The sequence below is a fragment of the Ancylobacter sp. FA202 genome (assembly GCF_000380205.1).
GTDB lineage: Bacteria > Pseudomonadota > Alphaproteobacteria > Rhizobiales > Xanthobacteraceae > Ancylobacter.
The window spans coordinates 3,385,718-3,498,545 of sequence record NZ_KB904818.1 but is presented as its reverse complement, the minus strand read 5'-3'; the positions used below and the strand labels follow the sequence as shown (position 1 = coordinate 3,498,545).

The 112,828-nt window shown below is 68.5% G+C and carries 103 protein-coding genes; 49 read left to right on the top strand and 54 right to left on the bottom strand.

What is annotated here, in order from left to right; genetic code table 11:
• Nucleotides 1-88 precede the first annotated feature (88 nt).
• On the top strand, nt 89-466 hold the full coding sequence (locus A3M1_RS0115975; protein ID WP_018964062.1) for a DUF2934 domain-containing protein: 378 nt from the start codon (nt 89-91) through the stop codon (nt 464-466).
• A 96-nt stretch (nt 467-562) separates the two neighbouring features.
• Nucleotides 563-1,702 carry an ROK family protein gene (locus tag A3M1_RS0115970; RefSeq protein ID WP_018389994.1) on the top strand — a complete coding sequence of 380 codons (1,140 nt, stop codon included), beginning with the start codon at nt 563-565 and terminating at the stop codon, nt 1,700-1,702.
• A gap of 8 nt (nt 1,703-1,710) precedes the next feature.
• Here A3M1_RS0115970 and A3M1_RS0115965 read toward each other — a convergent pair whose 3' ends face one another.
• The 19 genes from A3M1_RS0115965 to A3M1_RS0115875 all read right to left on the bottom strand — a co-directional run bounded on the left by A3M1_RS0115965 (nt 1,711) and on the right by A3M1_RS0115875 (nt 17,102).
• A complete protein-coding gene (locus A3M1_RS0115965) occupies nt 1,711-2,199 on the bottom strand; it encodes a low affinity iron permease family protein (protein ID WP_018389993.1) in 489 nt (162 codons plus the stop codon).
• A 53-nt stretch (nt 2,200-2,252) separates the two neighbouring features.
• Complete coding sequence (locus A3M1_RS0115960; protein WP_018389992.1) at nt 2,253-2,438, bottom strand: DUF3008 family protein; 186 nt, start codon at nt 2,436-2,438, stop codon at nt 2,253-2,255.
• Between the two features lie 80 nt (nt 2,439-2,518).
• On the bottom strand, nt 2,519-3,025 hold the full coding sequence (locus tag A3M1_RS0115955) for a ferritin-like domain-containing protein (RefSeq protein WP_018389991.1): 507 nt from the start codon (nt 3,023-3,025) through the stop codon (nt 2,519-2,521).
• A 139-nt stretch (nt 3,026-3,164) separates the two neighbouring features.
• Nucleotides 3,165-3,581 (bottom strand): hypothetical protein, encoded by a 417-nt coding sequence (locus A3M1_RS0115950; protein WP_018389990.1) that lies wholly within the window; start codon nt 3,579-3,581, stop codon nt 3,165-3,167.
• A gap of 78 nt (nt 3,582-3,659) precedes the next feature.
• Nucleotides 3,660-4,628, bottom strand: a complete 969-nt coding sequence (locus tag A3M1_RS0115945; protein ID WP_018389989.1) for a carbohydrate kinase — start codon at nt 4,626-4,628, stop codon at nt 3,660-3,662.
• Between the two features lie 23 nt (nt 4,629-4,651).
• A complete protein-coding gene (locus A3M1_RS0115940; RefSeq protein WP_018389988.1) occupies nt 4,652-6,088 on the bottom strand; it encodes a mannitol dehydrogenase family protein in 1,437 nt (478 codons plus the stop codon).
• A gap of 105 nt (nt 6,089-6,193) precedes the next feature.
• Nucleotides 6,194-7,192 carry an ABC transporter ATP-binding protein gene (locus A3M1_RS0115935; RefSeq protein WP_018389987.1) on the bottom strand — a complete coding sequence of 333 codons (999 nt, stop codon included), beginning with the start codon at nt 7,190-7,192 and terminating at the stop codon, nt 6,194-6,196.
• 10 nt (nt 7,193-7,202) lie between these two features.
• Nucleotides 7,203-8,033, bottom strand: a complete 831-nt coding sequence (locus A3M1_RS0115930) for a carbohydrate ABC transporter permease (RefSeq protein ID WP_018389986.1) — start codon at nt 8,031-8,033, stop codon at nt 7,203-7,205.
• Between the two features lies 1 nt (nt 8,034).
• Nucleotides 8,035-8,907, bottom strand: coding sequence for a carbohydrate ABC transporter permease (locus A3M1_RS0115925; RefSeq protein WP_018389985.1), 873 nt, complete (start codon nt 8,905-8,907; stop codon nt 8,035-8,037).
• Nucleotides 8,908-9,160: 253 nt separating this feature from the next.
• The gene (locus A3M1_RS0115920) at nt 9,161-10,477 is read right to left on the bottom strand and encodes a sugar ABC transporter substrate-binding protein (RefSeq protein WP_026221344.1); all 1,317 of its coding nucleotides are present in this window, start codon (nt 10,475-10,477) and stop codon (nt 9,161-9,163) included.
• Between the two features lie 278 nt (nt 10,478-10,755).
• Nucleotides 10,756-11,715 (bottom strand): sugar-binding transcriptional regulator, encoded by a 960-nt coding sequence (locus A3M1_RS0115915; protein WP_018389983.1) that lies wholly within the window; start codon nt 11,713-11,715, stop codon nt 10,756-10,758.
• Nucleotides 11,712-12,404: an HAD family hydrolase gene (locus tag A3M1_RS0115910; protein WP_018389982.1), complete on the bottom strand. Its 693-nt coding sequence runs from the start codon at nt 12,402-12,404 to the stop codon at nt 11,712-11,714. The genes A3M1_RS0115915 and A3M1_RS0115910 overlap by 4 nt, the downstream gene beginning before the upstream one ends.
• Nucleotides 12,405-12,470: 66 nt before the next feature.
• Nucleotides 12,471-13,421, bottom strand: coding sequence for a dicarboxylate transporter/tellurite-resistance protein TehA (gene tehA / locus A3M1_RS0115905; protein ID WP_018389981.1), 951 nt, complete (start codon nt 13,419-13,421; stop codon nt 12,471-12,473).
• Nucleotides 13,422-13,473: 52 nt separating this feature from the next.
• Nucleotides 13,474-13,890, bottom strand: coding sequence for a DUF6691 family protein (locus A3M1_RS0115900; RefSeq protein ID WP_018389980.1), 417 nt, complete (start codon nt 13,888-13,890; stop codon nt 13,474-13,476).
• 4 nt (nt 13,891-13,894) lie between these two features.
• Nucleotides 13,895-14,323, bottom strand: a complete 429-nt coding sequence (locus A3M1_RS0115895) for a YeeE/YedE family protein (RefSeq protein WP_018389979.1) — start codon at nt 14,321-14,323, stop codon at nt 13,895-13,897.
• 4 nt (nt 14,324-14,327) lie between these two features.
• Nucleotides 14,328-14,663, bottom strand: coding sequence for a helix-turn-helix transcriptional regulator (locus A3M1_RS0115890; RefSeq protein WP_018389978.1), 336 nt, complete (start codon nt 14,661-14,663; stop codon nt 14,328-14,330).
• A gap of 20 nt (nt 14,664-14,683) precedes the next feature.
• Nucleotides 14,684-15,565, bottom strand: a complete 882-nt coding sequence (locus A3M1_RS0115885; protein WP_245261701.1) for an MBL fold metallo-hydrolase — start codon at nt 15,563-15,565, stop codon at nt 14,684-14,686.
• A 36-nt stretch (nt 15,566-15,601) separates the two neighbouring features.
• Nucleotides 15,602-15,805: a DUF2892 domain-containing protein gene (locus A3M1_RS0115880; protein ID WP_018389976.1), complete on the bottom strand. Its 204-nt coding sequence runs from the start codon at nt 15,803-15,805 to the stop codon at nt 15,602-15,604.
• Nucleotides 15,806-15,932: 127 nt separating this feature from the next.
• Nucleotides 15,933-17,102 (bottom strand): cytochrome-c peroxidase, encoded by a 1,170-nt coding sequence (locus tag A3M1_RS0115875; protein WP_245261699.1) that lies wholly within the window; start codon nt 17,100-17,102, stop codon nt 15,933-15,935.
• 306 nt (nt 17,103-17,408) lie between these two features.
• On the opposite strand from A3M1_RS0115875, the gene A3M1_RS0115870 reads away from it, so the two are divergent.
• Entirely contained in the window at nt 17,409-18,338 is a 930-nt protein-coding gene (locus A3M1_RS0115870) for an alpha/beta fold hydrolase (RefSeq protein WP_018389974.1), read from the top strand.
• Nucleotides 18,335-19,924 (top strand): rhodanese-like domain-containing protein, encoded by a 1,590-nt coding sequence (locus A3M1_RS0115865; RefSeq protein ID WP_018389973.1) that lies wholly within the window; start codon nt 18,335-18,337, stop codon nt 19,922-19,924. Before A3M1_RS0115870 ends, A3M1_RS0115865 begins: the two co-directional genes overlap by 4 nt.
• A 147-nt stretch (nt 19,925-20,071) precedes the next feature.
• On the opposite strand, the gene A3M1_RS0115860 is transcribed toward A3M1_RS0115865, so the two are convergent.
• From A3M1_RS0115860 to A3M1_RS0115850, 3 genes are all read right to left on the bottom strand, one after another.
• On the bottom strand, nt 20,072-21,640 hold the full coding sequence (locus A3M1_RS0115860; protein ID WP_018389972.1) for a tripartite tricarboxylate transporter permease: 1,569 nt from the start codon (nt 21,638-21,640) through the stop codon (nt 20,072-20,074).
• A gap of 10 nt (nt 21,641-21,650) precedes the next feature.
• The gene (locus A3M1_RS0115855) at nt 21,651-22,151 is read right to left on the bottom strand and encodes a tripartite tricarboxylate transporter TctB family protein (RefSeq protein ID WP_245261697.1); all 501 of its coding nucleotides are present in this window, start codon (nt 22,149-22,151) and stop codon (nt 21,651-21,653) included.
• 77 nt (nt 22,152-22,228) lie between these two features.
• On the bottom strand, nt 22,229-23,221 hold the full coding sequence (locus A3M1_RS0115850; RefSeq protein ID WP_245261695.1) for a tripartite tricarboxylate transporter substrate binding protein: 993 nt from the start codon (nt 23,219-23,221) through the stop codon (nt 22,229-22,231).
• Between the two features lie 624 nt (nt 23,222-23,845).
• On the opposite strand from A3M1_RS0115850, the gene A3M1_RS0115840 reads away from it, so the two are divergent.
• The 6 genes from A3M1_RS0115840 to A3M1_RS0115815 are packed head-to-tail and all read left to right on the top strand — an operon-like array spanning nt 23,846 to nt 29,983.
• Nucleotides 23,846-24,886 carry an AbrB family transcriptional regulator gene (locus A3M1_RS0115840; RefSeq protein ID WP_018389969.1) on the top strand — a complete coding sequence of 347 codons (1,041 nt, stop codon included), beginning with the start codon at nt 23,846-23,848 and terminating at the stop codon, nt 24,884-24,886.
• Nucleotides 24,870-25,664: an SDR family oxidoreductase gene (locus A3M1_RS0115835; RefSeq protein ID WP_018389968.1), complete on the top strand. Its 795-nt coding sequence runs from the start codon at nt 24,870-24,872 to the stop codon at nt 25,662-25,664. Before A3M1_RS0115840 ends, A3M1_RS0115835 begins: the two co-directional genes overlap by 17 nt.
• Nucleotides 25,665-25,675: 11 nt before the next feature.
• A complete protein-coding gene (locus A3M1_RS0115830; RefSeq protein WP_018389967.1) occupies nt 25,676-27,043 on the top strand; it encodes an MmgE/PrpD family protein in 1,368 nt (455 codons plus the stop codon).
• Nucleotides 27,044-27,048: 5 nt separating this feature from the next.
• Complete coding sequence (locus tag A3M1_RS0115825; protein ID WP_018389966.1) at nt 27,049-28,146, top strand: isocitrate/isopropylmalate dehydrogenase family protein; 1,098 nt, start codon at nt 27,049-27,051, stop codon at nt 28,144-28,146.
• Complete coding sequence (locus A3M1_RS0115820; RefSeq protein WP_018389965.1) at nt 28,133-29,239, top strand: tartrate dehydrogenase; 1,107 nt, start codon at nt 28,133-28,135, stop codon at nt 29,237-29,239. The genes A3M1_RS0115825 and A3M1_RS0115820 overlap by 14 nt, the downstream gene beginning before the upstream one ends.
• A gap of 42 nt (nt 29,240-29,281) precedes the next feature.
• Complete coding sequence (locus A3M1_RS0115815; protein ID WP_018389964.1) at nt 29,282-29,983, top strand: FCD domain-containing protein; 702 nt, start codon at nt 29,282-29,284, stop codon at nt 29,981-29,983.
• A gap of 164 nt (nt 29,984-30,147) precedes the next feature.
• Here the strand turns inward: A3M1_RS0115815 and A3M1_RS0115810 are convergent, their stop codons facing one another.
• Together A3M1_RS0115810 and A3M1_RS0115805 are read right to left on the bottom strand one after the other, a co-directional pair.
• Complete coding sequence (locus A3M1_RS0115810) at nt 30,148-31,176, bottom strand: PdxA family protein (protein ID WP_018389963.1); 1,029 nt, start codon at nt 31,174-31,176, stop codon at nt 30,148-30,150.
• 4 nt (nt 31,177-31,180) lie between these two features.
• Complete coding sequence (locus tag A3M1_RS0115805; RefSeq protein ID WP_018389962.1) at nt 31,181-31,918, bottom strand: FCD domain-containing protein; 738 nt, start codon at nt 31,916-31,918, stop codon at nt 31,181-31,183.
• 313 nt (nt 31,919-32,231) lie between these two features.
• Between A3M1_RS0115805 and A3M1_RS0115800 the strand changes: the two genes are divergently transcribed.
• Together A3M1_RS0115800 and A3M1_RS0115795 are read left to right on the top strand one after the other, a co-directional pair.
• A complete protein-coding gene (locus A3M1_RS0115800; protein WP_018389961.1) occupies nt 32,232-33,302 on the top strand; it encodes a tartrate dehydrogenase in 1,071 nt (356 codons plus the stop codon).
• A gap of 26 nt (nt 33,303-33,328) precedes the next feature.
• Nucleotides 33,329-34,756 (top strand): MmgE/PrpD family protein, encoded by a 1,428-nt coding sequence (locus A3M1_RS0115795; protein WP_018389960.1) that lies wholly within the window; start codon nt 33,329-33,331, stop codon nt 34,754-34,756.
• Nucleotides 34,757-34,817: 61 nt separating this feature from the next.
• Here A3M1_RS0115795 and yghU read toward each other — a convergent pair whose 3' ends face one another.
• On the bottom strand, nt 34,818-35,690 hold the full coding sequence (gene yghU, locus A3M1_RS0115790; RefSeq protein WP_018389959.1) for a glutathione-dependent disulfide-bond oxidoreductase: 873 nt from the start codon (nt 35,688-35,690) through the stop codon (nt 34,818-34,820).
• A 209-nt stretch (nt 35,691-35,899) separates the two neighbouring features.
• On the opposite strand from yghU, the gene A3M1_RS0115785 reads away from it, so the two are divergent.
• On the top strand, nt 35,900-37,663 hold the full coding sequence (locus A3M1_RS0115785; RefSeq protein WP_018389958.1) for a chloride channel protein: 1,764 nt from the start codon (nt 35,900-35,902) through the stop codon (nt 37,661-37,663).
• Nucleotides 37,664-37,666: 3 nt separating this feature from the next.
• On the opposite strand, the gene A3M1_RS0115780 is transcribed toward A3M1_RS0115785, so the two are convergent.
• On the bottom strand, nt 37,667-39,085 hold the full coding sequence (locus tag A3M1_RS0115780; protein WP_018389957.1) for a short-chain fatty acyl-CoA regulator family protein: 1,419 nt from the start codon (nt 39,083-39,085) through the stop codon (nt 37,667-37,669).
• A gap of 143 nt (nt 39,086-39,228) precedes the next feature.
• Between A3M1_RS0115780 and A3M1_RS0115775 the strand changes: the two genes are divergently transcribed.
• From A3M1_RS0115775 to A3M1_RS0115765, 3 genes are all read left to right on the top strand, one after another.
• A complete protein-coding gene (locus A3M1_RS0115775) occupies nt 39,229-39,477 on the top strand; it encodes a hypothetical protein (RefSeq protein ID WP_018389956.1) in 249 nt (82 codons plus the stop codon).
• Between the two features lie 164 nt (nt 39,478-39,641).
• The gene (gene aceA / locus A3M1_RS0115770) at nt 39,642-40,937 is read left to right on the top strand and encodes an isocitrate lyase (RefSeq protein WP_018389955.1); all 1,296 of its coding nucleotides are present in this window, start codon (nt 39,642-39,644) and stop codon (nt 40,935-40,937) included.
• Between the two features lie 309 nt (nt 40,938-41,246).
• Nucleotides 41,247-43,433, top strand: coding sequence for a malate synthase G (locus A3M1_RS0115765; RefSeq protein WP_018389954.1), 2,187 nt, complete (start codon nt 41,247-41,249; stop codon nt 43,431-43,433).
• A 69-nt stretch (nt 43,434-43,502) separates the two neighbouring features.
• Here the strand turns inward: A3M1_RS0115765 and A3M1_RS0115760 are convergent, their stop codons facing one another.
• Nucleotides 43,503-44,117, bottom strand: coding sequence for a nitroreductase (locus A3M1_RS0115760; RefSeq protein ID WP_018389953.1), 615 nt, complete (start codon nt 44,115-44,117; stop codon nt 43,503-43,505).
• A 177-nt stretch (nt 44,118-44,294) separates the two neighbouring features.
• On the opposite strand from A3M1_RS0115760, the gene A3M1_RS0115755 reads away from it, so the two are divergent.
• The 8 genes from A3M1_RS0115755 (at nt 44,295) to A3M1_RS0115720 (ending at nt 53,528) form a co-directional block, all read left to right on the top strand.
• On the top strand, nt 44,295-44,615 hold the full coding sequence (locus A3M1_RS0115755) for a GNAT family N-acetyltransferase (RefSeq protein WP_018389952.1): 321 nt from the start codon (nt 44,295-44,297) through the stop codon (nt 44,613-44,615).
• Between the two features lie 179 nt (nt 44,616-44,794).
• Nucleotides 44,795-47,731 carry a DNA translocase FtsK gene (locus A3M1_RS0115750; protein ID WP_026221343.1) on the top strand — a complete coding sequence of 979 codons (2,937 nt, stop codon included), beginning with the start codon at nt 44,795-44,797 and terminating at the stop codon, nt 47,729-47,731.
• Nucleotides 47,732-48,101: 370 nt separating this feature from the next.
• Nucleotides 48,102-49,544, top strand: a complete 1,443-nt coding sequence (locus tag A3M1_RS0115745; RefSeq protein WP_018389951.1) for an NAD-dependent succinate-semialdehyde dehydrogenase — start codon at nt 48,102-48,104, stop codon at nt 49,542-49,544.
• Between the two features lie 64 nt (nt 49,545-49,608).
• The gene (locus tag A3M1_RS0115740; protein ID WP_018389950.1) at nt 49,609-50,445 is read left to right on the top strand and encodes a DMT family transporter; all 837 of its coding nucleotides are present in this window, start codon (nt 49,609-49,611) and stop codon (nt 50,443-50,445) included.
• Between the two features lie 70 nt (nt 50,446-50,515).
• Nucleotides 50,516-51,358 carry an EamA family transporter gene (locus tag A3M1_RS0115735; protein ID WP_018389949.1) on the top strand — a complete coding sequence of 281 codons (843 nt, stop codon included), beginning with the start codon at nt 50,516-50,518 and terminating at the stop codon, nt 51,356-51,358.
• 41 nt (nt 51,359-51,399) lie between these two features.
• Entirely contained in the window at nt 51,400-52,746 is a 1,347-nt protein-coding gene (locus A3M1_RS0115730; RefSeq protein WP_245261693.1) for an ATP-dependent RecD-like DNA helicase, read from the top strand.
• 55 nt (nt 52,747-52,801) lie between these two features.
• Complete coding sequence (locus A3M1_RS26735) at nt 52,802-52,951, top strand: hypothetical protein (protein ID WP_018389947.1); 150 nt, start codon at nt 52,802-52,804, stop codon at nt 52,949-52,951.
• 127 nt (nt 52,952-53,078) lie between these two features.
• Nucleotides 53,079-53,528, top strand: a complete 450-nt coding sequence (locus A3M1_RS0115720) for an Rrf2 family transcriptional regulator (protein ID WP_026221342.1) — start codon at nt 53,079-53,081, stop codon at nt 53,526-53,528.
• 179 nt (nt 53,529-53,707) lie between these two features.
• Here the strand turns inward: A3M1_RS0115720 and A3M1_RS0115715 are convergent, their stop codons facing one another.
• Nucleotides 53,708-54,928 (bottom strand): acyl-CoA dehydrogenase, encoded by a 1,221-nt coding sequence (locus tag A3M1_RS0115715; RefSeq protein WP_018389945.1) that lies wholly within the window; start codon nt 54,926-54,928, stop codon nt 53,708-53,710.
• A 258-nt stretch (nt 54,929-55,186) separates the two neighbouring features.
• On the opposite strand from A3M1_RS0115715, the gene A3M1_RS0115710 reads away from it, so the two are divergent.
• The 5 genes from A3M1_RS0115710 to A3M1_RS0115690 all read left to right on the top strand — a co-directional run bounded on the left by A3M1_RS0115710 (nt 55,187) and on the right by A3M1_RS0115690 (nt 60,987).
• Nucleotides 55,187-56,785 (top strand): ABC transporter substrate-binding protein, encoded by a 1,599-nt coding sequence (locus A3M1_RS0115710; RefSeq protein ID WP_026221341.1) that lies wholly within the window; start codon nt 55,187-55,189, stop codon nt 56,783-56,785.
• Between the two features lie 210 nt (nt 56,786-56,995).
• Entirely contained in the window at nt 56,996-58,006 is a 1,011-nt protein-coding gene (locus tag A3M1_RS0115705; protein ID WP_018389943.1) for an ABC transporter permease subunit, read from the top strand.
• Nucleotides 57,999-58,979 carry an ABC transporter permease subunit gene (locus A3M1_RS0115700; RefSeq protein WP_018389942.1) on the top strand — a complete coding sequence of 327 codons (981 nt, stop codon included), beginning with the start codon at nt 57,999-58,001 and terminating at the stop codon, nt 58,977-58,979. The genes A3M1_RS0115705 and A3M1_RS0115700 overlap by 8 nt, the downstream gene beginning before the upstream one ends.
• Nucleotides 58,979-59,968 (top strand): ABC transporter ATP-binding protein, encoded by a 990-nt coding sequence (locus A3M1_RS0115695; protein WP_018389941.1) that lies wholly within the window; start codon nt 58,979-58,981, stop codon nt 59,966-59,968. The genes A3M1_RS0115700 and A3M1_RS0115695 overlap by 1 nt, the downstream gene beginning before the upstream one ends.
• On the top strand, nt 59,965-60,987 hold the full coding sequence (locus tag A3M1_RS0115690) for a dipeptide ABC transporter ATP-binding protein (protein ID WP_018389940.1): 1,023 nt from the start codon (nt 59,965-59,967) through the stop codon (nt 60,985-60,987). Before A3M1_RS0115695 ends, A3M1_RS0115690 begins: the two co-directional genes overlap by 4 nt.
• Here the strand turns inward: A3M1_RS0115690 and A3M1_RS0115685 are convergent.
• The 6 genes from A3M1_RS0115685 to A3M1_RS0115660 form a co-directional block, all read right to left on the bottom strand.
• The gene (locus A3M1_RS0115685; RefSeq protein ID WP_018389939.1) at nt 60,974-61,846 is read right to left on the bottom strand and encodes an energy transducer TonB; all 873 of its coding nucleotides are present in this window, start codon (nt 61,844-61,846) and stop codon (nt 60,974-60,976) included. The genes A3M1_RS0115690 and A3M1_RS0115685 overlap by 14 nt on opposite strands.
• Nucleotides 61,843-62,406, bottom strand: a complete 564-nt coding sequence (gene exbD / locus A3M1_RS0115680) for a TonB system transport protein ExbD (protein WP_018389938.1) — start codon at nt 62,404-62,406, stop codon at nt 61,843-61,845. Before exbD ends, A3M1_RS0115685 begins: the two co-directional genes overlap by 4 nt.
• 6 nt (nt 62,407-62,412) lie before the next feature.
• Complete coding sequence (gene exbB, locus A3M1_RS0115675) at nt 62,413-63,555, bottom strand: tonB-system energizer ExbB (protein ID WP_018389937.1); 1,143 nt, start codon at nt 63,553-63,555, stop codon at nt 62,413-62,415.
• Between the two features lie 202 nt (nt 63,556-63,757).
• Nucleotides 63,758-65,179 carry an FAD-binding oxidoreductase gene (locus tag A3M1_RS0115670; RefSeq protein ID WP_018389936.1) on the bottom strand — a complete coding sequence of 474 codons (1,422 nt, stop codon included), beginning with the start codon at nt 65,177-65,179 and terminating at the stop codon, nt 63,758-63,760.
• 14 nt (nt 65,180-65,193) lie between these two features.
• A complete protein-coding gene (locus A3M1_RS0115665) occupies nt 65,194-65,607 on the bottom strand; it encodes a type II toxin-antitoxin system VapC family toxin (RefSeq protein ID WP_018389935.1) in 414 nt (137 codons plus the stop codon).
• On the bottom strand, nt 65,604-65,846 hold the full coding sequence (locus A3M1_RS0115660; protein WP_018389934.1) for a type II toxin-antitoxin system Phd/YefM family antitoxin: 243 nt from the start codon (nt 65,844-65,846) through the stop codon (nt 65,604-65,606). The genes A3M1_RS0115665 and A3M1_RS0115660 overlap by 4 nt, the downstream gene beginning before the upstream one ends.
• 163 nt (nt 65,847-66,009) lie before the next feature.
• On the opposite strand from A3M1_RS0115660, the gene A3M1_RS0115655 reads away from it, so the two are divergent.
• From A3M1_RS0115655 to mgtE, 8 genes are all read left to right on the top strand, one after another.
• On the top strand, nt 66,010-67,833 hold the full coding sequence (locus tag A3M1_RS0115655) for an ABC-F family ATP-binding cassette domain-containing protein (protein ID WP_026221340.1): 1,824 nt from the start codon (nt 66,010-66,012) through the stop codon (nt 67,831-67,833).
• A 183-nt stretch (nt 67,834-68,016) separates the two neighbouring features.
• Nucleotides 68,017-68,820 carry an RNA methyltransferase gene (locus A3M1_RS0115650; protein WP_018389932.1) on the top strand — a complete coding sequence of 268 codons (804 nt, stop codon included), beginning with the start codon at nt 68,017-68,019 and terminating at the stop codon, nt 68,818-68,820.
• A gap of 217 nt (nt 68,821-69,037) precedes the next feature.
• Nucleotides 69,038-69,658, top strand: coding sequence for a hypothetical protein (locus tag A3M1_RS0115645; RefSeq protein ID WP_018389931.1), 621 nt, complete (start codon nt 69,038-69,040; stop codon nt 69,656-69,658).
• Nucleotides 69,655-70,212, top strand: a complete 558-nt coding sequence (locus tag A3M1_RS0115640; protein WP_018389930.1) for a flavoprotein — start codon at nt 69,655-69,657, stop codon at nt 70,210-70,212. The genes A3M1_RS0115645 and A3M1_RS0115640 overlap by 4 nt, the downstream gene beginning before the upstream one ends.
• 1 nt (nt 70,213) lies before the next feature.
• Nucleotides 70,214-71,683 (top strand): DUF6513 domain-containing protein, encoded by a 1,470-nt coding sequence (locus A3M1_RS0115635; RefSeq protein WP_018389929.1) that lies wholly within the window; start codon nt 70,214-70,216, stop codon nt 71,681-71,683.
• On the top strand, nt 71,680-72,246 hold the full coding sequence (locus A3M1_RS0115630) for a DUF447 domain-containing protein (RefSeq protein WP_018389928.1): 567 nt from the start codon (nt 71,680-71,682) through the stop codon (nt 72,244-72,246). Before A3M1_RS0115635 ends, A3M1_RS0115630 begins: the two co-directional genes overlap by 4 nt.
• Entirely contained in the window at nt 72,243-72,965 is a 723-nt protein-coding gene (locus tag A3M1_RS0115625) for a (5-formylfuran-3-yl)methyl phosphate synthase (protein ID WP_018389927.1), read from the top strand. The genes A3M1_RS0115630 and A3M1_RS0115625 overlap by 4 nt, the downstream gene beginning before the upstream one ends.
• Before the next feature lie 386 nt (nt 72,966-73,351).
• Entirely contained in the window at nt 73,352-74,731 is a 1,380-nt protein-coding gene (mgtE, locus tag A3M1_RS0115620) for a magnesium transporter (protein ID WP_018389926.1), read from the top strand.
• A gap of 196 nt (nt 74,732-74,927) precedes the next feature.
• Here mgtE and A3M1_RS0115615 read toward each other — a convergent pair whose 3' ends face one another.
• The 6 genes from A3M1_RS0115615 to A3M1_RS0115585 all read right to left on the bottom strand — a co-directional run bounded on the left by A3M1_RS0115615 (nt 74,928) and on the right by A3M1_RS0115585 (nt 81,675).
• Nucleotides 74,928-76,259, bottom strand: coding sequence for a D-Ala-D-Ala carboxypeptidase family metallohydrolase (locus tag A3M1_RS0115615; protein WP_018389925.1), 1,332 nt, complete (start codon nt 76,257-76,259; stop codon nt 74,928-74,930).
• A 91-nt stretch (nt 76,260-76,350) separates the two neighbouring features.
• Nucleotides 76,351-77,154, bottom strand: coding sequence for a formylmethanofuran dehydrogenase subunit C (locus tag A3M1_RS0115610; RefSeq protein ID WP_018389924.1), 804 nt, complete (start codon nt 77,152-77,154; stop codon nt 76,351-76,353).
• Nucleotides 77,151-78,068: a formylmethanofuran--tetrahydromethanopterin N-formyltransferase gene (gene fhcD, locus A3M1_RS0115605; protein ID WP_018389923.1), complete on the bottom strand. Its 918-nt coding sequence runs from the start codon at nt 78,066-78,068 to the stop codon at nt 77,151-77,153. Before fhcD ends, A3M1_RS0115610 begins: the two co-directional genes overlap by 4 nt.
• A gap of 304 nt (nt 78,069-78,372) precedes the next feature.
• Nucleotides 78,373-80,040 (bottom strand): formylmethanofuran dehydrogenase subunit A, encoded by a 1,668-nt coding sequence (locus tag A3M1_RS0115595; RefSeq protein ID WP_018389921.1) that lies wholly within the window; start codon nt 80,038-80,040, stop codon nt 78,373-78,375.
• Nucleotides 80,041-81,276, bottom strand: coding sequence for a hypothetical protein (locus A3M1_RS0115590; RefSeq protein ID WP_018389920.1), 1,236 nt, complete (start codon nt 81,274-81,276; stop codon nt 80,041-80,043).
• Nucleotides 81,277-81,294: 18 nt separating this feature from the next.
• Entirely contained in the window at nt 81,295-81,675 is a 381-nt protein-coding gene (locus A3M1_RS0115585; protein WP_018389919.1) for a 4a-hydroxytetrahydrobiopterin dehydratase, read from the bottom strand.
• A 136-nt stretch (nt 81,676-81,811) separates the two neighbouring features.
• Between A3M1_RS0115585 and A3M1_RS0115580 the strand changes: the two genes are divergently transcribed.
• The 6 genes from A3M1_RS0115580 to A3M1_RS0115555 all read left to right on the top strand — a co-directional run bounded on the left by A3M1_RS0115580 (nt 81,812) and on the right by A3M1_RS0115555 (nt 87,681).
• Nucleotides 81,812-82,852 carry a beta-ribofuranosylaminobenzene 5'-phosphate synthase family protein gene (locus tag A3M1_RS0115580; RefSeq protein WP_018389918.1) on the top strand — a complete coding sequence of 347 codons (1,041 nt, stop codon included), beginning with the start codon at nt 81,812-81,814 and terminating at the stop codon, nt 82,850-82,852.
• An 89-nt stretch (nt 82,853-82,941) separates the two neighbouring features.
• Nucleotides 82,942-83,838 carry an NAD(P)-dependent methylenetetrahydromethanopterin dehydrogenase gene (locus A3M1_RS0115575; protein WP_018389917.1) on the top strand — a complete coding sequence of 299 codons (897 nt, stop codon included), beginning with the start codon at nt 82,942-82,944 and terminating at the stop codon, nt 83,836-83,838.
• Nucleotides 83,804-84,964 carry an ATP-grasp domain-containing protein gene (locus A3M1_RS0115570; protein ID WP_018389916.1) on the top strand — a complete coding sequence of 387 codons (1,161 nt, stop codon included), beginning with the start codon at nt 83,804-83,806 and terminating at the stop codon, nt 84,962-84,964. The genes A3M1_RS0115575 and A3M1_RS0115570 overlap by 35 nt, the downstream gene beginning before the upstream one ends.
• Before the next feature lie 7 nt (nt 84,965-84,971).
• Nucleotides 84,972-85,943 carry a methenyltetrahydromethanopterin cyclohydrolase gene (gene mch, locus A3M1_RS0115565; RefSeq protein ID WP_018389915.1) on the top strand — a complete coding sequence of 324 codons (972 nt, stop codon included), beginning with the start codon at nt 84,972-84,974 and terminating at the stop codon, nt 85,941-85,943.
• Nucleotides 85,940-86,860, top strand: coding sequence for a RimK family alpha-L-glutamate ligase (locus A3M1_RS0115560; protein ID WP_018389914.1), 921 nt, complete (start codon nt 85,940-85,942; stop codon nt 86,858-86,860). The genes mch and A3M1_RS0115560 overlap by 4 nt, the downstream gene beginning before the upstream one ends.
• On the top strand, nt 86,857-87,681 hold the full coding sequence (locus tag A3M1_RS0115555; protein WP_018389913.1) for a triphosphoribosyl-dephospho-CoA synthase: 825 nt from the start codon (nt 86,857-86,859) through the stop codon (nt 87,679-87,681). Before A3M1_RS0115560 ends, A3M1_RS0115555 begins: the two co-directional genes overlap by 4 nt.
• Here the strand turns inward: A3M1_RS0115555 and A3M1_RS0115550 are convergent.
• Nucleotides 87,671-88,369, bottom strand: a complete 699-nt coding sequence (locus A3M1_RS0115550) for a HisA/HisF-related TIM barrel protein (protein WP_245261691.1) — start codon at nt 88,367-88,369, stop codon at nt 87,671-87,673. The two genes, A3M1_RS0115555 and A3M1_RS0115550, sit on opposite strands and share 11 nt — an antisense overlap.
• A 30-nt stretch (nt 88,370-88,399) precedes the next feature.
• Here A3M1_RS0115550 and A3M1_RS0115545 point away from each other — a divergent pair, with 30 nt between their 5' ends.
• The 4 genes from A3M1_RS0115545 (at nt 88,400) to pepN (ending at nt 93,593) form a co-directional block, all read left to right on the top strand.
• Nucleotides 88,400-89,362, top strand: a complete 963-nt coding sequence (locus A3M1_RS0115545; RefSeq protein ID WP_018389911.1) for an ATP-grasp domain-containing protein — start codon at nt 88,400-88,402, stop codon at nt 89,360-89,362.
• 25 nt (nt 89,363-89,387) lie between these two features.
• Nucleotides 89,388-90,431, top strand: coding sequence for a hydantoinase/oxoprolinase family protein (locus tag A3M1_RS0115540; protein ID WP_018389910.1), 1,044 nt, complete (start codon nt 89,388-89,390; stop codon nt 90,429-90,431).
• Between the two features lie 30 nt (nt 90,432-90,461).
• Nucleotides 90,462-90,854 (top strand): dihydroneopterin aldolase, encoded by a 393-nt coding sequence (gene folB, locus A3M1_RS0115535; RefSeq protein WP_018389909.1) that lies wholly within the window; start codon nt 90,462-90,464, stop codon nt 90,852-90,854.
• 90 nt (nt 90,855-90,944) lie between these two features.
• Nucleotides 90,945-93,593 carry an aminopeptidase N gene (gene pepN / locus A3M1_RS0115530; protein ID WP_018389908.1) on the top strand — a complete coding sequence of 883 codons (2,649 nt, stop codon included), beginning with the start codon at nt 90,945-90,947 and terminating at the stop codon, nt 93,591-93,593.
• 67 nt (nt 93,594-93,660) lie between these two features.
• On the opposite strand, the gene fae is transcribed toward pepN, so the two are convergent.
• A complete protein-coding gene (gene fae / locus A3M1_RS0115525; protein WP_018389907.1) occupies nt 93,661-94,200 on the bottom strand; it encodes a formaldehyde-activating enzyme in 540 nt (179 codons plus the stop codon).
• 405 nt (nt 94,201-94,605) lie between these two features.
• On the opposite strand from fae, the gene A3M1_RS0115520 reads away from it, so the two are divergent.
• A complete protein-coding gene (locus A3M1_RS0115520) occupies nt 94,606-96,810 on the top strand; it encodes a PAS domain-containing sensor histidine kinase (RefSeq protein ID WP_018389906.1) in 2,205 nt (734 codons plus the stop codon).
• Nucleotides 96,811-96,817: 7 nt separating this feature from the next.
• Nucleotides 96,818-97,933: an NAD(P)/FAD-dependent oxidoreductase gene (locus A3M1_RS0115515; protein WP_018389905.1), complete on the top strand. Its 1,116-nt coding sequence runs from the start codon at nt 96,818-96,820 to the stop codon at nt 97,931-97,933.
• Nucleotides 97,934-98,028: 95 nt separating this feature from the next.
• Here A3M1_RS0115515 and A3M1_RS0115510 read toward each other — a convergent pair whose 3' ends face one another.
• The 12 genes from A3M1_RS0115510 to A3M1_RS0115450 form a co-directional block, all read right to left on the bottom strand.
• Complete coding sequence (locus A3M1_RS0115510) at nt 98,029-101,010, bottom strand: bifunctional [glutamine synthetase] adenylyltransferase/[glutamine synthetase]-adenylyl-L-tyrosine phosphorylase (protein ID WP_018389904.1); 2,982 nt, start codon at nt 101,008-101,010, stop codon at nt 98,029-98,031.
• 24 nt (nt 101,011-101,034) lie between these two features.
• The gene (locus A3M1_RS0115505) at nt 101,035-102,456 is read right to left on the bottom strand and encodes an ATP-binding protein (RefSeq protein WP_018389903.1); all 1,422 of its coding nucleotides are present in this window, start codon (nt 102,454-102,456) and stop codon (nt 101,035-101,037) included.
• Entirely contained in the window at nt 102,440-103,120 is a 681-nt protein-coding gene (locus tag A3M1_RS0115500; protein WP_198291136.1) for a response regulator transcription factor, read from the bottom strand. The genes A3M1_RS0115505 and A3M1_RS0115500 overlap by 17 nt, the downstream gene beginning before the upstream one ends.
• Nucleotides 103,121-103,397: 277 nt before the next feature.
• On the bottom strand, nt 103,398-104,966 hold the full coding sequence (locus tag A3M1_RS0115495; RefSeq protein ID WP_018389901.1) for a Do family serine endopeptidase: 1,569 nt from the start codon (nt 104,964-104,966) through the stop codon (nt 103,398-103,400).
• 92 nt (nt 104,967-105,058) lie between these two features.
• On the bottom strand, nt 105,059-105,589 hold the full coding sequence (locus A3M1_RS0115490) for a cytochrome c-type biogenesis protein (RefSeq protein ID WP_018389900.1): 531 nt from the start codon (nt 105,587-105,589) through the stop codon (nt 105,059-105,061).
• Nucleotides 105,586-105,777, bottom strand: coding sequence for a DUF2283 domain-containing protein (locus tag A3M1_RS0115485; protein WP_018389899.1), 192 nt, complete (start codon nt 105,775-105,777; stop codon nt 105,586-105,588). The genes A3M1_RS0115490 and A3M1_RS0115485 overlap by 4 nt, the downstream gene beginning before the upstream one ends.
• Nucleotides 105,778-106,027: 250 nt before the next feature.
• Complete coding sequence (locus A3M1_RS0115475) at nt 106,028-108,028, bottom strand: heme lyase CcmF/NrfE family subunit (RefSeq protein WP_018389897.1); 2,001 nt, start codon at nt 108,026-108,028, stop codon at nt 106,028-106,030.
• Nucleotides 108,029-108,248: 220 nt separating this feature from the next.
• Complete coding sequence (gene ccmE, locus A3M1_RS0115470; RefSeq protein ID WP_018389896.1) at nt 108,249-108,695, bottom strand: cytochrome c maturation protein CcmE; 447 nt, start codon at nt 108,693-108,695, stop codon at nt 108,249-108,251.
• Between the two features lie 4 nt (nt 108,696-108,699).
• Nucleotides 108,700-109,824 (bottom strand): c-type cytochrome biogenesis protein CcmI, encoded by a 1,125-nt coding sequence (ccmI, locus tag A3M1_RS0115465; RefSeq protein WP_018389895.1) that lies wholly within the window; start codon nt 109,822-109,824, stop codon nt 108,700-108,702.
• A gap of 192 nt (nt 109,825-110,016) precedes the next feature.
• On the bottom strand, nt 110,017-110,484 hold the full coding sequence (locus tag A3M1_RS0115460) for a glycine zipper domain-containing protein (RefSeq protein ID WP_018389894.1): 468 nt from the start codon (nt 110,482-110,484) through the stop codon (nt 110,017-110,019).
• 136 nt (nt 110,485-110,620) lie between these two features.
• Nucleotides 110,621-112,000: an ATP-binding protein gene (locus A3M1_RS0115455; RefSeq protein WP_018389893.1), complete on the bottom strand. Its 1,380-nt coding sequence runs from the start codon at nt 111,998-112,000 to the stop codon at nt 110,621-110,623.
• Nucleotides 112,000-112,698 (bottom strand): response regulator transcription factor, encoded by a 699-nt coding sequence (locus A3M1_RS0115450; protein ID WP_018389892.1) that lies wholly within the window; start codon nt 112,696-112,698, stop codon nt 112,000-112,002. Before A3M1_RS0115450 ends, A3M1_RS0115455 begins: the two co-directional genes overlap by 1 nt.
• Nucleotides 112,699-112,828: the final 130 nt, after the last annotated feature.

The following is a 112,828-nucleotide window of genomic DNA, read 5'->3' as shown; positions in this document are numbered from 1 at the left end:
TCTGCTTTTCATCGGAGTGGGGCACCTTGCCTATAGCGCAGCGGTGCCGAACGGTTCACGCTGGACGATCTGTTGCAGGGGACCCGCCATGAACGAGCGAGAGACGCGTATCCGTGAATGGGCCTACCGGCTTTGGGAAGAAGAGGGATATCCTCATGGCCGCGACGGAGAGCACTGGTTCCGCGCCGTCGCGATCGTGATGGAGGAAGACGAACTGCCAGAGGCCGGGAGTGAGCCTGAGGCTGCTGCCGACACGGAACTCGCGACCGAATCGGAAGCCTTGCCCGAATTGGAAGCCGCGCCCGAAGTGGAAGCCGCGCCCGAGGCGGCCGCCGAGCCGGAGCCGGCACCGGTGGCCGCCGCGAAGCCGAAGGCGGCCCGGCCGAAGAAGGCCAGCGCGGAATCGACCATCACGGAAGCGCCGGCACCCGCCCCGGTATCACCCGGCCGTCGCAAGCGGTCCTAAGCCGGTCGCTACCATCTTCCTACCGGGCGATGGAACGCCCGATCGTCCTCATTCGTTCTCGACACGATGAAGCGAGAGCGAATGGGAAGCATGGGAATGGCCAAGAGCGCAGCGCAGACCAAGAGCGCGGAGCACAAGACCAAGGAGACACCGCCGAATGTGGCGGTGCACGGCGCCGCCACGCTGACCGGCGTGACGGTGGATGCGTTCAACGCTCAGCTGCGCGACGAAGATGGCTTTATCGGCGACCGCGCCCGCCGCGCCGCCTTTTTCGAGATCTTCGACCGATGGCGTGATCTAGGCGACCGCAAGCTCTCAGTTCTCGGCGACACGCCGACAGCCGAGCTGTCCAAAACGGTGATCGACGACGCCCTGGCCAACGGCAAGCCGCATGAGCAGGCCATCATCCACAGCGCCATCGAGGAATACGCCAACGAGCTGTTCGCCGTGCTCCGCCGTCTGCTGCGCAGCAAGGAATGGCGCGACACCCAGCGCGTCGTCATCGGCGGCGGGCTGAAGGCCGGCCGCTTCGCCGAGATCGCGGTGGCGCGGACGGAACTTCTGGCGCGTGCCGAGGGCATCGATATCGAGCTGCGTCCGATCCGGCACGAGCCCGACGAGGCCGGGCTGATCGGCGCGGCGCATCTCGCCCCAAGCTGGATGTTCACCAGCTTCGACAATATTCTGGCCATCGACATCGGCGGCACCAACATTCGCTGCGGCATCGTCAGGCTCAACCTCGACAAGGCGGACGACCTCTCCAAGGCCCGCGTGCGCAGCTTCGAGCTGTGGCGCCATGGCGATGAAGAACCCAGCCGCGAGGAGGCTGTCGCAACGCTGGTCGGCATGCTGGAAAAGCTGATCGCACAGGCTAAGAAGGACGATCTGCGCCTCGCGCCCTTCATCGGCGTCGGGTGCCCCGGCTCGATCGCCGGCGACGGCACCATCGAGAATGGCGCGCAGAACCTTCCCGGCAACTGGCAGAGCTCGCGCTTCAACCTGCCCTCGGCACTATGGGAGGCCATCCCCTCCATCGCCGGCAACGAGACCACGGTGGTGATGCACAATGATGCCGTGGTGCAGGGGTTAAGCGAGGTGCCCTTCATGCAGGATGTCGCGCATTGGGGGGTGCTGACCATCGGCACCGGCCTTGGCAATGCCCGCTATACCAATCGCAAGCGCTCCACCGGCAAGGACAGGAGTGGGGGCGGCAAGATGTCGGGCGAGAAGGACTGAGGTCAGCCTCAGCCCGGGGTGGGCGCCGGCCGCGGGCCGCGTTCCGCCTCGGGCTTGCCTAAGCGGCCGGTGGCGCGTCCGGCCGGCGCATCCGCTTCATCCTCGCCGCCCTCACGCTCACGGCGGGCGAGTTCTTCATATTCGCCGCGAATCTTCTCTAGCGCCCCATCGTCGAGCTCCTCCAGATCGAGCAGGACACGCCGCGTCCCCTCGGTCCGGGCGATCAGCTCGTCGATCTTGATGTGAAGCGCGGCCGTGTCCCGATTCTGGCTGTTCTGGATCACGAACACCATCAGGAAGGTGATGATCGTGGTGGAGGTGTTGATGATGAGCTGCCAGGTATCGCCGAAACCGACAAAGGGCCCGGTGAGGGCCCACAGCACGATAAGACCCGCCGCGCCGGCAAAAGTCACCGGCTTGCCGGCCTGGGTCGATATCCACTGGGCGAAGCGGGTGAAATAGGAGCGCGTCGGCTTGCCACGGCTGCTGAGTGCCATTTTCGACCTCTATGATGACTGCGGGTCGCCGCGCTACCGGCCCAAGCCGGCCTTCAGTCGTCCACGCGCTCGGGCTTGCCTTTGCGCTTGGTGCTGGCGAGTTCTTCCAGCTCCTTTTCCGTCATGGATTTCGCCATCGACTTTGAGGCTCCCTTGAGTTCGCTCTTCTCTGTTTCGCCGCGCTTGGCGGAGAGCGCCGCGCCGGCGGCCATCTGCTGGGCTTTCGATTTGGCAGGCATTGCGTCCTCCTCTCTCGCGTCTTGCCGCATCGCGCCGCTGCCGGCCTCGCCGAGGGCGAGTGCCGGCAGCGTGTACGCTCTTATTCGGCAGCGTGCAGGTTGACACGGGCTTCCGCCAGCTTGGTCAGCTTGGCGTCCGTGGCTTTTTCCTCTTCGAGGTTCTTCGCCAGCACGCTGGCGCAGTCCGGCCGGCCCAGCAGCTTGGCCCAGGCGATGAGGGTGCCGTAGCGCGTCATCTCGTAATGCTCGACCGCCTGCGCCGCCGCGATCAGCGCGGCGTCCAGCACCTGCTTGTCCGCCACCTCGCCGGAGATTTCCTCGGCCTCGTCAACAATGCCGTCGATCGCCGGGCAGGTGACGGCCTTGGCCTCGACGCCATGCATCTTGAACACTTCCTCGACGCGAAGAATGTGGCCTTCGGTTTCAGACAGGTGCTTCTGGAAGTCAGCCTTGAGTTGAGGATCGCTCGCCTTCTCGATCATGTCGGGCAGCGACTTGGCGATCTTCTTCTCGGCATAATAGATGTCGCGAAGCGTATGGACGAAGAGATCATCCATCGTCTTGATGTCCTTGGAGAACAGACCCATGGTAAATTCCTCCATGTGAGATGGTATACGGGCGCCCTCTATTGCCAGGCACCGCACGCGGCGGATTTAGGCCGCGCTCTATCACATCAACAACTGAACCCGGCCCGTCGTTCCCGGATTTTCCGAGCGCCCCGCGCGCTTACATCGGCGCGGGCACAGGGTCGCGCGGAGGAAGATCGATCGGCGGCGCGGTCGGCTCGTCGAGCGGCTCCTCGACCTCAGGGGTGATGTCCGGGTCCTGGTCGGGCGGCATCGCCGGCTCATCGATGCCCGGCTGCGGCCGATCCGGCGGCGGATCGCGCGGCGGCGTCGCCAGAACCGGAACGGCGCCCGCCCCCTGTTGCGGGGGCGGCGGGGCGGGCCAGGGATCACTGACATTGGGCGGAACAGGATCGCGGATCTCGGGGACGTCGGGATCATGCACCGGCGGCTGCACCGGATCGTGAATCGGTGCCGGGTCAGGGGTGGGGGGCGTGTCCGGCACCGGGTTCACATCCGGCATCGGCGGCACACCCGGCGAGCCGGGCGTTATGGCGGCGGCCTGGCTGGGGATCATGGCGAACTCTCCTCCCGTTTTGCCTGTCAGGCTCAACGCCGCCCGCAGGCGGGGGGTTCCGGAGAGATGGCCCTGCCTTCAGTCCGCCGTCGCCACCTCGTCTCGCCAGGGCGGATTGGCGCCGGCGCGTGTGACCGAGATCGCCGCGGCGCGGCTGGCGAAATCGAGCACCGCGCCGAGCACGTCTTCCGACAGGCCCGACAGCGCCCGCGGCGTCGCCAGTCCCCGCTCGACCAGCGCGCAGAGGAAAGCAGCGTTGAAGGTGTCGCCGGCCCCGACCGTGTCGGCGACCGTCACCGCCTGCCCCGGCACGGCCACGTCCAGTCCCTCGCCGAACGCGCGGGCGCCCTTGGCCCCCAGCGTGATGAGAACAAGGCGCGGCCCCATGGCGCGGATACGCTCCGCCTGGGTCGCGATCTCACCCGGCCCGGTGAGCCAGAACAGGTCCTCGTCGGAGAGCTTGACCACATGGCTGAGGGCGATCAGCCGGAAGAGGCGAGCGCGATAGATGGCCTCGTCGCGGATGAAGCCGGGGCGGATATTGGGGTCGAGCACGATAAGCCGCCCCTGCCCGTCCGCTGCCGTGCGCGTCGCCAGCGCCTCCATGGCCGAACCGACCGGCTCGCCCACCAGGCTGATCCCGCCAAAGAACAGCACCCCGACCTCGTCGGGAAGATCAGGCAGATCGGCCGGGGTGAGCATGCGACCGGCGGTGTTCTCGTCGAGGAAGAGATAGCGCGCCTGCCCTTCCACCAGCGTGACGAAGGCCAGCGTGGTGTGGCGGTCCACCGGGACGCACAGGCTGGCATCGGCGCCGGCCGCGTCGAGGGCGGCACGCAGCTGCACGCCGAACATGTCGTTCGACAGGCCATACCAGAAGCGCGTCTTCACGCCCAGCCGGGCAGCAGCGATGGCGGTGTTGAACACCGCCCCGCCCGGCAGCGGTAGGAAGGCCTGCCCCTCCGGCGTCGGACGCGGCACCATGTCGATCAGCGCCTCGCCAGCGCAGAGCAGAACCGGTGCGGAGGGCGTGGCGGGGGCGGACATGGGCGGGCTCCGATGCGTTCCGACTAGCCCGCGAGATAGTCGTCGAGAACGGCGCGGGCGCCCTTCGCCCATAGCGCGCGCAGCGCCTGCGCGAAAGCCACCACAATGTCGGGATCGCTGCCGAGATCGCCATAGACCTCGCTCATGGCGAGCCAGACGGCGGGATCCTCCTTCGCCGCGCGGGCGCGGGCGGTCAGTTCGTCCCAATTAGGGTCGTTCGGCGCGATCACCGCCCCGCTGTCGCTCCCCCCGGCGCAATAGCGGCACCACAGGGCGGATTCGAGAATCAGCCCTGTGGGCAGGCAGCCGGCGGCGCGGTTATCGCGGATCGAGGGGACGATGAATTTCGGCTGGCGGTTGGAGCCGTCGAGGCAGAGCCGGCGCACCGTGTCCGCCACCTCGGGGTTGGCGAAACGCTCGCGGATGACGGCGTAATAGGCGGCGAGGTCAGTGTCCGGCACCGGCGGCACGATCGGGATGATTTCCTCGCGCTCCACTTTGTCGAGGAAGGCGGAGATGAGCGGCTCCTCCATCGCCTCGTGGACGAGATCGACATCCATCAGCCCGCCGGGATAGGCGATGATGGCATGGCCGCCATTGAGGATGCGGATCTTCATCGCCTCATAGGCGTGGACATGCTCGGTAAAGACGACGCCGACTTTTTCAAGCGCCGGGCGGCCGGCGGGGAAATGATCCTCCAGCACCCATTGGCGGAAGGGCTCGCAGGTGACAGGCACCGGGTCAATGAGCCCGAACGCTGCGGCCATGGCGCGCTCGCGCTCCCCCGTGGCGGGGGTGATGCGATCGACCATGCCATTGGGGAAGGCGACATGGGCTTCGACCCAGGCGGCGAAGTCCGGGTCGGACAGCCGGGCCAGCCCCACCACCACCTGCTGCGTCACATGGCCATTGCCGGGAAGGTTGTCGCAAGACATCACGGTGAAGGGCGGCACACCCGCTGCCCGGCGACGCTTCAGCGCGGCGAGAAGGGCGCCGAACGCCGTCTCCGGCGCGTCGGGGCTGGCCGCATCGGCCTGGATGGCGGGCGCGCCGGTGTCGAGCCGCCCGGCCGAATCCATGAAATAGCCGCCCTCGGTCACGGTCAGGCTGACGATGCGGATTTCCGGCCGCGCCATGGTGGCGATCAGCGCGCCATTGCCCGGCTCGACGGGGAGAAAGTCGATCATCGCGCCGATGCGGCGGGCGCGCCGGCCGGAGGGGTCGAGTTCGATGACTGTGGAGAGGCAGTCCTGCGCCTTCAGCGCGTCGCGCATCGCCGCATCGGCCGGGCGCACGCCCGCGCCGATGATCGCCCAGTCATGCCCCTCGCCGAGGGCGAACAGGTCGTCCAGATAGACCGCCTGATGGGCCCGGTGAAAATTGCCGAGGCCGATATGGACGATGCCCGGCGTCAGGCGGGCGCGGTCATAAGCGGGAAGCGCGGGGGCGGGGGTCGTCATCTCTCAGGTCTTCCGGTTGTCGCGCCATGGGGGATGGCCGACGTTGAAGGCGGGGCCGACGGCCGGGCGCCCTATCTCAGGCGAAGGAGGCAGAGGCGCGCGCTTTTACGCCATCGCCTTGCCGGCGGCGTCGAAGCGGTGAAGCTTGTCGGCCTGCGGTCTCAGGCTGACCGAGGCCCCATGGCGCAGCGGCACGTCGCCGCCGACGCGGACATTGATCTGGCCGACGCCCTCCACCTCGACCTTGAGGAAGGTGTCGGAGCCGAGGTGCTCGCACAGGCCGACCATGCCCTTCCATGGCCCGTCCTCGGCGATGTCGATATGCTCAGGGCGCACGCCGAGCGTGTGGGCACCATGCTTCGCCGCTTCCGCGCCCTCGATCAGGTTCATCTTCGGGCTGCCGATGAAGCCGGCGACGAACAAATTGGCCGGCGAACGATAGAGCTCCAGCGGGCTGCCCACCTGCTCGATCCGCCCGGCATTCAGCACCACGATGCGGTCGGCCATGGTCATGGCCTCCACCTGGTCGTGGGTGACGTAGACCATCGTGGTCTTGAGCGTGTGGTGCAGCTCGGAAATTTCCTGCCGCATCGAGACACGCAGCGCCGCGTCGAGATTGGACAGCGGCTCGTCGAACAGGAACGCCGCCGGCTCGCGCACAATGGCGCGGCCGATGGCGACGCGCTGGCGCTGGCCGCCGGAAAGCTGGCTCGGCTTGCGGTCGAGATAGGGGGTGAGGTTCAGCACCTTCGCCGCTGCCTCCACCTTGCGCTGCTGCTCCTCGGCCGGCAGGCCGGCCATGCGCAGCGGGAAGGCGATGTTCTTGCGCACGCTCATATGCGGGTAGAGCGCGTAGCTCTGGAACACCATGGCGAGGCCGCGCTTGGCCGGCGGCAGCTTCGTCGCGTCCTTGCCGTCGATGGAGATGGTGCCGGACGACGTGTCCTCCAGCCCGGCGATGAGGCGCAGCAAGGTGGACTTGCCGCAGCCCGAGGGGCCGACGAACACCACGAACTCGCCCTCGGGAATGACGAGGTCGATGCCCTGGATGATCGACACGCCGCCGAAGGACTTGCGGACCTCGGAAAGAACGATCTCGCCCATAAGTCTCTCCCTATTTCACGGCGCCGAAGGTCAGCCCGCGCACGAGCTGCTTCTGGCTGAACCAGCCCAGGATCATGATCGGCGCGATGGCCATGGTGCTGGCGGCTGAAAGCTTGGCGTAGAACAGCCCTTCCGGGCTGGAATAGCTGGCGATGAAGGCGGTGAGCGGCGCGGCGCTGGCCGCCGTCAGGTTCAGCGTCCAGAAGCTCTCATTCCAGGCCAGGATGACGTTGAGCAGCAGCGTCGAGGCGATGCCCGGCACCGCCATAGGCGTCAGCACATAGAGGATTTCCGAGGACAGCGTCGCCCCGTCCATCCGCGCGGCTTCGAGGATCTCGCCGGGGATTTCCTTGAAGTAGGTGTAGAGCATCCACACGATGATCGGCAGGTTCACCATGGTGAGCACGATGACGAGACCGGTCTTGGTGTCGAGCAGGCCGGCGTCGCGGGCCAGCAGGTAGATCGGCACGAGCACGCCCACCGCCGGCAGCATCTTGGTGGAGAGCATCCACATCAGGATGTCCTTGGTTCGCTTGCCCGGCACGAAGGCCATCGACCACGCCGCTGGCACGGCGATGATGAGCCCGAGCACGGTCGAGCCGACCGAGATCACCACCGAATTCCAGAAATGCGCGAGATAGTCGGAACGCTGGTTTACCGTCTCGTAGTTCTCAAGCGTCCACTCGAAGAACAGGAAGGACGGGTGCGAGTTGATCGCCTCGCCTTCGGTCTTGAACGAGGTGAGGAAGGTCCACAGGATCGGGAAGAAGATCAGCAGCGCCACGCCCCAGGCGAGCACCGTGACGGCGGCCTTGTGGCCCTTGGAAGCCTCGCGTGCCATCTCATGCCTCCAGGTTCTTGCCGATCATCCGCATCAGGAAGATCGCGACGATATTGGCGAGGATGACCGCGACGATGCCGCCCGCCGAACCCAGGCCGACGTCGAACTGCAGCATGGACTGCATGTAGACGAGGAAGGTCAGCGTGGTGGAAGCCGTGCCCGGACCGCCATTGGTGGTGACGAGGATTTCGGCGAAGACCGACAGCAGGAAAATGGTCTGGATCAGCACCACCACCGTCATCGCCCGCATCAGATGCGGAACGGTGAGGTGCACGAAGCGCCAGATCGGGCCGGCGCCGTCCATCTCGGCCGCTTCCATCTGCTCGCGGTCGAGGCTCTGCATCGCGGTGAACAGGATCAGCGTCGCAAAGGGCAGCCACTGCCAGGCGACGATGGCGGTGATGGAAGCGAGCGGGGCACTGGCGAAGAAGTCGATAGGCTGCAGCCCCAGCGCCCGCGCCAGCGCCGCGAACAGCCCGTTCACCGGGTTCATCAGCATGTTCTTCCACACCAGCGCGGACACGCTCGGCATGACGAAGAACGGCGCGATGACGAGGATGCGCACGATCCCCTGCCCCCACATGGGCTGGTCGAGCAGCACCGCCAGCGCGATGCCGCCGACGACGGTGATGACCAGCACGCCGAGGACGAGCGTCAACGTGTTGACCAGAGCCGGCCAGAAGGCCGGATCGGTGAAGAAATAGCTGTAGTTCTCGAAGCCGGTGAACTCTTCCGTGCCCGGCATCAACAGGTTGAAGCGCAGGAAGGAGAAATAGATGGTCATGCCCAGCGGCACGATCATCCAGAGGAACAGCAGCAGAACCGCCGGGGAGAGCATCAGCCGGCCGGCAATGCGTGAGGCTTGCGTCGCCATGGAGGGCCTCCCTGGCCAGAGCGCGCCGCCGGCGAGGCGCGCCGCGGGCTCGGAGAAACGGAACGGATCGGGTTCGACGGCGCGGCGGCACGGGGCGTCGCCAGCGTAGCCGCGAGGTTTCACCCCTTCAGGGGAAGGTCCCGACACGGCGCGGGAGCGGGAGACACCCGCACCGTGTCGGGAAGCAGCCCGGCGCGGGCGGGCGCCGGGCGGACCGTGACGGCCTTCGCAGCGCGAAGGCCGGTAGAGACGCCTACTTCTTCGGGTAGCCGGCGCGTGTCATCTCACGGGTGGTGAGCGCCTGCGCGGCGGCGAGCGCCTGGTCGGCGGTCGAGGTCCCGGCGAGAGCGGCCGAGAACTGCTGGCCCACCGCCGTGCCGATCGCCTGGAACTCCGGGATCGCGACGAACTGGCCGCCCGTATAGGGCACAGGCTGGTCGGACGGCTTCTGGGTGTTGGCCGATTCGATCGCCGTGAGGGTCATCTCAGCGAAGGGCGCGACCTTCAGATAGTCCGGGTTCTTGTAGAGCGAGGTGCGCGTGCCGGGCGGCACATTGGCGATGCCCTCCTTCTCCGCCACCAGCTTGCTATAGGCCGGCGAGGTCGCCCAGGCGACGAAGGTCTTGGCGGCTTCCGCCTTGGAGGTGGTCGCCGGGATGGCGAGGTTCCACGACCACAGCCAGTTGCCGTGGTTGGAGCCGCCCTTGCGAACCGGCGCCGGGGCGAAACCGACCTTGTCGGCGACCTGCGATTCCTTGGGGTCGGAGATGAAGGACGCCGCCACGGTGGCGTCGATCCACATGCCGCACTTGCCGGTCTGGAACAGCGCCAGGTTCTCGTTGAAGCCGTTAGAGGAGGAGCCGGGCGGGCCGTATTCCTTCATCAGCTTCAGATAGGTGTCGAGGGTCTTCTTCCACTCGGCCCCGTTGAACTCAGGCTTCCATTCCATGTTGAACCAGGCGCCGCCCATGGAATTGTTCATCGAGGTGAGGAACGCCATGTTCTCGCCCCAGCCGGCCTTGCCGCGCAGGCAGATGCCATAGATGCCGGCGCCCTTGTCGGTCATCTTCGCCGCGGCGTCGGTGATGAAGTCCCAATCGGGATTCTCGGGCATCTTCAGCCCGGCCTTCTCCAGAAGGTCGGTGCGATACATCAGCATCGAGCTTTCGGCGTAGAACGGCACGGCGTGGAGCTTGCCGTCGACGGTGAGGCCCTGCGCCACCTGCGGCAGCAGGTCGGCCTGGTCGTAAGCGGCGCCAAGGTTCTCCAGCGGCATCAGCCAGCCCTGCTTGGCCCAGATCGGCACTTCGTAATTGCCGATGGTCAGCACGTCATACTGGCCGCCCTTGGAGGCGATATCGGTGGTCACGCGCTGGCGCAGGACATTCTCTTCCAGCGTCACCCAGTTGACCTTGATGTCGGGATGCAGGGCGTTGAACTCGGGCGTCAGCCGCTGCATGCGGATCATGTCGCCATTGTTCACGGTCGCCACGGTGATGGTCGTCTGCGCCGAGGCCGAGCCCATCAGGGCAACCAGCAGCGAGGCACCCGCGAGGGTGCGGAATGTCACGGTCATAGCTCTCCTCCCTTCGGCGTTTTTGAGCAAATAATCGCCGTATGGGCAAATACTCACGCGCACCCATGCAGGCGTCAAGTGAATTCGATGCTGCACGCGCGAGCAGTCCGCCCGCCTTTGGTCGAAAGAACGCCATTCTGTGGTATTATATTAGGCATTCCGGCCACTTAGTGTGCACGCAACAGCCCGCCCCGGCACGCTGCCGATGCGTCACAGGCCTCACATGCACGTGTGCGGGGGGCGAACCCTTTGGGCGGCGGGTGGGCGGAGGCTCAGCCCGCCAGAATGCCGGCGGCGGTCGGCTCATCGGTGACGAGGCCGTTAATGATGCCGGAGGTCAGCGCCGCCCGGAGCGCCACGATTTTGGCTTCGCCAGCGGCGATGCCGATAACCGGGCGCTCGGGGGTCGCAATCTCCACCCGCACGCCGGTCAGGCGGGCATTTAGCGCGAGGTCGAGATAGCGCCCCTGGCGATCATAGATCCAGCCGGCCACCTCGCCGGCCGCGCCGACACGCTGGATCTCGTGCAGTTCGTCCGCCGTGAGGAAGCCGTCGGTCATCAGCGGCGCGTCCTCGCTCATCTGGCCCACGCCGACAAAGGTCACGTCCGCCGCCTGTGCCAGCCCGCGCACCTTGCGCACGGCGCCCAGCGACTGGAGCGTGCGGTTCTCCTCGACGCTGTCGACCAGCACCGGAACCGGCATCGGGTAATGCGGCGCGCGCACCTTCTCGGCCAGACGCATGATGACCTCGAAATAGGAGGCCGAGCCATCAAGCGCGATATTGCCGAGCAGTGAGACGAGGCGGTGCTGCGGCGCCTCCACCGGGCTCAGCGCGTCCACCATGCCGCGCAGCGCCCGCCCGGTACCGAGCGCGATGACGCGCGAGCCGTTTTCTGCCAGCACCCGCTCCATCTCCTCGGCGGCGGCGGGGGCGATCGAGCGCACCGGGTCGCGCGAAGGGCCTAGGCCCGGCATCACCCGGCAGCGCACCAGTCCGAAGCGCGCGCGCAGCGCCGCTTCCAGTTCGACGCAGCGGGCGAGGTGATGGTTCAGCCGCACATGGATGAGCCCGGCCGCCACCGCCCGGCTGACAAGGCGCTGCGCCCGCTGGCGCGACAGCCCCATCTCGCTGGCGATCTGGTCCTGCGTCAGGCCCCCGACATAATAGAGCCAGGCCGCGCGGGCGGCCTGGTCGTCGATCGAAGCGTCCATGTCGGAGGTCAGGCTCATGTCGGGTCTGCTATGTCGGGCGGGACGTGAAAGAGAGTGGGCATCGCCGCCCGGATTTCCTGGAAGCTGGCAAAGCGCCGGTGCGGACTTACGTCGGCGGGCAGTGGCATGTCCATGCCCGCGAAATGCGCGCCGCCGACGAAATGCCAAACCTCCATGCCGGCAGCCAGTCCGGCGGTGACCCCCGCAGCGCTGTCCTCCACCACCACACAGGCGGCCGGATCGACGCCCATCTGCGCGGCGGCGTACAGGAAAAGGTCCGGCGCCGGCTTGCCGCGCGCCACCTGCGAAGCAGTGAAGGCGCGGCCCGCGAACAGCTCCGCAAGGCCGACCATCCGCAGCGAGGCGGCCAGGCGCGGGGGGCTGGACGAGGTGGCGAGGCAGAACGGCACGGTGAGCGCCGCCAGCGCCTCCATCGCCCCCGCCATGGGGGCGAGACCGGCCTCGAAGCCCACCAGCAGCCGGCTGCGGTAATCATCCTCGAACGAGGCCGGCAGATCCCTGCCGAAACGCGCCTTCACCTCGGTTCGGATCACCGTATGGGCGCGGCCGATGAAATGGCGCGCCACGAAATCCATGTCGACGGCGACGCCGTTACAGGCAAGCTCGTCGATCAGCGCGCGGGCAGCGAGCATCTCGCTGTCGATCAGCACGCCGTCGCAATCGAAGATGATGAGCCCAGGCCGCATGCGAGCGGTCTAGCCTTCAAGCCGCCCGCCGTCCAGCGGCACCGGCAAGGCTTCCGCGCGCTCTGATCACCCGCGCTTTTGCGGCGGCAGCAACCGGCCGCTCGCCAGCTGCCAGAGGCTGTGGGCAGAAGCGAGGGTGACGACGCCGGTGGCGAGCGCGAGCAAGAACGGCGCCAGCATCGCCAGCACGCCCGTCTCGCCCCGTGCCACCAGAATCAGGGTCGCGGTCGCCAGCGCGGTCAGGCCGAAGGTGAAGGCCCAATAGGCCGGCGACAGTGGCTGGCGCAGGATCCAGGGCAGCAGCCGGGCGATCAGCAGCAGCTGGAGCAGCCCATAGCCCAGCAAGGCCCGGGCGAAGATATCCGGCCCGCCCGAGGTCAGGCTGAGATAGGTCACGGCGCCGACCACCGGCGGCGCCAGCTGGATGCCCAGCGTCGGGCGCTGCGCCGGCGGCAAGGCGGAGCCGTGCTGGAAGCGGTTCAGAAGTACCGATTCCATGGCGAGCCAGGAGAACAGGCCGGCGCCGAAGGCCAATTGGCCCCAGTCCTGGAAGCCGAGCACCCCGCAGGCAGTGCCGGTGACGAAACTCCCGGCCACCAGCGGCAGGTACATCACCGGCGTCGCCGCTTCCGGGTCGCGCTCGCCGCGCCACATGCCGCCGGTGCGCCAGACGCCGAAGCCAAGCGTGAACAGGGCGCCGGCCAGCAGAAGCCCCTCGGCGATGGCGCGGGAATAGGGCGCCGCCCCGATGCTGACCAGCAGCGTCGCCACGCCGGCCAGCCCGACGAAACCCGATTGCACCGGGTGGTGAAGCTCCTCCAGCGCCAACGGGCGGGCGAGCAGCCATTTGAGGACATAGAGCAGCAGGACCACCGCCCAGACGAGGGCGCCCGCCGCCATGATCGCCTCGCCGAGGACCGCGGGCACGCCCCAGAGCGCATGGGCGGCGCGCCAGCTTCCGCCCAGCCCGCAAAGGCCCAGCACCATGCCGAAGAAGGAGACCGGCACGATCGGCAACCCGCTGTTTTCCCGCACGGCGCTCTCCCTCCGGCGCTGGTGAAACGGCTCGTCAGACCTTGCGTTCGGCCAGGGCGCGCGCCGCCCACATGCCCGCCAGCATGGCCGGAATGAAGGCCAGCGTCCCCGGCGCGGCAAGGCCGAGCGCGGTGAAGGCCGGGCCGGGACAAAAGCCACCCAGCCCCCACCCTATGCCAAACAGTGCCGGCCCGACGATCAGCCTTGCGTCGATATCGCTGCGGGTCGGCAACTGGAAGCGCGGCGCCATCAGCGGCGCGTCGCGCACCAGCACCAGCCGGAAGCCGATGAAGGCGACCACCACCGCACCGCCCATCACAAAGGCGAGCGAGGGATCGAACGTGCCGAACAGATCGAGAAAGTTCAGCACCTTGGCCGGGTTGCTCATGCCGGAGACGATAAGGCCGAGGCCGAACAACAGGCCGAGGCCGAGATTGACGAGGATCGACATCGCCTCAGCCTCCGATCACATGGCGCACGACATAGACGGTGGCAAAGCCCGCCGCCATGAACACGCCGGTGGCGACAAAGGAACGCCGCGACAGCCGTGCCAGCCCGCACACGCCATGGCCCGAGGTGCAGCCCGAGCCCCAGACCGAGCCGAAGCCGACCAGCAGACCGGCAACCACCATCAGCACGAGGTTCGCCGACACCGTCTGCACCACCGACGCGCCGGTGACGGCGGCATAGAGCAGGGGCGCGCCGACCAGCCCGGCGATGAAGGCCAGCCGACCGGGAAAAGCCCTGTCCCCATAAGGCGGGAACAGCCGGCTGGCGATACCGCTGATGCCGGCGATGCGGCCTTCCGCCAGCAGCATCAGCACGGCGCTGAGCCCGATCAGGGCACCGCCGATGAGGGAGGCAACGGGGGTGAAGTCGGTCATGATCCTATCGTGTGGTTTCGGCCGCGTGCGGTGCGCAGAACAGGGCGTGCATGGTGGCGATGAAGGCTTCGACACGCGGATCGGCGAGCCGGTAGAACACCTGCTTGCCCTCCTTGCGGCCGACGATCAGCCCCGCTTCGCGCAGCCCGGCGATCTGCTGCGACAGGCCGGGCTGGCGGATGCCGAGCAGATCCTCCAATTCGCGCACCGAGCGTTCGCCCTGCACCAGCGCACAGGCCACCATCAGCCGGTCAGGATTGGACAGGGTCTTCAGGAAGGCCGAAGCCTCCCCCACCCTGGCCTTCATCTCGGCGATGTCACTGGCGGGCGTGTCGAGCATCGTGTCTTCCCCGGATGGCGTCAGTCCCACACCGCGCCCTTGAGCAGGTCGAGCGGGATCTTGAGATAACGCACCCCGTTCGATTCCGGCACCGGCAGCCGACCACCATTGGTGTTGATCTGCAAGGACTGGAGGATCAGCTTGGGCATGGCGAGGCTGCGGTCGCGCGCCTCGCGGATGGCGACGAAGGCGTCCTCGTTCCGGCAGCGCGCCATGTGGATATTGCCCGTCTTCTGTTCGGCGACGGTGGATTCCCACAAGGGTTCGCGCCCGCCCGGCTGGTAGTCATGGCCGGTGAAGAGGCGGGTCTCGTCGGGAAGCGCCAGAATGGCCTGGATCGAATTCCACAGTACCCTCGCGCTGCCGCCGGGGAAATCGGCCCGCGCGGTGCCGCTGTCGGGCATGAACAGCGTGTCGTGGACGAAGGCGGCATCGCCGATGACATAGGTGATCGAGGCCAGCGTATGGCCGGGAGAGAACATCACCCGGGCACGGATGTCGCCCACCATGAACGTCTCGCCGTCAGTGAACAGCCGGTCCCATTGCGAGCCGTCGGCGGGAAAGTCCGGCCAGTTGTAGAAGCCCTTCCAGAGCCTCTGCACGTCCTTCACCCTTTCGCCGATGGCGGTGGGGGCGCCGGTCTTCTCCTTGAGATAGGGCGCGGCGGAGAAGTGGTCGGCATGGGGGTGGGTGTCGAGAATCCACTCGACCGTGTAGCCCCGCTCGCGCACGAAGGCGAGGATGCGGTCGGCATTGAGAGAGGCGGTCTGGCCCGACTTCTCGTCGAAATCATAGACCGGGTCGACGATCGCGCACTTCTTCGTCGCCGGATCGGCGACGACATACTGGACCGACCAGGTGCGCGGATCGAAGAAGCCAGTCACTTCGGGCTTTTGCGTCATGGCGGGCTCCTTGACGTCAACCGGCATCGGCCAGCCTCACTTGCGCCCGGCCACCGGGCAGGTGGAAAGGCCGAACACGGAATAGAGTGGGCAATTGCCCATCAGCGCGGTCAGCAGCGGCACGAGGCCGATGAGGCCAATCCAGCGCAGATCGCCTTCCAGCACGAAAATCAGCGAGAGCAGGACGAGGCCGAGGACGATGCGAACGGCCTTGTCGATGGGTCCGACGTTGCGGGTCATGGCGGTTTTCCTGGGCGCGGCAGGTCCGTTCCTGCCACTCTCTATCTATAACGATTGCATTAAATTGCAATCGTTATATCACAAGTATAAATGCGTAAGCCTCCCCCTATCGCTGCCGCCTCTCTCGTCAGCGGGCGGCGGCGGGAGGCTCCAGCAGCGGCTCCAGGCGTTGGTCGGTCAGCGTCTTCAGGAACGCGACCAGCGCGTCGATGCGCCGATCATCAAGCGCGGGGCCGCTCTCAAGCTCCTTGAGTGACAGCGTGCCGGCAACCTCCGGCGGGTCCCAGGCCTCGCCGGTCTCAGGGTTGATCTGCCGCCCCGGCGCGGCGGAATTATACTTGTTGTAGAACAGGATCACCGTCCTCAGATCGTTGAAGACGCCATTGTGCATATAGGGCCCCGTCACCGCGACATTGCGCAGGCTCGGAACCTTGAACTGGCCGTCATGGGCACGAGCCGACGCCACCTTGCCTGTCTTGCGCCGCTTGATGTCGGCCCGCGCCGCCAGGCCTCGATCCGCCGGCACGGCGAGTTCCGGGTTGGCTGGCGTGCCGATATTGTGGAAGCGGTAATTTGAGAAGGTCTCGCCCTCCCCGCCATTCGGGGTGAGCTTGTGGCACTGGCCGCAATTGGTGAACTGGTTGGAGAAGAACAGCACCCGGCCCAGTTCCTCCTGCGGGGTCAGGGCGAGGGTACCGCGCAGATAGCGGTCATAACGGGAATCGAAGGGCGAGACGGCGGTGCTCTGCTCATAGGCCGCCAGCGCCTGCGTGAGCGCGGCGAAGGCGCGGGTGTCATCGTCGAAAACGTCCGGGCCGAAGGTGGCGCGGAAAGCGTCGAAAGTGCCGGGCTTCTCCTTCAGCCGAGCGACGACGCTCGCCTTGTTGGGCATTGCCATCTCAACCGGGTTGAGCAGCGGCTGCCCCGCCTGGTCGGCCAGCGTCGCCGCGCGCCCGTCCCAAAACTGGCCACCCACCGGGTTGCCCTTGGCATCGGTGCCGAAGGCGGGCGCGTAGCCGGCATAGCTCACGCTCGGCGCGTTGCGGACCCCGCGCGAGACCCCGTCATCGCCCAGCGACACCGGCCCGCCGCGCGGATCGGCGAAGCCTTGGGCGGGATCGTGGCAGGTGGCGCAGGACTGGGTGCGGTGGCGCGAGAGATCGACATCGAAAAACAGCGCCTCGCCCAGCCGCACACGGGCCTCCTTGTCCGGCCCGTCCTGCTCCTCGGCCCACCCCATCGAGGCGAGCGGTAGGAGGGCAATCAGGGTCGCCAGTATGGCCATGGAGGATTTCATGATCGGCCACCACGCCGAAGGAACGTTACGCCCGCCGCTTGTCCTGCCAGACGAGGCCCCGCACGATTGGACATTCTGACCTACCGGCCCGCCGGCCTCGCCGTCATCCATAGGAGTGCTGGGTCGACATGGAAGGGCGCGCCGCTCGTTGGATCGGCGCCCGCGTGGTCGACAATCTGAACCTTGCCATCAGTTCGTCGCCGAATTGGCACTGGCTGCGCAATGCTCTTGCCTTTCGCAGCCATATTGTTGACAGTTGGCACAATGCGGACAGCGAAGTCCGATCCCCTGCGAGGAAAGCGCCCAATGGAAGTCGCCGAAGCCATTCCCGAACTCGTTCCCACCACACGGCTGATGGAGGGCTTCACCTTCCAGCGCATCAAGACGCGCGGGGCCGAGATCAATGTCGCCATCGCCGGCGAGGGCCCGCCGCTGCTGCTCATACATGGCAACCCTCTGACGCTGGTCAGCTGGCACAAGGTCGCCCCCTCGCTGGCCCGCGACTTCACTGTCGTCGCCATCGACATGCGTGGCTATGGCGACAGCTCCAAGCCCGAGGGCGGCGAGGACCATTCCGGCTATTCCTTCCGGGCGCTGGGCGAGGATGCGTTCGAGGTGATGGACGCGCTCGGCCATGAACGCTTCGCCGTCGCCGGCCATGACCGTGGCGCCCGCGTCGGCTTCCGCATGTGCCTCGACCGGCCCGAGCGCATCACACGCTACGCCGCACTCGACATCGTGCCGACGCATCATGTGCTGAACAACATCACGCTCGGCTGGGCGCGCGAGAGCTATCACTGGTTCTTCATGGCGCAGAAGGCGCCGTTTCCGGAAAACCTGCTGGGCGCCGACCTCGATTATTACATGCGCTACAAGCTCAACAAGAAGGGTGTGGGGCTGGAGATATTCACACCCGAGGCGATGGACGAATATATACGCTGTGCCACCAAGGAGCAGATTCACGCCGTCTGCGAGGATTACCGCGCCACCATCACCGTCGACCTCGACATGGACACGGCGGACTATGGCAAGCGCAAGATCGCCTGCCCGACGCTGGTGATCTGGGGCACCAACAGCCATTGCGGCCGCCACTTCAAGCCGGTGGAAGCCTGGTCGGAATGGGCGGACGACCTTGTCGGCCTGCCGGTGCCGACAGGCCACTACCCGGCCGAGCACCGCCCCGACCTCATCTATGCCGCCTTCCACCGCTTCTTCCGTGGTCAGCCCGTGACATGAGCGCGGCAGCTTTAACGGCAGCGGCGGCGAAGGCCCGCCTGCATGAAGGCGAGGAGATCGCCTTTCTCGACGTGCGCGAGGCGGCAGCGTTCGGCGAAGGGCACCCGCTCTTCGCCGTGCCCTGCCCGTTCAGCCGGCTCGAGGCCTCCGCCCTCGCGCTGGTGCCGCGCGCCGACTGCCCGGTGCTGCTTATCGACGACGGCGATGGCATCGCCGAGAAGGCCGCGCAACGGCTGGCGGCCTGCGGCTACACCGATGTTTCCCTCGTCCAAGGCGGCCTACCGGCCTGGGACGCGGCAGGCTTTGGCGTGTTCGCCGGAGTCAATGTGCCGAGCAAAACGCTCGGCGAACTTCTGGAGCACGACCATCACCCCGCGATGATCGACGCCGCCACGCTGGCTCGCTGGCGGCGCGAGGGGCGCGCACACGCCTTCTTCGATGCCCGCCCTCCCGTCGAATACGCCAAGATGCGGATCGAGGGCGCGCGCTGCGTGCCCAATGGCGAGCTCGCCCATCGGGTCGGCGTCGCCGTGCCGGACACGGCAACGCCGATCGTCATCACCTGCGCCGGCCGCACGCGCGGCATTGTCGGTGCCCTGACACTGCGCGCCATTGGCGTGCCCAACCCGGTCTATGCGCTGGAGAATGGCACGCAGGGCTGGGCGCTCGCCGGCCTGCCGCTGGATAGGGGCGCGCAGGCCGATCCGCTCCCGGAACTGGACCGGACGCAGGCGCAGGCCAGCCGGGAAGGTGCGGCGCGCCTCATCGCCGCCGCGCAGCTCTCCACCCTCACGCCTCGCGCGGCGCAAAGCCTGCTGGACGAGCCCGGCCGCACCAGCTTCCTGTTCGATCTGCGCAGCGCCCAGGAGCGGGCCAGCCGGCCGGTGCCGGGCGCCGTCCCCGCCCTTGCCGGCCAGTTGATCCAGGCGACGGACCAGTATGTCGGCGTCCGCCATGCGCGGCTGGTCCTGGTCGACGACACCGGCCTGCGGGCGGCGCTGGCGGCGCTGTTCCTGCGCGCGCTCGGTTACGACACGCATGTGCTAGCGCTGGACGATGCCGAGGCGGCCGAGGCCCCCGTCGTCCCCTCCCCCGCGCTCACCGCCCCCGCCCTGCCGCCGGCGATCGACGCCCGGGCGGCATGGAGCCTGGCGCAGAACGGCGTGCCGGTGCTGGATGTGCGCAGTTCCACCGAATGGGAGGCGTGGCGGCTTGACGGGGCGCGCTGGGTGCTGCGCGGCGAGCTGCCGGGCACGCTCGCGCCCTCCACGCGGCGGGTCCTTCTGCTGGGCGATGAAGCTGGCGTCGCGGCGGCAGCCTGCGAACTGAAAGCGGCTGGCATTTCCGCCCGCTGGCTACCGGCCGATGCCGACGCCTGCGCGCAGGCGGGGTGGCCGGTCGATCGCGTGCGCCGGCGCATGAGCCGGGAGGACGCCCGCGACCGGGTCTGGTTCGTCCATGACCGGCATGACGGCAATGCGGAAGCGTCCCGCCAGTATCTCGCCTGGGAGATGGGTCTGGTCCACCAGCTGGATGAGGCCGAACGCGCCGCCTTCGGCTGGGTCCCGGTTCCCGCCCCGGCCTGAGACCGCCGCGCGGCACCTCGCTCCGCCCTCAGCCCCTTCCGCCAGCGGTGGAAGGGGTTTTTCTTTGCTCAGTGGCCGGGGGTATCGCGCAACGAAAAGGGCGGGTTCGCACCCGCCCTTTCGGTCGTCGTGGAAGAGAGAAAACCCTCAGCCCTTGCTCGGCGTCGTGTGCGCGGCGCGGGTTTCTTCCTGAATCTGCCGCATCGCGAGCGCCTCGGCCGCTTCTGCCCGGTTCTGCTTGCGCTTACCCCAAGCCGTCATCGCCAGCGAGATGAACATCACCGCGAAGATCGCCATCGCGCCGGGCCGCTCCAGCACATAGAGCGGGTTGCCGCCGGAGAGCTGGTAGGAGCGCAGGAACTCGGTCTCCAGCATCCGCCCGAGCAGGATGCCGACCACCACCGCCGAGACCGGGTACTGGTAGCGGTTGAGGGCGTAGCCGAGCAGGGCGAACACGAACAGCGTGATCGGGCCGGCGGCCTCGCCCGTCACCGCGAAGGTGCCCAGCGTGGCGATGACGAGGATCGCCGGCAGCACGTAGCGGGTGCGCACCTTCATGATGTTGGAGGCGACATAGATGAAGCCGATGCCCACCGCCAGCAGCACGATGGCCTGGACGATGTTGTTGAGGATGATCGCATAGACCATCGGCTTCTGAGTCTCGATGAAGCTCGGGCCGGGCACGATGTTGTGCATCATGAACGCCGCGATCAGGATCGCGGTGGCGCCGCCGCCGGGAATGCCGAGCGCCAGCATGGTGGCCATTGAGCCGCCCTCGCCGCTCGCCACCGCCGATTCCGCCGCGATGACGCCCTTGGGGTTGCCCTTGCCGAAGGTGGCGCTGTCCTTGGCGGTGCGCTTGGTCTCGGCATAGGCGATGAGGTTGCCGATGGAGGAACCGACGCCCGGCACCGCGCCGATGATGATGCCGATGATCGAGCCGCGCAGCAGCACGCCGGGATATTTCAGCGTGCCCCAGCAGCCCTTGAGGATCTTGCGCAGGCTCACCTCGCGCGAGCCCTCGGCCTCGATGATGTAGTCGCGGCTGGCCAGGCTGAGCAGCTGGCTCGCCGCCAGCAGGCCGATCATCGCCGGGATCGGCGCGATGCCGTCGAGCAGCACCGGCAGGCCCAGCGTGCCGCGGGTGAAGCCGGCGGTGTTCATGCCCACCGTGCCGAGCAGGATACCGAGCGCAGCGGCCAACAGGCCACGGCTGATATAGGTGGAGCCGAGCGAGCCCAGGAGCATCATGCCCCAGATCGCCACCGCGAACATTTCCACCGGCCCGATCCGCAGCACGATGTCGGCAAGCGGCTCGATGACCAGCAGCAGCAGCACATAGCCGGCGATGCCGCACAAAGTGGAGGCGAACAGCGCATAGCCGAGCGCCTCGTTGTGCTCGCCCTTCTGCGACATGGCGTAGCCGTCGAAGGTGGTGGCGAAGGACGATGGCGAGCCCGGTATGTTCATCAGGATCGCCGGCACCGAGCCGCCGAACCCCGCCCCGGTATAGACCGAGGTGAGAAAGACGATGGCCGAGAAGAAATCCATGTAGAGCGACATCGGCAGCACGATCGCCATCGCCATGGTGATCGAAATGCCGGGAATGGCGCTGAAGACGAGGCCGACGATCAGGCCGGGGACAATCCATCCCCAGGACCCGACTGACGTGAACATGATGCCGAGGGCATCATTGAAGGCGGAAACGTCGATCATCGAGCGCGCCTCACAGCAGGGTCGTGTGCATGGGATAGGAGATCAGGGCGCGGAAGCCGTAGATCGTGACCAGTGTCACGGCGAGCGAGAAGAACAGCAGGTGCAAAGGTCGCCGCTCGCCGCAAATGGCCATGGCCGCAGCGGCGAACAGGAAGATGGCGATGTCGAAGCCGATGACGTCGAGCAGGAACACCATCAGCCCGAGCGACACGCCGAGCGCCGCCATGCGGATCACATCCGCGCGGTCCGTGGACAGGCTCACGGCGAACGGGTCGTTCTCGGATGTGGGCTTGGCCGCCTCGCGCGCCTCCACCTTGTGGAAGCATTGCGGCAGGATGAACAGGTACATCGCCAGCGCGAAGATCGCCACCGGCTGCACAAGAAGCAGATTGTTCACGCTCAGCGACACGCTGCGGGCATCCAGAAGATACCAGAAGACGAGCGCCGCGATGAACGTGATGAGCGCGAGATGGCCATAGTCGATGGCATAGCTGTGCCGACCGATGCGCATCTTCATCTCCATTCGTCGGAGGAGGGAGAATGAAGGCGGGCGCGCAACACGGGCAGCCCGCCTTCCACTGATGCGGCCTACTTCAGCAGGTCGACGTATTTCGCCATCTTGGCGGCGTTGTCGAGATAGGCCTTGTTGGAGGCATCCGGCCCGTACCAGGTGGTGGCCAGTTCCTGCAGCTTCAGCGTCTCGATCGCCTTCGGGTTCTTGCTTGCCTTCTCGACCGCCGCGACGAGGATCTTGAAGATCTCCGGCTGCTCGTTCTTCAGCTTGGTGGAAACCGCCCAGCCGCGCTGCGAGCCTTCGACGAAATCGGTCTTGAGGGTGGCGCCGATCAGCGGCGCATCGGGATACCAGTCCACCTTCTCGGCGGCGAAGATGGCGAGCGGGCGGACCTTCGACTTCAGCGGCAGGAAGCCTTCGCCGCCGACGAAGCCGACATCGACCTGGGCGCCGGCAGTGGCGTTGCGGGCCGGGCCGCCGCCATCATAGGTGACGATGCGCAGCTTGCTGGCATCGATGCCAGCGGCCTGGAAGGCCAGCACCATATTGGCATAGTCTGCCGAGGCCGGCTGCACGCCGATGCTGAGGCTGGACGGGTCCTTCTTCAGTTTCTCGAGCACCTCGGCGAAGGTCTGCACCGGCCCGCCGGACGAGGTAGCCGCCAGCGTGTAGTCACGCGACGGCAGGTTGATCATCGAGAAATCCTCGACCTTGTAGGGCGCGTTCTGCAGAAGCACGGTCAGCGGGATATAGGGCGCCGCCGAGGTGCACAGGATCGAGTAGCCGTCGGCCGGCTGGTTCAGCGCATAGGAATTGCCGAGCTGGGTGCCGGCGCCGGGCTTGTTGACGATGACGAGAGGCTGGCCCAGCTCCTGCTCCAGATAGGGCATGAAGGCACGGGAGAGACGATCATTGTAACCGCCGGTGGCGAAGGGCACGATCACGTTGATCGGACGCGAGGGATAGGTCGCGGCGCGCAGGATGGACGGCATGGCGACCATGCCGGAGGCGACGGCAACGCCGCCGGCCGAAATCTTGAAGACGTCTCTGCGTGTGAAATGGGTCATGTTTTCCTCCCGCCGTTCCATCTGGGTCCTTCGGCCGGCGACCATGAAGCGGCCGGCCCGTGTGGATTAGGCGGGGGCAAGACTGTCCCGCTGCCCGTCAACTGTCAACACATTTGCAGCCTGACTTGCCACCCGGGATCGCCCGTATTGACGGCAGGCAAGGACCGCGCAGGGCAACCATTATGGCGTCCTTGGCCGCAGAGTCGTTGAAACACGGCACGCCGCCGCCGATACCCCATCTTTCGACCGGCTGTGGAGGAGTGGGTCGAGCTTCATCAATCTGTTGACAGTTTTCATTCCAGCTGTCTCTATCGCCCCATGCCCTGCCGGCGGGAAAACGGCCCGCTGCGAGACAGGCGCCAACAAACCGCCGCGCCGATGCGAAAAGTCGCGGCACATTCGGGAGGCCGTCATGTCCGAACGCCCGCGCCACCGCCGGATGCCGGCCTCCCGCCTTATCGCGAACGTGGTGACGGAAAAGCAGGCACGTGCCGGGCGGGCGATCGGGTGATGGCGGCGCATCCCGCACCGCCGGAACCCCCGAGCGAAGGGGGGGAATCACCCGTCTCCTCGCCGAGACCCACGCCGAGACCCACGCCGAGACCTTCTTGGCGCGCCTCCGGGTTGCGCCTCGTCGGCACCTATGCCGTCGCCACCGCCGCCGGCTATACCGCCTCGTTAATCCATGTCCCCCTGCCCTGGATGCTCGGCCCGCTGTTCGTCTGCGGCCTGCTGAATGTCTCGGGCGTGCCGCTGCGGGCCGGGCCGCACCTGCGCGAGATCGGGCAGGTCATTGTCGGCCTCGCCATCGGCATGCGCTTCACCCCGCACCTGCTGCTGGTGTCGCTGGAACTTCTGCCGGCAATGCTGGTGGCGACGCTCTACATCATCATTGCCACCTTCATCGGCGCGTTGATCATGCGCCCGCTGGCGCGCATCGATGCCACCACCGCCTTCTTCGCCACCGCCGCCGGCGGCATGGCCGACATGGCGGTGGTGGCGGCGGCGCGGGGCGGCGACACCAACGCGGTCTCCATCGTCCACGCGCTGCGGGTGACGACGGTGGTCAGCCTCGTGCCGTTCATGGTGTTCGCCTTCGGCGAAGCCGGGAACGTCAACACGGCCGACCCCGCCGCCTCGCACGACCTGCTGCTGCTCGCGCTCGGCCTCGTCATCGCCTATCTCGGCGCGCAGGCGCTGCGCCCGACGGTGATCCCCAATCCCTGGCTGCTCGGCTCGCTGCTGCCAAGCGCGGCGCTCGGCGCCTCCGGCCTGCTCAATGTCGCGGTACCGGGCGTGCTTATCATCGCCGCGCAGGTGATGATCGGCGTCTGGCTCAGCATGCGCTTCCGGCGCGACCTGTTCGTGCGCCTGCCGCGCGTAGCCGCCTCCGGCCTGCTCATCGGCGTGCTGCTGATCGGCGCCGCCGCTATCGGGGCGGAAGGGCTCTCGCTGGCCACCGGCCTGCCGCTCACCACCAGCTTCCTCGCCCTCGCCCCGGCGGCGATCACCGAAATGGTGCTCACGGCCAAGGCGATGCACGCCGATGCCGAGCTGGTAACCGCCTTCCACATCGTCCGCATCGCGGTGATCTCGTCGACCATCCTGATCGTCTTCCGCGTCTACCGCTTCGTGCTGAGGAGCCATTATGAATCTGGGGTTTGACGGCCGCCGCGCCGTCATCGTCGGCGGCAGCTACGGCATTGGCGAGGCCACCGCCGCGATCCTGCTACGCGAGGGCGCGCAGGTAATCATCGCCTCGCGCAGCCGGGACAATCTGGAGGCCGCCCGGACCCGTCTCGAAGCGGCCACCGGGCGCGCGCCAGAAATCTTCGTCGCCGATGTGGTGAAGGACGCCGGTTCGGCCGCCGCGCTGATGGAGGAGGTGCGGACCCGCTGGAGCGCGCTCGACCTCCTCGTCAGCGCCGTCGGCGGCAGCGTGCGGGCCGATTTCGACACGCTGAGCGACGAGGACTGGCTCGCCAGCTACGAGTTCAACGTGCTCTCCACCGTGCGCAGCGTGCGCGCCGCATTGCCCCTGCTGGCGGCGGGCGACGCCCCGGCCGTGGTGACGCTGGGCGCTGCGGCGGCGAAGATGCCCTATGCCCACCAGATCATGACCAACGTTCACAAGGCCGGCCTGCTCGGCCTCGTCAAGACGCTGGCGCTCGAACTCGGCGAGAAGGGAATCCGCATCAACGCGGTCGGCCCCGGCCGGACCCGCACCCCGCTCTGGATCAACCGCGCCACCAAGATGGCGGCGGAGCGCGGCGTGCCGGTGGAGGAGATCTTCGCGGAATTCGCGGAAGAAATCCCGCTCAGGCGCTTCGCCGAGCCCAATGAGATCGCGGTCATGGTCGCCTGGCTCGCCAGCCCGCTCGCCAGCTACATCACCGGCCAATCCATCAATGTCGACGGCGGCATCGCGCGCGGCCTCGTTTAAAGGAGAACAGAATGTCCCATAAAGACGTTACCCGCCAGCTCGCCGCCTGGATTGTCGGCTGCAGGCTCGACGACATTCCCGCCCCCGTGCAGACGGAGGGCGTGCGCACTTTCTTCAACTGGATGGGCTGTGCCGTCGGCGGCGCCCGCCATGAGACGGTGGACCGGGCGCTGGCCGGCATCTCCCCCTTCGCCGGCAAGCCGCAGGCGACCATCATCGGGCGCGGCGAGCGGCTGGACGTGCCAAACGCGGCGCTCATCAACGGTATTTCCTCGCATGTGCTCGACTATGACGACACCCATCTGAAGACCATCATCCACCCCGCCGGCCCGGTCGCCTCGGCGCTGCTGGCGGCGGCCGAGTATCAGCCGATGTCAGGCGCGGACTTCCTCAACGCGCTGATCGTCGGCGTCGAGGTGGAATGCCGCATCGGCAACAGCGTCTACCCCGCCCATTACGACCGCGGCTGGCACATCACCGGCACGACAGGCGTGTTCGGCGCCGCCGCCGCCGTCGGCCACATGCTGAAGCTCGACGCGACGCAGATGACCTGGGCGCTCGGCATCGCCGCGACGCAGGCCTCGGGCCTGCGCGAAATGTTCGGCACCATGTGCAAGAGCCTGCATCCGGGCGCGGCCGCCCGCAACGGCGCGCTGGCCGCTTTCCTCGCCAAGGCCGGCTTCGACAGCTCGCTGCAGGCGATCGAGGCGCCGCGCGGCTTCGCCAATGTGCTCTCCACCAAGCAGGATTATAACGAGATCCTCGGCGGGCTGGGCGAGACCTGGGAAGCCGGGCTCAATTCCTACAAGCCGTTCGCCTGCGGCATCGTCATCCACCCCACCATCGACGGCTGCCAGCAGTTGCGCGAGGAACTGGGCGACGCGGTGAACCAGATTGCCGCCGTGCGCCTGCGCACCCATCCGCTGGTGCTGGAACTCACCGGCAAGCGCACGCCGAAGACCGGGCTGGAAACCAAGTTCAGCGTCTTCCACGCCGCCGCCTGCGCCCTGCTGCGCGGTGACGGTTCGCCCACCGCCTTCACTGACGAAGCCGCCAACGCGCCTGAGATCATCGCCCTGCGCGACAAGGTGGACGCCACATCCGACACCTCGATCCATGAGGCATCGGTGGTGATCGAGGTTCAGTTCGAGGACGGGCGGGTGATCGAAAAGACGATCGAGCGCGCCATTGGCAGCCACGACAAGCCGCTGAGCAACGCCCATCTGGAGCGCAAATTCGCTCACCAGTCGGGGCTCGTGGTCGGCGACGAGGTCACGGAGCAGCTGATGGCCCTGTGCTGGCGCCTGCCGGAGCTGGCCGATGTCGGCGAGATCGCCCGCGCCTCGGTGCCGGCCGGCCTGCGCGACGCGGCGGAGTGAGCGCCGTGACCACGCACGCACCTCTGCGCATCGGCGTTCTCAATGGCGACGATATCGGCCATGAGATCGTCCCCGCCGCCCACGCCATCGCCGCAGCGGCGGCGCAGGCCTGCGGCCTCGCCATCGACTGGCGCCCCATGCCGCTCGGCCGCACGGCGCTGGACGAGCTCGGCCACACCATGCCGCCGGGCACGCTGGAAACCCTCGGCACGCTCGACGGCTTCATCCTCGGCCCGATCGGCCATCAGGCCTATCCGAAGGTGCCGGAGGCGATCAATCCGCACCCGATCCTGCGCAAGAGCTTCGACCTGTTCGCCAATGTGCGGCCCACCCGCTCCTATCCCGGGCTCGGCTGCCTTTACGACGATATCGACCTCGTCATCGTGCGCGAGAACAATGAGGGCTTCCAGCCGGACCGCAACGTGGTGGCCGGCTGCGGCGAATTCCGCCCGACCCACGACACCACCATTTCGGTGCGCGTCATCACCCGCGAGGGCAGCCGCAAGGTCGCCCGCGCCGCCTTCGAGATCGCCCGCGCGCGCAAGAAGCGACTCACCGTCGTGCACAAGAACACGGTGTTCAAGCTCGGCTGCGGCATGTTCGTCGAGGAGTGCTACGAGGCCGGCAAGGAATTCCCCGACGTCGCCATCGAGGAAGTCATCGTCGACACCTTCGCGATGAAGCTGGTGCGCGAGCCGCAGCGCTTCGACGTGGTCGTCACGACAAACATGTTCGGCGACATCCTCACCGACGAAGCGGCGGGCCTCGTCGGCGGGCTCGGCATGGCGCCCGGCCTGTGCATCGGGCGCGGCGACATCGCCATGGCGCAGGCCACCCATGGCTCGGCGCCCGATATCGCCGGCAAGGGCCTCGCCAACCCCTACGCGATGATCGAATCCACCCGGATGCTGATCGAATGGCTCGGCCGCCGGCGCGGCATTCCGGCCGCCGCCGAGGCGGCCGCGCTGATGAAAGCCGGCATCGACGCCGCGTTGGCGAACCCCGCCACCCGCACGCCCGACATTCGCGGCACCGGCACCCAGGCCGACATGACCAACGCCGTTCTTTCCTACATGGAGACCCACGCTCATGCGCCGGCATAAAATCGCGCTCATTCCCGGAGACGGCATCGGCTCCGACGTCATCAATGCCGGCCGCGAGGTGCTGGACGCGCTGGCCGCCAGCGATGGCAGCTTCGGCTTCGATTTCGAGAGCTTCGACTGGGGTTCGGACCGCTACCGCCGCGTCGGCACGATGATGCCGGCGGACGGGGTCGACACGCTGCGCGGCTTCGACGCCATCTATTTCGGCGCCGTCGGTGACCCGGAGATTCCCGACCACATCACCCTGTGGGAGCTGCGCCTCGCCATCTGCCAGGGGCTCGACCAATACGCCAATGTCCGCCCCTCACGCCTGCTGCCGAACATCACCGGCCCGCTGCGGCCGGAACTGGGCCGCGACATCGACTGGGTGATCGTGCGCGAAAACAGCGAGGGCGAATATGCCGGCGCCGGCGGGCGGGCGCATCGCGGCCTGCCGATCGAGGTCGGCATCGACGTTTCCGTCTTCACCCGCGCCGGCATCGAGCGCGTCTGCCGCTTTGCCTGCGAACTCGCCCTGTCGCGTCCGCGCAAGAAGCTCACCATCGTTACCAAGTCCAACGCCCAGCGCCACGGCATGGTGCTGTGGGACGAGGTGTGCCGGGGCGTGATCAAGGACTTCCCCGCGCTCGCTGTCGACTGGATGCTGGTGGATGCCATGACCATGCGCCTTGTGCTGCGCCCGGGCACGGTGGACACGGTGCTGGCGACCAATCTGCACGCCGACGTGCTCTCCGACCTCGCCTCGGCGTTGAGCGGGAGCCTTGGCATCGGCGCCACGGCCAATCTGGCGCCGGATCGTTCCACCCCCTCGATGTTCGAGCCGATCCACGGTTCCGGCTTCGACCTGGTCGGCAAGGGCATCGCCAACCCGATCGGCGCGTTCTGGAGCGCGGTGATGATGCTGGAGCATCTGGGCGAGGCGGACGCCGGCGCCCGGCTGATGGCTGCCATCGAGCAGGTGACGGCCGAGGGCACCGCCCTGACCCCGGATCTCGGCGGAACGGCAGGCACTCGCGACGTGACGGCGGCGGTGATCGCCATCCTTCAACGTCAAAGTGTCGCAGAAGCCGGCACAACCCGGCGCAGTGCGTAGAAACTGGAAGCCTTCCAACGCGAAACTGTTTACAATTGACGGATGAGCATCATCAGCGATTCCGCTCATTTGAGCGACCTGTCCGTTGTGAAGAGCGTCTCCCTCACGAGCGCGCTCGAAAAGGAACTCGAGCGCCTCATTCTGACAGGCGAGCTGGAGCCGGGGGTTCGGATCAACGAGATTCACCTCTCGAACCGCTTCGGCACCAGCCGCGGCCCGATCCGCGAGGCCACCCGCAGCCTTGAGGCGAAGGGGCTGGTCGAGGTGGTGCGCAATCGCGGCGTCTTCGTCCGGCGGCTGTCGGTCGAGGACGCGATCGAGATTTATGACGTGCGCGCCGCGCTGTTCGGCCAGGCAGGTCGCCTGCTAGCGGAGCGGATGACCGACGGGCTGCTGGCCGAACTGACCCGCATGGTCGACGAGATGGACGCGGTGGCCGAGCGCGGCAGTTTCGACGATTATTACCCGCTCAATCTCGGCTTCCATAACCTCATCGTCAGCTCCTGCGGCAACCGCACGCTGCTGGCCGAGTACCACCGCTTCGTCAACAAGCTGCATCTGTTCCGCGCCCGCGCGTTGGTGCAGGGCGGCGGCCTCGCCGTGTCGAACCGCGAGCACCGGGCGATGCTGGAGGCGCTGGCGTCAGGCGATGGCGAGCGGGCGCAGGTAACGCATTGGCGCCATGTGGCGCTGGCCAAGCGCCGGCTCATCGCCGCCGTCGACGGCCACGCCCGCAACGACTGAGGGGCCGTGCCCCTCCCCGGCGGCCGCGCTCCCTCTCCCCGTCGGGGAGAGGGTTGGGGTGAGGGGGCACGCCGACTTACCCGCGCTACACCCCCTCACCGACCCGCTGTGCGGGCCACCTCTCCCCATTGGGGAGAGGACGAGACCACGGAGGGATGCCCCCCTCACGCGGCGACGGCGCGGGCCTCGATCTTTCGCGCGGCCACGCGGGCGGCGAGGCGGATGGCGGACTGGAAGGCGCCGATATCGGCCACGCCTTTGCCGACAATGTCGAAGGCCGTGCCATGCGCCGGGGTGGTGAACACCACTTCAAGCCCGGCGGTGATGGTCACGCCCTTGTTGAAGCCCTTCAGCTTGGTCGCGATCTGGCCCTGGTCGTGATACATCGCCAGCACACTGTCATAGGCGCCGGAAAACGCCTTGAGATAGACGGTGTCGGAGGGATAGGGCCCTTCGCAGGCGATGCCCTCCTTCGCCATCGCCTCTACAGCCGGGCGGATGATCTCGATCTCCTCCATGCCGAACAGCCCGCCCTCGCCGCCATGCGGGTTGAGCGCCGCCACCGCGATGCGGGGGCGGTCGATGCCGGCCTTGCGCATGGTCTCATCGGCGAGGCGCAGCGCGCCGCACACACTGTCGAACGTCACCTGGTCCAGCGCCGTGCGCAGCGAGACATGCGAGGTCACGCGCGTCATCCACTGGCCCTCCAGCACGTTCATCTCGCTGAATGGGCCCTTATGGTCGAGCAGATGGGCGAACATCTTGTGCTCGTCCGGAAAACGCCAGCCGCCTTTGAACATGGCCTGCTTGTTCAGCGGGGCGAAGCACACGCCGTCCACCTCCCCCGCCTTGGCGAAGTCGATGGCGCGGGCCAGCGTGTCGCCGGTCAGCCGGCCGGAATCGGGGTTGGCGACGCCGAGCGGGAAGGCGTCCGGGTCGGTATTGCCGAGGTCGACGAGCGGAATGCCCGGCGCGCTCCAGTCCACCGCGCCGGGGGACTCATAGCGCTGGAAGGCCAGCGTCACCCCGGCATGGCGCGCACCCATCTCAAGCACACGGGCATCGCCCACCACCACCAGCCGCGCCACCTCGCCGAGGCCGCCCTGGCTCAGCAGGCGCGCGGTCTGTTCGGGGCCGATGCCGGTGCAGTCGCCGGGGGTGAGGGCGAGAATGGGGAGCGGGTGCGCGGTCATGAAACTACCTGTCCTTGGAACGTGACTGTCGGGGATCGAGCGGGCCGGGGCGTGCCTCGGTGGCGCTGTCATCCTCCAGCGTGCGCAGGAAGCGCGCCTTGCCGGCGAGGATGTGCCGCTCCAGCAGGCGGGCGGCGCCGGTGCCGTCGCTCTGGCGCAGCGCGTCGAGGATCGCCTTGTGCTCGTCATTGGAGGTGCGCATCGAGCCGGGCAGCACCAGGCCGCGCCGGCGGAACAGATGCAGCTCCGCCTCCAGCAGCGGGTAGAGCTCGATCAGCTTGTCATTGTCGGAGGCGACGACGACCTGGCGGTGGAACTCGTTGTTCAGCGTGTAGAAGGTTGCGATGTCGGGCGCCTCGATCGCCGCGTCCATCGCGCCGATCAGCTCTTCCAGCCCGCGCAGCTGCACGGTGGTGATGATGGCGGCCGAAAGCCGCCCGGCGGTGCCGAACAGGCCGGCGCGGATGTCGTAGAGGTCGAGCGCCTCCTTGGTGGAGACCTCGCGCACGAAGAAGCCGCGATTGAGCTCGCTGCGCAGCAGGCCGATCTGCTCCAGCGCCCGGCAGGCCTCGCGCACCGGCCCCCGGCTGATGCCGAGCCGCAGCGCCAGCGTGCTCTCATTGATGCGGGTGCCGCCGGTGAGTTCGCCGGTGCCGATCATCCGCTCGATCTCGCGCTGGATCAGCGGCACGAAGGAGGCGGTGCGCGGGGTGCGGGCGGGGTTTGCGGCGGGGCGGAGCATGCCGCCATCTGGCCCGCATAATCGCCGATTGTCAACAATGTCGCGCCGAAAGGACGATTTTCGCCACATGCGGCAGCGAAGGCGCCTGCGGCCTTCGCACCCGCATTCCGTCGCGCCAAACGTTGGAAGGATTGGCATCGCTGCGTCCCCAGCACGTCAGTCCGACAATGAACATCAAGAATGAACGGCCCGAACGCACGCTGCCATTGCCATTAAGTGTTGACAGTTGTCGGTTCGTTGAACACTGTCGCGGGCACCAGCGCTGCGGTGCCGCCGCCCCGATAGGCCGCACCCCGATATCCCAGGAGTTTCCATGACGACCTATTCCATAGCGGTCATTCCCGGCGACGGGATCGGCAATGAGGTGGTGCCGGAGGCGCAGCGGGTTCTGGAGGCGGCGAGCCGGATCGGCGGCTTCTCCTTCGACTGGACCCATTACGATTGGAGCTGCGAGCGCTTCGCCAAGACCGGGGCGATGATGCCGGCGGATGGCTTGCAGCAGATCCGCGACAAGGACGCGATCTTCCTCGGCGCCGTCGGCTTTCCCGGCGTGCCGGATCATGTCTCGCTCTGGGGCCTGCTGATCCCGATCCGCCGCAGCTTCCATCAATATGTCAATCTGCGCCCGGTGAAGCTGCTGGCCGGCGTGGAGAGCCCGCTCAAGGGCCGCGAGGCCGGCTCGATCGACTTCTATGTCGTGCGCGAGAACAATGAGGGCGAGTACTCGTCCATTGGCGGCCGGCTCTATGAGGGGCTGGAGGACGAGCTGGTGATGCAGCAGTCCATCTTCACCCGCCGCGGCTGCGACCGGGTGATGCGCTACGCCTTCGAGCTCGCCAAGGGCCGCAAGCAGCACGTCACCTCGGCCACCAAGTCCAACGGCATCAGCCACACCATGCCGTACTGGGACGAGCGCTTCGCCGCGATCTCCAGGGAATATCTCGGCTTCAGCACCGACCAGTACCATATCGACATCCTGACCGCGCATTTCGTACGCAACCCGGACTGGTTCGACGTCGTGGTCGCCTCGAACCTGTTCGGCGACATCCTGTCCGATCTCGGCCCGGCGGTGGTCGGTTCCATCGGCATCGCGCCCGGCGCCAACATCAATCCCGAGAAGGACTACCCCTCCATGTTCGAGCCGGTGCACGGCTCGGCGCCTGACATTGCCGGCAAGGGCGTCGCCAATCCCATCGGCCAGATCTGGTCGGGGGCGATGATGCTGCGCCATCTCGGCGAGGAAGCCACCGCGCGCGCCGTCGAGCAGGCGATCGAGGACGTGCTCGCCCGCCGCGACAGCCTCACCCGCGACCTCGGCGGCACCGCCGGCACAAGCCAACTGACCGACGCCATCATCGGCGCCCTGCCCTCCGTGGCCGCCTGACGCCCAAAAACACGAGGAAACGTTCCATGACGCTGCACCAGACCAACCCCGCCCAGGCCCAGCCCATCGTCGAGGGCCTCACCCAGGAAGTGGCGGAATTCGTCGTCGGCACGAGCTATGCCGATTTGCCGGCCGAGGTGGTCGAGCTTGGCAAGAAGTCGATCCTCGACGGCATCGGCCTTGCGCTCTCCGGCTCGGTGGCGAAAAGCGGCGAGCATATCCAGGCCTATCTGGCCGGGCTCGGCATCAAGGAAGGGCCGGCCACCGTGATCGGCACCGCGCTGAAGGTGCCCACCCGCTTCGCCGCCTTCGCCAATGGCGTTGGCATCCATGCCGACGATTATGACGACACCCAGCTCGCCGTCGCCAAGGACCGCGTCTACGGCCTGCTCACCCACCCGACCGCGCCGGCCCTGCCGGCCGCGCTGGCGGTTGCCGAGGCGGATGGCCGCTCGGGGCCGGACATGATGCTGGCCTATCACCTCGGCGTCGAGGTGGAGTGCAAGATCGCCGAGGCGATCAACCCGCGCCACTACCAGCACGGCTTCCATGCCACCGCGACCTGCGGCACCTATGCCGCCGCCGCCGCCGCCGGCAAGCTCAAGGGGCTGGATGTCGAGCAGATGGTGCGCGCCTTCGGCTGCGCCGGCAGCCAGTCGGCCGGGCTGCGGGAGAATTTCGGCACCATGATGAAGCCCTTCCACGCCGGCCGCTCCTCGGAGAGCGGCGTGGTGGCGGCGGACTTCGCCGCGCTGGGCTGGACCACGACCGACAAGATACTGGAAGCGCCGCGCGGCTTCTTCCAGGCGGCGGGAGGCGGCTTTGATCCCACCGCCATCGTCGGCAAGCTCGGCCAGCCCTGGACCTTCGCCTCACCGGGCGTCTCCATCAAGCCGCATCCGTCGGGCTCGCTCACCCATCCCGGCATGACCAAGATGCTGGAGCTCATCCGCACCCATGCCATCAAGGCCGAGGATGTCGAGCGGGTCGATGTCGGCACCAACCAGAACATGCCGAACGCGCTGATCCATCACCGCCCGAAGAACGAGCTTCAGGCCAAGTTCTCGATGGAATTCTGCATGGCGATCCTGCTGCTCGACGGGCGCGGCAGCCTGCCGGAGTTCACCGACGAGACGGTGGAGCGGGACGACGTCAAGGCGATGATCGAGCGGGTGAACTTCCATGTCCACCCGGAGGCGGAAGCCGCCGGCTACGACAAGATGACCACCATCATCGACATCCACATGAAGGACGGGCGCACCATTTCCGGCCGTTCCGACTTCGGCAAGGGCAGCCCGGCCAACCCGATGACCTATGACGAGGCCGCCGACAAGTTCCGCGGCTGCGCCGAATTTGCCCGCTGGGATAAGGCCAAGACCGAATCCATCGTCGAGACGGTGCGCCGGCTGGAGCAGCTGGGCGACATCCGCGAGCTCACGCGCCTCTGCGCCTGACGCCGCCCGTCGCTAGCAAGGGCGCCCCTGCCCCGGGGCGCCCTTTTTCATGCCCGCGCCGTCAGCCCTCCAGCTTGTCCTGGGTGCGCGTGTCGAAATCGCCCGCGTCATGCCGCTCGCGCAGCTGTTCGGAAAGCTCGCCGGTCATGCGGTTGACCATGCGCCCGCGCTTCACCGCCGGCCGGGCGAACAACTCATCGGCCCAACGCAGGACGTTGGCGTATTCATGCGCGGAGAGGAAGGTGCCGGCATCGCCATAGGCCCACCCCTTCACCACCGCGCCATACCAGGGCAGCACCGCCATATCGGCGATGGTGTAATCGTCGCCGGCGAGATAGCGGGTCTCCGCCAGCCGCCGGTCCAGCACGTCGAGCTGGCGCTTGGCCTCCATAGCGTAGCGGTCGATGGCGTATTCGATCTTCACAGGCGCATAGGCGTAGAAATGGCCGAAGCCACCGCCGAGGAACGGCGCGCTTCCCATCTGCCAGAACAGCCAGGACAGGCATTCGGCGCGCTTGGCCGGATCGGTCGGCAGGAAGGCGCCAAACTTCTCCGCGAGGTGGAGCAGGATGGTGCCGGATTCGAACACCCGGATCGGTGTCTCCCCCGAGCGGTCCATCAGCGCGGGAATCTTCGAGTTCGGGTTGACCGCGACGAAGCCGGAGCCGAACTGGTCGCCCTCGCCGATCTTGATCAGCCAGGCGTCATATTCCGCGCCCGTGTGGCCGGCGGCGAGAAGCTCCTCCAGAAGGATCGTCACCTTCTGCCCGTTCGGCGTCGCCAGCGAATAGAGCTGGAACGGGTGTTTGCCGACCGGCAGTTCCTTCTCATACGTCGCCCCGGCGGTCGGGCGATTGATATTGGCGAAGGCGCCGCCATTTCCCTTGTTCCAGGTCCACACCTTGGGCGGCGTGTAGTCGGTCGGTTCGGACATCGGGAGTTCTCCATGCGTGGGGCGGGCGGCCCGCAGGGGCGCCGCCGAATCCGTGTGCTGTCGCGCCGACTTTAGCGGCGCCACCGGCCCGGTCATCCCCGGTCGCATCACATCGCGGCGACGCGACGTTGGGTAAGCCGACATCATCACGGTTGCGCGCGGCCCTGTCCTTGCCTAGTGCAGTCGGGACAGGGCGAGAGCGAGCGCACGTGACCCCCGATTTCACCACCGGCGAGCGGCATCTGGCGCAAGGCCTGCGCCGTCTGGTCCGGACCAGCGAGCTCGGCATCGTCGCGCTGGCCGCCCTTGTCGGCGTGGTCGCCGGCCTTGTGGTGATCGCCATGAACGCAGCGCTGCAGGCGCTGCACGAACTCCTGTTCCGCATTCCGACCGCCAGCCACCTCTCGATCACCGAGGGCATCGCCCCCTTTCTGGTGCTGCTGGTTCCGGCGCTCGGCGGCCTCGCCTTCGGCTTGTGTGTGCGGGCCTTCCTGCGTACACGCGCCAGCCCGCCGGTCGACCCGATCGAAGCCAATGCGCTTCAGGGCGGGCGGATGTCGCTGGGTGACAGCCTCATCGTCGCCTTGCAAACGCTGTTCTCCAGCGGGGTCGGCGCCTCGGTGGGGCTGGAGGCCGGCTATACCCAGGCGGCGGCCGGCTTCGCCTCCTGGTTCGGCCGGGTGTTCCATGTCCGGCGGGCGGATTTGCGCCTGCTCGTCGGCTGCGGCGCCGGAGCCGCCATCGGCGCCGCCTTCGATGCGCCGCTGATGGGGGCGTTTTACGGCTTCGAGCTGGTGCTTGGCACCTATGCCATCCCCGCCTTCGTGCCAATGATGACGGCAACCTTCGCCGCCGCCCTCACCCAGCAAGTGCTGGCGCCGCCGCATCACCCGCCGCTGCCGGCGCTGCATGCCCCGCAACTGTCCGATCTGCCCTCGGTGCTGCTGCTCGGTTTTTTCTGCGCGCTGGTCGGCATCGCCGTCATGCGCGGGGCAACGCTGGTGGAAGCCGGCTTTCGCCGCTCGGCCTTGCCTGTCTGGCTGCGCCCGGCGGTGGGCGGGCTGATCGTCGGCGCCCTCGCTTTGTGGAACCCGGCGGTGCTCTCGGCCGGGCATGGCGCGGTCTATCACTTCCTCGCCGCCGATACCGGGCTGGCAATGGCGGCGCTGCTGCTGGTGGCGAAGGTCATGGCCTCCTCCGTCTCCATCGGCGCCGGCTTTCGTGGTGGCCTGTTCTTCGCCTCGCTGCTGATGGGGGTGATGGCCGGGCGGGTCTATGCCGCTGGCATGGGCCTCATCCTGCCCGATCTCGTGCCCGCCCACGCCTTCTACGCCCTCATCGGCATGAGCGCGCTGGCGGTGGCGGTCGTCGGCGGGCCGATGACCATGACGCTGCTGGCGCTAGAGATGACCGGCAATCTGCAGCTGACGCTGGCCGTGCTGGCGGCGGCGGGCACCGCCTCGCTGGCCACGCGGCGGCTGTTCGGCTTCTCCTTCGCCACCTGGCGCTTTCATCTGCGCGGCGAGAACATTCGCGGCGCGCACGATATTGGCTGGCTGCGCGAGCTGACCGTCGCCACGCTGATGCGCCGCGAGGTGCCGCTTCTCGACATCGACACCCCGCTCATCGAGGCCCGCCATCGCTACCCGCCCGGCGCCACCGCCTATCTCGTCGCCACCGAGAACGGCCGCTATGCCGGCATGATCGCGCCCGCCGCGTTGTTCGAGACGGTGGAGGGCGAGGCGCCGCTAACCCTGCGCTCGCTGCTGCGCCACACCGACACCGCGCTGCGCCCGACCGCCACGTTGCACGAGGCGCTGGACCTGTTCGAGCGCACCGAGGCCGACGCGCTCGCCGTCACCCTGCCCGATGGCACGGTCGCTGGCGTGCTCAGCGAGGCGCACGCGGTCAAGCGCTACAGCGACGAGATGGGCCGGCGCCTCGCCGAGGTGACAGGCGAGAAATTCGACTGAACCTCACAGCCCCCGCCGCGCCGGGGCGTAGAAGCTTTCCGACATGTCGATCTCGTTCAGCGTGAAACGGTGGTCGGTTGGTGGCTGGGCGCGCTGCTCGCAGTCGAGCCGCGGGCAGATGCGGCAGCCGACCCCGATCGGCACGGTCTGCGAGGGGTCGGAGAGGTTCATGCCGTCGGAATAGACCATCTGGTGGGCGTGGCTGATATGGCAGCCGAGCCCAATGGAAAGATGCCGGCGCGGCGCATTGTGGCGGTGGCCGCCCTTGGTGATCGACTTGGCGATGCAGAAATAGCGCTGGCCTTCCGGCATCTGGCTGAGCTGCACATTGATCCGCTCGGGGTGGAAGAACGCGGCATAGACATTCCAGCGCGGGCAAGCGCCGGAATGGCGGGAAATATGGATGCCCGACAGCGAGAAGCGCTTGGAGATGTTGCCGGCGATGTCGGTGCGGACCAGATGCAGCGGAATGCCCGAGCGCCCCGGCCGCTGCAGCGTCGTCATGCGGTGGCACACCTGCTCGAAGCTGGTACGGAAGCGGCGCTGGATGCGCTCAATGTCGTAGCGCGTTTCCTGGCAGGCGGCGAAGAACGGCTCATAGGGCATGACCAGCGCCGAGGCGAAATAGCTCGCCAGTGCGTTGCGGGTGACGATGGGCGCGTCCGCCGGCAGGTTGCCGGCCTCGATCAGTTCGTCGATCTGGCGCGAGGCGGCGAGCAGGCCGAGCTGGTGGGCAACCACGAACAGCGCCGATTCCGGCGGCAGCACCTCGGCGGTGATGAGCTCATGCGCCCCCGCATCATAGCGCCGGGCGATGCCGGCCGGCAGCGAGGCGGAGCGCCAGTTCAGCCCGAACACATTGGAGAGGTAGCTCTTCAGCCCGTACTCGAACGAATCCGAGGCGAAGTCGATGTCGCGGCGGATGCGCTCGGCCTCGGTCTCCAGGCTGGGAAAGTAATTGGCGTTTTCCTGAATGAAGTCGGAGACCGCATCGGTCGAGGGGTGATAGCCGGTCTCACTGTCGAGGGCGCCGGCGCCGGTGCGGTGCGCCTCGCGCAAGGTCTTGAACTGGTCGTAGAGCCGCACCACCGCCCGCCCGACCGCCGGGTTGGAAGCGGCGAGGTCGCGTATGTCCTGGTTGGTCAGCGCGTTCTCGGCGAACAGCTCGTCGCTGAACAGCTCCATCATGTCGCCGACGAGGCGGGATTCGTCGTTCTCCACCAGCTCGCCCGGCTCGATGCCGAAATAGCCGGCCAGCTTCATCAGCAGCGGCACGGTGATGCGCCGGCGATTATGCTCGATGAGATTGAGATAGCTCGCGGAAATGCCGAGCGCGCTCGCGAGGTCCGCCTGCGAGATGCGCTTGGCGCGGCGCAGCCTCTGCACCCGGCTGCCAATGCGCGGTTCGGTGGTGGCGAGCATGGTCCGGCCCTTTGCTGGCTTTACAAAACAGACCTGTAAACTTTACAAGACTTATCAGCTTAACACGCTCAAATCATTATCTTTCTTGCCTTTCGGTGTCGAGTGTTAAATCTTTACATCACACATCGCAGGGAGGAATTGACATGAGCCCCACCACAAGCCACGCCACCCCGGGCGAAGACGAATTCGTCACCATCATCGGCGGCGACGCCGAGGAGATCGGCCAGGTCTTCCGCGACCAGGGGCTGGCCGCCAAGGACTTCACCATCGTCCACCGCATCGGCCGCCACCGCATCGCCATGGCGCCCGGCCAGGACGACATGAGCGCCCTCGTCGGCGCGCTGCTCGGCGGGCGGCTGGTGGCGGCCACCTATGCGCGGCGCCCGCGCTAGAGGCATGGCCGCAAGACCGCGCTTCAGGCCGCACACCTTCAGGCTGCCCGACTTCAGGCCGTCCCGCTTCGAGGACGCGCGAAGCGGGTCGGCCGGCGCGGGAGCCGTCCCCTCCTCGGCCCCCGCGTCTCTCTCCCTTCCCGATCTCGCTGCAGGAAACGACCATGCTCGACCAGCTTCGCCCCACGCCCGACAGCTTCCCCGCCCCGCATTGGGCGCCGGAGCGCTGGCGGAACATCCATCGCAGCTACGCCCCCGCTGAGGTCGCCCGCCTCGCCGGCTCGCTGCGCATCGAACACACGCTCGCCACCCATGGCGCCCGCCGGCTGTGGGAACTGCTGCAGACGCAGGATTTCGTGCCGACCATGGGCACCTATACCGGCATCCAGGCGGTGCAGCAGGTGAAGGCCGGGCTGGAGGCGATCTATCTCTCCGGCTGGCAGGTGGCCGCCGATGGCAATTCGGCCGGCGACATGTATCCCGACCAGAGCCTCTACCCCGTTGACAGCGTCCCCGCCGTGGTCCGGCGCATCAACAAGGCGCTGATGCGCGCCGACCAGATCCAGACCATGGAGCGCGCGGACGGCGCCAAGGGCCCGGAGCACGACTATTTCGTGCCGATCATCGCCGATGCCGAAGCCGGCTTCGGCGGCCAGCTCAACGCCTATGAGCTGACCAAGGCGCTGATCGAGGCCGGTGCGGCGGCGGTGCATTTCGAGGACCAGCTGGCCTCGGAGAAGAAGTGCGGCCATCTCGGCGGCAAGGTTCTGGTGCCCACCCGCCAGTTCGTCCGCACGCTGAACGCGGCGCGGCTCGCCGCCGACGTGCTCGGCGTGCCCACCGTCATCATGGCCCGCACCGATGCGGAATCGGCCCGGCTCATCACCTCGGATGTCGACGAGCTGGACCGGCCCTTCATCACCGGCGAGCGCACGCAGGAAGGCTTCTACCGCTACAATGGTGGCTTCGAGGCCGGCATCGCCCGCGCCATCGCCTATGCGCCCTATGCCGATTTGCTGTGGTGCGAAACCTCGACGCCGAGCCTCGATGATGCCCGCCGCTTCGCCGAGGGCGTGCACCGGGTCCATCCGGGCAAGATGCTGGCCTATAACTGCTCGCCGTCCTTCAACTGGGCCAAGCACATGGACAAGGCTCAGATGAAGACCTTCCAGGCCGAGCTGGGGGCCATGGGCTACAAATACCAGTTCATCACGCTCGCCGGCTTCCACAACCAGTGCTTCACCACCTTCGAGCTGGCGCGGCGCTACCGGGAAGACGGCATGGCCGCCTATTCCGAGCTGCAGCAGCGCGAATTCGCGGCCGAGGCGCAGGGCTTCACCGCCACGCGCCATCAGCGCGAAGTGGGCACCAGCTATTTCGACGCCATCGCCACCGTGCTCAGCGAAGGCAGGAGCGCCACCACGGCGATGCAGGACTCGACGGAAACGGCGCAGTTCTGAGGGCTTGTCACCTCGGGGCGCGCATGCCGCGCGCCCGGCGGCGGTTCGGGGAGAGCCGCCGCCGTGGTCCGGCGAAGGCCGGGCGCCTCGGGGTGACGTTTTTGTCGTCCCCGGGGTGAGGTTTTTCATTTTCGCGCTGCAACGCAAACGCCTCACGAAGCGTTGACCTGCAAGGGTTCACCCCTTGCCGCACGTATAACTTCGACTATGTGCGATGTTGCGCCGCACTCGCACTTTTGTCTATTGGAAAGCACAGCTGTGCCGGTCGCTCGCGGCGACCGGCTTTCCGCTCGCGTGAAGGGACCCGTCATGAACTACACCGACCTTGCCGGCCTGAAGGTGGATTCCGCCCTTGTCGACTTCATCAACAAGGAGGCCATTCCCGGCACCGGGGTCGAGGTAGACGCCTTCTGGCAGAGCTTCGCCGGGATCGTGCGCGACTTCGCCCCGCGCAATGCGGAGCTGCTGGCGCGCCGCGACGAATTGCAGGCGCAGATCGACGCCTGGCACCGCACGCACCGCAACAAGCCGATCGACCCCGTCGCCTATGAGGTGTTCCTGGCCGAGATCGGCTATCTCCTCCCCGAGCCGGAAGCCTTCGAGGTCGTCACCGACAAGGTCGATGACGAACTCGCCCGCATTCCCGGCCCGCAGCTGGTGGTGCCCGTCACCAATGCCCGCTACGCGCTGAACGCCGCCAATGCCCGCTGGGGCAGCCTCTATGATGCGCTCTACGGCACCGACGCGCTGCCCGAGGACAAGGGCGCCAGCCGGTCCAACGGCTTCAACGCGGTGCGCGCCCAGCGCGTCATCGAGAGCGCCCGCGCCTTCCTTGACGACAGCGTGCCGCTGGCCGCCGGCAGCCATGCCGATGCCGTCGCCTACCGCGTCACAGAAGGCGCGCTGGAGGTCGAGCTCGCCTCCGGCACCCGCACCGGGCTGAAGGACGCCGCGCAATTCGCCGGCTTCGATGGCGCGGCCGAGGCGCCGTCCTCCGTGCTGCTGGTCAATCACGGCTTGCACATCGACATCGTCATCGACCGCAGCCACCGCATCGGCAAGACCGACGCGGCCGGCATCGCCGATATCGTCATCGAGGCGGCCGTGACCACGATCGTCGACTGCGAGGACAGCGTCGCGGCGGTGGACGCGCAGGACAAGGTGCTGGTCTATCGCAACTGGCTCGGCCTGATGTCCGGCACGCTCAGCGCCAGCTTCGCCAAGGGCCGCGAGACGGTGGAGCGCAGCCTCGCCGCCGATCGCCGCTACACCTCCGCCACCGGCGGCGAACTCACCCTGCACGGGCGCAGCCTGATGCTGGTGCGCAATGTCGGCCAGCACATGCTGACCGACGCGGTGCTCGACGAAGAGGGCCGGGAGATTCCCGAGGCCATTCTCGATGCCGCCGTCACCTCGCTGATCGCGCTGCACGACCTCAAGGGCCAGAGCGCGCTGCGCAACAGCCGCGCCGGCTCGGTCTATATCGTCAAGCCGAAGATGCACGGCCCGGAAGAGGTCGCCTTCGCGGTGGACCTGTTCGCCCGCGTCGAGCAGGCGCTGGGGCTGGATCTCAACACGCTGAAGATCGGCATCATGGACGAGGAGCGCCGCACCAGCGCCAACCTCTCCGCCTCGATCCGCGCCGCCCGCGAGCGGGTGGTGTTCATCAATACCGGCTTCCTCGACCGCACCGGCGACGAGATCCACACCTCGATGGAGGCAGGGCCGATGGTGCGCAAGAACGAGATGAAGGCGCAGGCCTGGATCAAGGCCTATGAGGACAACAATGTCGACGCGGGCCTTGCCGCCCATCTCGACGGCCATGGCCAGATCGGCAAGGGCATGTGGGCGATGCCCGACCGCATGGCCGACATGATCGCGCAGAAGGTCGCCCATCCGCTGGCCGGCGCCAACACCGCCTGGGTGCCCTCGCCCACCGCCGCCACGCTGCACGCGCTGCACTACCACAAGGTGGACGTTTTCAAGCGACAGGCGGAGCTGCGCCACCGCAAGCGCGCCGCCCGCCGCGACCTGCTCACCATCCCCGTGGTTGACCGCGGCAATTGGGACCCGGCCGATGTGCAGCAGGAGCTGGACAACAACATCCAGGGCATTCTCGGCTATGTCGTGCGCTGGGTGGACCAGGGGGTGGGCTGCTCCAAGGTGCCTGATATTCACGATGTCGGGCTGATGGAAGACCGCGCGACGCTGCGCATCTCCTCGCAGCACGTCGCCAACTGGCTGATGCACGGCGTGGTCACGGCCGAGCAGGTCGAGGAGACGCTGCGCCGCATGGCCAAGGTGGTCGACGGCCAGAACGCGGGCGACCCGGCCTATGTGCCGATGGCGCCGGCCTATGACGGCTTCGCCTTCCGCGCCGCCCGCGATTTGGTCTTCGAGGGCCGCGCCCAGCCGAACGGCTACACCGAATTCGTTCTCACCCGCCGCCGCCGCGAGGCCAAGCGCGCGCAGGCCGAGGCACAAGCCGCCGCCTGATTCATCGTTCGAGGAAACGCCAAAAACGCCAAGAAGAAAGGCCGTCCCGGTTCGCCGGGGCGGCCTTTTTCATGGCTGAGGCGGCGACCAGTGGGTGGTGAGCGCCGCCACATCCGGGCGCGGCCGGTCGGCGGGGGCGTCCTTGGCGGTTCCGATATGGAGGATGCCGGCGACCCGCTCGCCCTCCCCCACGCCCAGGATCGCCAGCGCCGCCTTGTGCGTCGCCGCCCAGCCCGTCACCCAGATGCCGTGGAAGCCCATGGCCGCCGCGCCGGTGAGCAGGTTCATGCAAGCCGCGCCGGCGGAAAGCTCCTGCTCGAAGGCGGGAATGGTGGCGCCGACCACCGGCCGGCTGACCACCACCACCGCCAGCGGGGCGGGAAACAGCCGTCCCATGATAGCGGCGAACTTCTCCCGCTTCTCCTCCGGCATATGCGCGTTGGTCTCGCGATAGGCCTGCGACAGCAGCGCGCCGATTTCGCCCCGCGCCGCGCCTGAGATGACGATGAACCGCCACGGCGCCAGCATGGCGTGATCGGGCACCCGGGCGGCGATGGCCAGCAGGCGGCGGGTCTGGTCGGCATCCGGCCCCGGCGCCTGCAGCCCGGCGGCGGCGACCGAGCGGCGGGTCTCCAGCAGCGTCAGCGCTTCGGGAGTGGGCAAACGGCGAGTGTGCGGGGTCATGAGCGCTCTCTTCCCTGCTGTGTGAGCTGCGCTATATCGGACCCTGCCGATAAATTCACCCCGCACGGCCAAACGGGGGCGACGCTGCGCCCGTTTTGGTCGACAATATCCCAGCGCCCGCACCTGACGCCAAACCAACCTCACGAACCTGAACCGGGCGCCGCCAAGGAGAAAATCATGAGCATGAACGGCGAAGTCCCGGTGCGCGACAACCGCGCCGCCGACCGCTTCGAGATCGAGCAGGACGGCCAGACCGCCATCGCGCAGTATATTCTCGCGCATGACCACATCATCTTCACCCACACCGAAGTGCCGCCGGAACTCGGCGGGCGCGGGCTCGCCACCAAGCTGGTCGAGGCCGGCCTCGCCAGCGCCCGCCAGCGCGGTCTCGCCGTGGTGCCGCGCTGCTCGGTGTTCGGCCGCTACATGATGAAGCACCCCGAGACGCATGACCTGATGCCGGCGGAAATCCGCGCCACGCTCGGCCTTCCGGTCTAACGCACCCGCTTTAGCCAGTGGAGAGACGCGCCGGTCTGCGCCTGTCGACGCGGGAAATCCCGCCGCTTCATACCGTTCGTTAACGCTGTGGGCCTAACCATATGGCACGGCCGCGACGGCGCCTTTCGCGCTTCGTCCGGCAGGCTCAACGGCAGTAGCGGCAAAGGTTCCAGCGTCCCATGCGTAATCCGGCGCGTCCCTCCGATCCGAATGCGGACAAGGCTTCCGAGTCGAAGGCGACCGCCCAGACTCATGTGTTCTCCCGCGCCAACCCGCAGGTGACGCACGCGCCACCCGCGCCCAAGGTACCGAAGACGGCCGCCGCCCCGGCGCCGCGCCCGCCGGCCGTGGCGCCGCAGCATGAAGTGGTGCCGAGCTGGCTGCAGCCTTTCACCATGCCGCCCAATACGCGCTTCACCCGCACGCCGGACTATCTGATGCGGCAGCCGCTTCCGGCACCGGTGCCGGAAGCGCCGGCCACCGATACCGCCATCGTGGCGCCGCCGCGCCCCTCGCAGACGCCGGTGCTGCGCGTGCCGCCGCGCAAGCCGCCGCTCGGCGCGGTGCCGAAGGCGCTGATCGCCGCCCATGCCCGGCGCGCGCTCTCCGCCCAGCCCGACATCGCCCCCACGGCTGTCGCGCCCGCCGCTTCCGTGCCCAACGTTGCCGCGCCCAACATTGCCGCGCCGCAGGCGCAGGCTCCGCTGACGCCGGCCGCGCCGGTGCCCGCCGCTCGCCCGGCCGCGCCGCCGGTCGCCTCGATGATCCAGTTCGGCTACGACACCCCGCCTGTCATCCCCGCCGCGCGCTCGGCCACCCGGGGCGCCAGCTGGGTGCCGGACGAGCAGTTCACCGCCGCCAATGACGTGGCAGCGCATGACGTGGCAGCCCACGATGTCGCGGCCCACGATGTCGCCGACATCTACGACCTCATTCCGCTGGAAGAGGGCGCCTATGAGGACGAGTTCCCGGAGGAGGAGCGCCTTCTCGCCGCGCGCTATGGCGCTGTGCGGGAGGCGCCGCTGGCTGGAGAGATGGCGCGGCAGGAAAGCCGAGCCGAGGCGCAGGACGCCGCCCCGGAATCCGTCGCGCTTCAATCCGCAGCTCCTCAGCCCGTCTTCGCGGCGGATGACGAACAGGATTTCGCTGAACAGGAATCGGACGAGCAGGAATCGGACGAGGATGCGTTCGCCGAACAGGATTTCGGCGACGACGAGGACGACGAGTTCGAGGAAGACGCCGCGGTCGAGGCGTTCTGGGCCGAAGACAGCGCCGCTCACCATGTCGCGGCCGAGCTTGCCGGCGACGACGCGCCGAGTGACGACAGCGCCGTCGCGGCCGACGCGCCCGCCGCCGTGCTGGGCGGCTTCTCCGGCTACAGCGTGAGCCCGGCCGAATTGTCGTTCTCCTGGCCGATGTTCGGCATGGTAGCCGTCGCACCGCCGGCCCCGGCCCCGGTGGCGCCGCCCGCGCCGGCCCCCGCCGCCGTTGCGCCTGTTGCGGCCGCGGTTGTCGCCCCGGTTGCCGCGCCCGCGCCTGTGCCCGCCCCGGCTCCCCGCGCCGCCCGTCCCGCCCCGCGCCCGGCCACCGAGGCCGGCGACGACTATGAGCTGCCGCCGCTGGAACTGCTCACCGAGCCCCCGGCCAACGAGCCCGACTACGAGCTGTCGGAAGAATTCCTCGACCGTAATTCGGTGAAGCTGCAGCAGGTGCTGCACGATTTCGGCGTGCGCGGCGAGATCATCGACGCCAATCCCGGCCCGGTCGTCACGCTGTATGAGCTGGAGCCGGCCCCCGGCATCAAGTCCAGCCGCGTCATCGGCCTGTCCGCCGACATCGCCCGCTCGATGAGCGCCATATCCGCCCGCGTCGCCGTGGTGGAAGGGCGTAACGTCATCGGCATCGAACTGCCCAACCAGCGCCGCGAGACGGTGTGGCTGCGCGAGATGCTGGCGAGCCATGAATTCGAGGCCGCCCGCGCCAAGCTCGGCATCGGGCTCGGCAAGACCATTGGCGGCGAGCCCGTCATCGTCGATCTCGCCCGCATGCCGCATCTGCTAGTCGCCGGCACCACCGGTTCGGGCAAGTCGGTCGCCATCAACACCATGATCCTCAGCCTGCTGTACCGGCACCGCCCGGACCAGTGCCGGCTGATCATGATCGACCCGAAAATGCTGGAACTCTCGGTCTATGAGGGCATTCCGCACCTTTTGACGCCGGTCGTCACCGACCCGAAGAAGGCCATCGTCGCCCTGAAATGGGCGGTGCGGGAGATGGAAGACCGCTACAAGAAGATGAGCCGCCTGGGCGTGCGCAATATTGACGGCTTCAACGCCCGCGTGGCGGAGGCCACCGCCAAGGGCGAGATCATCACCCGCACGGTGCAGAAGGGTTTCGACAAGGAGACCGGCGACCTGATCGAGGAGGAGGAGATCATGGATCTCGCCCCCCTCCCCTTCATCGTCATCGTCGTCGACGAAATGGCCGACCTGATGATGGTCGCCGGCAAGGAAATCGAAGGCGCCATCCAGCGCCTCGCCCAGATGGCGCGCGCCGCCGGCATCCACCTCATCATGGCCACCCAGCGCCCGAGCGTCGACGTCATCACCGGCACCATCAAGGCAAACTTCCCCACCCGGATTTCCTTCCAGGTGACCTCGAAGATCGACAGCCGCACCATCCTCGGCGAGATGGGCGCCGAGCAGCTGCTCGGCCAGGGCGACATGCTCTACATGGCCGGCGGCGGGCGGATTTCCCGCGTCCACGGGCCGTTCGTCTCCGACCAGGAGGTCGAGCGCGTGGTGGAGCATCTTAAGGGCCAGGCGCGGCCGGAATATCTCGAAGAGGTCACGGCCGAGGAGGACGAGGAGCCGGTCGCCGAGGACAGCGCGGTGTTCGACAAGTCGGCCATGGGTGCCGAGGATACCGGCGATCTCTACGATCAGGCGGTGGCCATTGTGCTGCGCGACAAGAAGGCCTCCACTTCCTACATTCAGCGCAGGCTGCAGATCGGCTATAACCGCGCTGCCTCGCTGATGGAGCGGATGGAAACTGAAGGCATTGTCGGCCCGGCGAACCATGCCGGCAAGCGCGACATCCTGCGCGAGACGCGCTGAGCCCCTCGCCCGGCCTCTCCGGCCGGGCATTCCTCACCGCCTGACGTCCCCGCTGTCGGCAGCTTCGGGCATCGCGGCCTGCGCCGGGAGAGGCCGGCGGGGCGCAGATGACGGAGCCGGCCGCAGGGGGCGAACAGGCCCCGCGCGCAAGCCCTGCGCGCTGCCGTAAGCGATGGCGGCAGTGCCGGCTTCTAGGCCGTTCTCTGGTGCAAGCTGCTGGCCCGCCTGAGCGCGTGGCCGCGCCACCTTCCTCGCCTGTGGCAGGCGGAAAATTGGATCCAATGAAGCTGCGGCCGCCCGACTTGCCCCTTTCCGTCCGGCGCCGGGGCGATTAGGTATGCCCGCACATCCTGTCGCGAAAGGTTCGGCCATGCCCCATTCCGTGTCCTACCCCGAGGTCCAGCTCTACATTGACGGCATCTGGCGCGGGGGCAGCGGTAGCCAGCCGGTGATCAACCCGGCGACAGAAGAGGCGATCGGCACGGTCGCCCATGCCAGCCGCGCCGATCTCGACGCCGCGCTCGCCGCCGCAGAGAAGGGCTTCGCCGTGTGGCGCCACACGCCGCCGCACGAGCGCTACAAGATCATGCGCAAGGCGGCCGAGCTCCTGCGCGAGCGGCATGAGACGATCTCGACCCTGATGACGATGGAGCAGGGCAAGCCGCTGCCCGAGGCGCGGATGGAAACGCTGGCCTCCGCCGACATCATCGACTGGTTCGCCGAGGAAGGCCGCCGGCAATATGGCCGGCTCATTCCCGCCCGCGCCGCCGGCGTGCAGCAGGCCGTCCACCGCGAGCCGGTGGGCGTCGTCGCCGCCTTCACCCCGTGGAACTTCCCGATCAACCAGGCGGTGCGCAAGGTGTCCGCTGCGCTGGCCGCCGGCTGCGCGGTCATTCTCAAGGGGCCGGAGGAGACCCCGGCGAGTTGCGCCGAGCTGGTGCGCGCCTATGCCGATGCCGGCGTGCCGGCAGGCGTGGTCAACCTCGTCTTCGGCGTGCCGGCGGAGATTTCGCAGTACCTGATCCCGCACCCGATCGTGAAGAAGATCTCCTTCACCGGCTCCACCGTGGTCGGCAAGCAACTGGCCGCGCTGGCCGGCGCGCATATGAAGCGCGTCACCATGGAACTGGGCGGCCATGCCCCGGCCGTGGTGTTCGAGGATGCCGACGTCGAAGTGGCGATCAAGCTGCTGTCGGGCGCCAAGTTCCGCAATGCCGGCCAGGTCTGCGTCTCGCCGACCCGCTTCCTCGTGCATGAGGACCTCTATGCCCGCTTCGTCGACGGCTTCACCGAGGCGGTGAAGGGCGTGAAGGTCGGCAACGGCCTGGACGAGGGCGTGCGTATGGGCCCGCTGGCCAATCCGCGCCGGGTCGAGGCGATGGAGGCGCTGACCGCCGACGCCCTCGCCAAGGGCGCCACCCTGCACACCGGCGGGGCGCGCATCGGCAATAAGGGCTATTTCTTCGAGCCGACCGTGCTCACCGGCCTGTCGGCGGATACGCGCATCCTCAATGAGGAGCCCTTCGGCCCGATCGTGCCGATCCAGTCCTTCACCTCGACCGAGGCGGTCATCGCCGAGGCCAACCGCCTGCCCTATGGCTTGGCGGCCTATGCCTACACCACCTCTTCCGCCCGCGCCGACGAGTTCGCCCGCCGGGTGGAAAGCGGCATGATCTCGATCAACCATCACGGCCTCGCCCTTCCCGAAGTGCCGTTCGGCGGCATCAAGGATTCCGGCTATGGCTCGGAAGGCGGCACCGAGGCGATGGAAGCCTATGTGAACACCAAGTTCGTGACCCAGCTCGGGGTCTGACACCGGCCTCGCCAGCGGCCGCGATGTGGGGTAACGACGTAGTGTCCCTCATCGCGGCCCTGCCATGGACCTTGCTGTTCTTCTCGTCGTGCTGCTGTCGGCCCTGCTTCAGGCCGGCTGGAACGTGCTGCTGAAGCTGCGGCTCGATCCGCTATCGGCGCTGATGCTGGTCGTGCTCGGCGGCGGCGCGGTGGCGCTGCCGGTCGCGCTCGCGCTTGGCCCGCCCGAACCGGCGCTGTGGCCGTGGATGGCGGGCTCGATGAGCGCGCATCTCGCCTTCTATGCCTGCCTCGTCGGCGCCTATGCCCGCGCCGATCTCGGCCTCGTCTATCCCGTCGCGCGCGGCGGCGCGCTGCTGATGACCGCCGGCGTCGCCATCCTGGTTCTGCACGAGCCGGTGCGCCCGATCGGCATCGCCGGCATCGCGTTGCTCTCGGCCAGCGTGCTGGTCACCGCCTGGCGCAGCCGGGGCGAGGCCTCGCAGGCCGCGGCCTTGGCGCTGGCGCTGGGCTCGGGCGTTGCTGTTACCGCCTATTCCCTCGTCGACGGCACCGCCGGCCGGATGGGGTCGCCGGCCATCTATACGGCGTGGCTGTTCGTCGGCGATGCCGTGTTGATTGCCGTCGGCCTAACGCTTTGGAAGGGTGCGGCCTTCCTGCACCCGGTGCGCCGGCATTGGGGGCTGGCGCTTATCGGCGGCGCCATGCTGTTCGTCAGCTATTGGCTGTGTGTCTGGGCGATGACGCGGGCGCCGATCAGCCTGGTGGCGGCGGTGCGCGAGGCCAGCGTACTGTTCGGCGCCGGCTTCGCCGTGCTGGTGCTGCAGGAGAAGCTGCGCCCCGAGCGCCTCCTCGCCGCCCTGCTGGTCGTCGCCGGCGTGACGCTGATCAAGCTGCATTGAGCTGATACTCCTCGGCAGCGCCTGCGGAATCGGCTAAAGCCCGGCCTCCTTTCTCCGGCCGGCCGTCCCCATGGAACCCAGCGTCTTCCTCGCCGTCATCGCCGCCGCGGCGATGCATGCCGGCTGGAACGCGGTGCTGAAGATACGGCTGGACCCGTTTCTCGCCGTGGTGCTGGTCAATGCCGCCTGCGGCCTCCTCGCTCTGCCGGTGGCGCTGTATCTCGGTCCGCCTGAGGCGCATGTGTGGCCGTGGATCGCGGCCTCGGTGGCTATCCACCTCGTCTATTACCTGACGCTGGCCGGCGCCTATCGCCGCGCCGATATGGGGCTGGTCTACCCGCTGGCGCGCGGCAGCGCCCCGCTGCTCACCACCATCCTCTCGGTGACTCTGGTGGGGGAGGCGGTGGACGCGCAGGGCTTTCTCGGGGTCGGGCTGCTGGCGCTCGGCATCCTGTCGATCGCCTGGCGGCGGGCTGGCGCTGCCGCCTTCGACCGGACGGCGCTGCGCCTCGCGCTGATGTGCGGGCTGTCGATCACCGCCTACACGCTGGTGGACGGGCTCGGTGCCCGCAGCGCCACCTCGCCGCATATCTACACCTCCTGGCTGTTCGTCGCCGACAGCGTCGTCATCACCCTGTTCGGCCTCGCCTGGAAGGGCCCGCGGGCGCTGGCGCCGACGCTCTCCTTCATCGGCCCCGGCCTTGCCGGCGGGGCGATGTCGCTCACCGCCTACTGGATCTCGATCTGGGCGATGACCAAGGCGCCGATCGGCCTCGTCGCGGCGGTGCGCGAATCCAGCGTGCTGTTCGGCGCGGTGATCGCCGTGGTGGTGCTGCATGAAAAGCTGCGCCCCGAACGGCTCGTGGCCGCCGCGCTCATCGTCGCCGGGCTGGTGCTGATCAAGCTGCATTGAGCGGTTTGGCCGGCGCCGCCCTCCTGTGCTCCATTGCGCCGATGAACGACAAAGCCGCGCTGCCGATTCGCCCCTCCCTCCCGGCCGAAGCCTTCGCCGGGCCGCTGGCACTGGTGGGCTCCGGCGCACCCGTCATCATGGTGCTCGGCGGCGCCGGCACGGGAAAGACCACCTTTCTGCACGCGCTGCGCAAGCATGGCGGCGGCAAGCAGGCGTTTCTCGCCCCCACAGGCGTGGCGGCGCTGCAGCTCGGCGGGCAGACCATCCATTCCTTCTTCGGCCTGCCGCCCCGGCTGATGGACCCCGACCAAGTGCGCCCGCGCAGCCCTAAGCGCACCCTGATGAAGAAGCTGGAGCGCCTCGTCATCGACGAGATCTCCATGGTGCGCGCCGATGTGCTTGATGCGGTGGACCGCAGCCTGCGGATCGCCCGCGGCAATCCCGAGCCCTTCGGCGGGGTGCAGGTGGTGCTGGTCGGCGATTTCCTGCAATTGCCGCCCGTCGTGCCGCAGGCCGAGCGCGAAATCCTCGGCCATCTCGGCTATGAGGGCCCCTTCGCCTTCGACGCGCGGGTGCTGCGCGAGGTGGAGCCGGCGCGCCTGCCCTTCCTGACCGTCTACCGCCAGACCGACGACGCCTTTGTCGGCCATCTCGCTGAGCTGCGCACCGGCCGCTACATCGCCGACGCCATCGCCGCCATCAACACCGCCTCGCACCGGGACCATCGGCCCGGCCGCATCCCGGTCGTGCTGGCGCCGACCAATGCGCGGGTCGATGCCTATAACCGGCGCGGCATGGAAGCGCTCTATGATGACGGCCGACTGTTCGAGGGCAAGAGCGAGGGCGAGTTCGACCTCGCCAATGATCGGCTGCCGGTACCGGAGACGCTGGCGCTGAAGGTGGGGGCGCGGGTGATGACGGTGCGCAATCATCCCGAGCGGCAATGGGTCAACGGCTCGGTCGGCACCATCACCGGCCTGGCCCCGGACCGCGCCTATGTCCGGCTCGACGGCGCCGGCATCGTCGAGATCGAGCGCACCAGTTGGGAGCGCATCCGCTACGATTGGGACGAGGCGACGGGCAAGGTCGCGGCCAAGGTGGTGGGCACCTATACCCAGCTTCCCCTCGTGCCCGCCTGGGCGGTGACGGTGCACAAGGCGCAGGGGCTGACTCTGGAGGATGTGCGGATCGACTTCGACGCCGGCGCCTTCGCCGCCGGCCAGGCCTATGTCGCCCTCTCGCGCGCCCGCTCGCTGGAAGGCCTCTCGCTGGCCCGCCCGCTGCGCGCCTCCGACATCCGCATCGACCGCCGCGTCGCCGCCTTCACCGCCGCCTTCGAGAGTGGCGGCACGCTGATGACGGCTGCGCGGGGGATGGACGACGACTGACCCTTTACATATTCCTACATTGTCCATAGATTACTCTCCAACAGGAGAGTGACCCATGAGCCAGACCGGCCTGCACCGCACCCGTGACAAGCTGCTGTTCGCCGTCTGCTATGGCGCCGTGATCGCGGCCGTGCTGTTTCTGCACCCGGCGCCGGAGGCCCAGTCGCCCGCCGGCATCGCCGTCGCGAGCGACACCTCGCGCTGAGTAGGCAGCCGCCACTGGTAAAATACCGTCCAATCTACCATTTATAGGGAGTGCTGGCGGCAGATTCGGCGCCCGGCTGACCAATCCCATTGCGCTGCTCCTGATGCAGCCGAATGACGAAGCGGACATGCTGACCAACAAGGGCAAGTACGGCCTCAAGGCGATGCTCTTTCTCGCCCGGCTCGAACCGGGTTCGAGCGCCATGGGGCAGGAAATCGCCACCGCCAACAACATCCCGAAGAAGTTCCTCGACGCCATTCTGCTGGAGCTGAGGAATGCCGGCATGCTGCGCTCCAAGAAGGGGCCGGGCGGCGGCTACGCGCTGGCCAAGACGCCGCGCGATATCCGCATCGGCCACATCATCCGCGTGCTCGACGGCCCGCTGGCCCCGCTCAGCTGCGCCAGCAAGAGCGCCTATGTGCCCTGCGAGGACTGCGAGGACCTCGCCACCTGCTCGGTGCGCATCACCATGAGCAAGGTGCGCGACGCCATGTCGGATATTCTCGACGGCATGTCGCTGCACGACATGGTCATCTTCTCGCACGCCCCCGACGCCGACCTGATGTACAGCATCTGAGACGACGGGCGGAGAAGCCGAAGAGTCTCCCCCCGGGGTCCCGGATCGTCGGCGCGCAAGCGCGCCTTGTCCGGGAAACAGCATAGGGCGCCCGTGTCCCGGCCCAGCGCAGGCGAAGCCGGAGCGCCGCGCCAGGATCCCGGATAAACCCTTCGGCAATGCCCCTCAGCGCGCCCGGCTCAGAAGAACGCCTGGTGCCCGGTGATGGCCCGGCCGAGGATCAGCGCGTGGATGTCGTGCGTGCCCTCATAGGTGTTCACCGTCTCCAGGTTCACCATGTGGCGCATCACCGGGAACTCGCCGGAAATGCCGTTGCCGCCATGCATGTCGCGGGCGAGCCGGGCGATGTCGAGCGCCTTGCCGCAATTGTTGCGCTTGAGCATGGAGATGGTCTCCACCGGCAGCTGGCCCTCGTCGAACAGCCGGCCGGCGCGCAAAGCGAGCTGCAGGCCGAGCGTGATCTCGGTCGCCATGTCGGCGAGCTTCTTCTGGATGAGCTGCGTCGCCGCCAGCGGCTTGCCGAACTGCTTGCGGTCGAGCGTGTACTGGCGCGCGGCGGCGTAGCAGGCTTCCGCTGCCCCCATCGTGCCCCAGCCAATGCCGAAGCGGGCGCGGTTGAGGCAGCCGAACGGGCCCTTGAGCCCGGAAGCGTCGGGCAGCAGATTTTCCTCCGGCACCTCCACCCCATCCATCACGATCTCGCCAGTGACCGAGGCGCGCAGCGAGAGCTTGTGCTCGATCTTCGGGGTGGTGAAGCCCTTCATGCCGCGCTCCAGCAGGAAGCCGCGGATCTCGTCGCCATGGGCGGCCGACTTCGCCCACACCACCGCGAGGTCGGCGATCGGCGAATTGGTGATCCACATCTTGGCGCCGGAGAGGCGATAGCCGCCGTCGATCTTCTCGGCGCGGGTGCGCATGCCGGCGGGGTCGGAGCCGGCGTCGGGCTCGGTGAGGCCGAAGCAGCCCACCATCTCGCCGGTGGCGAGCTTCGGCAGGAATTTGCGCTTCTGCGCCTCGCTGCCATAGGCGTTGATCGGGTGCATGACCAGCGAGGACTGCACGCTCATCGCCGAGCGATAGCCCGAATCGACCCGCTCCACCTCGCGCGCCACCAGCCCGTAGGAGACATAGCCGAGTCCCGCCCCGCCATACTCCTCGGGAATGGTGGGGCCGAGCAGGCCGAGCTCGCCCATCTCGCTCATGATCTCGCGGTCAAAGCGCTCTTCCATATAGGCGGAGGTGACGCGCGGCTGCAGCTTCTCCTGCGCATAGTCGCGCGCCGTGTCGCGCACCAGGCGCTCTTCCTCGGTGAGCTGCGCATCGAAATCGACCGGATCGGTCCAATCGAACGAAACCTTGGACGCCTTGGCGGCGTGGGCGGCGGACGGCGCGGCACTCATGCTTATTCTCCCGGACGACCGGCACCATAGGCCGGCCCGCCTCTCTTACAACGTCGCACGAGGCCGTGCATCCGGCCTTCTGCGACCGGCACCGGCGCCGCTTACGCTGGGTGATCCTACTTAGGTCTAGGGGTGGGGTACGATTGCGAAACACTGAGACACGTGTTTCAGTTGTGAAATCGGATCGCGACGAACAAACAATAGGCCAGCCCATACAATGGGCACGTCGCGCGCGGTCTATGAGAGGGGAATTCAGACATGCCGGCTTTTCCTGCCAAGGCAGCCCTTGCGGCTGCAATGCTGACGGCGCTGTGCGCGCCGGCCTATGCGGCCAAGACGCTCGTCTACTGCTCCGAAGGGAGCCCGGAAAACTTCACCCCCGCCCTCAACACCACGGGCACCAGTTTCGACGCCGCCCGCCCGGCCTATAACCAGCTGGTCGAGTTCGAGCGCGGCAGCACCAAGGTCGTTCCCGGCCTCGCCGAGAGCTGGACGGTCAGCGACGACGGCAAGGAGCTCACCTTCAAGCTGCGCAAGGGCGTGAAATTCCATTCCGGCGTCAACGGCTTCACGCCGAGCCGCGACTTCAACGCCGACGACGTGATCTTCAGCTTCGACCGCATGTGGAAGCCGGAAAACCCGTACCACAAGGTCACGGGCGGCGCGTATGACTACTTCAACGACATGGGCCTGCCGGACCTGCTGGTCTCCATCGACAAGGTCGACGACCACACGGTGAAATTCGTGCTCAAGGAGCCGAACGCGCCGATGCTGGCGAACCTCGCCATGGACTTCGCCACCATCCACTCCAAGGAATATGCCGACTTCCTGCTGAAGAAGGGCACGCCCGAGCAGTTCGACCAGATTCCGGTCGGCACCGGCCCGTTCTCCTTCGTGAACTACCAGAAGGACGCGGTGATCCGGTACAAGGCCTTCCCCGCCTATTTCGAGGGCCCGTCCAAGATCGACAACCTCGTCTTCGCCATCACCCCCGACCCGACCGCCCGCTATGCCAAGCTGAAGAAGGGCGAATGCCATGTGATGATCGCGCCGAACCCGGCCGACATCGCCGGCATGAAGACCGATCCGGCGGTCAACCTGCTCTCGCAGCCGGGCCTGAACATCGCCTATTGGGCCTTCAACGTGGAAAAGCCCCCCTTCGACAAGAAGGAGGTGCGCCAGGCCTTCAACATGGCGATCGACAAGGCCGCCATCATCAAGGACGTCTACCAGGGCGCCGGCCAGGGCGCGATCAACCCGATCCCGCCGACCATCTGGTCCTACAATACCGAGGTCAAGGACTACGCCTACGACCCGGAAAAGGCCAAGAAGATGCTGGCCGATGCCGGCGTCAAAACCCCGCTCGACATCGACCTGTGGTGGATGCCGGTGCAGCGCCCCTACAACCCGAATGCCAAGCGCATCGCCGAGATGATGCAGTCGGATCTGGCCAAGCTCGGCGTCAATGCCAAGCTGGTCTCCTATGAATGGGGCGAGTACCGCAAGCGCATGCAGGAAGGCGAGCACATGACCGGCCAGCTCGGCTGGACCGGCGACAATGGCGACCCGGACAACTTCTTCTTCCTGCTCGGCTGCCCCGCCGCGCGCAAGGGCGGCCAGAACCTCGCCAAATGGTGCAACAAGGACTTCGACGCCCTGATCAACAAGGCGCGTAGCAGCTCCGACCTCGCCGAGCGCACCAAGCTCTACGAGCAGGCGCAGGTGATCTTCAAGGAAGACGCTCCCTGGTTCACCATCGCCCATTCGGTGGTGTACGAGCCGACCCGCAAGGAAGTGGTCGACTACAAGGTCAGCCCGTTCGGCCGCCACGAATTCTACGGCGTCGAGCTGAAGTGACCGGCCGGGACTCTCTCGTCCCATCGCAATGAACGTCATCCCGGACGCGGCCACGCCGCGCTCCGGGAGCGTCCCCCGCTAGAGGGCGGTTAGCGATCATCTTGCGATGCCAGCTGATCGGCGCGTGCTCTAAGGCGCATCTCCGTCCCCCGATCCCGGATCACCCCTGCGCGGTGTCCGGGATGACGGCCACACTTGCGTGTGAGGCTCATGTTCGCTCTCATCCTCCGCCGCGTCGCACTGACGGTGCCGACCTTCGTGGCGCTGATGTTCGTCACCTTCGTCGCCGTGCGCCTGGTGCCAGGCGACCCGATCGAGGCTCGCACCGGCGAGCGCGGCATCGCGCCGGAGCGGTTGGCCCAGCTGCGCCACGAACTCGGCCTCGACCAGCCGGTGTGGCGGCAGTTCCTCGATTATGTCTATGGCCTGCTGCACGGCGATTTCGGCACCTCCATCGTCACCCGGACGCCGGTGCTGCACGAATTCCTCATCCTCTTCCCGGCGACGCTGGAGCTGGCCTTCTGCGCCCTCATCTTCGCCGTGGCGCTGGGCGTGCCGGCGGGCGTGCTGGCGGCGGTCAAGCGCGGCTCGGTGCTCGACCATTCGGTGATGACGGTGGCGCTGGCCGGCTATTCGATGCCGATCTTCTGGTGGGGCCTGCTGCTCATCATGTTCATGTCGGAATATCTGGGCCTGACCCCGGTCTCCGGCCGCATGGACCTCATCAACTATTATTTCGAGCCGGTGACCGGCTTCATGCTGATCGACAGTCTTCTGTCTGGCCAGGAAGGCGCCTTCGGCGCCGCGGCGGCGCATCTCGTGCTGCCCTCCATCGTGCTCGGCACCATTCCGCTGGCGGTGATCGCGCGAATGACGCGCTCCTCGATGCTGGAAGTGCTGGGCGAGGACTATGTGCGCACCGCCCGCGCCAAGGGCCTCTCGCCGCTGCGGGTGGTCGGGCTGCACGCGCTGCGCAACGCGCTGATCCCCGTCGTCACCGTGGTCGGCCTGCAGACCGGCACCCTGCTCGCCGGCGCGGTGCTGACAGAGACCATCTTCGCCTGGCCGGGGGTCGGCAAATGGCTGATCGAATCGATCTCCCGCCGCGACTATCCCGCGCTGCAGGGCGGCATCATGCTGATCTCGGCGATCGTCATCCTCGTCAATCTCATCGTCGACATGCTCTATGTCGCGATCAATCCGAGGATCCGGCATGGCTGAGGAAAACGCCATCGACGATCCGATGCCCACCGCCCCGGAACGCCTGCTGCCGGGCGCCTCCGGGCTCAGCCTGAGCGCCGCCGCCGTCGCCGAGGTCGAGCCGGTGGGCGAGGAACCCTCGCCGCTTCGCGCCTTCTGGTCCGCCTTCAGCGAGAATCGCGGCGCGGTGCTTGGCCTTGCCGTCGTCGTGTTCATCACCCTGCTGGCGCTGTTCGCGCCATGGGTGGCGCCGCACTCGCCGATCGAGCAGTTCCGCCAGAGCGTGCTTCTGCCCCCGGTCTGGGCCGGCGGAAACTGGACCTTCCCCTTCGGCACCGATGCGGTGGGGCGCGACGTGCTCTCCCGCCTCATCTATGGCGCGCGCATCTCGCTCGGCATTGGCCTGTCGGTGATGGTGGTCTCGGTCGCGCTCGGCATCGTGCTCGGCCTTGCCGCCGCCTTCCTGCGCGGCATCGTCGAAGTGGTGGTGATGCGCGTCATGGACATGGTGGTGGCGATCCCCAGCCTGGTGCTCGCCATCCTCATCGTCGCGGTGCTGGGCCCGAGCCTCACCAACACCATCGTGGCGGTGACGGTGGTCTATCTGCCGCGCTATGTGCGCCTGGTGCGCGCCGCCGCTATCGCCGAGCTGACCAAGGAATATGTCATCGCCGCGCAGGTCGCCGGCGTCGGCCGGCTGCGGCTGATGTTCGTCACCGTGCTGCCGAACTGCCTCGCCCCGCTCATCGTGCAGGCCGCGCTCGGCATTTCCGACGCGATCCTGGAGGCGGCGGCCCTCGGCTTCCTCGGCCTCGGCGCGCAGCCGCCGACGCCGGAATGGGGCGCCATGCTGGCCGATGCCCGCGAGTTCATCCGCTCTGCGCCTTGGATCGTCACCCTGCCCGGCCTCGCCATCCTGGTCACGGTGGTCGCCATCAACCTGATGGGCGACGGCCTGCGCGACGCGCTCGACCCCAAGCTGAGGCGCAGCTGATGCCCCTGCTCTCCATTCGCAACCTCTCCGTCAGCTTCGCCACCGGGCGCGGGCCGTTCCGCGCGGTGGACAAGGTGGACCTCGATGTCGAGGCGGGCGAACTCGTCGCCATTGTCGGCGAATCGGGCTCCGGCAAGTCGGTGGCCATGCTGGCGGTGATGGGCCTGCTGCCCTGGATCGCCACCGTCACCGCCGATCGGATGATGTTCGACGACCGCGACCTGCTGACCCTCTCGGCGCGCGAGCGCCGCAAGATCATCGGGCGCGACCTCGCCATGATCTTCCAGGAGCCGATGTCGAGCCTCAACCCGTGCTTCACCGTCGGGTTTCAGATCCGCGAGGCGATGGCCGCGCATCTCGATCTCTCCCGTGCCCAGCGGCAGGCGCGGGCCGTGGAACTGCTGGAGCTGGTCGGCATTCCCGAGCCGGAACGGCGGCTGAAGGCCTTTCCGCACCAGCTGTCCGGCGGCATGAGCCAGCGGGTGATGATCGCCATGGCGCTGGCCTGCAAGCCCAAGCTCATCATCGCCGACGAGCCCACCACCGCGCTCGACGTCACTATCCAGGCGCAGATCCTCGATCTGCTGCTGAAGCTGCAGAAGGAAAGCGGCGTCGGGCTGGTGCTGATCACCCATGATATGGGCGTGGTGGCGGAAACGGCGCAGCGCGTCTGCGTTCATTATGCCGGCCAGCAGGTGGAGATGCAGACGACGCGCGGCCTGTTCCGCGACCCGCACCATCCCTACACCGCCGCGCTGCTGGCGGCGTTGCCGGAGCGCGCGCAGGGCCGGCTGCTGCCCTCCATTCCCGGCATCGTGCCGGGCATGGCCGACCGGCCGACCGGCTGCCTGTTCTCGCCGCGCTGCCGCTTCGCCACCGACACCTGCCGCACCGTGCCGCCGCCGCGCGCGGGGGCGGAATTCGGCCTCGCCCTCTGCCACACACCCCTCCTCGCGGGCATTCCCCAGCGTCGGGAGTTCGCGGCATGAACCCTGATGCAGCGCATGAAACAACGGCGGCCGAGGCGGTGATGGAAGCCGTCGATCTCACCCAAAGCTACGAGGTCTCGCGCGGCCTGTTCGCGAAATCCGCCACGGTGAAGGCGGTGGCCGGCATCAGCTTCCGCCTCGCGCCGCGCTCGACGCTGGCGGTGGTGGGCGAATCCGGTTCCGGCAAGTCGACACTCGCCCGCATGCTCACACTGATCGAGCGGCCGGGCGAGGGCTCACTGCGGCTCGACGATGTCGATGTCGCCGAGGCGGATGCCCGCACGCTGCGCCGCTACCGCGGCGAGGTGCAGATGGTGTTTCAAAACCCCTTCGGCTCGCTCAATCCGCGCCAGACCATCGGCAAGGCGATCGAGGAGCCGCTGCTGGTCAACACCTCGCTCTCCGCCCCCGAGCGGCGCGAGCGGGCGCTCGACATGATGAAGCGGGTCGGGCTGCGCCCGGAACATCACGGCCGCTACCCCCACATGTTCTCCGGCGGCCAGCGCCAGCGCATCGCTATCGCCCGCGCGCTGGTGCTGCGGCCAAAGATCCTGGTGCTGGACGAGCCGGTTTCCGCGCTCGATGGCTCGGTGCGGGCGCAGGTGCTGAACCTGCTGGTGGAACTGCAGGAGCAGCTCGGCGTCGCCTATGTCTTCGTCAGCCATGATCTCGGCGTGGTGCGGCACATGGCGGACGAGGTGCTGGTGATGTATCTCGGCCGCGCGGTCGAACATGGCCCGCGCGAGGCCATGTTCGACGCGCCGCTGCACCCCTATACGCGGGCCCTGCTGTCCGCCACGCCGGTGGCCGACCCCGAGGCGAAGAAGGAGCGCATCGTGCTGGAGGGCGAACTGCCCTCGCCCTTCAACCCGCCGCGCGGCTGCCCGTTCAACCCGCGCTGCCCGCTGGTGGTGGAGCGCTGCCGGGTCGAGATGCCGCCGCTGGCGTCGAAGGGCGCCCAGCGCGTCGCCTGCTGGGTCACGGGCGTGGAAGCCGGCGCCACCGTCACCTCAGGCTGAACAGCACCGGCACGGTGAAGGAGATGGTGCCGCCACCGACTTCTGGCGGCGGGGCCGGCACCGGCGAGGCGCGGCGCACCATGGCGACCGCCTCCTCGTCGAAGCTTGGATTGCCTGACGAGCCCGCCAGCCGCACCGAGAGCACCTGTCCCGCCCGGTTGATCGAGAACGCCACCCGCGCCCGGCCGCTGGCGCTTTCCCCGGCGGGATAGCGTTTGTGGCGGTTCAGATGCGCCATCAGCCGCGAGCGCCAGTTCGCCGGTGCCCGGCTGTTGGAGGACGAGGCGCCCGAGGTCGGCGCGGCGATGCGGTCCGAGGCCTGCGCGTCGAGCGAGGGCGCGGCGGAGGTGCGCGGCGAAGGCGGCTTGTTGCTCTTCTCGCGTTCCTTCGGCTTGGGCTTGGGCTTCGGCTTTTCCTTCGGCGGATCGGGCTTTTCTTCCGGCGGCGGAATCTCGGCCACTTCAGGCGGGGGCGGCGGCAGCGGCACCTCGATGGTCTCGGCCGGGCTTTCCGTCACCTCAGGCACCGGCTCTTCCACCGGCGGCGGCTCGGGCGGCGGGGTGTCCTCCACCTCCTCGGCCAGCGGGTCGGGGGGAATCTCCTCCTGCACCTCTTCCGGCGCCTCGACCATTTGCGGGCCCGGCGGCAGTTCCACCGGCTCGGCGGCGGGCGCCACCGGCATTTCCGCCAGCTCGATCATGATCGCCGCCGGCTCTTCCGCCGCCATGATCGGCGGATCGGTAAGCATGTAGCCGAGCGCGCCGCCATGCACGGCCAGCACAACGGCGCCGCAGACCAGCCAGACGCTCGCCTCGCGCAGCCGGTGCCCGGCGCTTCCCCTGAGCAGCAGCAGGCTCATGGGGCCGGCACCCCGGACGCGGGGGCGGGCGCGGGGGCCGGCGGCGCGGCGGCAGGGGCCGGAGCGGGGATAGCGGGCAGGGTCGGCGCGGCACCGGCCGACGCCGGCGCGGCGCCCGGCAACGGGGGCGGCGCGGGCTGGCTGGTCATCTCGACCCCGACCAGCGCGATCTTGAGATAGCCGGCGGCGCGCAGCAGGTTCATCACCTCCATCAGCTCGCCATAGGCGACGGTCTTGTCGGCGCGCAGGAAGATACGGGTGTCGCGCTTGTTGTCGGTCGTGCGGTCGAGCGTCGCGCCAAGCGTCTCGCGCGCCACGTCGTCATTGCCCAGCGCCAGCACCAGGTCGCTCTTCACCGTGAGATAGACCGGCTTGTCCGGGCGCGGCTGCACGGTGGCATTGGAGGCCGGCAGGTCAACGGCGACATCGACGGTGGAGAGCGGCGCCGCCACCATGAAGATGATGAGCAGCACCAGGATCACGTCGATGAACGGGGTGACGTTGATCTCGTGGTTCTCGACCAGATCGTCGCTCTCGGTGCTCTGCAGCTTGGCGGCCATGCCGGCTTACTCCGCCGCTGCCCGCACGCGCGGCGGGGCGGCGCGGCCGGCATCGCGCCGGTCGAGATCGCGCGAGAGCAGCCGCAGCACTTCGGCCGAGGCATCGCCCATCAGCACGCGATAGCCCGACACCTGGCGCGAGAAGTGGTTGTAGATCACCACAGCCGGAATGGCGGCGACCAGGCCGATGGCGGTGGCCAGCAGCGCCTCGGCGATGCCAGGCGCCACCACGGCCAGATTGGTGGTCTGCGCCTTCGAGATGCCGATGAACGAGTTCATGATGCCCCACACCGTGCCGAACAGGCCGACGAAGGGCGCGGTGGCGCCGATGGTGGCGAGCAGGCCGGTGCCGCGCGTGATCGCCCGCCCCGCCGCCACCTCGATGCGCGAGAGCGAGATCGACACACGCTCCTTGATGCCGTCGGCCGGCAGCGGCCCGGAACGCTGGAGTTCGAGATCGGTGGTCGCCAGCATGGCGCCGGCCGGCCCGCGCGGGTCGACGCGGCGCGCTTCGTCCAGCGTCGCGCTGGCGAGATAGCCCTTCAGCGCCCGCCGCAGCCGGCGCTTGGCGAAGGCGAGTTCCAGCGTCTTGGCCAGCCACACCGTCCACGTCACCACGGAGGCAAAGGCGAGGCCGATCATGACAGCCTTCACCACCCAGTCCGCCGCCATGAACATGCCCCAGGGGGACAGGTCATGGGGGAGCTGCGCGGCGATGGAGGGGTCCTCGGCTTGGTCGAGCGGCAGGCCGGCTGCCGCCGGGTCCGCCGGGGCCTCGCCGGTGGCGGGCGCGGTGGCCGAGGGGTCAGCGGCGGGGTCGCCGGCAGGAGGAGCGGCAAAGGGGGCCGCAGCAGGCGCAGCCTCGCCGGCCGGGGGATGCACGGGTTCGCCCATCGCCGGGGCCGCCATGCCGGGAGCCGGCGGCACCAACGGATCGAACGCCGGCGGCGTCGCCGAAGGCGCGGGGCTCGCCTGCGCGGGAGCGGCCTGCGCGGGACCGGCGGGTGCGGGAGCCGTGGGGGTGGAGAGGGCCGGCGCCGGTTGCTGCACCTGCGCCCACGCCGCCACGGGGCTGGCAACCAGCAGCGCCAGCGCCAGCAGGAGGTTCAGCGCCGGGCGCTGGGCGAGGGTGTTGCGTGTCGTCGGCATGGCGGTTTCCCGAAGCTCCGGTTTCCCCCGCGCTCCAACCCGAAGGCGGAGATATCGGCCGGGGCGTCCTCAGTCCCGGCTTCCATAAACCCGCAACGACGCGGTCGACAACACTAAAACGTTCGAGAGCGCAAATGTAGAACTCTTCAAAACAAAGGATAAAGCAGGAATATACAATTTAACATCATTCCAGACTAAGCATTCATCCCATCCGAACACCGATCACCTTGCCGGGATTGAGCGTCTCCGCAGGATCAAGCGCCGCCTTGACCCGCTGCATCAGGTCGAGCGCGACGGGATCAGCGTAATGGGCCAGTTCCTCGCGCTTCAAGAGGCCGATGCCATGCTCGGCGGCGATGGAGCCATCCATCTCGGTCACGATGTCATGCACGATCCTGTTGAACCTTTCCCACAGGGCGAGGAAGGCGGCCTTGTCCATGCCGACCGGCTGGCTGAGGTTGAAATGGATATTGCCGTCGCCGACATGGCCGAAGGGGCACGGCCGCAGCCCCGGCAGCGCCGCCAGGCAGGCGGGCAGCGCCCGGTCGAGGAATTCCGGCACCCGCGAGACCGGCACCGAGACGTCGTGCTTGATCGAGCCGCCCTCGTGCTTCTGCGCCTCCGACATGTCTTCGCGCAGCCGCCAAAGGTTCGCCGCCTGCGCCTCGCTGGTGGCAATGACAGCGTCGAGCACCTCCCCCGCCTCCATCGCGGCGCCAAGCCCCTCCTCCAGCAGCGCGCCGAGGTCGAAGGCGCGGGTGGGCGAGGAGAGTTCCGCCAGCACATACCACTCATAACCGTCGGCCAGCGGGCGCACCGTGCCCGGCATGTGCTTGAGCACCGTCTCGACCCCGAAGGCGGCCATCAGCTCGAAGGTGGTCAGCGCGTCGCCCGCCTCGCCGCGCAGGCGCTTGAGCAGAGCGAGGGCGGCGGTGGGGTCGGGCACGGCGAGGAAGGCGGTGGCGCGCTGGGCGGGCCGGGGAAACAGCTTCAGCACGGCGGCGGTGATGATGCCGAGCGTGCCCTCGCTGCCGAGGAAAAGCTGCTTGAGGTCATAGCCCGCATTGTTCTTGCGCAGCCGCTTCAGCCCGTTCCACACCCGCCCGTCGGCCAGCACCACTTCCAGCCCCAGCGCCAGTTCGCGCGCATTGCCATAGCGCAGCACGGCGGTGCCGCCGGCGTTCGAGGACAGGTTGCCGCCGATGCGGCAGGAGCCCTGCGAGGCGATGTGCAGGGGGAACAGGCAGCCCGCCTCCTCCGCCGCCGCATGCACCTTGTCGAGAATGCAGCCGGCCTCCACCGTCATGGTCATGTCGACGGGATCGACGGCGCGGATGCGGTCGAGCCGGGCCAGCGAGAGCAGCATCTGCCCGAATGGCACCTGCCCGCCCACCAGCCCGGTATTACCCCCCTGGGGCACCAGCGCCACCCCCGCCTGCGCGCAGGCCTCGACGATGAACGCCACCTCCTCGGTCGAGCCCGGCCGCAGCACGGCGGGTGCCTCGCCCCGGTAAAGCCCGCGCTCCTCGTGCAGATAGGGCGCCATGTCGGCCGGGTCGGTCAGCACATGGCCGGCGCCGATGCGCTGGGCGAGGGTGGCGAGCAGGGGGGAGAGGGCGGACATGAGCGATCCTGAAACTAGCGGGAGGCGTCGATGACACGGACGTGGCCGGCGTCACCATAGTTGAGAATGGCGCGGTCGGCGGTAAGCAGGGGTGAGCCCAGATGCCGCGCCGTCGCGATGATGATCCGGTCCGCCGGGTCGGCATGCAGCGTGCCGGGCAGGCGCACGCTGTCGACGGCGATGGCCGGCTCCAGCGCCGCCAGCCGCAGCGCCGGCAGGGCCAGAACGCTCTCCAGCCAGGCGCCGACGTCGTCGGCCAGCGCCAGCCGGCCTTTGTGCACGAGAAGCGCGATCTCCCACGGCGTGATGGCGGAAACGAACACGCCGCCGGCCTCGCTGGCCCGCGCGAGGACGGCGCGCGCCTGCCCGCCGAGACGCGCGTCGTCGTCCAGCGCCCAGATCAGCACATGGGTGTCGAGAACGATCACGAAAGGGCGGCCCAGTCGCCCGCATCCGCCGCCGGCTCGAACGGCTCGTCATAGCGGGTGACGACCCCGCGAGAGGCGCCGATCAACGAGCGCGCCGGCGCGGCCGGGACCGGGCTCAGCACCGCCACCGGCTTGCCTCGGCGGGTAATCGTGACCGGCTCGCCGGTCTCGTTCATCTCGTCGATCAGGCGCAGGCATTCGGCCTTGAACTGCGCGGCCGGGACGATCCTTGCGCTCATGAGCCTGCCTCCTGAAACCTGTACATGATTTATGTACATCATCGCCCGGCAATGGCAAGGAGGCCGCGCGCCCGCCGGGCGCGCCGCTCATCGCGGACATGGCTCCATTGTTGCCCCGCCGCGCCCCCTTGCCCCGGCGCGTCTTTCCCCCTATCCCCGCGCCATGGCCCCTCCTCTTCTTCTGCTTCAAGATACCAAGCTCACCTTTGGCGGCACGCCGCTGCTGGAGGGGGCGGAGCTTTCCGTTTCCGCCGGCGAGCGCGTCGGCCTTGTCGGCCGCAACGGCTCGGGCAAGTCGACCTTGCTCAAGATCGCCGCCGGCCTCGTCTCCGCCGATAGCGGGGCGCGCTTCGTGCAGCCCGGCGCGACGGTGCGCTATCTGCCGCAGGAGCCCGACCTCACGGGCTTCGCCACCACGCTGGCCTATGTCGAGGCCGGCATGGGCCCGGGCGACCAGGAATACCGCGCGCAATATCTGCTGAGCGAACTCGGCCTCACCGGCATGGAAAACCCGGCCAACCTTTCCGGCGGCGAGGCGCGCCGGGCGGCGCTGGCCCGCGTGCTGGCCCCCGAGCCGGACATTCTGCTGCTCGACGAGCCGACCAACCATCTCGATCTGCCCGCCATCGAATGGCTGGAGGCCGAGATCGCCTCGCTGCGCTCGGCCCTCGTGCTGATCAGCCATGACCGCCGCTTCCTGCAGGACCTCACCCGCGCCACCGTCTGGCTCGACCGCGGCCGCACCAAGCGCATGGAACGCGGCTTCGCCTTCTTCGAGGAATGGCGCGACCAGGTGCTGGAAGAGGAAGAGCGCGACCAGCAGAAGCTCGCCCGCAAGATCGTCGCGGAAGAGCACTGGATGCGCTACGGCGTCACCGCGCGGCGCAAGCGAAACGTCCGCCGCGTCGGCGAGCTGGCCGCCCTGCGCGCCCAGTTCCGCGACCATCGCGGCGCACTGGGCAGCGTCACCATGGCGGCCACCGAGGCGGAAGTCTCCGGCAAGCTGGTGATGGAAGCCGAGCACATTTCCAAGACCTATGGCGAGCGCGTCATCGTGCGCGACCTCACCATCCGCATCCAGCGCGGCGACCGCATCGGCATTGTCGGGCCCAACGGCGCCGGCAAGACCACGCTGCTGAAGATGCTGACCGGCGAACTGGCCCCGGACACCGGCAAGGCCAAGATGGGCACCAATATCGAGATGGCGACGCTGGACCAGCGCCGCGCCGCGCTCGACCCCAACCGCTCGGTGCGCGAGACGCTGACCGACGGGCGCGGCGACCAGGTGTTCGTCGGCGGCAATCCGCGCCATGTCATCGGCTATATGAAGGACTTCCTGTTCACCCCGGAACAGGCCGGCACCGCCGTCTCGCGCCTGTCCGGCGGCGAGCGCGGGCGGCTCTTGCTGGCCTGCGCGCTGGCGCAGGCCTCCAACCTCATGGTGCTGGACGAGCCGACCAACGACCTCGACCTTGAGACGCTCGACCTGCTGGAAGAGATGATCGACGACTATGCCGGCACGGTGCTGCTGGTGAGCCATGACCGCGACTTCCTCGACCGCACCGTCACCGCCACCATCGCCTATGAGGGCGACGGCAATTGGGAAGTCTATGCCGGCGGCTATTCCGACATGGTGGCCCAGCGCGGCCATGGCGTGAAGATGCGCGCGGCGGCGGCGCCCAAGGCGGCGAGCGGCAAGGCGGGCAATGCCAAAGCCGGCCCCACCGCGCCCGCTCCGGCCGCGTCCAAGCGCAAATTCTCCTTCAAGGAGAAGCACGCGCTGGAGCAGCTGCCCAAGCGCATCGCGCAGCTGGAATCCGACATCAAGCGCATCAACAACACGCTGCACACGCCCAATTTCTACACCCGCGACCCCGCCGGCTTCCAGAAGGCCACCGCCGAGCTGACCAAGGCGCAGGCGGAACTGGCCAAGGCCGAGGAAGAGTGGCTGAAGCTGGAAATGATGCGCGAGGAAGCCGGCGGGTGAGTGGGCGTGGCCGCGCGAGGGCGCGGCCTGCGTGCTTCGAGACGCGGCTTAGGTCCATCATCCGATCTTGAACCGCCCTCATCCCCGGGCTTGACCCGGGGACCCAGCCTTGCCGCCGTGAGCCAATGGAAACCTGGGTCCCCGGGTCAAGCCCGGGGATGAGGGACAGATCAGGGTGCCGTCATGATGCTCATCCCCCTCAGCTCCTCCGACGACCCGCGCATCGACGCCTATCGCGTCATCAAGGAGCGTGACCTCGTTGGGCGCGGCGGGCGCTTCATTGTCGAGGGGCGCACGGTGCTGGATGTGGCGCTCTCCCCGCGCAACCGCTTCGCGCTGGAATCGCTGCTGCTGGCGGAAAGCCGGGTCGAGGCGCTCGGTCCGCTGCTGGCGCAGGCGCCCGCGGACCTGCCGATCTACACCGCCAGCCAGACCATTCTCGATGGCATCACCGGCTTTCACATCCATCGCGGCCTGCTCGGCGTCGGGCTGCGCGGCGCCCTGCCCTCGATGGCGGAACTGGTGGCCGGCCTGCCGGAGGCGGCGCTGGTGGTGGTGCCGCTCGGCATCGCCAATCACGACAATGTCGGCGGCATCATGCGCAACGCCGCCGCCTTCGGCGCCGATGCGGCACTGTTCGACTTCGCCTCCTGCGATCCGCTCTACCGCAAGGCGATCCGCGTCTCGGTCGGCGGCAGCCTCATCGTGCCCTTCGCCCGCGAGGGGTCGGCGCCGGCGCTGCTGGACCTGCTGGCCGCCGCCGATTTCGAGCTGCTGGCGCTGAGCCCGGCCGGCGCATCCACGCTGGGCGAGGTGAAGCCCGCCCGCCGCACCGCCCTTCTGCTCGGCGCCGAGGGGCCGGGCCTGCCCGATTCCATCCTCGCCCGCACCCGCACCGTGCGAATCCCCATGAGCGGCGGCTTCGATTCGCTCAATGTCGCGACGACAAGCGGTATCGCGCTGCACGCTCTTGCCTGTGGCCGGTAAAGCACGCGTGAGATACGAATCAAGGCTCGACAATCCGGGCACTGAGGCGCATCTTGAAATGCACTTCTACAGGCGGGAAGCCGTCTGATTGATCGTCAACTCTTAAAGGCCCGAGGCACCCCCTCGGGCCTTTTTTCTGTCGGCTGGCGCTTTGGACGCGCCGGCCTTTTGCTGGTATTGCGACCATCGCGCGGCCCGTCCCTTGGCGTAGAGAGCGATGCCAGACCTTCAGCCTTTCCGTCCCGAGATCATCAAGCTCGGCGGCAGCCTTATCGGACATCCCCGCCTGCGCGATCTGCTGGCGGCGCTGGCGCGGCGCGGCGCGCCGCTGCTGCTGGTCGCCGGCGGCGGCCCGCTGGCCGATGCCGTGCGGGCGCTGCAGCCGGTGCTGTCATTGAGCGATGCCGCCTGCCACCGCATGGCGATCCTCGCCATGGAGCAGACCGCGCACGCCTTCGCCGACCTTTGCCGCAATTCCCAGTCGCTCGGCCTCGCCCTCGCCGATTCGTCCGCCGCGATGGAGGAGGCGCAGGCGCAGGGCCGCGCCGCGCTGTGGCTGCCCGCCCGCATGGCGCTGGCGGCCACCGACCTGCCGGAAAGCTGGGACCTCACCTCGGACAGCCTCGCCGCCTGGCTGGCGGAAAAGACCGGCGCGCTTCGCCTCACGCTGGTCAAATCCACCCCCGCGCCCGTCGGCAGCACGCCCGCCGACTGGGCGGCGGAGGGGCTCGTCGATCCGCTCTTTCCCGCCTTCGCCGCCCGCCTCGCCTGCCCTGTCGGCGTGACAACGGCGGAGGCCTTCCTGGCCGCACCGACCCAAGGGGAGATCGCCGCATGAGCGCGAGTAAGGGAGCCTATCCTCGCTGGGCCTGGGCGCTCACCGGCTCGGGCCATTTCTTCACCGAATCCATCGCGCTGATAAAGTCGCTCGACGCGGTGGACCTGTTCGTCTCCAAGGCGGCGGACGAGGTGCTGCGCATGTACAAGCAGGACCTGCCCAAGGACACCCGCATCTTCAAGGAGACGACGGCGAGCTCCGCCCCGGTCGGCCGCTTCTATGAGGGGCTGTACCACACGCTGGTGGTTTCCCCGGCCTCCTCCAACACGGTGGCGAAGGCGGTGTTCGGCATTTCCGACACGCTGGTGACCAACTGCTTCGCCCAGGCCGGCAAGTGCCGCGTCCACGCCATCGTCTTCGCCTGCGACACCGCGCCTGAGATGATCACCATGGCGCCCAAGGGGCCGGTCTCGGTCTATCCGCGCCGGATCGATCTGGAGAACACCGCCAAGCTGAAGGAATTCGACGACACGGTGGTGGTCGAATCGATCGGCGATCTTGAAGCCGCCATCGCCGCGCGCCGGCTGCACCTCGCGGAAAAGGCCGCCTCCTGAGATGGCGGACGAGCCCCCTGCCTCGACCAAGCCGGAGCGGGTCGCCCTCATCACCGGCTCGCTGGCCGAGCCGCGCCTGACCCGGATCGCCGGCGAAATCAGCGATGCGAGTCTCGATCCGGTCGTGGTCAATGTCGGGGTGAAGGTGGCGGCGCTGATGACGGCCGAGATCGTCGAGCGCCGGCTGAAGCTGCCGGAGGGCACCGACCGGGTGCTGATGCCCGGCCGTTTCCGCGGCGACCTCGACCGGCTGGAGCGCTTCTTCGGCGTGCCCTTCGCCCGTGGCCCGGACGAGGTGGCGGACCTGCCGGACTATTTCGGCCAGAAGCGCCGCGCCACCGACCTCTCGCGGCACGACGTCACCATCTTCGCCGAGATCGTCGACGCCACCGTGCTCGATATCGACGCCCTCCTCGCCCGCGCCCTCTTCCTCAAGGGCGAGGGCGCCGACGTGATCGACCTCGGCTGCCTGCCGGACACGCCCTTCCCGCATCTGGAAGAGGCGATCGCCGCGCTGCACGAGGCGGGGCTGAAGGTGAGCGTCGATTCGTTCAGCCTTGAGGAGCTGACCCGCGCCACCCGCGCCGGCGCCGACTATCTGCTCAGCCTCAACGAGACCACGCTCGACGTGGCGAAGGAAGGCCCGGCGGTGCCGATCCTCGTGCCGGCGACGCAGGGCGACCTCGACTCGCTCTGCCGCGCGGTGGACGCCTGCCTCGCTTCCGGCCAGCGCTTCTATGCCGACCCGATCCTCGACCCGATCCATTACGGCTACACCGCCTCCGTGGTGCGCTATGCCGAGCTTCGCCGACGTTACCCCGACATTCCGATCCTGATGGGCATCGGCAATGTCACCGAGCTGACGGATGCGGACACCACAGGCATCAACGCCCTGCTCATGGGCATGATTTCCGAGCTGCACATAAAGGCCGTGCTGGCGGTGCAGGTGAGCCCGCATTGCCGCACGGCGGTGCGCGAATTCGACCGGGCGCGGCGCGAATATTTCGCCGCCCGCCAGGCCGGCGCGCTGCCGCAGGGCTTTGGCGGCGGGCTGATGGCGCTTCGCGACCGCAAGCCCTATGCCGCATCGCCGGATGACATCGCCCGACTGGCGGCCGAGGTGCGCGACCGCAATTTCCGCATCGATGTCAGCGAGGCCGGCATCCACATCTACAATCGCGACGGCCACCATGTGGCTTCCGAGCCCTTCGCGCTGTTTCCCCATCTGGGCGTCGAGGCCGATGGCGCCCATGCCTTCTATCTCGGGGTGGAAGCCGCCCGCGCCGAGATCGCCTATAAGCTCGGCAAGCGCTACGCGCAGGATGAGGGGCTGAAATGGGGCGCGGCGGGCGAGATCGCCGGCAGCCCCGAGGAAGCCCACCGTTTGACATTCAAGGAGGCCGGCACGACCTTGCAGGCCAAATCCGCTGCCAAGACAGAAGCCAGGGCGAAAGCCGGAGAGACGCCGTGATCCGTGAAGCCATCGTCACCACCCGTTCGCTCGAAGGCGAGCCGCACATCGCCCCCATGGGCGCGACGGTGATCGAGGGCGGCTATGTACTGCAGCCCTTCCGGCCCTCGCGCACGCTGGAAAACCTCGCCGCCACCCGCATCGCCGTGGTCAATTTCACCGATGATGTCCGCATCTTCGCCAGCTGCGTGGTGGGACGTCGCTACAATGTCGATGTGAAGAAGGCGACCTTTATCGATTGCCCGCGCCTTGCCGACGCGCTCTCGCATGATGAGGTGACGGTGGAGCGCGCCGAGGACGACCCGCAGCGCCCGAAGTTCTTCTGCAAGACCTATCATTCCGAAGGCCATACCCGCTTCGACGGCATGAACCGCGCCAAGGCGGCGGTGCTGGAAGCCGCTGTGCTGGTCAGCCGGCTCGGCCTGCTGCCGGATGAGAAGGTCGATCAGGAAATGGCCTATCTCGCCATCGCGGTGGAAAAAACCGCAGGGCCGGAGGAACTGGAAGCCTGGGGCTGGGTGCTGGACGCCGTGGCCGAGCACCGCAGCCGGCGGGCGTCATGAGCATGGCCGCGCCCGGCCTGCTCGCCAGTGTCACCGATCTGCACGAGATGGAGCTGGCGCGGGCCGGCGGCGCCGATATCGTCGATCTCAAGCAGCCGGCCTTCGGAGCGCTGGGCGCCTGGAGCACTGACGCGCTGGCCGCCGCCTTCATGCTGTGGAACGCCTGGGGCGAGCAACTGGGCGAGGCCGGCCGGCCGGCGCTGAGCGCCACGATCGGCGACCAGCCGATGGTGCCGGCGCTGGTCCGCGCCGCCGCCGAGCGCGTCGCCCGCACCGGCGTGCCCTTGGTCAAGATCGGCCTTTCCGCCTCCCAGCACACCAATGAGTGTATCGAGGCGCTGGCTCCGCTCGCCAGCCGCACGCGGCTGATCGGCGTGCTGTTCGCCGACGAGGCGCCTGATTTCACCGTTCTCGCCGCGCTCGGCCGCGCCGGCTTCGCCGGGGTGATGATCGACACCGCCGACAAGAAGGCCGGCGCGCTGACCGAGCATCTCGATCCGCTGACCCTCGGCCAGTTTGTCGCCGAGGCGCGCCGGCACGGGCTCATCACCGGGCTCGCCGGCTCGCTGCGGCTGGAGGACATCCCGGCGCTGGTCGGCGTGGGGGCGGACTATCTCGGCTTTCGCGGCGCGCTGTGCGAGGGCGGCCGCACCGGCACGCTCGATCCCGTGCGTCTCGGCCAGGTCTATGCGCGCCTGCGCGAACCGAGTGACCATTAGCGCTCCCTTTCCCCGGACAAGCCGCGCCCGCGCGGCGCCGATCCGGGGCCCAGGAGGGAATTCGCCGCAGGCGACCTTATGGGACACATCGCCGAAGACTCATCCGCTGGGTCCCGGATCGCCTTCCGCTGGCGCTGCAGGCGTCCGGGACACGAGGGGCACTGCGGCGGCAATGGTCCGCCTTGACTTTACCCGCTCGCAGGTTCATTCCCCCGCCCGCCGCGTGTCACCGCGCCGCCACTGGAATACCTTAGACATGCCCAGCGACAGTACCAGTCGATTGCCCGGCCCATGGCGGCTGGCGCTGTGAACCGGCTCCGGGTCTGACCCGGCTTCGGCTCTCCGCGCCCGCCGGCTAAAGGCGGGACAGCGGAAAGAGAGCCGAAATGGACGACCGGACGGAAGACCGCCGCGACGACATCGTCGTGGACACCGCAGCCCTCGCGGCCGAGCTCGCTGAAGAGCACCCCGCCGACATTGCCGAAGCGCTTGACGAGCACGAGCCGAGGACCGCCTCCGCTCTGCTCGCCAGCCTGCCGCGCGAGCAGCAGCTGGAGGTGCTCGACGGCCCCGATGTCGACCTCACCAGCGAGCTTATCGAAGCGCTGCCGGTCGAGGAGGCGGTGCGCCTCATCTCCGACATGTCGGCCGACCGCGCGGCGGACCTCTTCCGCTGGATGGACGAGCCCGCCCGCTCGCATCTGTTCGCCCGCCTGCCGCATGAGACGCAGGCCGAATTGGGCCGCCTGCTCGCCTGGCCCGAGCACAGCGCCGGCAGCCTGATGACCACCGAATTCGTCACCGTGCCCTCGTCCTGGACGGTGGGCGAGACGCTGCGCCACATCCGCGAAATCGAGCGCACGCGCGAGACGATCTACGCGATCTATGTGCTCGATCCGGTCTCGCACAAGCTGCTGAAGGCGGTGACGCTGCGCCGTCTCATCACCGGCGAGCCCGAGCAGCCGATCCTCGACGTGGCGCCCCGGCACGACCCCATCACCACCGACCCGCTGATGGACCGCGAGGAAGTGGCCAAGCTGATCTCGAAATACGATCTGCTGGCGGTTCCGGTGGTGGATGAGAACGAGCAGGTGCTCGGCATCGTCACCGTCGACGACATGATTGACGCCATCATCGAGGAAGGCACCGAGGACGCGCAGAAATTCGGCGGCATGGAAGCGCTGGACGAGCCCTATATGGAGATCGGCTTCTTCAACATGTTGAAGAAGCGCGGCGGCTGGCTCTCCATCCTGTTCCTCGGCGAAATGCTCACCGCCAACGCCATGCAGCATTTCGAGGACGAGCTGGAGCGCGCCATCGTGCTCACCTTGTTCATCCCGCTGATCATGAGCTCGGGCGGCAATTCCGGCTCGCAGGCGACCTCGCTCATCATCCGCGCCCTGGCGCTGGGCGAAATCCAGCTGAAGGATTGGTGGCGCGTCGCCCTGCGCGAGCTGCCCTCCGGCCTTGCCCTGGGGTCGATCCTCGCCGCGCTGGGCGTCACCCGCATCACCATCTGGCAGCTCGCCGGCTTCCACGATTATGGCGAGTACTGGATGCTGGTAGCCGCGACCATCGGCGCGACGCTGATCGCCATCGTCACCTTCGGCTCGCTGATCGGCTCGATGCTGCCCTTCGTGCTGCGCCGTCTCGGCTTCGACCCGGCCAGCGCCTCGGCGCCGTTTGTCGCCACCTTCGTCGACGTGACCGGCCTGGTGATCTACTTCTCCGTGGCGCTGGTAATCCTGCGCGGCACGTTGCTTTAAAGCGGAGCAAGGTCATCCCGGCCGAGCGCAGCCAGAGCCGGGATCGCCATCGGTCAGGAAACGCGATCCCGGATCGGCCCTCTGGGCCGTCCGGGATGACGAGCCCCCGCCAGCACATCCACCCTGCCCGCGCATTCGCGTGTCGCCGACGATCCGGCATGCGCCAGCCTCTCGGGCGCCATCGCGTGCCAGGTGGTCAGAACACCCGGTCGGCCCAGGGGCCAAAATGCCGGTTCTGGCCGCGCGTATCGACATGCACGAAGGTGGGGTAGACGCCGATGCCGCCGGCGAACAGGCCCTCATTGCGCATGGCGCGCAGTTCCCGGGCCCAGTGCACCGGGCCGCGCTCGTCGCTGCAGACGAAATCGACGGCGCGGAACTGCATGTGATAGCTGGCGCTCGCCGCGCCGGGGAGGCACTGGTTGTAGTCCGGCGCGCGATAGGCGCTGACGATGCGGATGGGCGCATCGAGCCGTTGACGCAGCGCGTCCAGAACCCGCGCGGTGGGGATGATGTTCGCCCACAAATCGGGCGGCGGCGCGTGGTTCCTGCCGGCGCAGGCGCCCGACGCATTCTGCCCGCCAAGGACAAGGAACTCCTCCGGCCGGAAATGGGTGAGGACGACCTCCTTGCCCTGAAGGAAGCGCGCGAAGGGGTGCGTCTCGCCCGGCGCCGCCACGGGCGGCGCGCCGGCGGGGATTGGCGTGGCAAGGCCGTCCGCGTCGACATCGTCCACCTCGTCCGGACCCGCTTCGGCCGGCATATCGGCGACGAGGAGGATGCGCGTGTCGGCCGGCAGAATGTGAAGGATCTCCCCGCCCTCGGCGCGGATCAGGTTCAGCATCGCCTCCAGCCCCGCCGGGTCGTCCGCAGGGACCTGTTCCACCCGGAAGCTGCGCGTCGGCGGTGTCTCTCCCCGCTCGGCCAGGCTGTCCAGCGTCGACGGCGAAACCGGCGGGGCGACCGGGGGGACATTCACCGGCGCTGGGGCACCGACCGGCGTCCCGGCGCCAATGAAGCTGGCATGCCCGCCCATATAGCTCAGCGTGTAGTCCGCCGGAGGCTTCGAGCCCGGGGCGAAGCCATGATAGTGGATGTCCTTGCCCTGCCCCCACACGGCGACGGCATTGTGCACCACATGGTTGCCCCAGCTCGCCAGAGCCTTGGCCGATGAATAATGCGGGTTGAGGAAATGCCCGGCGCCCTTCACCGTGCAGGGCGCGCCGCCGGCCCGGGCCGCCAGATGCGCCTTGACGAGGCCGGAGATGACGGGGCCGGCCGGGCGCAGCCGGGTCCAGCTTCCCACGCCCTTCGGCCCGCCAATGGCGGAGAACTGGTAGCGCGCATCGACCACGGCTCCCACCGTGTCGGGAAAGCCGGCATGGGCGACACGGTTGAGGATGGTGTCGACAACGGCGGTGACACCGCCCTGCAGCGTCGCGGCCCCGTATCGCCCGAAATGCCCGACCTCGCTTGTCGCGGTGCGCGCCAGTGCATCGGCATCGGTGTCGGTAAGCACGATGTCCATGGCCCCCTCCATATTCATCGGAAGGTATAGGACCATATTACCGCCTATTCCGCAACCTTAACTTGCGTTCTGAGGCAGTGCACGCGCCATCTCAGGCGACTCCCGCCAGCACTTCGCCCTGCCCGCCTATCAGTGTGTCGCCGACGATCCGGCGCGCATGGGTCCAGCCGCTCAGCATAGCGGCAAGCTCCGGCACCCGGCGGGCGATGAGGCGCAGCGCCACCAGCTCATGCGTGCCGGTGTCGATGAAGCCCGCCGGCAGCTCGGGCACCGCGTTGACGAAGATTGTCCCGCGCTTCATGCCGCGCCCGGCCAGCGGCCCGATGCTGCCGCCAACGCTCACCGTGCCGGCGATCATGCCGGTGGCGAGGCCCTCGCCGGCATCGCCGGCAATGGTGATGAGGCCGCCACGCTGGCGCTCGGCCGCGCGCGGGCCGGCATTCCCGCCGATCTGCAGCACCCCGCCCGACAGGCCGCGCCGCGAGCCCGACCCCGCCGCGCCGGCATGCGAACCGGCATTGCCCGCGAGTTCGGTCCGCCCGCCGGACATCTCGCTGCCTAGAAAATCGCCGGCATCGCCGCCAATCCGCAGCATGCCGCCGCTCATGCCCCGCCCGGCGAAGGCGCCGACATTGCCGTCGACGATCAGCTCGCCCTTGGTCATGCCGGCGCCGACGCCGTCGAGCCTGACATCGCCGAGCTCGACCAGCAGCACGCCGTCCGGCGCGCCTTCAAGGAAGAACAGCTCGGCCAGCTTCACGCTGCGCCCGCCGCACGGCACCTCGCGGTGCTCCAGTTCGCGCAGCGAGAGCGGGCCGGTGACTTCGGGCGTCAGGCCGGAAAGGTCCACCCGCGCCTCGAAGGGCGCGCGCGGCTTGAGGGAAACCCCGGTCATGCCGTCTCTCCCGCGCCGTTCCGCATGATCTCGCGCAACTTGAAGTGGAACGGCCCGAGATTGCCGCCATAATTGCCGGCGTCGATCGCCACCACGCCGCCCTCGGCACCGATGGCGCAGACCGCCGTGATGCCAACGCGGGTCGCTTCCGCCACCGCCTCGAAGCTCACCCCGTCAATGACGATCTCCAGCACCGAGCCGACCTCGTCCGGCAGCTGGCTCGGCACCGTGCCGCGCAGTGTCGGGCAATAGGCGTCGTTGCTGGAGGCGAACAGGCCCTTATATTTCGAGCCGACCTTGGAGCCCGAGCGCACCACCCCGCCGGGGAAAGGCAGGATGATGCCCGGTACCTGCACCATGGCCGCCACTGCCGCCTCGGCGGCCCTCAAGGCCTCGCCGCGCGAGCGGGCGAGGATGAGGAAATTGCCGCCGCCGACGCCCTCGACCGAGCCGGTGTCCTCGTCGCAGACGAACTCGCCTTCCATGACAGGCAGGCGCCAGAACCTCTTGTCGCCGATCTTCTTGGAAATCTGGTGCCCGTCGGCGAAGTAGCGGATGGTCTTGGCCAGCGGCACCCGCTTGCCGGTCTCGATGCCGGCATAGCAGGCGGTGGTCGGGCAGGTGAGCACGCACTGGCCGAGGCGCAGCGGCACCACTTTCTTCAGCGAGCCGAAATCCATCGCGAAGATCAGCAGGGAAACACCCGGCCGGCCGTCCGGCGTTTCCTCGGGCGCCAGCGTGCGCTCGATCCCCGCCTCGCAGCCGCAGCCGATGACCGAGGTGGCAAAGCCGGTGGTGGTCCGCCCGGCGATCAGCGCCCATTCCGGCGTGTCGGCGGTGACGATGAGCCGTGTGCCCACCATCGGGAAGGCCTCCGCGAAAGTGTCGCGGATCTCGACGCCATTGAGGATCATCGGGCGGCCTCCGGCAGGGTCGACAACGGCGCCGCCCGGGACAACGTCATCCCCGGGCTTGGCCCGGGGATCCACGTCTTGGCCGCCACCTCGCGCTTCAGCGAAAGGCTGGGATGGCCGGGCCGACGGCACCCCTCAGACGGCTGGAGCATCCTTCGAGGCTCGCGGAGCCTGTCCTCGGGCTTGCCGGAGGCAAGACCCGTGGGCTCGCACCTCAGGATGACGTTGCTCTGGAAGAAGGACGTCATCCTGAGGTGCCCGGCAAAGCCGGGCCTCGAAGGATGTTGACTGAGAATGACACCCATCACGACGCCACCCCTTCGCATTTCAGGATGGTCGGCCCGGCGCCGCCCCGCAGCTCGCCATCGGCGATGCGGAAATGCTTCGACTTCAACCCCACCGCCTCGTCGAACCAGCGCTGCATGTCCTTGTCCACCGAGCGGTCGAATTCCGGGCGGGCGACATGGGTGGTCCCCTGCGCAAGTTCCACCACCACGCCGTCCTTCACGATCAGCCGGCCGTTCTTGAACACCATGCGCGTGGTCGAGAACATCGCCTCGCGGTCGGCATCCTCGGTGTGCACGGCGATATCCGCCACCGCGCCGGGGCCGAGATGGCCCTTGTCCTTCAGTCCGAGAATGCGGGCGGGCGCGGCGCGGGTGAGAATGGCGATCTCTTCCAGCGAATATTCACGCTTGATCTGCGCCAGCAGCGTGTGCGCCTGCGCTTGCTTGTTCAGCGTCGCCAGCTGGGCGTTGCGGAAATCGCGGTCCATCAGCAGGCGGATGAGGTGCGGATAGGTGGTGAACGGCCCGCCATTGGGATGGTCCGTGGTGAGGAAGATCCGCCAGGGGTCTTCCACCAGCAGGAACAGCTCCAGCCCGATCGCCCATTGCAGCGCGTTGACGAAGGACTTGTCCTTGTACTCGAACGGCACCACGCCGCAGGCCGCGTCCAGCTCGATATCCATGCCGATGGACTTATTCGGGCTGGCGATCGCACGATTGCGGTATTGCGACATGTAGTCGGCCGAAGCGGTAATGGTCTGGCCAAACATCACCTGCCCGACATCGACCGAGATGTTCGGGTTGGCATTCACCATTTCGGCGATGCGCGCCGCCGAGGAGGAAAAGCGCTTGTCGCCCTCGGTGCCGTAGGAATGGAACTGCAGATGGGTCAGGTGCAGCCGCCGCCCCTCGGTGGCGAGGATGGTGGCGAGCGTGGTCTCGTCATTGCCCGGCACGCCGAGATTGCAGCCATGCAGGTGGATCGGGTGCGGCAGGCCGAGTTCCGTCACCGCCCGGATCAGCGTGGTCAGCACCTTGCGCGGCGTCACCGCGTAATGCGGGTTGGCCTCGTCGAGGTCCATCTTGCGGGCGTTGAACTTGAAGGCGTTGATGCCGCCGGGATTGACGATCTTGATCGCGAAGGCCTGCGTCGCCTCGATCATCCAGCCGACATAGGCGTTCACCTGCTCCTGCCCGGCCCCGGCGGCCAGCAGGCGCTGAAAATAATCATCATTGCCCAGCACCAGATAGGCGCCGGTGTCGAGATTGGGAATATCCGCCATTTCCAGATGCGCGCCGCGCGCATTGGCGCCGACCATGGCGGGCTCGAACACCGTGGTGTAGCCGAGTTCGGCATAGCGGCAGCCGGTGGCGTGCGCGGTGGGCGCTGCCCGCCCGCCGCCGCAGCCGCAGAAATTGCCGGGCATTTCCGGGAAGGCCCGCCGGTCTTCCTGCATCAGCAGGCGGGCGAGGTTCATCTTGCCGCCGGCGATGTGGCTGTGCAGATCAATGCCGCCGGCCATGACGACCGCGCCGCCAAGGTCATATTCCGCATCGGCCTTTAGATCGGTGGCGGCGACGATGCGGCCGTCCTCGATCTCGATGTCGCGCACGGTGCCGCTGGCGACCCCGTTCTCGCCATTGGCAGGGTCGAGCACACGCCCACCCTTCAGCCGCAGTCTCATTTACCCCTCCGCTATGCGACGCACAGCCTCGGCGACGCTGGGAAGCGTCGCGACGCGCAAGGCGCCGAGCGGCAGGCTTACGATGGAATCCATGCGGAACACCGTGCCGGCATGGTCGACGCCGGGGGTGCCCACAGGGATGAAGACATCAGGTTCCTTGTCGAACACTGTGTCGGGATGGGCAAGAGCGATGATCTTGCCCCCGAAATCGGGCGGCGGCTCCGGCCGGAAGGCCGAGATCCACACCAGCACATCGGCATCCGTCAGCGCCGCCTCGGTCGCGAACAGCGTGCCGTCATGGCTGCTCGCCTGCCCCTGCACGGCGGTGCGCAGGGGATAGCCGAGCCGCCACAGCATCAGCTGGTTGACGCCGATGATGTTGTCGCGCCCGCCGAGCGGAAACACGCCGGCCCGGGTGGTGACGTTCAGCCTGTCGACCAGCGCGGTGGCCCGCTCGGCGACGAGTTCGCCATCGGCGAGGTCCGCCGCGTTCCAGGTCACGACCGCGTAATGGGCGCTGCGCAGTTCCTCGGCGAGGCCGGCCAGCGTGTCGGCATCGATGCCGCCGAAGCGGGTCCCCGGCGGGCGACGGCCGGCAATGAGGCTGCCGAGCGCCTCCAGCGCCGCCAACGCGTCGGTGCTGGCGTGGTGAACGACGTTCGCGCCGGCAAGCTGCGCGCTCGCCTTCTCCCCCGGCGCGCCGCCGAGGAAGATCACGCGGCGGTTCGAGCCGGCGAAAAGCGGGGTCGCGGGAAACAGCCGCTCGAACAGCCGGCCCCAGGTCGCGGCCGGGTCGTCGCCAACGACGAGCAGCACGTCGCAGCGGTTGCGCACCTCCGCCAGCGTGGTGGAGAGCCAGCCGGTGCGCTGGGCGGCAGCGTAGTTCCGGAACAGCCCCTCGGAAGCGTAATGGTCGAGCACCCCGCCGAAGCGGATGGCGAGATCGACCGCCGCGCCGGCACCGGCCATGTCGGCGCCGAGCCCGCCGATAACAGGCGCGCGGGCGGCCGCGAGAATGTGATGGGCTGCTTTGGCCGCATCGGCCTGACTGTTCACCTCACCGGCCACACGCGCCACCGGGTCGGCGGTATCCAGACGCCGCAGAAGCCGCGCCGCCTCGGGGCAGACGGGGGCCTTGGCACGGATATCGCGGCCCTCGACCTCGACCGTCAAATCATCGCAGCCGAGCCCGCAGAAGCCGCAGGCCACATCATGGATCGTCTGAACCTCGGCCATTGCTAATTACCTGACAAATCAGTCGTATTTGATGTAGGCGAAACGCAGGTCGCCGCGCGGCGTGCCTTCAAGCGCGCTGTCGGCCTCGGTCCCCGGCTGCCAGCCGACAACATCCTCGATCTTCTTCGCCAGCTGAAAGTCCCGCTCGGTAATGCCCTTGGCGTCGTGCGACATCAGCCGCACCTCCACCCAGGCATAGGAAGCGGTAAGGTCCGGATGGTGCCAGGCTGCCTCAGCCAGATGGCCGACAGCGTTGATCACCATCAACGTCCCCTTCCACGAAGAGGTGCGATAGGTACGCCGAATCCACCCGTCCTGCAGCTTCCACTGCGGAAGATCGACGGCGAGCCGTTCCTCCACCTCATTGTCGGTGAAGGTTTTTTTCGGGTCCAGCGCCATGTCCTGGCGTCCTCCTGGCGGCATCTGCCCGTTCTGATGCGGGCGTCATTGACTGATTCGGTAGCACGCCCGCGCCGCATCCGGCAAACGCGGAAATCATCACCCGGCTTGTCCCCGACGCCTTCCGGGCCTTACCATGGCCGCCGAGGAAACGCTGGTGAACACCACGACACGTCAATTGCAGACGGCGAAGGATGAGCTGGAGAGGTCGGTGATCCGCATCACCGCGCCGGGCCGGCTGCATCTCGGATTCCTCGATCTCGCCGGCACCCTCGGAAGGCATTTCGGCAGCCTCGGCATAACGTTGGACCGTCCCGCGACCGTGGTCCGGCTGCGCCGCGCCGACACCCTCATCGCCAGCGGGCCGGATGCCGATCGCGCCCTTGTGGCCGTTGAAAAAGCCGCCGCCCGTTTCAACCTCGACCCGCGGGTGGAGGTGACGGTGGAAGCGGCGCTGCCGCCGCATTCGGGCCTCGGCTCCGGTACCCAGCTCGGCCTCGCCGTGGCAACCGGGCTCTGCCTCGTCAACGGGCTCGACCTGTCCCCGCGCGAGATCGGCGCGGCTTTGGGTCGCGGCGCCCGCTCCGCCATCGGCATCGGCGCCTTCACCGAGGGCGGGGTGATCCTCGATGGCGGCAAGAGGCGGGGATCGGACGCACCACCCCCCATTCTTTCCCGCCTGCCCTTCCCCGAGCACTGGCGTCTGCTGCTGGTATATGACCACGGCCATCAGGGACTTAGCGGGCCGGAGGAGGTGAAGGCGATGGAGGGCCTGCCGCCTTTCGCCGACACGCTGGCCGGCCATATGTCCCGGCTCGCCGTGATGGTGGCACTCCCTGCGCTGGCGGAGCAGGATGTGGATTACTTCGCCGCCGCAGTAGGCGAAATGCAGCGACTGCTCGGAGAGCACTATGCGAGTGCCCAGGGCGGCCGCTATACAAGTGCTTCCGTCGCCGAGGTGATGGAGTGGCTGGAGGCGCGCGGCCTGCGCGGCCTCGGCCAGAGTTCCTGGGGTCCCACGGGTTTTGCCATTGTCGGCAGCCCCGAGGAGGCCGACCAGCTTCTCAGCGAGGCCCGGAGCCGCTTCGGCGACCGGCCCGCTCTGGCTTTCGACTGCGCGCGCGGCAGCAATGCCGGGGCGCGGATCGAATGGCTTGCCTGCGTCGAGCAGTGCTAGCGACGGTTTTGGCGTCCCGCCCGCGTCGCTCCCTTCATCTTCCGTATGAGAGGCCGCAAGGCCCGATTCTGACCTAGGGAACGCACGCCATGGCGGACATCGCCCCCATTCTCCACATCATCTCGCCACTTCGCCACGTCAGCCCGTTCGACGTCAACATGGCGGTCGATGCCGGCTACACCACCATCCTCCCCTATTCCGGGGTGACGCTCGACGAGGTCGGCGACCTGACGCAGGACATGATGTTCTCGCGCCATCCCGACGCCGCCCCGCGCACCGGCCTGTTCATCGGCGGCAAGGATGCGGGCCTCGCGCTCGACATGGCCAACAAGGCGAAGAGCGTGCTGTTCCCGCCCTTCGAGATTTCCATCTTCGTCGACCCGGCCGGCTCCTTCACCACCGCCGCCGCCATGGTGGCGGAAGTCGAGCTGAAGCTGCGCCCCTCCCGCCCCGAGGGGCTCAAGGGCGTGAAGGTGCAGGTCTATGGCGCCACCGGCGTGGTCGGCGGCATCGCTGGCGTGATCGCGGCGCAGGCGGGCGCAGAGGTGACGCTGGTCAGCCACCGCGACATCGAGGCGGTCGAAGCCAAGGCCCGCGACTTCAAGCAGCGCTTCGGCGTCGACCTCGCCAGCGCCACTGGCAAGAACGAAGACGACAAGCGCGCACTGGTCGCGGATGTCGAAGTGGTGCTGGCCTGTGGCCGGGCGGGGGTGGAAATCCTCTCCGCCGATGTGCTGGCCGAGGCGAAGCACCTCAAGGTCGCGGCCGATGTCAACGCCGTGCCGCCCGCAGGCATCGCCGGCATCGACGCCCATGCCAATGGCAAGCCGCTGGCCCATGGCGCGCTCGGCATCGGCGCGCTGACCATCGGCCATCTCAAATACCGCGTGCAGCATGAACTTCTCCAGCGCATGCGCGTCGCGCCCTCGGCGATGACCATCGGGTTTGAAGATGCCTTCGTCCTCGCGCGATCCCTCACGGCCTGAGGACGGGTTCGATGTCGTCCTTGCCGGCATCGCCGCGCGTGGGCTGGCCGCCAGCGCCCGCCGCGCCGGCCTGCGCGCCCTTGTCCTCGACCTGTTCGCGGACGAGGATACGCGCGCATTGGCGTCGCATGCCGTCCAGCTGCGCCGCCGCGACGGCTTCGCCCTCGACCCGGACGATCTCCTCGAACAGCTGGGCCGCCATGCCGGGGCGGATGTCCAGCTCGTGCTCGGCACCGGCTTCGAGGACGCACCGGAGATTGTCGCCCAGCTGGCGGCGCGCTTTCGTCTCGTGGGCAGCGGTGCGGACACCCTCGCCCGGCTCAAGGACCCCGTCCTCTTCGCCCGGCAATTGGCCGCTCTCGGCATTCCCCATCCCCGGCTCTTTGCCGGAGAGGCGCCGGAGGATGCGCGTGCGCTGGAAAAGCGCGTCGGCGGCTCGGGTGGCGGGCATGTCCGCCCGGCGCGGCGGGCGCGCGGCGCGGGCTGGTATCTGCAGGAGTTCGTGGAAGGGCGCAGCGTCTCCGCCCTGTTTCTCGGCAATGGCGAAGGGGCCCACCTCCTCGCCTTCTCCGAGCAATGGTGCGACGCGAGCGACGACGCCCCGTTCCGCTATGGCGGCTGCGCCGGGCCTGTCGCCCTGGAGGACGCGCGCGTCCGGCAGGTCGCCGACGCTCTCTCCAGGCTTACCGGAGCCGTCGGCCTCAGGGGTCTCGCCAGCGCCGATCTCATCCTCCACGAAGAAGGCTGGCACCTCATCGAGGTCAATCCCCGGCCGGGCGCGACGCTGGACATCTTCGACGCTCCCCCGCTGCCGCCCCTGTTGCGACTTCACCTCGACGCCTGCGCGGGCCGATTGCCGGAGCTCCCGCTCCTTGTCCCCGGCGCGAACGTGGAGGCCCGGGCCGCCGGCCTATTTTACGCACCCGCCGCCATCGTGCTGAGGGACGCGCTGCCCGACTGGACAGCCGACCGTCCCGCCCCAGGCACGCGCATCGCGGCGGGCGAACCCGTCTGCACGGTGCGGGCGGCCGGGCGCGACATTGCCGAAGCCCGCGCCGTTCTGGCGCGGCGCATGGATCATCTTTCGCGCGCGCTGAGCACAGCCAGCCGCGCAGCTGCGGAGTAACTCTCCCATGGCGGACCTTATTCTGGACGGGCTGAAGCCGAGCGTTGCGGCGCTTGCGGCGCCCCTCGTCGACCATCTCGTCGCCAACGCCACCACGCTGCGGCTCGGCATCAGCAAAAGCCCCTGCGGCGCCCTCCTGGTCGATGCCGGCATCGCCGCGCGCGGCGGGCTGGAAGCGGGCCGGCGCATCGCCGAAATCTGCCTCGGCGGCCTCGGCGCGGTCGGCCTTTCCACCAGCGGGCGTTTTCCGCGCTGGGGCACGATGGTGACGGTGACGACCGCCGATCCGGTCATCGCCTGCCTCGGTAGCCAGTATGCCGGCTGGAGCCTGGCGGAAGGCGATTTCTTCGCTCTCGGCTCGGGCCCGGCCCGCGCGCTGTGGGGGAAGGAAGCTCTGTTCGAGGAACTCGGCTATCGCGACAGCGCCGACCAGGCCTGCCTGGTGCTCGAAGTCGATAAGCTGCCCCCGGACGTTCTGGTCGCCCGCATCGCCGAGGAATGCGGCATCGCGCCGGAGAAGCTGACACTGATCCTCACCCCCACGTCGAGCCTCGCCGGCACGGTGCAGATCGTCGCCCGGGTGCTGGAAGTGGCGCTGCACAAGACGCATGCGCTGCATTTTCCGCTCGACCGCGTGGTCGATGGCATCGGCGCCTCGCCCTTGCCGCCGCCAGCGCCGGATTTCGTCGCCGCCATGGGCCGCACCAATGACGCCACCCTCTATGGCGGCGATGTGCAGCTCTTCGTCACCGGGCCGGAAGAAGAAGCGCGGGCGCTGGCCGAGGGGCTGCCGAGTTCCTCGTCGCGCGACCATGGCCGCACCTTCGCGGAGATCTTCACCGCCTATAAGGGCGATTTCTACGCCATGGACCCGATGCTGTTCAGCCCCGCCCGCGTCACGGTGACGGCGCTGGAAACCGGCCGCAGCTTCACCTTCGGCGCGTTCCATGAGGATGTTCTGGAGCGCTCCTTCGCATGAGCGTGGAACGCTCCGAGACGGTCGTCATCTTCACCGAGGATGCCGATTGGCACACACGCCGGCTGAAGGCGGCGATCGAGCGCGAGGGCTTTGCTGTCCTCGTGCTCTCCCTGAATGATTGCGGCTTCGCCATTGGCGGCACCGCGCACGGGCTGGTGCTGCCGGGCCTCGGCGACGCTCTGCCCGCCGCCGCCTTCGTCCGCCTCATCGCCAAGGGCTCGACCGAGCAGATCACCGCCCGGCTCGGCCTGCTGCACGCGCTCTCGGCGCTCGGCGTGAAGGTGATGAACGATGCCCGCGCGGTCGAGCGCTGCGTCGACAAGTCGATGACCAGCTTCCTTATCGCGCAGGCCGGCCTGCCCACCCCACGCAGCTTCGTCAGCGAGGACCGGGCGGCGATGCAGGCGCTGCTCGACGCCGCGCCGGGCGACATGGTGCTGAAGCCGCTCTTCGGGGCGCAGGGCCGGGGCATCCGTCGCCTCTCGCCCCGCACGCTGCTGCCCGAGCCGGAAAAGGTCGGCGGCCTGTATTATCTCCAGGATTTCGTCGCCGCGCCCACGGCCGAGAGCTATCAGGACTGGCGGGTCTTCGTCATTGGCGGGACAGTGGCCGGCGCGATGCTGCGCCGCTCGCCAGTGTGGATTACCAATATCCACCAGGGCGCGGTCGGCGTGCCGGCACCGTTCGACACTCGCGCCCATGATCTCGCCATCCGCGCCACGGCGGCGGTGGGCGCCGATTACGCCGGGGTGGACCTGATCGAAGACGCGAGGGGGCAGCTTCAGGTGCTGGAGGTCAATTCCATGCCGGCCTGGAAAGGCCTGCAGAAGGCGATCGAGGTCGACATCGCCGCGGCGCTGGCCCGCCATCTCGCGACCCAGCTGGCCGCGCCCCGGCGCGTGGCCGTGCCGGCATGAACGCCGACGCCATCGCCGCCGCCTTCCGCGCCGCCTGCCATGCCGAGCTCGACGCGCTGAAGGCGGGCAATGTCCACCGCTTCAGCGCCGGCCACGGCATGGAGGTGGCGCATTTCGAACGCGCGGCGCAGGCGGCGGCGCCCGCCCTCGCCGCGCCGGGAAAGCCGGTGGGCGAGCGGATCGAGGCGGCGGTGGCGGCCTCGCTGGATGCGACCGGCCTCAACACCAATCTCGGCATCATTCTCCTCTGCGCACCCCTCGCGGCGGCAGCGGAACAGCCCGGCCCGCTGCGGGAAAATCTCGACGCGGTGCTGACCGGCCTCGACATCACGGACGCGCTGGCCGCCTTCCGCGCCATCGCTGCGGCCAATCCCGGCGGTCTCGGCCGGCACGCGGGCCATGATGTGGCGGCGCCGGCCCGCATCGGGCTACGCGAGGCGATGGCGGAGGCGGCGAGCCGCGACCGCATCGCCCGGCAATATGTCAGCGGCTTCACCGATGTATTCGAGATCGGCCTCGCGCGCCTTGCCGAACTCGCCGACGCCGAGCCGGAAGCGCGCACCGAGGCGGTGCATCTCGCCTTCATGGCCGCGTTCCCGGACAGCCACATCGCCCGCAAATTCGGCGACGCCGCCGCCGAGCAGGTCCGCACTGAGGCGGCGGAACTCACGGGAACCGTGGATTTCCGCGCCACGGCCGAGAGACGCCGCGCGCCGCTGCATGCCTTCGACGCCAGCCTGAAAGCGCGCGGCCTCAACCCTGGCACCAGCGCCGATCTCACCGTGGCGACGCTGTTCGCCGCCGCGCTGCTCAGCCCATGAACGCCGCGATATCCGCCCGCGACAGCCGCCCGTCATGCAGCGCGCTCGCCAGCAAGACGCCGGCGATGCCGAGCTCGGCCAGATGATGAAGGTCGCCCACGTCGCGCACCCCACCCGCCGCATAGACGCGGCGGCCCTCCGCCCGCGCGCGAATGGCAGACAGGCGCGCCATATCGGGCCCCTGCCCGGCGCCGACCCGCGCCAGCGTCATCACGATCACCGCTTGCGGCCACAGGGCGGCGTTGTCGTGCAGCGCCAAAGGCCCGCGCGGGCCTTCCGGCCCGTAGTCGAGAGAGAGCAGCCCGGCCCCGCTCGCCAAAGCTGCCTCCGCTTCGGCGAGATCGGCGAGGCTCTCGCTGCCGATCACCGGCCGGCCCGGACCGCCTGCGACCCGGCGGGACAGCGTGGCGGGAGAGGCATCACCCGCATCCACCCACAGAGCCAGCCCGGGATGACGCGCCGCGAGGGCCTCCAGCACCGCGTCATGCCCCCCGTTGCCGGCTATGGCGTCGAGATCGGCGATATAGAGCGTGCGGAAGGCGCCGAGCGCCAGCAGCCCGTCGGCCACGTCCGGCGGGGCGGCGCTGGCGGCGAGCGGCGTCTCGATCGGACGGTAGGCCTCGCGGGCGCCGCGCCGCGCGTGGACCACCGCACCTCCCATCAGGTCGATCACGGGTATAAGTTCCACCTTCGGCGTTCCTCTCTGGCACTTCGGTAGATGTTGGTCTTTGTCGTTGAAACGGTCACGGGGGGCGGCGCCCTCGGTGCGGAACTGTCCGCCTCGCTCATAGCCGAAGGCGCGCTGATGCGCGACACGCTGATCGGCGATCTGGAGGACCTGCCGGGCGTGCGGGTCATCACCACCCATGATGCGCGCTTTCCCGCCCCGCCGCGCGGCACCAGCACGGCGCTGCGTCTCGGCGACGATCCGCGCTCGATCTGGCGGCTGATGGCGCAGGAGGCCGATGCCTGCTGGCCCATCGCGCCGGAAAGCGGGGGCGTTCTTGAAGCGCTGGTGCGCGACTTTCGCGCCCATTGCCGGCGCGTGGTGGCGCCGCAGGCCGAGACCATCGCCCTGTGCTCCAGTAAGAGCCGCACCGCGCAGGCGCTGGCGGCGGCCGGCGTCAAGGTCGTTCCCACCTGGTCGCTCGATGCGCTGCCCGAGGGCATGGACGGCACCTTCGTCGTCAAGCCGGATGACGGTGCCGGCGGGCACGGTGTCCGCATCCTCGATCACCGCCCGACGCCGCCGCTGCCGGCCGGCCATGTCGTGCAGCCCTTCATCACGGGTGAAGCCGCGAGCCTCACCTTGCTGTGCCAAAGCGGGCGCACCCATGTGCTCACCGCCAATCGCCAGCATATCGCGCGGGTGGATGGTACATTGCGCTTCACCGGCGTCACCGTCGGCGCCTTCCCGGTCGATGACGCTCTGCGCGCCTTCGGGGAGCGCGTGGGTGCGGCGCTACCGGGGCTGCACGGGCTGGTCGGCGTGGATTATATCGCTACCGCTGAGGGGCCGGTGGCGGTGGAGGTCAATCCGCGCCTCACCACCTCCTATGCCGGCCTGCGCCGGGCGTTGGCGGTCAATCCGCTCGCCTTCATGGCAGAGTTCATCCGCGATGGCGTGGTGCCGGACCTGCCGCACCTGCCGCCCGCGCTTCCTGTCGACATCGTGCCCTGAAAATGACCGTGACCAAGGATTTGCCGTGAAGAGAATTGCCCGCCTGGGATGGGATGTCGGCGGCGCCCATGTGAAGCTTGCCGCCTTCGGGCAGGATGGAAGGCTGAAAGCCGTGCGGATCGCCCCCTGCCCGGTGTGGAAGGGCGAGGAGACGCTGGCCCTCGCCCTGCGCGAATTGCGCGCCGAGTTCGAGCCCGACGTGCCCTCCGCCGTCACCATGACCGCCGAGGGCGCCGATCTCTGGCCCGACCGCCGCGCCGGGGTGATCGGCACGGCGGCGTTGCTGATGCGCGAGCTTGCCGGCGCGCCGCTGGTGCTGTTCGCCGGGCCGGAAGGCTTCGTGCCGCCCGAGCGCGCCGCCGAGCATGCCGACCACATCGCTTCGGCCAATTGGTACGCCGCCGCCGCCGTACTCTCTCATCTGCTGCCCGGCGGCATTCTCGTCGACATCGGCTCGACCACCGCCGATCTCATCCCCTTTGACAGCGGCCGGGTGACGGCGCGCGGCTTCTCCGACGCCGAGCGCCTCGCCAGCAATGAGCTGGTCTATACCGGCGCCGCCCGAACGCCGGTCATGGCGCTGGCCCATGAGGCGCCGTTCGAGGGCCGGTGGCTGCCGATGATGGCCGAGCACTTCGCCACGACGGCGGATATTCACCGCCTTACCGGCGCCCTCGCCGAGGAGGCCGACCTGCACCCGAGCGCCGATGGCGGGCCGAAGACGATCGAGGCCAGCGCCCGGCGGCTGCTGCGTATGGTGGGGCATGATTTCTCGCCGCCGCTGCTGCCCAAGGCGCAGGCCCTCGCCCGCCACCTCGCCGAGGCGCAGCTTGCCCGCATCGGGCGCGCCTTCGACTGCGTCGCCTCGGCCCAGGAGAACGGGCCCGAACTTTTGGTCGGTGCCGGCGTTGGACGGTTCATGGCGGCGCGGCTCGCCGAGCGGCGCGACCTCGCCTATCTCGACCTTGCCGACGTGCTGACCGACGACCCCGCCCTTTCCCGCCAGGCGGCGGATTGCGCGCCCGCCGTCGCGGTCGGCCTGCTCGCCGCCGCCCTCGACGCCGCCTGACCCACATTCGAACCGACCGGAACCCTGCCCATGTCCGAGCGCCCCATGGCCGAGCGCACCCAATCCGACCGCGTCTTCCTTCGCGGCGTCGAGTTGCACGCCACGCACGGCCTGCTGGAGGAAGAGGCGCGGCTTGGCCAGCGCTTCATCGTCGACATCGACTGGTGGCTGGACGCCGGCGATGCCGCCGCACACGACAATTACGCCGAGACGGTCGGCTATGAGAAAGTGTTCGAGGTCATCCACGAGGTCTCGTCCGGCCACCGTTTCCACATTCTCGAAGCCTTTGCCCAGGCGATCGCCGAAGCGGTGCTCTCCCGCTATCCCCGGGTGGAGAAGGTGCGGGTCGAGCTGCACAAGCCTTCCGCGCCGATCGCCGGCATCTTTCGCGATGCCGGGGTGGAGATCACCCGCACCCGCTGACCCACGCGGCGGGGCCGCGCCGGGGCTTCCGGTGCAGGCCCGAAGCGCTTACCTCTAGGGCCGCCGCCCGTTCTCTGCCTGGAGTCGACCATGTCGCGTGATGCCGTGCCCCCGCCTGTCCGCCTTGGCGACTACCTGCCGCCGGATTGGCTCATCGACACGGTGCATCTGGACGTGCGCCTTCACCCCACCGCCTCGCGCATCATTGCCCGGCTGGCGATGCGGCCGAATCCTGAAGGGCGCGAGGGCTCGCCCATCGTGCTCGATGGCGACGAACTCAGCCTGAAATCGCTGACGCTGGACGGCGTGCCGCTGGCCGGCACCGCCTATGTCGTCACGCCAACGGCGCTGACCCTGCTCGCCCCGCCGCAGCGGGCGCTGACGCTGGAAATCGAGACGGTGGTGAACCCCTCCGCCAACACCAAGCTGATGGGCCTCTACCGCTCCAGCGGCACCTATTGCACCCAGTGCGAGGCGGAGGGGTTCCGCCGCATCACCTATTTCCCGGACCGGCCGGACGTGCTCGCCGTCTACACCACCCGCATCGAGGCCGAGCGGGAGGAGGCGCCCGTTCTGCTCGGAAACGGCAACCCGGTGGAGAGCGGCGCGGTGGAGGGCACCAGCCGCCATTATGCGGTGTGGCACGATCCCTGGCCGAAGCCCTGCTATTTGTTCGCCCTTGTCGGCGGCCGGCTGGACCGGATCACCGAGGACTTCGTCACCGCCACCGGCAAGAAGGTCGCGCTCGGCATCTATGTCGAGCCGGGCAAGACGGAGCGGGCCGGCTACGCCATGGACGCACTCAAGCGTTCCATGCGCTGGGACGAGGAGGTGTTCGGCTGCGAGTATGATCTCGACGTGTTCAACATCGTCGCCGTGGCCGATTTCAACATGGGGGCGATGGAGAACAAGGGGCTGAACATCTTCAACGACAAATATGTCCTCGCCAGCCCCCAGACCGCGACGGACGCCGACTACGCCAATATCGAGGCGATCATCGCCCATGAATATTTCCACAACTGGACCGGCAACCGCATCACCTGCCGCGACTGGTTCCAGCTCTGCCTCAAGGAAGGCCTCACCGTCTTCCGTGACCAGGAATTCTCGGCCGACGCACGCTCGCGCCCGGTCAAGCGCATCAGCGATGTCCGGCTGCTGAAGGGCCACCAGTTTCCTGAGGATGCCGGCCCGCTGGCCCATCCCGTGCGTCCCGACAGCTACCGCGAGATCAACAATTTCTACACCGCCACCGTCTACGAGAAAGGCGCGGAAGTGGTGCGGATGCTCAAGACGCTGCTGGGCGATGAGGGCTTCCGCGCCGGCATGGACCTCTATCTCGACCGCCATGACGGCGATGCGGCGACGGTGGAGGACTTCCTCGCCTGCTTCGCCGATGCCAATGGTGTCGACCTGACCCAGTTCGCCCTGTGGTACGCCCAGTCCGGCACGCCGCAGGTCACTGTGAGCGGCTGCTGGGACGAGGCCGGGCGCAGCTATACGCTCGATGTGGTTCAGACGCTGGCGCCAACGCCGGGGCAGAGCGAGAAGCTGCCCATGGTCATCCCCCTCGCCATCGGCCTGGTCGGACCCGACGGCGCCGACATGCCGCTCACCCCGGATGACGGCAGCAATGCCGAGCGCGGCGTGCTGCTGGTCACGCAGCCGCGCCAGAGCTTCGTCTTCCGCGACATCGCCCAGCGTCCGGTGCCCTCGCTCAATCGCGGCTTCTCGGCGCCGGTGAAGCTCACCACCGACATGTCGACGGCGGATCTGCTGTTTCTGGCCCGCCATGACAGCGACCCGTTCAACCGCTTCGACGCCACCCAGACCATCGCCCTCAGTCATCTGGTGCAGGCCACCGCCGCCGCCCGTGCCGGTGCCGCGCTGCCGGCGCCGGACGCGCTGGTCGCGGCGCTCGGCGCCACGCTGGAGGATGGCACGCTGGACCCAGCCTTCGTCGCGCAGGCGCTCTCCATCCCCTCGGAGACGGACGTCGCCCGTGAGATTGGCGAGGATGTGGACCCGGACGCCATCCACCACGCCCGAACAACGCTGCGCCAGGCGGTCAGCGGGGCGCTGGCGCCGGCGCTGGCGGCAATTTATGCCCGCCACGCGCCAGCGGGGATCTATTCGCCGGACGCCGCCTCTGCCGGCCGGCGCGCGCTGCGCAACACCTGCCTCGATCTGCTCGCCGCCGGCGGCACGGAGGAGAGCCTTGCCCGGGCGCAGGCGCATTTCGAGGGCGCGGACAACATGACCGACTGCTTCTTCGCCCTCTCAGTGCTGGCTCATGCGGCGCCGCAGGCCCGCGAGGCGGCGCTGGCCGCCTTCCATGAACGGTTCCGCGAGGACCCGCTGGTGGTCGACAAATGGCTGGCGCTTCAGGCGCAGATCGCCGAACCGCAGGCGCTGGAGCGGGTGCGCGGACTCACCCAGCATCCGGCCTTCGCCTGGAGTAACCCGAACCGGGTGCGGGCGCTGATCGGCAGCTTCGCCGGGCTCAACCCTACGCAGTTTCACCGGATCGACGGCGCTGGCCATGATCTCGTCGCCGACGCGGTGATCGACATTGACGGGCGCAACCCGCAGCTCGCCGCCCGGCTGCTCGCCGCCTTCAAAAGCTGGCGCTCGCTGGAGCCGGTGCGGCGCGCCTCGGCCGAGGCGGCGCTGCGGCGCGTCGCCGAAAAGCCCGGCCTGTCGCCCGATGCGAGCGACATCGTCGGCCGCTCACTCGGCTGACCAGCGGCGCTTGCGCCTCGCGCCCGCCCTTACACGGCGAGGTGCGGCGCAAGGCAAAGGCCAGGTGTCAGTACTCGACCACGCCGTCCAGCGCGTAGTGCTTGATGGTCTTGCGGTTGGCGATCAGCTCGTCGACCGTCGGCTTGCCGGTCATGGCCCGCTCCAGCGCCAGCTTCATCGCCTCGTAATTGGTGCGGTAGAGATCGGCCTTGTCGAGATTGGCATCCTCGGCGCAGCGCGGGTCGAGCCACACCATCACGATCATGCAAAGCTCGTCAGCCTGGTCCTTCGGCAGGATGCCCTCGCTGAGCGCGTCGACGATGGCGTCGCCAATGGCGCCCTGAACCACGCCGCCGAGCAGGTCGACATATTCCAGCGTGTGGATGGTGGCCTTGGTGGTCATCATCGTCGCGGGGCGCACCTGCTGGTTCAGGTCGCGCACCACGAACATGCGGGTGTGCCCCTGCACCTGCCCCATCATCGAGGCGAAGGCATGCCCGGCGGGGCCGCGCACCGAGCCGATCAGAACCTCCGGCATCGCGTCGGTGAACTGCCCGTCGGCAGCGAGAACGGTCGCTTCGCCGGTGCGGAACCAGATGTCGCTCATGTGAACCTCTTTATTTCTGCTGCCACCCGCAAACCGGGCAAAAGCGCATAGCACCGGGGCCCGCGTGGCGTCCATGCGGCGTGGTTGTCGGCAGGCGACACTCCGCTTGTCCGGCCGCGCCACCCACCCAGGCACCCGCGCCACCTCCCCAGGTTGCTGAATCGTTAACTTGACTCCCCGGGACTCTGGACAGTGGGGGGCCATATCGATTCAAATCGGAGTGATTCGGAGAGATGCGGCACATCGCTCCTATCGGACTGGGAACGGGTTTTGGGACTTCGGGGGAGGCCGGCGATGGCGCGCGCCAACGCTGCAGGCGCGTCCGTGCGCGTACAAGCCATGCGAGGGCTTGCACGCACCGTGGCGCGACCTGCCTATCAGCGATTGGTCGACGCCGAACCCTTCATGCGCAAGGCCGTTCCGGCGCTGATCATTGCGTTCATCGCCTCGGTCGCCATTGCCGCGATCGTGCAGATCCACGCCTATCGCGCCGACGCCATCGCCAATGCCAAGGATGAGCTGGCGCTGTTCGCCGCCGCCATCGCCAGCGAGGCCGGCCGCCTGCCGGCAGGATCGACGGCGCCGGACGCGCTGCTGCAGAACAGCCTGCCGCCCCGCGCCGCCGAGGACGGGCGCCGCTACGGCCTGATCGACCCCAACGGCAAGATCCTCGCCACCCATGACGAGACGGCGACCGCCGCCGAGCAGATCGGCCAGCTCCTCGCCAATACGCAGGCACTCACCATCTTCGCCGAGAATGCCGGCGTGCTCGATGTCATCATGCCCGACGGCGCCGCGGCCCTCGCCACGGTGCGCAACCTGCCCAATGGCGCGCTGCAGCTGGTCGTGGTGCAGCCGCTCTCCGGCGCGCTGGCGACCTGGCGCTCCGACACCGTCCTCACCGTCACCCTGCTCTCCACGACAGGCGCGGTGCTGCTGATCCTCGGCTTCGCCTTCCACTGGCAGGCGACCCGCGCCCGCGAGGCCGACGGCATCTACGAGACGGTGCGCGCGCGCATCGACACGGCGCTCTCGCGCGGCCGCTGCGGCCTGTGGGACTGGGACATGGGCCGGGGGCGCATGTTCTGGTCGGATTCGATGTTCGAGATGCTCGGCCACGCCCCGCGCGAGGACCTGATCTCCTTCGGCGAAGTGGCGAGCCTCGTCCATCCCGACGACACCAATCTCTACGACATCGCCCGCGAGATCGCCGACAAGCCCGGCCGCACCATTGATCGCGTCTTCCGCATGAAGCACGCTGACGGCCACTGGGTGTGGCTGCGCGCCCGCGCCGAAGTCGTGCCCCAGCCCAATGGCGAGCCGCCGCATCTGGTCGGCATCGCGGTGGATGTCACCGAGGAGCGCCGCCTCGCCGAGCGCACCGCCACCGCCGACATGCGCCTGCGCGACGCCATCGAGAGCATTTCCGAATCCTTCGTGCTGTGGGACGCCTCGAACCGGCTGGTGCTCTGCAACTCGCGGTTCCAGTCGCTCTACGGCATTGGCGACGCCCATGTCGGGCAAGGGACGGAGTTCGAGACCATCGCCTCGCTCGCCCGCCAGCCGGTGGTCCGCATCCCGCTCCGTCCGGAAGACCGGCCGGAAGAAGGCGCGCGCGCCTTCGAGGCGCAGCTGGAAGGCGGGCGCTGGCTGAAGGTCGCCGAGCGCCGCACCAAGGATGGCGGCTACGTCTCGGTCGGTACCGACATCACCGCCCTCAAGCGCCATGAAGAGCGCCTGATGGAGAGCGAGAAGCGGCTGATGGCGCTGGTCGCCGATCTGCGCAAATCGCAGCAGACGCTGGAACTGCAGGCGCTTCAGCTCGCCGAGCTGGCGCAGAACTATGCCGACGAGAAGACCAAGGCCGAGGACGCCAACCGCGCCAAGTCCGAATTCCTCGCCAATATGAGCCATGAGCTGCGCACGCCGCTCAACGCCATCATCGGCTTCTCCGAGCTGATGGAGAGCGGCCTGTTCGGGCCGCTCGGCAATGACAAGTACAACGAGTACTGCCGCGACATCCGCGATTCCGGCCGCTATTTGCTCGACGTCATCAACGACATTCTCGACATGTCGCGCATCGAAGCCGGCCGCGTTCAGCTCAACCTCCAGCCGGTCCGGCTCGACGAGGTGGTCGCCGACGCCATCCGCGTCATGTCGGTGCGGGCCGGCGAGAAGCAGCTCACCATCGTCGACGAATCCGATGCCGCGGTGGCGGTCGAGGCCGACAAGCGGGCGCTCAAGCAGATCACGCTCAACCTGCTGTCCAACGCCATCAAGTTCACCCCCGAACAGGGCCGTATCAGCCTGCGCACGCGGCGTTCCAAGCACGCGGCGCTGCTCGTCATCGAGGACAGCGGCATCGGCATCGCCAAGAGCGCGCTGGCCAAGATCGGCCGCCCGTTCGAACAGGTGGAAAGCCAGTTCACCAAGACCCACAAGGGATCCGGTCTCGGCCTCGCCATCGCCAAGTCGCTGGTCGAGTTGCATGGCGGCTCGATGCGGATCCGCTCCTCCGAGGGGGTCGGCACCACGGTGGTGATCCGCCTGCCCTTGAACGGCCGCCCGGCCCTGCAATACCGTACCAGCCGGACCCTTCCCGCCGAGTAGACCGCCCATGGATGTTCTTGAGGAAAACGCGGTCGACTGCGTCGTCGCCGGCGCCGGTGTCGTCGGCCTCGCCATTGCCCGCGCGCTGGCCCTGAAGGGGCGCGACGTGCTGGTGCTGGAGGCGACCGGCCTTGTCGGCTCGGACACCTCGGCCCGCAACAGCGAGGTCATCCATGCCGGGCTCTATTACGCACCCGGCACGCTGAAGGCCCGGCTCTGCGTGGAAGGACGCGAAGCGCTCTACGCCTATTGCGAGGCGCGCGGCATTCCCCACCGGCGCACCGGCAAGCTCATCGTCGCCACCAGCCCGGCGGAGACCGACAAGCTCGCCGCCATCGATGCCCATGCCCGCGCCTGCGGCGTCACCGATCTTCAGCCGCTGAGCGGCGCCGAGGCGCGGGCGCTGGAGCCGGCGCTGAACGCGCAGGCCGCGCTGCTCTCGCCCTCCACCGGCATCATCGACAGCCACGCCCTGATGCTCGCTTTGCGCGGCGATCTGGAAGATTCCGGCGGCATGATCGCCTTCAACGCTCCCATCCTCTCCGGCGAGGTGACGGCCCGGGGGATCGTCCTCGATGTCGGCGGCCCGGAGCCGATGCGGCTAGCCTGCGCCAGCTTCATCAATGCGAGCGGCCACGGCGCCGTGAAGCTGGCCCGCGCGATCGCCGGCATTCCGGCCGAAGCGATCCCGCCCGCCTATTTCTGCAAGGGCTCCTATTTCACACTGTCCGGCCGGGCGCCTTTTACGCGGCTGATCTACCCGGTGCCGGAACAGGCGGGGCTTGGCGTGCACCTGACGCTCGATCTCGGCGGCCAGGCCCGCTTCGGGCCGGATACCGAATGGATCGACGCGCCGGACTACAATGTCGATCCCGCCCGCGGCGACGTGTTCTATGCCGCGATCCGCCGCTATTGGCCGGCGCTGCCGGACGGGGCGCTGAACCCGGCCTATGCCGGCATTCGGCCGAAGACCGTGCCCGCCGGGGCCCCGGCGGCGGATTTCCGCATCGACGGCCCGGCCGAGCATGGCGTGGCGGGGCTGGTGCAGCTGTTCGGCATCGAATCCCCCGGCCTCACCGCCAGCCTCGCCATCGGCGACCTTGTGGCGGCAAAGCTGGATTGACGAATTGTCAGGCCGTCATCCCCGGGCTTGGCCCGGGGATCCACGACTTTAGCGATTGACGAGCGGGCAAGCGTGGATGGCCGGGCCGTCGGCCCTCACGCCTTCTTCCGCCGGCGCTTGGGCTCGGCGGCGAGCAGGCGCTCGAAGGTGGCGCGCACCAGGCGCTGGGTCTCGAACAGATGCGCTTCCAGCGTTGAGAAATCCGGCATCGCGCCCGCCCGCGCCAGCAGCCGTCGCAGCGCCGGGCTCGCTTCCGCCGGCTTGAAGGGCTCGGTGATGGCGAGACGCAGCACCTGCGTCAGGTCGTGCAGCAGCCGGCAGGCATCGGCCAGCACTTGCCCGTCCTGCACGTCGAGCAGGCCGACGCGCTGCGCCGCCTCGATCACCCGCAGCGTCGAGGTGTCGATCATGCGCGGCTCGTGCGCGGCATGGGCCAGCACGAGGTACTGGGCGATGAACTCGATGTCGACCAGCCCACCGCGCGCATATTTGAGATCCCAGGGATCGTCCTCGCCCTTCTCGTCCGCTATGGCGCCGCGCATGTCGACAATGTCGGCAGCGAGGCGGTGCGGGTCGCGCTCCCCCGCCAGCACATGGTGGATGGCGCCTTCCACCCGGGCGCGGAAGGCCGGCGAGCCCGCCACCACCCGGGCGCGGGTCAGCGCCATATGCTCCCAGGTCCAGGCTTCCTCCGCCTGGTAGACCTCGAAGCGCGGCAGGCTGGTCGCCACCGGGCCGGAACGCCCGGACGGCCGCAGCCGCAGATCCACCTCATAGAGCTGGCCGGCATTGGTCGGGGTGGTCAGGGCGCTGACGATGCGCTGGGTGAGGCGGGCGAAATACTGCGCGCCATAGAGCGGGCGCGGTCCGTCGCTGTCGGGGTGCTCCTCGTCGAAATCATAGAGCACGATGAGATCGAGGTCGGAGCCCGCCGTCATCTCGCGCCCGCCGAGCTTGCCCATGGCGAGCACCGCCACCTCGGCGCCGGCCAGCGTGCCATGCGCCTCGCGGAAGCGGGCGATCACCGCCTCTTCCAGCGAGCGGATCAGCACATCGGCCAGCCGGGCGAAGGCCTCGCCGGCGCGGGCGGCGGGAAGCGTGCCGGAGAGTATCCGCACGCTGATCAGCACATGGTGCTCCTGCCTAAAGCGGCGGGCGCGGTCGAGCCGGTCCTCCTCGTTCTCCGCCTGGGAGAGATCGGCGGCGAGCCGGGCGGCCAGTTCCGGCTCGTCCGGCAGCGCGCCGAAAAACGCCGGGTCGAGCAGCGCGTCGAGCAGCGAGGGGCGGTGCGCCAGCATCTCGCCGAGGCGCGGCGCGGTGCCGAGAATGGTGGCGAGCAGCCGCACGAGATCGGGATTGTGCCGCAGCGCCGCCAGCAGCCGCTGGGCGGTCGGCATTTCGCGGAAGAAGCGGTCGGCGGCGTTCAGCCCGGCATCGGGGGCGCCGCCGCGCGCCAGCGCGTCGACCAGCAGCGGCACGATGGCTTCCAGCTCGTCGCACACGCCCTCCATGCGCAGGGCACGGGGTTCGCCCGCCAGCCAGCCGCGCACCGTGGCGCTGGCCGCCTTGGGGTCGGCATAGCCGAGCCGGTGCAGCGTCGCCAGCGTCTCGCGGTCGTCGGCGTCTTGCGGAAATTCGAGCCGCCCCTCCACCGCCGCCCGTGGCGGCGCGTCCTCGAACAGCTTGGAATAGTGGTCCTGCACCCGCGTGAGGCGCTGGGTGAGCGCCTGGGCGAAAGCCTCGCGGTCGTCATAGCCCATGAAGCGGGCGAAACCGGCCAGCGTCTCCTCGTCCTCCGGCAGGCTGTGGGTCTGGGCGTCGGCCACCATCTGCAGGCGGTGCTCCACCCGCCGCAGGAAGTGATAGGCCTCGTCGAGTTCCGCCCGCGCCGCCTCGCCGATCCAGCCGGTCTGCGCCAGCACGGCGAGCGCTTCCAGCGTGCGCGGGGTGCGCAGGCGCGGGTCGCGGCCGCCGGCGATCAGCTGCTGCGTCTGGGCGAAGAACTCGATCTCGCGAATGCCGCCACGCCCCAGCTTGACGTTGTGCCCTTCCACCGCGATCGCCTCATGGCCGCGAAAGGCGTGGATGTCCTGCTTCATCGCGTGGACATCGGACACCGCCGCATAATCGAGCGCGCGGCGCCAGACGAAGGGAGTGAGCTGCTTGAGAAACTCATGGCCAAGGGCGAGGTCGCCGGCGATCGGCCGTGCCTTGATATAGGCGGCGCGCTCCCAGGTGGCGCCCTCGCGTTCGTAATAGTCCAGCGCCGCCTCCACCGAGAGCGCGGCCGGCGTCGAGGCCGGGTCGGGCCTCAGCCGCAGATCGACACGGGCGACATAGCCCTCGCCGGTGCGCTCCTGGATCAGCTTCACGAGGCGTTGCGTCATCCGCACGAAGAACGGCGCGGCCTCCACATCCTTCGCCAGCGGCGCTTGGTCGGGATCGTAGAGCACGATCAGATCGACATCGCTGGAATAGTTGAGTTCGCGCGCCCCGTGCTTGCCCATGGCCAGCACGGTGTAGCCGAGGCCCTCGACGCCGGTCTTGCGCAGTTTGCGCGCGCTGATTCCCTCGCGCACCAGAAACGCCACCGCCGCCGCGATGGCGGTATCCGCCGTCGCGGTCAGTTCGGCGGTCACGGTGGCAAGGTCGAACACCCCGCCAATATCGGCCAGCGCGACGGTGAGCGCGGTCAGCGCCCGCAGCCGCCGCAGCGCCGCCATCACCTCCGCCTCGTCGGAAGAGGCCTCCACCACCCGGACCGTGTCGGCACGCGCGCGCGCCAGTGCCTCGGCGGGCTCGGCCTCAAGCAGCGCCAGCAGCCGGGCGGGATCGACGCGAATGAGATCGGTCAGGAACGGCGAATGCGCCGCCACCGCCGCCAGCACGGCGCGGGCCTCGTCATGGGCGACAAGAAGGGCCTCAAGGCGAGCTCGCACCGGCTTGGGCGCGCCGGCCAGAGCGTCCGCCACCGCCTCGGGAAGCCCCGCCGGCACGGGAAAGCCGGGCGCACGCTGAAGCCGTGTGATCAGACTCTCAGCCGGCGCCGCCACCGTCCCGCTCGTGCTTGCCGCCATGCCGTCGTCGCCCCCTTGCGTGTGTTAATCCGTTGCCGCCTCGTCGGTAAGATCGAGGGGCAGGTCGATAACGATCCGCAGTCCCGGATCGTTGCCTTCCAGCGACAGTGTGCCGCCGTGCAGCCGTACCACTGCCGCCACCAGAGACAAGCCCAGACCGAAGCCGGGGCGGGTACGGCTCGCCTCCAGCCGCACGAAACGCTCCAGCACGCGCGGCCGATCCGCCTCCGGAATGCCCGGCCCGCGATCAGCGACCACCAGGCGCAGCCGGTCGCCGGCGCGGGCGGCGGTCAGCGTCACATCGCGGCGCGGGCCGGGCGCCCCGCCGGGCATGTCAGGCGCGCTGTACTTGATGGCGTTGTCGAGAAGATTGGCCAGCGCCTGCCCGAACAGCTCGCGCACGCCGCGCATCGGCAGCGGCCCGGCGACCTCGACACGCAGGTCGAGCCCGCTTTCATCGGCCACTGGCTCATAGAGCTCCGCCACTCCCGCCACCGTCTCGGCGAGGTCGAAGCGCAGCATCGTCGCGCTCGCCTGCCCGGCCTCGGCACGGGCGATCATCAAGAGCGCGTCGAAGGTGCGGATAAGGCCGTCCGATTCCTCGATGGTCCGCTCGGTGGCGAGCCGCCATTCCGGCTCCGACTGCGCCGTGCGCAGCGCATCCTCGGCGCGGTTGCGCAGCCGGGTCAGCGGTGTCTTCAGGTCATGGGCGATGTTGTCCGACACCTGCTTCAGCCCGGCCATCAGCGCCTCGATGCGGTCGAGCATGGCATTGAGGCTCAGCGCCAGCCGGTCGAACTCGTCGCCGGTGCCGGAGACGGCGAGCCGGCCGGAAAGGTCGCCGGCCATGATGCCGTCCGAGATCGCCGTCATCTGGTCGATGCGCTTGAGCACGCGGCGGGTGATGAACAGCCCGCCCGCCATGCCGAGCACCACCAGCAGCGCCAGCCCCCACACGGCGGGGCCGATGATGATCTGGCGCAGTTCCTCGCGCTCGACGATGTCGCGGCCGATCAGCATCCGGTATTCGCCGGGCAGGAAGATCACCTGCACCAGCGCGCGGCTCGGCGGGCCGGACGAGTCCTCGGAGCGCACATAGTCGATTTCCCGCCAGCCCTGACGGTCGAGAATGTTCAGCGGCAGGTTGAGCATGTTGCCGGCGAGCGGGTCGCCATTGAAGCTGGCGATGAGCAGCAGGCCGGCATCGGGCGCGCGGGCGCGGCGATTCACCAGTTGCACGAGGCGGGTGATGCCGCCACGCTCGAACTGCGCCTGCATGAAGCGGGTGTCGTTCTCGATCGCCTCCACCGCCTGGCGCGTCACCAGCCGCTGGGTGTGCCAGCCGAGATAGGCGATGACCGAGCCGGCGAAGAGGGCGAAGATGAACAGATAGGCCGCGAGGAGCTTGAACGCGGTGGTGCGGAGGAGTTTACCGAGCGCCGTCACGAACGATGTATCCTGCGCCGCGCACCGTGTGGAGCAGCGGCGGATCAAAGCCCTTGTCGATCTTCGCGCGCAGCCGCGAGACGTGAACGTCGATCACGTTGGTCTGCGGGTCGAAATGGTAGTCCCACACATTTTCCAGCAGCATGGTGCGCGTCACCACCTGGCCCGCGTGGCGCATGAGATATTCCAGCAGCCGGAACTCGCGCGGCTGCAGCACGATCTCCTGGCCCGCCCGGACGCAGCGATGCGCCAGCCGGTCGAGCTCAAGGTCGGCGACGCGGTAGACCGTATCGGCCGCCTGCGGGCCGCCGCGCCGGGCCAGCGCCTCGACGCGGGCGAGCAGCTCGGTGAAGGCATAGGGCTTGGGCAGGTAGTCGTCGCCGCCGGCGCGCAGGCCGGTCACGCGGTCATCCACCTGGCCGAGGGCGGAGAGGATCAGCGCCGGCGTCTTGTCGCCGCGCCCGCGCAAATCGGCAATCACCGACAGGCCGTCGCGGCGCGGCAGCATACGGTCGACGATGAGCACGTCATAGCCGCCCTCGCGGGCCAGAACGAGTCCCTCCTCGCCGTCCGAGGCCACGTCCACCACATGGCCCGCCTCGCGGAACGCCTTGCGCAGATAATCGGCGGCGTCGCGGTCGTCCTCAACGATGAGCAGGCGCATGGGCGACTCTTCGGCGCTCTTTCGGGCTGCCCTCCGGATATCCGCGAGCTCGATGAACGGGTCATCTCTGCCCCGCGCGGAATCGGAGGCGGCGGTAAGATTCGAATTCGTCTCCATGTACGTCATTTCGAGCCTCGCGCCTATATTGGCCTCCCCCGGCAGCAGCACCGGAGGGCCCCTGAAATAGATGACGCGGGGAATCCTCTCGGACACCCCGCGCCACCGAACCGGCCGCAGCCCAAGGGGCGACGGAACGAGCCGCAACCGGAACCTTGCGTCAGCCCTTCTGGTCACCCAGCGAGATGGCGACAAAACGGGTGCCCTGCTCGGACTTGATCCGCATCAGCACGGCCTTGCGGTTGTCCTTGCGGGCGGTGGCGAGGCCATCGCGCACATCGGCGGGGGTCATCACCGGCTTGCCACCCACGTCGAGGATGACATCGCCTTCCTTGATGCCGCGCTCGGCGCCGGGGCCGCTCGGATCGACCTCGGTGACGACGACGCCGATGTCACCGGCGCCGGCGACGCCCTTGGCGGGAGCCAGCGAGAGGCCGAGGCGCGGAATGCCCTTGCCGTCCTCTTCGCCCTGATTCGCCTTGGCCTTGTCGGCCGAAGCGACGTCGGTCGGCAGTTGCTCCAGCGTGACCGGGATGGTCATCGACTTGCCGTCGCGCAACACGCTCAGCTTCACCACAGTGCCGGGCTTCTTGCGGGCGATCTCGCGCGACATCTCGCGGGAGTCCTTCACGGTCTCGCCGTCGATCTGAGTGACGACGTCGCCGGGCTTCAGGCCAGCCTTCTCGCCGGGGGTGCCGGGCTGCACCTGGGCGATGAGGGCGCCCTCGGCCGACTTGAGTTCCAGCGCCTCGGCGACTTCGTCGCTGACCGGCTGGATCTGCACGCCGACATAGCCGCGGGCCACTTCGCCACCGCTCCTCAGCGCCTCGATCACCTCGGAGACGGTCTCGGAGGGAATGGCGAAGGCGATGCCGACATTGCCGCCCGAGGGGGAGACGATGGCGGTGTTGACGCCGATCACTTCGCCGTCGAGGCCGAAGGTCGGGCCGCCGGAATTGCCGCGGTTGATCGGGGCGTCGATCTGGATGAAGTCGTCATAGGGGCCCGAGCCGATGTCACGGCCGCGCGCCGAGACGATGCCGGCCGTCACCGTGCCGCCGAGGCCAAACGGGTTGCCGACCGCGACCACCCAGTCGCCGACGCGCGGCGCCTTGGCGGCGAGCTTGACCCACGGGAAGTCCGACTTGCCGTCGACCTTCAGCAGCGCCACGTCGGTGCGGGGATCGGTGCCGATCACCTTGGCGGTGTAGCTCTTGCCGTCGGTGGTGGTGAGGTCGACCTCAGAGGCGCCGTCGATGACGTGGTTGTTGGTCACGGCAAAGCCGTCGGCGGAGATGAAGAAGCCGGAACCCTGGCCGACCACGCCACCGCGCGGGCCGGGACCGCGACGCGGGCCCATGTCCGGGCCGCCGGGGCCGCCGGGACCGAAGCCGAAGCGGCGCATGAAGCGCTCGATCTGCGGGGGCACGTTCTGGCCGCCCATGCCTTCCTCGTCATTCGAGGCGACCTTGTCCTCGGCCTTCTTCACCTTCACGCTGACGACAGCGGGGGAAACCTTCTCGACGATGTCGGCGAAGGAGAAGGTGCCGGCGGGCTGGTTGGTGGTCAGCTGGGCCTGGGCGGGGGTGATGATTTCGGGCAGCACGAAGGCGCCGACGGTGCCACCGGCCAGGGCCAGGGTGAACACACCGGCGAGCAGCCGGGAACGGCTCTTGCGCAGGGTGGACGACGAAGGGGTGCGGGTCGGGATGGGCGCGATGCGCGACATGTGTCGTTCCTCGTTCGACAAATCACTCTCCCCACCGGGAGCGTTGAACAAGAAACTAGAGACGGTCGCCTTAACGCAGTCTGGCGGCGGCGTTAAACTTTCGTAACGTCCGCCGGCTGGTCCGGCGTGGAGGGTTCGCCCAGCGCGGCGCGCAGGCGCGCCTCCTCGTCGGGCGTCAGCGGCGGCGCCGGCGTCTCGCGCACGCCCTGCGGCGCGGCGCGGCGGCGATAGGCGACGAACAGGCCGATGCCGCCGACGACGAGCACCGCGAAGGGCGCCAGCCACAGGATCGCGTTCGCCCCGTGCCAGGTCGGGCGCAGCAGCACGAACTCGCCATAGCGCGCCACCAGATAGTCCATCACCTCCCGGTCGGTTTCGCCCTGCTGGATACGCTCGCGCACCAGCAGGCGCAGGTCGCGCGCCAGCGGCGCGTCCGAATCGTCGATCGACTGGTTCTGGCACACCATGCAGCGCAGCTCTTTGGAGAGCTCGCGCGCCCGCGCCTCCTGCGCCGGATCGGGCAGCACCTCATCCGGCTGCACGGCGGCGGCGGGGGAGATGAGGGCGAGGCCCAGGAGAGCAAGGCCCAGGAGAGCGACGGCGAGAAGGCGGAGGTGGTTCATTCGGCCGCTTCCGTCAGCACTTCGGGGGCGAGCTTTTCGCGCGCCTGAAGCAGTTCCAGCGCCAGAATATGCCCCTCGCCGTCATAGTCGATGATAACGCCCGGCGAGACTTCCTCGCTCTCGACGATGGCGCCGGCGCTGAACCGCACATAGAGCGCATTCGCCTCTGGATCATATTTCAGCTTCATGGCCGCCGGGCTCCACGATCGAAAAAGGCCGTGACAACAAATGGCGTCGTGCCATCGTCCCTGTAGACTACACGCAAAAGGCGCTCGCCTCGCTCAGCGACCGCCGCGAAAGCCCGGTGAGTTCCGGATCGTTCGGGTCCGGCTCGGTCCATTCCGGATCGCTCAGCACACGCTCCACCTAGGCGGGCTCCAGCTCGCGCTCGCGCAGCACCACCATCAGATGGGCACTGAAGCGGGGGTTCGGCACCCCTCACTCCGCTGGCACGGGCGAAGCGCCGTCCGCCTTGGCCTTCGGCTTCTTCGCCGGCTTGGGCGCCCCGACGCGCAGGCGGCGGTCGGTGAGCGAGAGCGCGCCGCCGAGCGCCATGATGATCGAACCGATCCAGATCAGCGTCACGAACGGCTTCCAATAGGCCCGCACGCCGACGCCGCCGCCCGGCAGCTCGTCGCCCAGGCTCACATAGAGCTGGCTGAACCACATGGTGCGGATGCCCGATTCGGTGGTCGGCATGTTGCGGGCGGTGAACAGGCGCTTGGCGGATTCGATGGTGCCCATCTCGACACCGCCCCGGCGCACCGTGAACACCCCGACGAGATCGCGGTAGTTCGGCCCGTTGCGTGGCTCCAGCCGGTCGAGGGTCAATTCATAGCCGCCGACCTCGAAGCTGCCGCCGACCTTCACCCCGGCGATGCGCTCGGCGTTCCAGCTGGTTTCGGCGATGATGCCGAACAGGCAGACGCCGACGCCGGCATGGGCCAGCGCCCCGCCAAAAACCGAGCGCGGCAGCCCGCGCAGCCGGGCGAAGGCGGTCGCGCGCGGCACCCGGCCGAAGCCGGCGCGCTCGATCACCTCGGCCATCGCGCCGATCACCACGAAGGCGGCCAGCCCCATACCGAAGGGCGCCAGCACCGGCCCGCCGCCCTGCGCATAGGCGGCCAGAGCGGCGATGACGATGGCGGCCCCGAAGGCGGCCATCAGCCGCTGCGCCGCCCCGGCGAGATCGCCGCGCTTCCAGGCCAGCAGCGGGCCGAACGGCATGGCGAAGGCCACCGGCAGCATCAGGGCGCCGACCGTCAGGTTGAAATAGGGCGGCCCGACCGTGATCTTGGCGCCGTTATAGGCCTCCAGCGCCAGCGGGTAGAGCGTGCCGACCAGCACGGCGGCGGAGGCGGCGGTGAGCAGCAAATTGTTCAGCACCAGCGCGCCTTCGCGCGACACCGGGGCGAAGATGCCGCCCTGCCGCAGCATCGGCGCGCGCAGCGCATAGAGCGCCAGCGAACCGCCGATGAAGAACACCAGAATGGCGAGGATGAACACGCCGCGCGAGGGATCGGTGGCGAAGGTGTGCACCGAGGTGAGCACGCCCGAGCGCACGAGGAAGGTGCCGAGCAGCGACAGCGAGAAGGCGAGGATGGCGAGCAGCACCGTCCACACCTTGAGCGCGTCGCGCTTTTCCATCACCACGGCGGAATGGATCAGCGCCGTGCCGGCGAACCACGGCATCAGCGAGGCGTTCTCCACCGGGTCCCAGAACCACCAGCCGCCCCAGCCGAGCTCGTAATAGGCCCAGTAGGACCCCATGGCGATGCCCAGCGTCAGAAACGCCCAGGCGGTCAGCGCCCAGGGCCGCACCCAGCGCGCCCAGGCGGCGTCGATCCGCCCCTCGATCAGCGCGGCGACAGCGAAGGCGAAGGTGATGGAGAAGCCGACATAGCCGAGATAGAGGAGCGGCGGATGAATGGCGAGGCCGATATCCTGCAGGATCGGGTTGAGGTCCTGCCCCTCCGCCGGGGGCGGAATCACCCGGGTGAACGGGTTTGAAGTGAACAGGATGAACAGCAGGAAGGCGGTGGCCACCGAGCCCTGCACGGCGAGCACATTGGCCTTCAGCCGCGCCGGCAGATTGGCGCCGAACAGCGCCACCAGCGCGGCGAAGATCGCCAGCACCAGCACCCAGAGCAGCATCGAGCCCTCATGGTTTCCCCAGGTGCCGGTGATGCGGTAGAGCAGCGGCTTGGCCGAATGCGAGTTCTCGACCACGTTCAGCACCGAGAAATCGGACTGCACATAGGCGACGACCAGCGTGGCGAAGGACAGGCCGACAAAGCCGGCTAGCACCAGCGCCAGCGTCGAGCCCACCCGCATCAGCGCCGCGTCGCCGGTGCGCGCGCCCCAGGCGGGGATCACCGTCATCAGCAGCGCGACGGCCAGCGAGAGCACCAGCGCGTAATGGCCGATTTCCGGGTTCATGGGCGGGCACTCCAGCAAGGATCCTTCAAGGCCGCTTCGCGGCACCTCAGGATGACGGCAGGACCGAAGGGCGCGCAGCCGGAAGAATCGTCATCCCGGACGGCCGCAAGGCCGAGCCGGGATCGCGTGACGCCAACGCCCGCCAGAACGGCGCACCATCCCGGCGCACGGCTGCGCCACGTCCGGGATGACGCTGCGAGGACGCGAGGCAAGGTCCCCCTCACGGCGTCCCCTCCCCTTCCTTCCACACGCCCTGCTTCTTCAGCGCGTCGGCGACTTCCTTCGGCATATAGGTTTCGTCGTGCTTGGCCAGCACGCTGTCGGCGGTGAAGCTGCCATCGGGCGCCAGCACGCCCTCGGCGATCACGCCCTGGCCTTCGCGAAACAGGTCCGGCAGCAGGCCGACATAGGTCACGCCCATATCGGCGCCGCCATCGGTGACGACGAAGCGCACATGGGTGCCGTCGGTGTGCTGCACGCTGCCGTCCTTCACCAGCCCGCCGAGCCGCAGCCTTGTGCCCGGCCGCGTGCCCTCGGCGGCGATCTCGCTGGGCGAGCGGAAGAACACGATCGTGTCGTTCAGCGCGAACAGCACCAGCCCGGCGGCGACGAAGAGCACGCCGGCGGCGCAGGAAATGACCAGTAGGCGACGTCCCTTGCGGGTCATGGCGTCAGCTCCCGAGGCCGAGTTCTTGCGCCAGCGCGTCAATGCGCCCGAGCGCGCCGCTGTCGCTGGCGAAATGGGTGCGCGCCTGTCCGGCGGCGGTCTTGGCCTTGTCCGTCTGGCCCAGCACCGTCCAGGCCCGCATCAGCCGCAGCCAGCCCTCGATATCGCCGCCCTCCTGCGCCAGCCGCGCCTCCAGCCGCTCGACCATGCCGCGCACCATCGCGTCGCGCTGCTCGGGGGTGAGGCTTTGCGCCGCCGCCACATCGGCCGCGCCGGGGCCGGACGCGGCTTCCGGAATCGGCGCATTGATGCGGGTCAGCGCGGCGCCCACCAGGCCGAGCCAGGGCGCATCCGGCGGGGAAGCCGCCACCAGCGCGCTCCAGCGCTGCGCCGCCTCGGCGGTCCGGCCGTCCTGCTCGGCGGCGAGGCCGAGGAAATACTGCGCCTTCGGGTCGTTCGGGTCGGCGGCGAGCGCGGCCTGGAAGGCGGACTTGGCCTCGCCCGTCACCACACCGCCGGCCTGCGCGGTCAGCGCCTCGCCGAGGCCGGTCTCGCGCTGGGCATTGGGGCCGAGCAGGCGGATGGCGTTGGCCCAGGCCCGCGCCGCGTCGTCGAGCCGGCCGATACGGGCATAGATCGGCGCCACCACCTCATAGCCGCGCCCGTCATTCGGGTTGGCTTCGAGATGGCTTTCGACCTTGCGGATGAGAATGGCGATGTCGGAGGGGTTGGGCTGGGCCTCCAGCCGCTGCGCCAGCGGCTGCGGCGGGATCAGCGGCGAGCCGAGGGAGAGGTAGAGCCCCCCGGCCATCAGCGGCACGCCGAGCAGCGCCACCACGGCGACGATGCGCCGGCGCCGGTCGTCGCCGGAAGACGCGCTCTCGCGGCTGCGCTCGGCGGAGACGCGCAGGATGCGGCGGGCCACTTCCGTCCGCGCCGCCTCGCCATCGGCCGGCGCGATCAGGCCGGACGCACGGTCGCGTTCGATTTCCGCCAGTTGGTCGCGATAGACGGCGAGATCGGCTTCGGCAGTGCTGGCAGCGGGCAGGGCCGCGCCGGTGCGCAACGGCCAGAGCACCGCCAGAATGGCGGCGCCGGTCATCAGCGAGAAGGCGATCCACAGCAACATTAGTTTTCCTCTAATGCGCTGAGGGGTAGCCGACCCGGGCCCTGTCGCCAATCCGTAACACCCTCAGTCCGATCGCCGCAGGCTCACAGTCGCGCGAGTGGGCGCCGGCCTGATTGACGCGCCGGCGCGGGGTGGCGGGCGCCTGCGTCACCCCGTCACGGGCACCGCAACGGGGTGGGCAGAGAGGCGCGCTCAGCCCGCCACCGGCGACCAGGTACCGTCCGGGTTGCGGCAGGCGGTGCCGCGCGCGGTCTGCGGCTGGCCGTTGATGTAGATGGTGTGGGTGAATTCGCGGCACTTCGGCGAGCCGCCACGCGCATAGGTCGGGCCGGGCACGATGGTGCCATACGAGCCGCTGTCGCCGCGCCAGCTCACCGGCGCGCCGGGATTGCCATATTCGAGCGCCTGCGTCTCGGCCTGCTGGGCCCGCTGCCGGTCGGCCTGATCAAGCGCATTGCCGATGGTGCCGCCGATCAGGCCGCCCACCGCCGCGCCGACCAGCGTGCTGGCGGTGTTGTGCCCGACGACCTGACCGATGACGCCGCCCGCCACCGCGCCAATGGCCGCGCCGCCGACAGTGTTCGGGTTCTCCTGCGCGGTGCTGCAGCCCGCGAGGGCGCCGGCGACAAGGCCCACGGCCACGAATTGGTATGCGCGCATGAAATTCCTTCCTCCAGCCTCGACACGGCACGTTCCTCGCGGAACATCTGCACCTTAAGGAAGAGGAATAGGGCGAAAGCGCGGCCCCGTCACCTCTACCAGCGCACCGACGCAAGGGGACCGACATCGGGGCAGCTCACGCCGCCGGCAGCCGTACCACGCAGCGCAGCCCGCCAAAGGGCGAGCGGTCGAAGGCCAGCCGGCCGCCATAGAGCCCGACCAGTTCGGAGACGATGGACAGGCCCAGCCCGGAACCCGGCTGGGTCTCGTCCAGCCGCTTGCCGCGCTTCAGCGCCTCGGTCTGCTGTTCCGGCGTCAGGCCCGGCCCGTCATCGTCGATGATGATCTCGAAATAATCCCGCTCACCCGCCCCGCCGGGCACCGGCGCCACCGCGATCTCCACCAGCGTGCGGGCCCATTTGCAGCCATTGTCGACGAGATTGCCGAGGATCTCCTCCAGATCCTGCCGCTCGCCGCGAAAGCGCAGGCCGCCCGCGACCTCCATCTCTACCGCCACCCCCTTGGCGCGGTGCACCTTGGCCAGCGTCGTGGCGATGCGGGCGACGATCGGCTCCACCTCCTCCACCGTGGTGACGACCGAGGCGCGGGCCGCCATGCGGGCGCGCTCCAGATGATGCGCCACCTGGTCCTTCATGATCTGCGCCTGCGCCGTCACCTTGGCGCCCAGCGCGGCATCGGCCTCGCCAGCCCGCGCCGCCTCGTTCTGCAGCACGGAAATCGGCGTCTTGAGCGCATGGGCGAGATTGCCGACATGGGTGCGGGCGCGCTCGACGATCTCGCGATTGGTGTCGATCAGCGCATTGACCTCGGCGGCGAGCGGGGCGATCTCCACCGGATAGTCGCCCTCGATGCGGTCGGCGCGGCCGGTGCGCACCTCGTGCAGCGCCGCGAGCATGCGCTTGAGCGGGCGCAGGCCGAACAGCACCTGGAACACCAGAGTCAGCAGGAAGGCGCAACCCAGCACCGCCAGCGTCACCAGCAGCGCCTGGTCGAAGCCAGCGACCTCCTCGGCGATCTCCCCGGCATCGGCCGCCACCGCCACCGCGTAGCGCCCGTCCTCGCCGAGATCGACCACCCGCTCGACAATGCGCAGCCGCTGGCCGGACGGGCCGTCGGCATAGGCCTCGCGCAGGCCCGAGACATCCGAATCGGGCTGGCGCTCGAACAGCAGCGGCAGCTTGCCCTCGGGCAGCGAGCGCGAGGTCTTCACCTGCGCAGCGGGCCCGTCGGTGCGGGTGATCTGCCAGTACCAGCCGGAAATGGGGAAGTTGAACAGCGGGTCGCCGAGCGTCGTCGGTTCCGGCATGGTGCCGGAGGGCGAATTGGCGACATCAGCGACGATGGTCTTGAGATAGACGTCGAGCCGCTGGTCGAAGGACCGCTCCACCGCCGCGCGATAGACCTCATGCAGCGCGAAGCCGGTAATCGCCAGCACGGCGACGCTGACCACCGTCGCCGAGACGAACAGGCGCAGCGCCAGCGAGCCGGCGCGCATCAGCGCGGGGTCTCGCGCGAGCTGTCGGCGCGGGGCGGCTCGGGCGCCACCAGGAGATAGCCGAGCCCGCGCACGGTCTGGATCACGTCGACATCCAGCTTCTTGCGCAGCCGGCCGACAAACACCTCGATGGTGTTGGAGTCGCGGTCGAAATCCTGGTCGTAGAGATGCTCCACCAGCTCGGTGCGCGAGACCACCCGCCCGACATGGTGCATGAGATAGGCCAGCAGCCGGTGCTCATGCGAGGTCAGCTTCACCTGCCGCCCGCTCACCGTCACCCGGCCCGAGCGGGTGTCGAGCATGACCGGCCCGCAGGTCAGTTCGCTCGCCGCATGGCCGGCGGAGCGGCGCAGCAGCGCGCGGATGCGCGCCAGCACCTCCTCCATATGGAAGGGCTTGGCCACATAATCGTCGGCGCCGGCGTCGAAGCCCTGCACCTTGTCGCTCCAGCGGTCGCGCGCGGTGAGAATCAGCACCGGCATCTTGCGCCCCTCGCGCCGCCACGCCTCCAGCACCGAGAGCCCGTCCATCTTCGGCAGGCCGATATCGAGCACGACCGCGTCATAGGGCTCGGTGTCGCCGAGAAAATGGCCTTCCTCGCCATCATGGGCGCGGTCGACCGCATAGCCGGCCTCGACCAGCGCCTCGACCATCTGGCGGTTCAGATCGGGATCGTCCTCGACGACAAGCAGGCGCACGGCGGTTCCTCACGCACACCGCGCGGGGGGCACGCGGCCCGCCGAGCATGCCACCGTAGGCGGCGGATGTCAGGATGAAGGCGACAGCTTCTGCACGCGCGTCCCTCCCCGGCCGTCGGGACCGCGCTTG

Bases quoted from the DNA above. Each gene is read 5' to 3' on its own strand.
- A3M1_RS0115900 (WP_018389980.1), bottom strand. From the start codon at position 13,890: ATGTCGATCCTCGTCAATCTCGGCCTCGGCCTGTTGTTCGGCCTCGGC.
- A3M1_RS0115970 (WP_018389994.1), top strand. From the start codon at position 563: ATGGCCAAGAGCGCAGCGCAGACCAAGAGCGCGGAGCACAAGACCAAG.
- A3M1_RS0115595 (WP_018389921.1), bottom strand. From the start codon at position 80,040: ATGAGACTGCGGCTGAAGGGTGGGCGTGTGCTCGACCCTGCCAATGGC.
- A3M1_RS0115805 (WP_018389962.1), bottom strand. From the start codon at position 31,918: ATGCTCCGCCCCGCCGCAAACCCCGCCCGCACCCCGCGCACCGCCTCC.
- A3M1_RS0115890 (WP_018389978.1), bottom strand. From the start codon at position 14,663: ATGCTCGACACGCCCGCCAGTGACATCGCCGAGATGAAGGCCAGGGTG.
- fae (WP_018389907.1), bottom strand. From the start codon at position 94,200: ATGAGCGACATCTGGTTCCGCACCGGCGAAGCGACCGTTCTCGCTGCC.
- mgtE (WP_018389926.1), top strand. From the start codon at position 73,352: ATGGACGACCGGACGGAAGACCGCCGCGACGACATCGTCGTGGACACC.
- A3M1_RS0115510 (WP_018389904.1), bottom strand. From the start codon at position 101,010: ATGGCGGCAAGCACGAGCGGGACGGTGGCGGCGCCGGCTGAGAGTCTG.
- exbD (WP_018389938.1), bottom strand. From the start codon at position 62,406: ATGGCCGCCAAGCTGCAGAGCACCGAGAGCGACGATCTGGTCGAGAAC.
- A3M1_RS0115715 (WP_018389945.1), bottom strand. From the start codon at position 54,928: ATGAGTGCCGCGCCGTCCGCCGCCCACGCCGCCAAGGCGTCCAAGGTT.
- A3M1_RS0115640 (WP_018389930.1), top strand. From the start codon at position 69,655: ATGAGCGCGAGTAAGGGAGCCTATCCTCGCTGGGCCTGGGCGCTCACC.
- A3M1_RS0115925 (WP_018389985.1), bottom strand. From the start codon at position 8,907: ATGGCGACGCAAGCCTCACGCATTGCCGGCCGGCTGATGCTCTCCCCG.
- aceA (WP_018389955.1), top strand. From the start codon at position 39,642: ATGCTCGACCAGCTTCGCCCCACGCCCGACAGCTTCCCCGCCCCGCAT.
- A3M1_RS0115720 (WP_026221342.1), top strand. From the start codon at position 53,079: ATGCTGACCAACAAGGGCAAGTACGGCCTCAAGGCGATGCTCTTTCTC.
- A3M1_RS0115820 (WP_018389965.1), top strand. From the start codon at position 28,133: ATGCGCCGGCATAAAATCGCGCTCATTCCCGGAGACGGCATCGGCTCC.
- A3M1_RS0115860 (WP_018389972.1), bottom strand. From the start codon at position 21,640: ATGATCGACGTTTCCGCCTTCAATGATGCCCTCGGCATCATGTTCACG.
- A3M1_RS0115660 (WP_018389934.1), bottom strand. From the start codon at position 65,846: ATGAGCGCAAGGATCGTCCCGGCCGCGCAGTTCAAGGCCGAATGCCTG.
- A3M1_RS0115685 (WP_018389939.1), bottom strand. From the start codon at position 61,846: ATGAGCCTGCTGCTGCTCAGGGGAAGCGCCGGGCACCGGCTGCGCGAG.
- fhcD (WP_018389923.1), bottom strand. From the start codon at position 78,068: ATGATCCTCAATGGCGTCGAGATCCGCGACACTTTCGCGGAGGCCTTC.
- A3M1_RS0115910 (WP_018389982.1), bottom strand. From the start codon at position 12,404: ATGCGGCCTGGGCTCATCATCTTCGATTGCGACGGCGTGCTGATCGAC.
- A3M1_RS0115580 (WP_018389918.1), top strand. From the start codon at position 81,812: ATGGCCGCCGAGGAAACGCTGGTGAACACCACGACACGTCAATTGCAG.
- A3M1_RS0115695 (WP_018389941.1), top strand. From the start codon at position 58,979: ATGCCCCTGCTCTCCATTCGCAACCTCTCCGTCAGCTTCGCCACCGGG.
- A3M1_RS0115945 (WP_018389989.1), bottom strand. From the start codon at position 4,628: ATGTCCGCCCCCGCCACGCCCTCCGCACCGGTTCTGCTCTGCGCTGGC.
- A3M1_RS0115940 (WP_018389988.1), bottom strand. From the start codon at position 6,088: ATGACGACCCCCGCCCCCGCGCTTCCCGCTTATGACCGCGCCCGCCTG.
- A3M1_RS0115590 (WP_018389920.1), bottom strand. From the start codon at position 81,276: ATGGCCGAGGTTCAGACGATCCATGATGTGGCCTGCGGCTTCTGCGGG.
- A3M1_RS0115760 (WP_018389953.1), bottom strand. From the start codon at position 44,117: ATGACCCCGCACACTCGCCGTTTGCCCACTCCCGAAGCGCTGACGCTG.
- A3M1_RS0115735 (WP_018389949.1), top strand. From the start codon at position 50,516: ATGGAACCCAGCGTCTTCCTCGCCGTCATCGCCGCCGCGGCGATGCAT.
- A3M1_RS0115810 (WP_018389963.1), bottom strand. From the start codon at position 31,176: ATGACCGCGCACCCGCTCCCCATTCTCGCCCTCACCCCCGGCGACTGC.
- A3M1_RS0115780 (WP_018389957.1), bottom strand. From the start codon at position 39,085: ATGCTCGCCACCACCGAACCGCGCATTGGCAGCCGGGTGCAGAGGCTG.
- A3M1_RS0115835 (WP_018389968.1), top strand. From the start codon at position 24,870: ATGAATCTGGGGTTTGACGGCCGCCGCGCCGTCATCGTCGGCGGCAGC.
- A3M1_RS0115800 (WP_018389961.1), top strand. From the start codon at position 32,232: ATGACGACCTATTCCATAGCGGTCATTCCCGGCGACGGGATCGGCAAT.
- A3M1_RS0115855 (WP_245261697.1), bottom strand. From the start codon at position 22,151: ATGCGCATCGGTCGGCACAGCTATGCCATCGACTATGGCCATCTCGCG.
- ccmE (WP_018389896.1), bottom strand. From the start codon at position 108,695: ATGACCCGCAAGGGACGTCGCCTACTGGTCATTTCCTGCGCCGCCGGC.
- folB (WP_018389909.1), top strand. From the start codon at position 90,462: ATGTCCGAGCGCCCCATGGCCGAGCGCACCCAATCCGACCGCGTCTTC.
- A3M1_RS0115875 (WP_245261699.1), bottom strand. From the start codon at position 17,102: ATGAAATCCTCCATGGCCATACTGGCGACCCTGATTGCCCTCCTACCG.
- A3M1_RS0115700 (WP_018389942.1), top strand. From the start codon at position 57,999: ATGGCTGAGGAAAACGCCATCGACGATCCGATGCCCACCGCCCCGGAA.
- A3M1_RS0115645 (WP_018389931.1), top strand. From the start codon at position 69,038: ATGCCAGACCTTCAGCCTTTCCGTCCCGAGATCATCAAGCTCGGCGGC.
- A3M1_RS0115750 (WP_026221343.1), top strand. From the start codon at position 44,795: ATGCGTAATCCGGCGCGTCCCTCCGATCCGAATGCGGACAAGGCTTCC.
- A3M1_RS0115455 (WP_018389893.1), bottom strand. From the start codon at position 112,000: ATGCGCGCCGGCTCGCTGGCGCTGCGCCTGTTCGTCTCGGCGACGGTG.
- ccmI (WP_018389895.1), bottom strand. From the start codon at position 109,824: ATGTTGCTGTGGATCGCCTTCTCGCTGATGACCGGCGCCGCCATTCTG.
- A3M1_RS0115520 (WP_018389906.1), top strand. From the start codon at position 94,606: ATGCGCAAGGCCGTTCCGGCGCTGATCATTGCGTTCATCGCCTCGGTC.
- A3M1_RS0115830 (WP_018389967.1), top strand. From the start codon at position 25,676: ATGTCCCATAAAGACGTTACCCGCCAGCTCGCCGCCTGGATTGTCGGC.
- A3M1_RS26735 (WP_018389947.1), top strand. From the start codon at position 52,802: ATGAGCCAGACCGGCCTGCACCGCACCCGTGACAAGCTGCTGTTCGCC.
- A3M1_RS0115795 (WP_018389960.1), top strand. From the start codon at position 33,329: ATGACGCTGCACCAGACCAACCCCGCCCAGGCCCAGCCCATCGTCGAG.
- A3M1_RS0115775 (WP_018389956.1), top strand. From the start codon at position 39,229: ATGAGCCCCACCACAAGCCACGCCACCCCGGGCGAAGACGAATTCGTC.
- exbB (WP_018389937.1), bottom strand. From the start codon at position 63,555: ATGCCGACGACACGCAACACCCTCGCCCAGCGCCCGGCGCTGAACCTC.
- A3M1_RS0115870 (WP_018389974.1), top strand. From the start codon at position 17,409: ATGGAAGTCGCCGAAGCCATTCCCGAACTCGTTCCCACCACACGGCTG.
- A3M1_RS0115670 (WP_018389936.1), bottom strand. From the start codon at position 65,179: ATGTCCGCCCTCTCCCCCCTGCTCGCCACCCTCGCCCAGCGCATCGGC.
- A3M1_RS0115755 (WP_018389952.1), top strand. From the start codon at position 44,295: ATGAGCATGAACGGCGAAGTCCCGGTGCGCGACAACCGCGCCGCCGAC.
- A3M1_RS0115610 (WP_018389924.1), bottom strand. From the start codon at position 77,154: ATGACCGGGGTTTCCCTCAAGCCGCGCGCGCCCTTCGAGGCGCGGGTG.
- A3M1_RS0115960 (WP_018389992.1), bottom strand. From the start codon at position 2,438: ATGCCTGCCAAATCGAAAGCCCAGCAGATGGCCGCCGGCGCGGCGCTC.
- A3M1_RS0115710 (WP_026221341.1), top strand. From the start codon at position 55,187: ATGCCGGCTTTTCCTGCCAAGGCAGCCCTTGCGGCTGCAATGCTGACG.
- A3M1_RS0115615 (WP_018389925.1), bottom strand. From the start codon at position 76,259: ATGGACATCGTGCTTACCGACACCGATGCCGATGCACTGGCGCGCACC.
- A3M1_RS0115545 (WP_018389911.1), top strand. From the start codon at position 88,400: ATGTTGGTCTTTGTCGTTGAAACGGTCACGGGGGGCGGCGCCCTCGGT.
- A3M1_RS0115485 (WP_018389899.1), bottom strand. From the start codon at position 105,777: ATGAAGCTGAAATATGATCCAGAGGCGAATGCGCTCTATGTGCGGTTC.
- A3M1_RS0115895 (WP_018389979.1), bottom strand. From the start codon at position 14,323: ATGACCGACTTCACCCCCGTTGCCTCCCTCATCGGCGGTGCCCTGATC.
- A3M1_RS0115555 (WP_018389913.1), top strand. From the start codon at position 86,857: ATGAACGCCGACGCCATCGCCGCCGCCTTCCGCGCCGCCTGCCATGCC.
- A3M1_RS0115730 (WP_245261693.1), top strand. From the start codon at position 51,400: ATGAACGACAAAGCCGCGCTGCCGATTCGCCCCTCCCTCCCGGCCGAA.
- A3M1_RS0115965 (WP_018389993.1), bottom strand. From the start codon at position 2,199: ATGGCACTCAGCAGCCGTGGCAAGCCGACGCGCTCCTATTTCACCCGC.
- A3M1_RS0115560 (WP_018389914.1), top strand. From the start codon at position 85,940: ATGAGCGTGGAACGCTCCGAGACGGTCGTCATCTTCACCGAGGATGCC.
- A3M1_RS0115815 (WP_018389964.1), top strand. From the start codon at position 29,282: ATGAGCATCATCAGCGATTCCGCTCATTTGAGCGACCTGTCCGTTGTG.
- A3M1_RS0115950 (WP_018389990.1), bottom strand. From the start codon at position 3,581: ATGATCCCCAGCCAGGCCGCCGCCATAACGCCCGGCTCGCCGGGTGTG.
- A3M1_RS0115880 (WP_018389976.1), bottom strand. From the start codon at position 15,805: ATGACCCGCAACGTCGGACCCATCGACAAGGCCGTTCGCATCGTCCTC.
- A3M1_RS0115935 (WP_018389987.1), bottom strand. From the start codon at position 7,192: ATGGGCGAGATCGTTCTTTCCGAGGTCCGCAAGTCCTTCGGCGGCGTG.
- mch (WP_018389915.1), top strand. From the start codon at position 84,972: ATGGCGGACCTTATTCTGGACGGGCTGAAGCCGAGCGTTGCGGCGCTT.
- A3M1_RS0115865 (WP_018389973.1), top strand. From the start codon at position 18,335: ATGAGCGCGGCAGCTTTAACGGCAGCGGCGGCGAAGGCCCGCCTGCAT.
- A3M1_RS0115475 (WP_018389897.1), bottom strand. From the start codon at position 108,028: ATGAACCCGGAAATCGGCCATTACGCGCTGGTGCTCTCGCTGGCCGTC.
- A3M1_RS0115850 (WP_245261695.1), bottom strand. From the start codon at position 23,221: ATGACCCATTTCACACGCAGAGACGTCTTCAAGATTTCGGCCGGCGGC.
- A3M1_RS0115570 (WP_018389916.1), top strand. From the start codon at position 83,804: ATGCCTTCGTCCTCGCGCGATCCCTCACGGCCTGAGGACGGGTTCGAT.
- A3M1_RS0115930 (WP_018389986.1), bottom strand. From the start codon at position 8,033: ATGGCACGCGAGGCTTCCAAGGGCCACAAGGCCGCCGTCACGGTGCTC.
- A3M1_RS0115625 (WP_018389927.1), top strand. From the start codon at position 72,243: ATGAGCATGGCCGCGCCCGGCCTGCTCGCCAGTGTCACCGATCTGCAC.
- A3M1_RS0115740 (WP_018389950.1), top strand. From the start codon at position 49,609: ATGGACCTTGCTGTTCTTCTCGTCGTGCTGCTGTCGGCCCTGCTTCAG.
- A3M1_RS0115705 (WP_018389943.1), top strand. From the start codon at position 56,996: ATGTTCGCTCTCATCCTCCGCCGCGTCGCACTGACGGTGCCGACCTTC.
- A3M1_RS0115975 (WP_018964062.1), top strand. From the start codon at position 89: ATGAACGAGCGAGAGACGCGTATCCGTGAATGGGCCTACCGGCTTTGG.
- A3M1_RS0115650 (WP_018389932.1), top strand. From the start codon at position 68,017: ATGATGCTCATCCCCCTCAGCTCCTCCGACGACCCGCGCATCGACGCC.
- A3M1_RS0115500 (WP_198291136.1), bottom strand. From the start codon at position 103,120: ATGCGCCTGCTCATCGTTGAGGACGACCGCGACGCCGCCGATTATCTG.
- A3M1_RS0115655 (WP_026221340.1), top strand. From the start codon at position 66,010: ATGGCCCCTCCTCTTCTTCTGCTTCAAGATACCAAGCTCACCTTTGGC.
- yghU (WP_018389959.1), bottom strand. From the start codon at position 35,690: ATGTCCGAACCGACCGACTACACGCCGCCCAAGGTGTGGACCTGGAAC.
- A3M1_RS0115495 (WP_018389901.1), bottom strand. From the start codon at position 104,966: ATGTCGCGCATCGCGCCCATCCCGACCCGCACCCCTTCGTCGTCCACC.
- A3M1_RS0115765 (WP_018389954.1), top strand. From the start codon at position 41,247: ATGAACTACACCGACCTTGCCGGCCTGAAGGTGGATTCCGCCCTTGTC.
- A3M1_RS0115745 (WP_018389951.1), top strand. From the start codon at position 48,102: ATGCCCCATTCCGTGTCCTACCCCGAGGTCCAGCTCTACATTGACGGC.
- pepN (WP_018389908.1), top strand. From the start codon at position 90,945: ATGTCGCGTGATGCCGTGCCCCCGCCTGTCCGCCTTGGCGACTACCTG.
- A3M1_RS0115585 (WP_018389919.1), bottom strand. From the start codon at position 81,675: ATGGCGCTGGACCCGAAAAAAACCTTCACCGACAATGAGGTGGAGGAA.
- A3M1_RS0115575 (WP_018389917.1), top strand. From the start codon at position 82,942: ATGGCGGACATCGCCCCCATTCTCCACATCATCTCGCCACTTCGCCAC.
- A3M1_RS0115915 (WP_018389983.1), bottom strand. From the start codon at position 11,715: ATGAGCCTGACCTCCGACATGGACGCTTCGATCGACGACCAGGCCGCC.
- A3M1_RS0115885 (WP_245261701.1), bottom strand. From the start codon at position 15,565: ATGACGCAAAAGCCCGAAGTGACTGGCTTCTTCGATCCGCGCACCTGG.
- A3M1_RS0115635 (WP_018389929.1), top strand. From the start codon at position 70,214: ATGGCGGACGAGCCCCCTGCCTCGACCAAGCCGGAGCGGGTCGCCCTC.
- A3M1_RS0115955 (WP_018389991.1), bottom strand. From the start codon at position 3,025: ATGGGTCTGTTCTCCAAGGACATCAAGACGATGGATGATCTCTTCGTC.
- A3M1_RS0115690 (WP_018389940.1), top strand. From the start codon at position 59,965: ATGAACCCTGATGCAGCGCATGAAACAACGGCGGCCGAGGCGGTGATG.
- A3M1_RS0115490 (WP_018389900.1), bottom strand. From the start codon at position 105,589: ATGAACCACCTCCGCCTTCTCGCCGTCGCTCTCCTGGGCCTTGCTCTC.
- A3M1_RS0115515 (WP_018389905.1), top strand. From the start codon at position 96,818: ATGGATGTTCTTGAGGAAAACGCGGTCGACTGCGTCGTCGCCGGCGCC.
- A3M1_RS0115460 (WP_018389894.1), bottom strand. From the start codon at position 110,484: ATGCGCGCATACCAATTCGTGGCCGTGGGCCTTGTCGCCGGCGCCCTC.